This is a genomic window from Bacillus sp. 01N45 (genome assembly GCF_056399205.1).
On the sequence record NZ_JBFTQW010000003.1, the window covers coordinates 402,062 to 517,404 of the forward strand.

Here is a 115,343-nt window from a genome sequence, read left to right on the forward strand (position 1 = left end):
ATACTGAAATACGACCGTCTCAGCCATGAAGCCACTTCCAAGACGATATTTTTTACAAATTCCATATAATTCCTCAATAAGTGGTTCGTACATTTTATGATCAACATATACACGATCTACTTTACTAATCGAATAACCTGCTTTTAAAAACATTCGGAGCATTTCATTAAATGTAAAGAAACGAATATGCGTTTTATCTAATAAACCATATTCTGTATACGTCCAATTTCCAGCAAGTAACGGCGCTAATACTGAAATGTGAGCAACGTTTGGTATACTTGCTAAAATCACACCATTTTCTTTTATATATGGCTTTACTTTTTCTATTACAGCCCACGGATCAAATAAATGCTCTAATACGTCTCCGAATATGACGCAATCAAATTGCTCCTCCTCATACGGCATATCCATTGTTTCTATATCGCCTAAAACAACATGATCTAGTTTTTCTTTTGCTTGTTCTGCCGCCTCTGGGAATGCTTCGATTCCTGATACACGTGTGCCATTTTCTTTTATGACCGCTCCCAATGCACCACTCGAGCAACCGATATCAAGAACTTCTTTCCATTCCTTTTTTATATGCTTTAATAAATTCGGATTCACTGCATTATAATAATGCCCGGACTTTTCTTCGTATAAAGAATTTTTTGGGGAATTCATTTTACACACTCCTTATGCAAATTGAATTTGAAATATAAATCTCATTCACCAAATATTGGTTCCATTACTGATACACTAATATATAACCAATCTATTAGTGTTAGAATAACGATAAATCATTTCTAACAAAACGAAACTTATTACACTTTATATTGTTTATCAAAAACACCCCGAAAATATTTGCGGTTATATTCAATTGCAGCATTATTCGGAACATAAGAAGCTGCTAGTTCATTGTAATAATAAGCTTTATCTTGCTCTCCTAACTTGCTATAACAAATACACATTTGTAAATAGGGAAGCCATGTGTAGCTCGCTGGACTATGAAACGGACTCTCCGTCGCCATTGGTACTTCCGTTGCAAGTTTAAACCAAAATATCGCTTCGTTATATTTTTGTTGTTCCATATATATATATCCTATTCTTGTACAATTCTCTCCTCTAGGAACATCATATCGAAACGACTTCACGCAAGATTCAACTGCTTTCTCCCACATTCCAATCTTTGCATAGCAATCTCCTAACTTACCACATGCATAAATTTTCTCTTCATACCATCCTTCGTCTTGATTAAGAAATGTTTCATATAGTAGAACTGCATCATCATATTTTTGATTATCCATAGATTCATTCGCGTAATAAAATAAATCTCTCGGACTCAATTCTTCTCCAGCTGCTACAGCATCTTGAAAAATTTTCAAATTACGATTTGTTACCTTTTTTTCTTTTTTATGTGTAATAGCAACATTACTACTAAAAGTTTCACCAGAAATAGCTAAATATTCATGAACCTTTCCAAACCATTGAAATTGTTTTTCACGCTTTACAAGTCGATTTCTTTTTGTACAATATAAAGGTTTCCCGTTAGAATCCATTGCAAGATGATACGGCATCGAAACTGCATCCACATTAGGATCTAATTCTCTTTTTAATAGGATCAATGCCTCTTGAGCATCTTCTAATAACACATCATCAGCATCTAGCCATAATATATATTCTTGTGTTGCTTTCGAAAAAGAAAAATTTCTAGCTGCCGCAAAATCATTAATCCATGGAAAGTCATATATGTTGGAAGTATATTGAGCTACAATTTCTTTCGTTCGATCAATGGAACCTGTATCAACTACAATAATTTCATCAACAATTTTTTCTACTGCCTCTAAACATCGACCTATTGTATCTTCCTCATCTCGAACAATCATACATAAACTAATTGTGATTCCTTGCTTGTTCAACATAATCACCCTCTTCCAAATCAATCATATGTTATACATACAATAAACTTTCCACTTTTTTAACTTACACAAGCAGTTTAAGATTTCTTTTCAATAATTCAAATGTCCGTGTCATTTTCTTCCGGTTTTGCATCTACTATATAATGAACGCTTTATGGAGGTGAATTTATGTCAAATAATAATTATTCAGATGGATTGAATCCCGATGAATCTTTATCAGCTAGTGCATTTGACCCTAATCTTGTAGGACCAACATTACCACCAATACCACCGTTTACCCTTCCTACCGGACCAACTGGGCCGACTGGGCCGACTGGGCCGACTGGGCCGACTGGGCCAACTGTACCAACTGGACCGACTGGACCGACTGGGCCGACTGGACCGACTGGACCAACTGGACCGACTGGACCGACTGGACCGACTGGACCGACTGGACCGACTGGACCAACTGGAGACACTGGTACTACTGGACCAACTGGGCCAACTGGAGACACTGGTGCTACTGGACCAACTGGGCCAACTGGAGACACTGGTACTACTGGACCGACTGGGCCAACTGGAGACACTGGCGCGACTGGACCAACTGGTGCTACCGGACCGACTGGACCAACTGGGCCAACTGGACCGACTGGACCATCAGGACTAGGACTTCCAGCAGGATTATATGCATTTAACTCCGGTGGAATTTCTTTGGATCTTGGACTTAATGCTCCAGTACCATTTAATACTGTTGGATCTCAGTTCGGCACAGCAATTTCTCAATTAGATGCCGATACTTTCGTAATTAGTGAAACTGGATTCTATAAAATCACTGTTATCGTATATACTGCAGCCGTAAGTCTATTAGGAGGACTTACAATCCAAGTAAATGGGGTACCTGTACCTGGTACTGGAACGACTTTAATCTCAGTTGGAGCACCTATCGTTGTTCAAGCAATTACGCAAATTACGACAACTCCATCATTAGTTGAAGTAATTGTTACAGGACTTGGATTATCATTAGCTCTTGGTACGAGTGCATCCATTATTATTGAAAAAATCGCTTAATTTTTTCCTTAGCAGTAAAACTGATATCAGTTTTACTGCTTTTTCATTGGTAAATTCAATCATTAAATCCTTCTTTTCTACATAGTCATAATGTTGTATGACATTCTTCAGGAGGCAATTATATGGAAAATAAATCGGCTGTCCAGCTTTATCTTGAGTTATTAAAGAAAACAATTTTATTTGAAATATGGCTAGAATACGAACCATACTTACCTGCTTCTTTACATATATCTAAAGAACTATCATATGAACCAGTTACGGTTCCACTTCCTTTATTTCTTAAGCAGTATATAGAAAATCACAATTTAAAAATCGTTAATCCTAATGTTTCAAACGATGAGCGTCAAGGTGGCAAGGATTGGCCAAGAGCTGCACACAGTATGGTTGGTCGAAAACGTATGAATCAATTACAAGAGGCGATGGAAACTGTAGTCAGGGAAAATATAGAAGGCGATTTTATTGAAACTGGTGTATGGCGCGGAGGATCATGCATTTTTATGAATGGGTTTTTACAAGCAAACAACATTAAGGATCGTACTGTATGGGTTGCCGATTCGTTTGAAGGTCTGCCCGCACCTAACTTAGAACAATATCCGAAAGATTACGGTGATTATTTGCACACATTCGATTACTTACGAGTTTCTTTAGAAACAGTGCAAGAAAACTTTAGAAAATATGATTTATTAAATGATCAGGTGAAATTTTTAAAGGGTTGGTTTAAAGATACATTGCCTTCAGCACCGGTAGAAAAAATTGCAATTGCTCGCCTTGATGGTGATATGTATGAATCAACGATGGATAGTCTTGTAAATTTATACGATAAAGTTTCAACAGGTGGCTTTATTATTATTGATGATTATGGATTGATAACATGCGCAGAGGCTGTAACAGATTTCAGAAGTGAAAGAAACATAAAAGCTCCTATGACTCAAATTGATGATTTCGGTATTTATTGGCGAAAAGAATAGGATACAATTTTATTTTTTTGAGGGGTTCTATCACACTACTTATTCATAAGGACCTATCATGTAAAGTTCCCCTCACTATAAATGATTAACTTATATATGCAATAAAAATCTCTTACTTTACTACAAGGACGGAGTGAATGTATGAACGAAAATGAGAAAAAAATCACATTAATTCCACCCCCAGAACTCGTTCAATATGTAGGTGGTGACTTTGAAGAAGTTGGAAAAGAGTTTATACAGTATTTTATTGAATTTGGAAATTTAAAATCAAATGAAACAGTGTTAGATATAGGCTGCGGCATCGGCCGAATGGCGGTTCCATTAATGAATTATTTAAGTAATGATGGTACTTATTATGGATTTGACTTATTCAATGCGGGAATTACATGGTGCAAAAATAACATTTCAACACGCCGTAACAATTTCCATTTTGAACATGTCGATATATATAATCAATTCTACAATCCCGAAGGAAAAGAAGATGCTTCCGAATACAAGTTTCCATATGAAGATGAATCATTTGATTTTATTTTTTTAACGTCAGTATTTACCCATCTCCTTCCGAAAGAATTAGAACATTACGTATGCGAGATTGCACGAGTTCTAAAAAAAGATGGGAGATGTTTTATTACTTTCTTTTTAATTAATCCTGAATCTTCCTATTACTTAAACGCAGGACTAAGTACGTTAGGTTTTTATCATCAAATTGACAATTGTTATGTTCTAAATAAAGATATCCCGAACTTCGCAGTTGCCTATCCTGAAGAAGATATTCGTATCCTATTAAATAAGTATGGGCTAGAAGTACAGACTCCCCCTCATTATGGTTCATGGTGTAGCAGAACTAAACACACAAGTTATCAAGATATTATTCTTACACAAAAAACTTCTGAAAGGTAGTTGTATATGAATAATATTAAAAATCCGCCTCTCGTTTCCATCCTTATTCCCACCTATAATCGACCACATTATTTTAAAATTGCTTTAGAAAGTGCATTAGCACAAACATATTCAAATATTGAAATTATTGTAGGAGACGATAGCACAAATAATGAAACAGAAAAATTAATATACAGACATTATTTACATAAGCATAAACATATAACGTACATTCGAAATGCTTCTACTCTAGGACAATTTCATAACGCCCTTATGCTCTTAGAACAGTCAAATGGAGAGTACATAAATTTCTTAATGGACGATGATATAATTTATAATAATAAAATCGAAAAAATGATGTCTTATTTCCAACAAGACTTAAATAAAAATCTCGCGCTTATCACATCCTATCGCACTTGGATTAATGATAATGGAGATATAATTGAACAACATCCCTCCATGAAAAAATTATATGATGAAGATACTCTACTAAATGGGAAAGCTTTTGGAAACCGTATGCTTATACTGGGACAAAACATTATTGGTGAACCTACGACTGTACTCTTTCGAAAAGATCTATTAGCAGAACCATTCGGCACTTTAAATGGTAGAAAATATGGTTGTAGTGTTGATATGGCCTCTTGGATAAGTTTACTGTCAAAAGGTGATGCAATGTATATAACTGAGCCCTTAAGTTCATTCCGCCTTCATACGGGACAGCAAGTACATTACAAATTCCTTGAAGGCTGTGAAGATTTTTTACATCTCGTTTTAACCTCCAAAAAATATGGTTTCTTACAAGATAGCACCCGTTATAAATCGAGTCTGTTAAAAGCTTGCGAATGGCACGATGATGCTGTGAATTTTTATCAGCTATACCCAAACCTCATTCCAACTTCCGATACACATGCCCGTCTCTCCTATTGTTTAAATATCATTACAAAAGAACTCCGAGAAATATAGTCCATCACACGGTAGGCACTATTCCTTCCGTGTGATGTATGACTTCCCACAAATAGTGGAATAAATGTATGCATAGTCTGCTTGTATATTATTTTTATCATGACATGATCCATATACTTACTAGGCGATAGAAAGGAATACATACATTGAAAGATCCAAATTCTCAATATCAAATAGACTACGTATTACTATTCATCTTATTTGCCATTGGGACTGTTAGTTGCTTTGCAATTGCAAGTGCACAAGCCTCTTTACCACCATTTTTGCAAAATGTAAATTTTGTATTAAAGCAAATCCAATGGTACTTCATTGGATTTATAGCCATCGGTTTTATTATGATTATCGATTTCGATCGTTATCAAAAAATTGCTTGGTATTTATATAGCTTTGCATTGGTACTACTAATTGGACTAGAACTTCAAGTACCAGGTGCCGTTACAATAAAAGGTGCGACCGCTTGGTACAGGCTTCCAGGCATCGGAAATTTCCAGCCTTCTGAAATTATGAAATTGTTTTTAATTATCGTCACCGGACGAATTATAGCAAATCACAATGAGAAATATTTTTTCCGAACAATACACAGCGATTTTTTATTACTCGGAAAAATATGTGCAACAAGTTTGCCACCCCTACTACTTATTGCAAAGGAACCTGATTTAGGAAACACAATGGTAATTTCAGCTATGCTCGCAGCAATGATACTAGTTTCTGGTATACGTTGGCGTTTTATTTTCGGATTAGTTTCTGGTATTTTTGTAGCTGGCGTTACATTAACGTATATTTTTTTTACTCATACAAAATTCTTTAAAGCACACATTTTACAAGAATATCAACTAAATCGCTTCTACGGCTGGTTAGCGCCATACAAATATGATGCGCAAGGCTATCAATTAAGACAAGCTTTCTTAGCTACTGGATCAGGGGAAATGCAAGGAAAAGGTTGGGAAAATGGACAAGTATACTTTCCAGAACCACATACGGATTTTATTTTCACCAATGTCGCTGAGCAATTCGGCTTTTTAGGCGCAAGTGTCATTGTTTCACTTTTTTTCCTACTTATTTTCCGCATGATTCATATCGCTTTAGAAAGTAATGACCCTTTCGGTAGTTACATCTGTGCTGGTACAATCGGAATGTTTACTTTTCAAGTATTTCAAAATATCGGGATGACCATCGGATTACTACCTATTACAGGAATTACATTACCCCTTATGAGCTACGGAGGAAGTTCCTTACTCACATACATGATAGCGATTGGCTTCGTTTTAAACGTTCGCTCAAGAACGAAAATCTTTATGTTTAAATGACGAGCAAAAACAGTATATTTTTATCTCTATCCTTTTTTAGATATACTAATGAAAAATATGGTGGAGGTTTAAATATGAAATTTGACATTATAGGGGATATTCATGGATGCTTTCAAGAGTTTCAAGATTTAACGACGAAACTCGGATACAACTGGAATAGTGACCTGCCGTTTCACCCTGACCAACGTAAGCTTGCTTTTGTTGGTGATATTACAGATCGCGGCCCTCATTCATTACGTATGATTGAAATTGTATGGGAACTTGTCATAAATAAAAAAGTAGCTTATTACGCTCCGGGAAATCACTGTAATAAACTATACCGTTTTTTCCTTGGGCGTAATGTGACAATCGCTCATGGACTCGAAACAACTGTTGCCGAATATGAAGCACTGCCTTCTCATAAACAAAACATTATAAAAGAAAAATTTATCACCCTTTACGAGCAATCCCCTTTATATCACGTACTCGATGAGAAAAGGTTAATTGTATGTCACGCTGGAATTCGGCAAGATTACATAGGAAGACAAGATAAAAAAGTACAAACCTTTGTATTATATGGCGATATTACAGGAGAAAAACATGCTGACGGCTCTCCTGTCCGTCGCGACTGGGCACAAGAATATAAAGGAAAAGCTTGGATTGTATATGGACATACACCAGTTAAAGAACCTCGCTTTGTAAATCATACAGTCAATATTGACACTGGAGCTGTATTTGGTGGCAAACTAACCGGACTACGTTATCCTGAGATGGAGACCRTTTCCGTCCCTTCCTCCCTGTCTTTTGTCCCTGAGAAATTTCGCCCAATTTCATAACTATCCTTATTTCAGATACCATTCACAAATTACGAGGATTACCGTATCATTTAGGCGGCTCTCCTATAAAAACTAGGTAAAGTAATTAAAAAAAGATGCAATAAAGTGCATCTTTTTTTAATTACACGGCATATACTGTCGCAGGAGGTGACAGAATGAAGAAAAAATCTTCTAAACAAAAAAGAAAATGCCCGCCTTTTTATCTGCCCATGTACGGAATTAACAACTGGTGCAGCATTCGAGCTGCAGCTTTAGAAGAACCGGACGGACAAGGGGCTTCCCCCAAAAACAAAGCTAAACCAAAATATGTCTCTTTAGAAAATGCTGTAATGAGCCGCATAATCGATAATAGAAAAACAAAGATGCAGCAAAAAAATAAACCTCTCTCTACTCACACTGAACAGGTTGTGCCTTCTGAGCAAACAGAGAAAAATACAGAAGAAGACATCCCTGTAGCAATAAATAAAAAAGCAGAATCAGAAATTCCAGCTGCTATTATAAATCAAGTGAAAAAAATAAGAAAAGCATTAGCACCATCCAATGATATACAAACAGAAAAAACGATCATAATTCAAACTCCTACACCTGAAAATACAAAAGTAAAAAAAGGGGGACGATATGCACATGCAGAGGGGCTTCACTCTAATGCAGAGGGTACAGCTTCACATGCAGAAGGACTTCTTACACACGCAAAAGCTTCTTTCTCTCATGCGGAAGGATCAAAAACGAAAGCAACTGGACATAGTTCCCATAGTGAAGGAAGTGAAACGACAGCAGGTGGCTCTTATTCTCATGCGGAAGGTAAACATACAATCGCTTTAGGCGAAGCAGCACATGCAGAAGGAACCGCGACTATCGCTAACGGATTCTCTTCTCATGCGGAAGGTAATCATACATCAGCAGCTCATTTTGCAGGTAGCCATATTATGGGGCGCTTCGGCACAGCAGAAGAATCTTATTCTTGGTTTATTGCAAACGGCACAAATGAAACCGATCATAATATCGGTGCAAAGTGGCTTGCTCATAATGGGGAAATGTATATTGATGGCGCTTCTTACAATGCAAGTGGAACTGATTTTGCACAAATGTTTGAAACAACAGACAATAATTTTATTGATGTAGGTTATTTCGTTACATTTAGTAGCGAAGAAAAAATTCGGATCGCTACTTCAAACGATTCATTCATTTTAGGAATATCTAGTGCAACCCCCGCCCTTATAGGAAATAGCGGTGCTTTAAGTTGGCAAAAACGCTATAAAACAGATAACTTTGGAAAACGCCAATATGTACGTACGGAATCGCAAGACATACAACCTCTTTTAAATACAGAATGGGATCCAACTTGCAAATATATAGCAAGAAAAGATCGTACCGAGTGGATTCCTGTCGGATTAATTGGACAAATGTTAGTACGCGATGACGGCACTTGCGAAACGCATGGATATTGTCGTCCAAATAACGATGGCATTGCTACAAAATCCGAAAGTGGCTTTTTCGTTATAAAGCGCACGGGTGAAAATCAAATTTTAATATTATTCCGCTAAGAAAAAAGGGAACAAAATTCTTCGTTACATAAGAATTTTGTTCCCTTTTTAAGTATGCCTTAATACCTCTTCCATATCGCTTGGAATCGTTGTAGTGAAAGACATTTCCTTCTCTAAAATAGGATGATAAAACGTCAAAGATGTACTATGAAGTGCTTGACGTTTTATCACATCTCTTCTTCCTCCATATAAATCATCACCAAGTAACGGGTGGCCTATATGAGCCATATGTACACGAATTTGATGCGTTCTTCCAGTCTCAAGCTCAAGTGATACATGCGTCTTATGATTGGCGCTATCCATCACTCTAAAATGAGTAACTGCTCTTTGCCCATTTTCACAAACGGTTCGCTCAATAATGCTATCCGATTTTCGTCCAATCGGTGCATCAATCGTTCCTTCTCGTTCTATCATCTCACCGTGAACAATTGCTTCATATGTTCTTTTCACAGCTTTTTGTTGATGCTGTTTCGATAAAAGATGATGCACGAAACGATTTTTTGCAATAAGCATAAGCCCTGAAGTATCACGATCTAATCTTGTTACGATATGCACCGTACTTGCAAGATGCTGCTTATCATAATGAGATAAGAGCGCATTCGCAACACTACCTGCCGGATGTTCTCTAGACGGAATCGTTGACATGTTCGCCTCTTTGTTTATGACAAGAACCGCATCATCTTCATATACAATACATAAAGGGATATCTTCTTTAATCATCCCTTCACTTCTTTCTTCCACTGGAAAAAAGACACGTAATTCTTCACCAGCTTGCAACTGATGACGAACACTGGCATGTTGATTATTTACTTCAATAGCTCCGCCGCGAAATTTTATATCCGTTAAGGCGGCTTTAGAAATCCCTTTTGTTTTTAAAAATTCTCTAACTAAAGTTCCCTCTTCAGCCGATTCTATATCCCATTTCAATGTAAATCTGTTCAAATATATAATCCCTTTCTATTTATCTGCAACAAACGAATCACGAACTCGTTTCCAGAACGGGAACGGACGGAAACGAACAAATCGTACTTTCTCGTTTGCAACGCGATACTGGATTGATTTCACATCTTGATGAACCATCGTTAAATGGTCCACCGTAATTTGTAAGTTCATTCCCGCAGCCGGCTTCAACACACATGTATGATGCTTCGGCAATACGAGTGGCGAGCCTACAGTACGAAACACACGGTTATTAATAGATGCCATTTCTGCAATTTGAATCGCTTCAATAGAAGGGTGAATAATCGCTCCGCCAAGCGCCTTATTATACGCAGTACTTCCCGAAGGAGTAGAAATACAAAGGCCATCCCCGCGGAACGTTTCAAAGTACTCTCCGCGTATTTCCACTTCTGTTACTAATGTACCTTCCGCACTTTTAACAGTTGCTTCATTCATCGCCAAATACTGTGACTCTTTACTCCCATTCACATAGCGAATAATCACTTCTAAAAGCGGATATTCCACCACTTGGAATGGTGTTTTAGCAATTGCAATTACTAATTTCTCTACTTCTGTCGGTAACCAATCTGCATAGAAACCTAAATGCCCTGTATGTACACCAACAAATGCTGTTTCATCCAATCGATTATAATAACGATGAAATGCATATAAAAGCGTTCCATCTCCCCCAACAGAAATTACAATATCGGGTTCCTTTTCATCCATTATAAATCCAAAATCTAGCAAGTATTCTTTCATCGTGCTTGCCAGTGTATCTGATGATTGATCTCCCTTTGACATAATTGTAAATTTCATCGCCCAACACCCTTTAGTTTATGATTCGGAATCTTTCGTTTCTTGTTTTCTTGAAAAAGCTTTCTGCGCTTCTTGAATCTCAAGACGAATAGAAGACATTTCTTCATCTAATAAAAACGCCGCTTCCGCTGCGCGTTGCAAGCGTATTTTAATATCTTCAGGAAAACGTCCACTATATTTATAATTTAAAGAATGCTCAATTGTTGCCCAAAAATTCATTGCTAACGTGCGTATTTGGATTTCTACCAATACTTTTTTTTCTCCCTGAATCGTTTGAACGGGGTAACTAATGACAACGTGATAAGAGCGATAGCCGCTATCTTTCTTTTGCGTGACATAATCACGTTCTTCCACGATTTCAAAGTCATTTCGTTTTCGAAGATATTCTACAACAGGCTTAATCTCATCAACAAATTGACACATCATTCGAAGGCCCGCGATGTCTTGCATATCTTCTCTCAGCCGATCTAGCGGTACATTTCTCTTCTCCGCTTTATCAATAATACTAGCAACCGACTTTACCCTTCCTGTTACAAACTCAATTGGAGAATGCTCTGTTAACATTGCAAATTGAGTACGCATTCCTTTTAGTTTCACTTTCAGCTCTGCCACCGCTTGATGGTAAGGTGCTAAAAATTCTTCCCAATTTCGATTCATTTCAACCACCACCAAAATCAATCCATTTGCTTATAGAAATACTTTTTCTACAGCAGTTACTAGTTCTTCTCCGTAATTTGCATTACCTTCAATATTTTCAACTAAATATTCTACTTCTTCTTTTAAATTTTCTAATTCCATTTCAACGTCATTCACACGAACGAACATTACTATATCGTTATTCATCGCTTCATGCATTGCTTCCCAGCATGTGTGCGGAATACTTACATAAATGAAAGATGATTCGTTTTCTAAAATATATAAAAATGATAAATTGTCTGAGTCTACAAGTACGTGATTACGCGCACTTAACTCCTTTACCTCTATTTCATTATTTTCCGCACAAAAAATAAGCGCATTCTCTCTCTTTTCTACGCTCTTAACTTGAATTTTATTTTGCATGCTCTAACTCCTCCATCTCAACTTCCTGTCTTACTTAACAGTATTATTGTATCATAACATGGACGCAAACAAATAAAACATTGAACCAAATTTATGAAAAAGCGATAATGTGTAAAGAATTATTTTTTAAAAGGAGCGCGCATACAATGACACAAGAAATTGAAATTGAATTTAAAAATATTGTTACAGAAGAAGAATTCGATACATTATGTAAATCATTCTCTATTGAGGTATTTACGAAACAGGTGAATCACTACTTTGAAACACCGGGCTTCTCGTTAAAAGAAGCTGGCTCTGCACTTCGTATTCGTCATAAAGGAGAAACTTATACATTAACATTGAAACAACCTGCAGAAATCGGCTTGTTAGAAACGCATCAAGTCGTAACAGAAGACGAAGCAAGAATGATGATGGAAACAAACGGAATCATTCCAGGGGCTGTAATGGATCAACTACACAAATTACAAATTCCTGTTTCCACTTTAACTTATATGGGTAGTTTAACAACTGAAAGAGCCGAAACACTATTTGAAGGCGGAACGCTTGTCTTTGATCATAGTTTCTATTACAATCACGATGATTATGAAATTGAATTTGAAGTGCAAGATGAAGAAACAGGAAAAGCTGCATTTATTCATTTATTAAAACAGCACGACATACCAATCCGTCATACAAATAATAAAGTAAAACGCTTTTTCCTTGCCAAACAAAACAAAGCACGCTAAAGTGAAAATTCCACTAGTGAATACGTTCTACTAGTGGATATATCTCACTTTTTAAAAGGAAAAGATTCTTTTACATTTGAAAAATAAGCAAAGAACGTTATGAAGGCTGTTTATTTGCCCTCTAGAACATTCCATTGCTACAATAGATATACATTTCATGGAAAAAGGAGTTTATAAAGGATGAGCAAGCAACCGATGACACCATTTGAAGCAATTGGCGGTGAACAATGCATTGCAATATTAGTAGACACGTTTTATTCCTATGTCAGTAAACACCCTGACCTATCTCCCATCTTCCCGGATGATTTAACAGAAACCGCTAGGAAGCAGAAACAATTTTTAACGCAATATTTAGGTGGTCCTAATTTGTACACTGAAGAACATGGTCATCCTATGTTAAGAGCACGCCATCTTCCGTTTGAGATTACTCCAAAACGAGCAGAGGCTTGGCTATCATGTATGGAGCAAGCAATGGATGACACAGGAGTGCACGGTCATATAAGAGAGTTCGTTTTTGAACGTTTAGCGCTAACTGCTCAGCATATGGTTAATACTCCAAACGAAACAGGTGAAGTGTAATGGATAAGCAGGAAGCAATGCATATAAATATGCCATCTCCTTCCGCATGTGAGCATAAGTCTGTAGAAGCATATTTATTTATTGATCCACTTTGCAAAGATTGCTGGGAAATTGAGCCCTTTATTATTAAACTATGGCTTGAATACGGGAAATACTTCTCTATTCGTCATATCGTAACAGGAAAAGTGGATGGAACGAACGCTTCCTCACACAAATGGAATAAACCTGCTAATATTCGATTTGTGTGGGAAAAGACAACAAGTTTACAAGGTTTTTCATGTGATGGAAAGGTACATATGCAAGAAGCATCGTCAACACCATATTTAGTTTCGATGGCAATTAAGGCAGCGGAGTTACAGGGCCGAAAAGCAGGTTCGAAGTTTTTGCGAAAACTCCAAGAATACATTTTCCTTGAAAATGTATCAAACCCTGACTGCGAATTATTACTTGCATGTGCAAGAGATAGCGATATTGATGTAGAAGAATTTAAAAAAGACCTACATTCCGCTAGCGCAAAAAAAGCTTTCCAATGTGACTTAAAATTTACAAATGAGATGCACATTACAGAAATACCTTCTCTCGTATTCTTTCATGCGAATTCAGATGAAGAAGGTATTAAAATCGCTGGAACTTATTCCTACGACGTATACGTACAATTATTGAAAGAACTTGTAAAATGTGAAATCGAGCCAGAACCATTACCACCTTTAGAAGTGTTACTAGAAGCAACGCAATTTATATCTTCAAAAGAAGTAGCATTTATATATGACTGCTCGCAGCAAGAGATCGAGCGTGAACTGAAAAAATTACAACTGAAACGAAAAGTACAAATGATTGACGTAAAATGTGAGCGTTATTGGAAATGGATAGCAAAAGAAAAAGACCTGGTGTAAAACACCAGGTCTTTTTCTTTACGGCTTATAAAAATATTAAAGGGGATGGGAGAAATTTTCACGTTCAAACAAAGGGGTATATGTTTGTATGTGAATTCGTTCACGCTTATTATATTACAAGATTCGACGTCAGATGACAACCCCTTTTGTCGAATTTCACACTTTTGTCACATTCTAAACGTTTTCATTTCTGAATAAGCTATAAAAAAGCTATTTTGGAGGTGTTCCGTATGAAAAAAACGTATATTTTACTTATCTTACTAGCTGTCATCGTTTCTTTTTTCTTGTACATCCTCTCTCTACTACAAGCTTTTCCTAAAATTATTGCCTTCCCTCTTTTATTTGGAGTCATTGTCATCGCTCTCTCTTATTTCAACCATAAAAAACGATTTAAAGGGTTTTAACTACAAAAATCACCTGTAAAACTGCCTTCTAATTTAGAAAAAAGAAAGAAATTCACCTTATTCCTTCGACAAATATCGACAAAAAATATTAAAAACAAAAAAGACGAGGTAAATTCCTCGTCTTTACAATTACTTCTCTTCAAATAATAATGCTTCTAATTCATTTAATTTCTCTTCAAATACTTGTAGCGCTTCTTTTACCGGTTCTGGAGATGCCATATCTACTCCAGCTTTTTTCAGCACTTCAATTGGATAATCTGAGCTTCCTGCTTTTAAGAACTCATTAATGTAACGTTCTACTGCTGGTTGCCCCTCTTCTAAAATTTGTTTAGATAAAGCCGTTGCTGCACTAAATCCTGTTGCGTATTGGTATACGTAATAGTTGTAGTAGAAGTGCGGAATACGCGACCACTCTAAACCAATTTCTTCATCGATTACTAAAGCATCACCGAAATATTTCTTATTTAAATCATAGTAGATCTTCGTTAACATGTCTGGCGTAACCGCATGTCCTTCTTGTACTTTCTTATGAATAATATGCTCAAACTCTGCGAACATCGTTTGACGGAATACAGTACCACGGAATCCTTCTAAATAATGATTTAATAAGTATAGACGCTCTTTCTTATCTTCTGTCGTTTTTAATAAATAATCGTTTAGAAGTGCTTCATTACAAGTTGATGCTACTTCCGCAACGAAGATTGAATAATCACCGTATACGTGCGGCTGCGTCTTTCTTGTATAGTAACTATGCACGGAATGACCGAACTCATGAGCAAGTGTATATAAATTATTTACATTATCATGCCAGTTCATTAAAATATACGGATTTGTTCCATATGCACCAGATGAATATGCTCCGCTTCGCTTTCCTTTATTCTCATACACATCTACCCAGCGATTTTCATATGCTTCTTTTAAAATGTCAACATACTCATCACCAAGTACGTTTAAAGACTTTAATAACATGTCTTGTGCTTCTTCATACTTCACGTTCATTTTCACTTCTGGTACAAGTGGTGTATATAAATCATACATATGAAGCTCATCAAGTCCTAGTGCACGCTTACGAATATCAATGTAACGATGTAGCAAGTGTAAATTATCATTTACAGATTCAACAAGTTGATCATACACCGCTTCAGGAATATTATTATTACTTAATGCCGCTTGACGTGCAGAATCGTATTTACGAACACGCGCATTGAAATTATTACGTTTCACAGCTCCGCTTAACGTGCTTGCAAATGTGTTCTTATATTTCCCGTACGTTTCATATACAGCTTTGAATGCATCTTCGCGCACACGACGATCATCACTTTCTAAAAACTGAATGTAACGACCATGTGTAATTTCCACTTCTTCTCCATCCTCACCTTTAATAGATGGGAATTTCAAATCCGCATTATTCAACATACCAAATGTATTACTTGACGCACTCATTACTTCAGATGCTTCTGCTAATAGAGCCTCTTCCGCTTCAGATAATACATGCGGGCGTTGACGCGTAATTTCTTCTAATGCATGTTCATATACACTTAAGTCTCTATTTTCTGTCAAGAATGTTTGCAGTGTATCTTCTGAAATCGATAAAATCTCAGGCACAATATATGCTGTGCTACTAGATACTTGTGAATATAAATTTGTTGCGCGGTCATTTAATGCTTGATACACAGAGTTTGTTGTATCTTGATCGTAACGCATATGCGCATATGTATATAGCTTACCTAATCGCATTGAAATTTCGTCTTCATATTGCAATGCTTCAAGTAAATTGTTCGCAGAGTCACCAAGTTTCCCTTTAAATTCAGTTAACTTCGGTAATAGCTCTTTAATGGCTTGGAATTCTTTTTCCCATTCTGCATCTGTTTGGAAAATATCTTCTAGTCGCCACGTACTTGATTCTTCAATCTCTTTGCGATCTGGTAATGTTTTTGCTGTGTTTTGTTCAGACATCCTTTAAGCCCTCCTTTAAATATCTCTACTTACATACAATTCGATTTTTCTTATGTAATTCCTTCACGATCAGTCTTTATTATATCCCCTTTTCCTTCTCTCATGTTGTACTTTGCCTCAAATAAAGATAAGGCATACGTTAAGCAAATTTCATCATATTTTATAACTTCCTCCTCTGTTTTTAACATAACTACTTCTCTTTTTTTCCGGTACTTATAAGTCCCTACTTTCTGCAATACACCTGCATAACATAAAAATGTCATATATTCAGCAACTGCTACTTTCCATATATGCCGTGAAAAGTACGGGAGCATGCGCCTTTTCGTATACGTTTTCACATAACTACATACATATTGAAGGGAAATACATTCCCCTACCGTAAGCTCACCTATACATTTTATATATAGAAAAGCTTGCCATATAAATGGATTTGTTTGAAAAGCAAGTGAGGACGGGAGTGGCACACCGATTTCAGAAGGAAAATTTGCTGGGGTACATTTACATTGATATAAAAGGCGTAATAGTGACTTATGATTGTAATTCCAAATCGGCAGAGCATTTTGCCGAAAATAGCTCTTTCGCTTTTTCCATTCCTCACCTAATGTTTCTTTTCGGAAAGAGACGGGAGAAAAGAGCATTTCAAAAGTAGTCGTTTCAGTTGGTAAATAGATAATATGTGAGAAAGAGACGCTTGTAGAAAATGAAGTGAGAAACGCGCATTTCATAAATGATTTTTGTTTCGAACAGAAGAAAATAAGAAATGGCTGAGGATAAGATTGTAAGGAGAAAGCCATAAGTGAGGAGAATTTCATCCAATATGCTGATTGCCTTTTCAATTGATTTCCACCAATGATCCAAATGACCTGTATACCAGCTCGCCAATACGAATAGGTTCGTTTGTACAGCTGCTCTATAGAGAGATTGGCGCATTGGTATTCAATCGCAATTGTTCTCCCTGCTCTCTCTATGAAAATATCTGGTCGTTGCTGAATTTCTGGAAGATAGTGCTCTATATACACAGGAAAGTTTTGACGTTTGAACCACCTATATAACAATTCTTTACCGTGCATATGATACATAGATTCTGCTTCATAAAAGGCAAGACACGCGTCCATTTTCTTATGAGCAAAATGCCAACTTTTTTGTTTCCCTAATTTCATTTGCACTTCCTTCCCGCAAGCTATGCAAAAGAAGCTTTCCTTTTTACGCATACGATGTAAAAGCTCTTCATCATGATGATAGAGTAGATGGATTTTTTCTCCGTTTTCTCTTGTGGCGATAAACATCGGAATCACACCCTTTCAGCTCCTTATATTCTACAATTTATTACAAATTCCTTTTAAAAAAGAGATGTCCCAATTTCGGACATCTCTTTTTATAATAAAGGTGATAATAATCGATACGTCGATTCAACAATTCGTCTATGAAGACGCCTTTTATGAAAACGATCGACATGAATTTCACTTGATTCTTCTATATCCTCTTTATAATCTTGAACAAGTTTTCGAATGCTGTCTGTATCATATAAAAAGGCATTTACTTCAAAGTTCAAATGAAAACTTCTCATATCCATATTAGCAGTCCCAATTGAAGCTAAATCAGAATCGACAATGACAACTTTACTATGAAGAAAGCCTTTTTCGTATTCATATATCTTTACCCCTGCATCTAAAAGCTCTGGGAAGTACGATCTCGATGCGTAAAAGACGGTGCGCTTATCAGGCTTACTCGGCATTAACAAACGGACATCAATACCAGCAAGTGCAGCTACCTTTAATGCGGATAAAATATCATCATCTGGAATGAAATACGGCGTCGCAATCCAAATTGATTTCCGTGCAGATGAAATCATGGCAAAGTATAAATGTTTAATTGTTTCCCATTTATTATCTGGTCCACCTGCAACGAGCTGTACGCCTCCCCAATGATCACCCTCAACTGCTTTCGCTTGTAAATATTCAGGGGCCAGCACAGCCTCACCAGTCATATAAAACCAATCTTGAAGGAAAATAAGTTGCAAGCTTTGAACAGCTTCACCACGCAAATATAAATGCGTGTCTCGCCAAAAACCGAAATATTTATCCTTCCCTAAATATTCATCACCAATATTTAATCCACCGACAAATCCTTCATTTCCATCAATAATAACGATTTTCCGGTGGTTTCGATAATTAATCTTATCGTTTAAAATCGGAAAGCGCACAGGGAAAAACGGAATCATTTCTACTCCTGCATCATTCAATTCTTCAATATATGAATTCGATAATCTAAAACTTCCAACCGCATCATATAAAAAACGAACGACAACACCTTCTTTTGATTTCTGTATTAAAATATCTTTAATTTCTGTTCCAAGCTTATCATCACGCACAATGTAATATTCCATATGAATGTGGTGTTTCGCTCGTTTTAATCCATCTAAAATAGCCTGAAACGTTTCATCTCCATTTGTTAATGTTCTCGTTTCAGTTTGAAATGAAATATTTAAAGCGCCTAAGCGGTCCGCTAAACGAAATAACAGCTCTTGGTGCTTATGATTGCGCAAAATCCGTTCTTCGTAATCTTCATGCCCTTTATATTGTAAAAATGCTTGTTCATCGAGCAACGCCTTCTTTTGGAACATTCTCTTCCTCCGAAAGTTCTGTCCAAATAATAAATAAGCGAAGAATCCAAATACCGGAAAAATGCCTAACACAATGAGCCATGTAAGTGTTTTAGACGGATGACGGTTCTCTAAGAAAATAACGCAGCCAATTAAAAATGCAGATACCGTAAATAAAATACTAATAATACCTAAAATCGAAACATCTTTTATACCAATTACATCCGAATAAAATGCTACATCAATAAACATACGTAACGAAACAAATAACGCGAACAATAGTAAAACAAAGAAAATCAACTTTAACGTATTTTTCATCTCTTACCTCCTTACTAAGAAAGCTTTCCTATTCTTCATATAAAAAGCCGATTTCATACTACAGAAATCGGCCTACGTTTTAGCAGGAAAATTATTGCGAATTGTTTCAAGCGCATGCTCTTTCACAATTTGTTTCCCATACTCACTTACACGATGAATTGTTAAAGTTGATTCTTCTCCGTATTCTAAAACAATACTTAAAATACGATCAATTTCTTCTTCATCATGTAGCACTTCATCGAATTCCACATATACATAATAGCGGTTCTCAAATGAATACAGCTCATCTTTTATATCTTCAAAGATAAGACGGTGGCTTAATGAAATGACATCTTCAAAATCATTAAATTTAATTAAAAATCCAAACGTACCATCTTCGTTAAAGTTTGTTCCTGCTTGTTCCTCTACCTCTTCCACTAATTCTTGCTGGAATAATGATTCAATGCCTTCATCTAGAGGAATGTCTATAATTTTATCTACACCTATTGGTAGTTCTAGCTTTTGTCCATCCTTTGAAAGCTCTGCTTTCGTTACAAGTACTTCAATCCCTTTATCGACTGCTTGCACTTGAATCCATAACGGTCCATCAATAAAGAAATCATCATGATCACGAGCTTCGTCCATCATCTCCCAAAAGAGCTCTTCACTTCGTTCGCGGTCATACCAAATTTCTTCACGATTAAACCCTCTATCCTCTATATCAATGTACGTAATAAAAAATTTCATCGTATGGTCATTAATTCTTTCAATATCCAAAATACAACTCTCCCTTCCTGCTTAGAATTGTTATGAAGGGATTCCCCACTCATATGACAAATCAATAGATTCTTGTACTCTCATTTTATGATAAGATTCTCCAGAATGGAAATAAAATCGATTTATTTTACAAAAATAGTTATATGCCTATCTTTATTCGACCATCTACACAAATATATCATTATAGCGATTTCTCACTCATGAAAAATTTGGACATACATTTCCACCCTCCCCCGTACACTGTAATAAAGTGAAACTTTTATTAGAGAAGGTGATTTAGTCTCTCTCTTCACCACATACATACAGTTCGCTTATTAAAACATTATAAATGGAGGCAGACGAATGGACTTAGAGTTTTTAACATCTGTACTAATGATTGTCGGTATCGATGTTGTATTAGGTGGTGACAACGCAATCGTCATCGCACTAGCTAGCCGAAATTTACCTGAATCGAAACGAAATAAAGCCATTTTGATTGGTACTCTTTTAGCAATCGTTCTAAGAATTATCCTTACTATACTAGCTGTCTATTTACTCGACATTCCATTTCTACAACTTATCGGGGGCGTTTTACTTACATTAATTGCAGTAAATTTACTAACTGATAATAGCAACGATCTTTCTGCTATTCAGGGGAAAACAACTTTATTTCAAGCTGTGCGTACAATTGTATTCGCAGATCTCGTTATGGGGTTTGACAACGTTATTGCCATTGCAGGTGCAGCTCACGGAAGATTTTTACTCGTAATAATCGGCTTACTCATTTCTATCCCGATTATTATTTGGGGCAGCAAACTTATTTTAATACTTATGGAACGCTTTCCATTCCTCATTTATTGCGGAGCAGCGATTCTCGCCTATACAGCAGGAAAAATGGTTACACATGAAGACAGGCTTGCAACGTTCTTTCATAATAATCCAAATTTCACCACAAACATGCCTTTCTTATTCATTTTCACTGTTCTATGCATCGGTATTATCGTGCAACAAGTTCGATTACGAAATGTGAAACATTAAAAAAAAACCTTCTACTATATAATAGGTAGAAGGTTTTCATATTATTATAATTAATTTACAAGACGCTGTGCTTCACGTAATTGAAACGTTCTTACTGTACGTGGTAAGAAACGGCGGATTTCGTCTTCATTGTAACCTACTTGAAGGCGCTTCTCGTCAATCATAATTGGACGACGTAAAATCCCTGGATAGTCACGAATCATCTTATATAAATCTTGAAGTGGTAAAGACTCTAAGTTTACATTTAATTCTTGGAAAACTTTCGAACGAGTAGAAATAATCTCATCCGTTCCGCTTTCTGTCATACGTAAAATCTCTTTAATTTCCTCAATCGTTAATGGATCTGAGAAAATATTACGTTCTGTATAAGGAATATGATTTTCCTCTAGCCATAATTTCGCCTTTCTACAAGACGTACAGCTTGGAGAACTATATAATGTTACCATACAAAGCTCACTCTCCTTAAAGAGTACAAATTCTGTACTAATTACAGTTTAAATTTCTAAATTCAGCAATTTTTTACGATACCTTGTCTTATAACAAAGTGCAAAAAATCTCATTTCATGTAAGCAACAACTTTGAGCAAACAACAATTACTTTTAATAAGTAACTTCTATAATCATTATACAATAGATTTTGCAAGAAATATACAGTAAATTTCCTTCTAATTGAGAAAACTCTTCCGTGTATTCCACTGCTATGTAACATGATCACACTCACTTCAGCTGTAATTTAACAATAACCTTCAACCCTCTTAATACTGGCTTGTCATAGATTTTTCATGTGATATACAGTTATTTCCCCATAATCTTCTCTATGAAAAAGAGAACGTTTTCTTACCTTTTCTTCATAAATCAATTAAGAAATGTAAGACTATACAAGTGAGAATCCAAAGGAACATTTGTTCTCATTTTAACAAACATCCTCATCCATGTCTATACGATTTCTAAAATAAATCAATAATTTTTCTGACATTTCTTTCTTTTTTATCTTTTATCTCATACAATAAACATACAGACAGGCAAAGGGGGAATTTGCAAATGATTGCTTTTTTTATTGATTTTGTCACTGTTGCTGCCCTCATCATCGGAATCACAGCATTGATTGGTGTCATTACAAATAGCATTGGTGAAAAACTCTTTGGCGGTAAAGAAAAGATGAAGTTTGTTAATAAAAGTTTGGATGTACAATCCGGCTGGAACCAAGTTGGCGGGAAAGGTATTTATAAGAAACGTACGTATTAAAAAAAAAGCAGGCAATCACCTGCTTTTTTCTTATTTCTCTACTGACGCCCATTTAAAGCTTAAATCACCGCCATATTTATGGTTGTACATATTTTTAATTGATTCTCTTTGTATATATGCTCTACCACGTTGATATACTGGAACAATCGCAGCGTCATCAAGTAACATTTTCTCTGCTTCTAGTAAGTTTTTCCAACGGGCATTTACATCACTTCCATCTTTCTTCGCTTTCATGATAATTTCATCATATTTCGGATTAGAGTATTTCATTTTATTTTGCGATCCGTCCGTCACAAACATATCAAGGTATGTAACTGGATCTGGGAAGTCTGCACTCCATCCAGAGAATGACATGACAAAATCGCCTGCGTCTTCTAGTTTTAGTTTTTGCGCAAATGGTTGTTGTTTAATTTTCACTGTTAAACCTGGTAAATTCTTTTCTAACTCACCTTTTAAATATTCACCTGTTTTCTTCGATAATTCAACATCTTCATTTAATAGCTCTAATTCAATTTCATTTTTACCAAGCTCTTTTTTACCAGCTTCCCAATATTTCTTCGCTTCTTTCACGTTTGGTTTTACAATATCTCCATTTACAGCACGGAAGTCTTTTTTATCCGGCCCTTTAATGAAATTATCAGGAATTAATCCTGTCGCTGGCTTAGAACCGTTATTTAATAATGTATCAACGAACGGTTTACGTTCAAAAGCAAGTGAAATTGCTTTACGAATATTTTTATTTGCTAACGCTGGATCTTTTTGATTTAAACGAAGGAAGAATACAGATGTATCTTCTACTGTTTGGAAATCTGGTTTTCCTTTATATTTATCGATGAACTCCGCTAATAACGTCGCTCGATCGACTGCGTTTGTTTCATATAAATTAATTGGTGTAGACGTATCTTTAACAATATTAAAGTTTACTTCCTCAATCTTCACTTCTTTATTGTCCCAATATGACGCGCTCTTTGTCATTTTAAAGCTACGTTCATGTTGCCAATCACTTAATGTAAATGGTCCGTTATAAAGTGTTGTATTCGCTTCCAAACCAAACTTCGTACCTTGTTCTTTTACAAACTTTTCATTCACAGGATAGAAGATTGGATATACCATTAAATCTACAAGGTATGGAATTGAATTGTCTAATTCCACTTCTAATGTATGATCATCAATCGCTTTTACACCTAATTGATCCGGACTCATCTCTTTTTTATTAATTTTCTCTGCATTTTTTATATCATACATAATGTACGCTGATTTCGCAGCTGTATCTGGGTTAATTGCTCTTTGCCATGCGTATACGAAATCTTTCGCCGTCACAGGCTCACCATTTGACCATTTTGCATCTTCACGTAATTTAAATGTATATTTTTTACCGTCTTCTGACTTTTGGAATTCCTTCGCTACACCAGGAACTAGCTTATCATCTTTTCCTAAACTGTATAAGCCTTCCATCGTATTAGTCATTACTCTTGAAGAAACCGCATCAGCTGATAACGCTGGATCCATCGTTGGAATTTCTTGCGTTTCAATTAGATTAATAACTTGCTTCGCACCGCTTTTCCCGCTATCCCCTTTTGCGTTCGCTTGCGGTTCATCTTTTTGGTAGCTACATGCCCCTAACATCATGCTCATCGCTACTGTTGATACTACAAAAACTGGCATCTTTTTTTTCATACTTCCACCCTCCACAAAAATGTTAGCCCTTTCATTTTCAAACAAAAAGAAATATATATATGTTCTAACAATTCATATTATACACACAAATATATTTTTTGTATATTTATATTTCTATTTTATTAAAATTTTCTGTTAAAAAATAAACCTTTGTAAACGTTTCATATTGCTGATTATCCTTACTAAAGTGTTGAAAATAAATGTTTTTATATTTTTCTAAATTATCAGAGAAAAATAATTTTTATATCCCATAATACTTTGTGCATAATTATCCTTCTCTTTTTATCATAAAATAGCGCTCCCTTCATAATAAAGATATGTAGGTTAAAATGAGTGCAAAGGATAAGAAAGTATGTTACGATACACCTTGCTAAAAATAGATATCGGTAAAGAGGGGACGGACATGGCAGCAATTCAGGCAAAAAACGGGCCGACAGAGAAATTAAGTTTATTCTTATTAACATGGCCTATTTTTCTAGAAGTTTTTCTATTTATGTTAATGGGGATCGCTGATACTTTCATGTTAAGTGCATTATCAGACGATGCTGTATCTGGGGTTGGTGCAGCGAATCAATATCTCCATATTGCTATTTTGGTACTAGAAGTCATCGGGAACGGCGCAGCTATCGTCGTATCTCAATACCTCGGTTCCAAACGTTTTATGGAAGCATCTAAAATATCAGCTTTAGCCGTCACATTAAATTTAGTGGTCGGACTCATTATAAGCGCTGGTTTTCTTTTATTTTCAAAACATATGATGATGGCAATGAACTTACAAGGCGATGTACTCATGTATGCGCAAAACTATTTATCCATCGTCGGAGGCGCTATTTTCCTTCAAGCTATTATTAATTCATTAGCCGCAATTATCCGCGTACACGGCTTCACAAAGCAAGCGATGTTTATTTCACTTGGAATGAATATTATTCATATCGCTGGAAACTACGTACTCATTTTCGGGAAATTTGGTTTCCCAGAACTCGGTGTACAAGGGGCTGCCATTTCTTCTGCTGTCAGCCGACTTATCGCACTTATCGTTTTCTTCTGGTTACTGTACCGCGTTATGGAATACCGTGTGAAATTACAATATTACTTCACCTTATCAAAGGAATACATCGGAAAAATTTTAAAAATCGGGATTCCATCTGCATTTGAGCAGGTTATGTATCAAGCTTGCCAAATTGTCTTCTTATACTATGCAACATACTTAGGAACGGAATCATTAGCGGCTAGACAATACGCTACGAACATTTCTATGTTCACTTATTTATTCGCGATTGCGATCGGTATGGGAACAGCCATTATTATCGGACGCCTCGTTGGCGGTGGTGAAAAAGATGAAGCGTATGAACGCGTATGGAAAAGTGTAAAATGGGCAATTGGCGTCACTTTATGTATGGTCGCTCTCGTCGTTACATTCCGTACACAATTAATGGGACTATTTACAGATAATCCGCACATTATTACGTTAGGTGCGTCAGTTCTTTTACTAAGTGTGCTACTTGAAACGGGACGTACGATGAATATCGTCATTATCAATTCACTTCGCGCAGCTGGTGATGCAAAGTACCCAGTTTTGATCGGAGCATTCTCTATGGTGTTAATGAGTTTACCACTCGGTTACTTTTTCGCCTTCCATTTAGATATGGGGCTCGTTGGTATTTGGTTAGCGATTGCTATTGATGAATGGACACGTGCCATTATTATGTTCTTCCGCTGGAAAAGTAGGGCGTGGGAACGTTATGCACTCGTTAAACCTGAAGAACAAGAGGAAATTGTTTCTGTTCAAGCACAGTAACACTCGTTTAATTAAGGTGTAGTCATTCGTAAAGGAAACTTATATCTGCGATTCTTTAAATATATCGACTTACCGAGAAATGTTGACAAATCTATTATATAGTAGAAAAAAGCCAATCTTCTTAACGGAAGATTGGCTTTTTTATTATTGATAAATCTCTTTATATTTCTTATACTCTGCTTCAGAACATAATACGAAATGTCCTGGGCGAATTTCACGCATTGTTGGTGCTTCACTAGCATAATCATGCTGAGATGGATCGTATACGATACGTTTACGATTGCGCTCATAATCTGGATCTGGAAGCGGAATTGCTGATAATAGTGATTTCGTATATGGATGAATTGGATTCGCATATAACTCTTCACTTGTTGTTAGCTCAACGATTTGACCACGGTACATTACGCCGATGCGATCACTAATGTATTTTACCATCGATAAATCATGGGCAATGAATAAGTATGTTAAACCTTTTTCCTTTTGTAACTTTTTCAGTAAGTTTACAACTTGCGCCTGGATTGATACGTCAAGTGCTGAGATTGGCTCATCGGCAATGATAAATTCAGGCTCTACAGCAAGTGCGCGAGCGATACCGATACGTTGACGTTGTCCACCTGAGAATTCATGCGGGAAACGGTTTGCGTGCTCTTTATTTAAACCAACTGTGATTAATAATTCATGAACACGGTCCATACGCTCTTTTTTGCCTTTTGCTAGTCCGTGAATATCAATACCTTCTGCAATAATATCCCCTACTGTCATACGAGGGTTTAATGATGCATATGGATCTTGGAAAATCATTTGCATTTTACGGTTGAATTTCTTCAGCTCTGCACGTGATTTTTTACCATGTACATTTTCACCATCGAACAACACTTCACCAGCAGTTGCATCATATAAACGAATAATCGTTCTTCCAGTTGTCGATTTACCACAACCTGATTCTCCTACAAGACCAAATGTTTCTCCGCGGTAAATATCAAATGAAATATCATTAACCGCTTTGACAACACCACCACTCACGTCGAAGTGCTGTTTTACATTTTTTACTTCAATTAATTTCTCACGTTGTTTAGTCATGTTGTTCACCTGCTTTCATTTGAAGAATGCGTTTTTCAACGACTGCCGGTGGTTTTACTTCTGGAGCTTGCTCGTGAAGTAACCAAGTTGCGGCATAGTGTGTATCACTTACTTTAAATAAAGGTGGGTCCATTTCAAAATCAATTTTCAATGCCTGTGGATTACGTGGTGCAAAAGCATCTCCCTTTGGCGGCTTTAATAAATCTGGAGGCGTTCCAGGGATTGCGTATAACTCTTCTTCTGAACCATCTAAACTTGGCATAGATGCGATTAAGCCCCAAGTGTATGGATGTTTTGGATTGTAGAAAATTTCATCAACCGTTCCAATTTCAACAACTTTACCTGCGTACATAACTGCTACGCGGTCCGCAACGTTTGCCACTACACCTAAGTCATGTGTAATGAAAATGATTGCCGCTTCTGTTTTTTGCTGAATGTCCTTCATAAGCTCTAAAATTTGCGCCTGAATTGTAACGTCTAGCGCTGTTGTCGGCTCATCGGCAATTAATAATTTCGGGTTACAAGCTAACGCCATCGCAATAACTACACGCTGTCTCATACCACCTGAGAATTGGTGAGGATATTGTTTTAAACGCGCTTCTGGATTCGGAATACCTACAAGGTCGATTAATTCTAACGCAACTTTACGTGCGTCTGCTTTACTCATCCCTTGGTGTTTAATAAGACCTTCCATAATTTGATTCCCAATTGTCATCGTTGGATTTAATGATGTCATTGGATCTTGGAAAATCATCGCGATATCTTTCCCGCGCACTTGCTGCATTTCTTTTTCTGTCAGTTTCGTTAAGTCACGACCTTCAAATACGATTTCACCGTTTTTAATACGCCCTGGAGGATTCGGAATTAATCCCATTAACGCTTTAGAAGTAACTGATTTACCAGAACCAGATTCTCCTACAATCGCTAATGTTTCTCCTTTTTTTAAATCAAAAGTAACACCGCGTACAGCTTGTACTTCACCTGCATGTGTATCAAAGGAGACTTGCAAATCTTTTACCTCTAGCAATGTTTTCATTTTTACTTCTCCCCTCTTTTACTTACGCATTTTTGGATCTAACGCGTCGCGTAATCCGTCTGCCATTAAGTTGAATGCTAAGATTAACATACTGATGACAACCGCTGGGATGAACATCATATGTGGATACGTTTGAATTGATTTATAACCGTCATTTACAAGAGAACCAAGTGATGCGAATGGTGGCTGAATACCTAAACCGATGAAGCTTAAGAACGCCTCACCAAACACTGCTGTTGGAATTGTAAACATTGTCATTACGATAATTGGTCCCATTACGTTCGGGATTAAGTGTTTTACAATTAATTGTGTATTTGTTGCACCTAATGTACGAGATGCTAATACATATTCTTGATTTTTTAATTTCAGGATTTGTCCACGAACGATACGTGACATCCCTATCCAACCTGTAATCGCCATTGCTAGTGTAATTGACCATATACCAGATCCCATAATGATTACCATTAAAATAACGATGATTAAGTATGGAATACCGTTAATAATCTCCATAACACGTTGCATAATATTATCTACTCTACCGCCATAGAACGCTGAAATACCTCCATAAGCAACCCCAATTACTAAGTCAATCGCCGCTGCTAAAAGAGCGATATATAATGATACACGCGTACCTTCCCATGTTCTTGTCCATAAATCGCGGCCAAGATCATCTGTACCAAACCAGAAATACTCTTTAATATCACGTTTTTCATATTGGTCAACACCATATTGATCCGTACCGTCAAATGGTAGCCAATGAACATTTTCAATAACAGGAATTTTCGGTGGTAATTTCGCACGACCTAAGTCTTGCTCTTTATACGAATGCTTACTTACCATCGGTCCTAAGATTGCTAGTAATATAATAAGCGCTAATAAAACAAAACCGAACATTGCTCCTTTATGTTGGAACAAACGTCTTCTTACATCTTGCCAAAACGTTAAGCTTGGACGGGCAATGACTTCATTATCAACATTATTTTGATTGGCTTGTTGAAATAAATCTGGAGATAATTTTTGTACATCTTTCATCATTTTTTCCCTCCCGCTAAACGAATACGAGGATCAATAATTCCGTATAAAATATCGACAATGAAAATAACTAAGATGAAAATCGCACTATAGAAAATTGTAGTTCCCATAATAACTGTATAGTCATTCACTGTAATAGATTTAACGAACTGTTCCCCTAGTCCTGGTACAGCATAAATTTGCTCAATAACTAATGTCCCTGTAATTAAACCTGCAACCATTGGTCCTAAAATTGTTACTACTGGAATTAACGCGTTACGAAGTGCGTGTTTAATAATGATAACGCCTTGGCTAATTCCTTTCGCTTTCGCTGTTAAAATGTAATCAGCTTGCATAACTTCAATTAACTCTGCACGAGCGAAACGTGCGATTGTTGCGATAACTGCCATCGATAAAGCGATTGTAGGCATTACGGTAAACTCTGGTCCTTTCCAGAATGCTACTGGGAACCACCCAAGTTTTACCCCTACGAAATATTGTAGTAATGCGGCGAATACGAACGATGGTACCGACATCCCGAGTACGGAAATAATTGTCGCCCCATAATCGACCCACGTATTGTTACGAAGTGCCGCAACGATTCCTAAAATTAAACCGATAAATGTTCCTAATATAATCGCTTGTAAACCAAGTTGTGCTGATGGTCCAATGCGATCCACAATCATATCTGTTACTGGACGGTTATCATATTGGAATGATACCCCTAAATCACCTTTTGCTAAGTTACCTAAGTAACGTGCATATTGAACTGGTACTGGATCATTTAAGCCATATTTTTCAAGAATGATTTCTTTTTGTGCCGGTGATAGTTTCTCCTGGTTTTTAAGCGGAGAACCCGGAAGTAATTTCATCAAAAAGAAAGTCAGTGTAGTAATTAAAAATAATGTCAAAGCCATGTACACGAAACGTTTTAATACATAACGTCCCATAGTCAAGCACCTCCCCGTTTTTCTCAAAAGCAATAAGATAGTTTAAAATATTCTTACTTTTATTTTTTTAAAATAAGAGCATACGCCCATCATAGGCATATACCCTTATTCATGATGGAAACCATTTTTAGTTTTTTAGTTCAACCCACTTATAGCTAAATTCTCCGCCATATTTATGTTCTAATAGGCCAGTAATTGAGCCACGTTGTAAATAAGCTTTTCCTGGTTGATATACTGGAGCAATCGCTGCATCTTCAAGCAGTTGTTTTTCTGCTTGTAATAATGCATCCCAGCGAGCTTGTACATCAACTTCTGTTTTCGCTTTTTTAATTAAATCATCATACGCTGCATTTGCGTAATTTACTTTGTTTTGCGCATTACCTGTCGTATACATTTCAAGGAATGACATTGGATCCATATAATCTGGACTCCATCCCGCGTATGACATTGCGTAATCTCCACTTGCTTCAAGTTTTAATTTTTGTGCAAATGGCTGCATTTTTGTTGAAACTGTTAAACCTGGTAAGTTCTTTTCAAATTGGCCTTTTAAATACTCTCCGATTTTTTTAGCATCATCAGTATCAAAGTTTAATAGCTCTAACTCTACTTTGTCTACACCAAGTTCTTTTTTACCAGCTTCCCAGTATTTTTGAGCTTCTTTAATATCCTCTTTTATAAGCTTTCCGTTTTCTTCACGGAAGTCTTTTCCATTCGGACCTTTTGCTAAGCCTTTCGGAACAAAACCATATATCCCCTCTGAACCATCGTTTAAGATAACTTTCCCGATATTTTCACGCTCAAAGGACATTGCAATTGCTTTTCGGATATTTTTATTTGCTAAAAATTTATTCTTTTCATTTAAGCGAATAAATTGTGTAGATGGTCTCTTAATCGTTTTAAAGTCAGCATCTGATTTGTATTTGTCTACAAACTCTGATGTTAAGACTACACGATCAATTGCTTTCGTTTCATATAAATTTATAGCAGTTGAACGATCCTTAACAATATTGAAGTTTATTTCCTCAAGTTTTACTTCTTTATTTTCCCAATACGTTGGATTCTTCGTAAGTTTGAAGCTTTGTTCATGCTTCCATTCATTTAATACGAATGGACCATTATAAAGTGTCGTATTGGATTCTAATCCAAATTTTGCTCCTTGTTCTGTTACAAACTTCTCATTCAAAGGATACAATGTTGGATAGACTGTTAAACTTACAAAATAAGGAACAGGGTTATCTAATTCCACTTCAAGTGTATAATCATCAATTGCCTTTACACCAAGCTCTTCAACTGGCAATTCTTTTTTGTTAACTTTCTCCGCGTTTTTAACATCAAATAGTATGTAAGCAAACTTGGCACCTGTGTTTGAATCTACAGCTCTTCGCCAAGAATAAACGAAGTCTTTCGCTGTTACAGGTTCACCATTAGACCATTTCGCATCTTCACGTAACTTAAACACATACTTTTTGCCATCCTCTGATTTCTCATAAGATTTAGCGACACCTGGAACAAGCTTATCGTCTTTCCCCAGACGATATAATCCTTCCATTGTGTTATTCATGATGTTAGAAGATGCTGCATCTGTTGATAACGTCGTATCCATAGTTGGGATTTCAGCTGTCTCGGTTAGATTTAACACTTGCTTGTTTGAGGATTTTTCTTTTGCGCCTGCTTTATTATCCTCTTTTTGGTAACTACAAGCTCCTAACATACTGACAGTCAACGTCGATGCAAGTAATAACGGTATCTTTTTCTTCATGTTGTGTTGCCTCCCCTAATTGCACTTCCTGTACCCTCACTTGTAAAAAAGTAGAATTGAAAGAATAATCTCCAAGTTTCTACAATTTTCATTATACATATAATATAACAATTGTGAATATAGTTTTTTGTTTTTTTGTTAAAATTTTTAATAAAATGTTTATTTTTTTATTTTTTTGTAAAGGGATACGTTAACATTGCTACCATCATCTTAAAATCAGACCTTTAATTGCGTATAATTTTCAAAAAATTGATTCTAGTACATATTATAGCTTTTATAGTATAATAATTCTAGTAATATTTTGACGGAGGGGAACATTTTGAATAAAGTTTTTTTTCATACTTGTATACTAATTTTCATAGCGATAATCGCTTCTAGTATTGGCGCAATCCTCGTTTCATCGCGATTTTTGTTGAATTTTGTCAATATATCGTTTTATGCCGCACTATTTTTTATTCTTGTCGGCGGTTTTTTATTCATATTTCAAAATGGATTTTTTAACGTAACAATTTACGCCTTTCAAAGAGTGTTTGGTACGAACAAAAAAATTGACTCTTTAATTGAAGAAGCAGAGGAACCTGTCGATAAGAAAGAACGTATTTATAAAACATATTCATTCAAATGGACGTATCCAATTTGTATTACAGGTATCGTTCTTGGGTTGTTCTCAACCCTCATTAGCTTTACTATTTTGATGTAGTTTGCAAACACTATCCCATATGATATAATAATCAGCAAAACATTTTGTTATAAAACTTTAGTTCTTTCATATTAAAAGAGCTTAGGTAACAATAAATAAATTTATATGTATGCGATGATAAAGAAGAGTACATATTGAGGCAATTTCAGAGAGCTTGTGGCTGGTGTGAACAAGTAATTGCGCAGTATGGAATGGGCTTTTGAGCACCAAACCGAACCGAAAGTAGTAGGCTTTGGCGTTATATCCAAACGTTATTATGGATTAGAGAGATTTCACAGTAGTGAAATAATTAGGGTGGTACCGCGGTCCATTCGTCCCTATAGTTTTTGGGATGAATGGGCTTTTTTGTTTGCCTTCTCTTCCCCATCACGCATTCAAATTTAGGAGGAATTACTTATGTCAGTTATCTTTTCTGGTATTCAGCCGAGTGGAACGATTACACTTGGAAACTATTTAGGAGCTATGAAGCAATTTACAGAGCTTCAAAATGAACACGACTGTTATTTCTGTATTGTAAACCAACATGCGATTACAGTACCTCAAGATCCCGTACAACTTCGTAAAAACATTCGCAGTCTTGCTGCACTTTATGTAGCATGCGGCATCGATCCTGAAAAAGCTACTTTATTTGTACAATCAGAAGTACCAGCACACGCTCAACTAGGATGGATTATGCAATCAGTTGCTTACGTTGGAGAATTAGAGCGTATGACGCAATATAAAGATAAATCTTCTGGTAGAGATTCAGTTCCAGCTGGATTACTAACGTATCCACCATTAATGGCGGCTGATATTTTACTTTACAACACTGAAATCGTACCTGTTGGTGATGATCAAAAACAACATATGGAATTAACACGCGACCTAGCAGAGCGTTTCAACAAACGCTTCCGTGAAGTGTTCACTGTTCCTGAAATTCGTATTCCAAAAGTAGGAGCTCGCGTTATGTCATTAACAGAACCTACGAAAAAAATGAGTAAATCTGATCCGAATCCAAAAGCAATGATCAGTATGCTTGATGAACCAAAAACAATTGAAAAGAAAATTAAAAGTGCTGTAACTGATTCTGAAGGTATCGTGAAATTTGATAAAGAAAACAAACCTGGAATCTCTAACTTATTAACAATCTACTCTTCATTCTCTGGAAAAACAGTTGAAGAAATAGAAGCAATGTACGAAGGAAAAGGATACGGAGACTTCAAAGGCGACCTAGCAGCAGTAGTCGTAGAAGCAATTCGTCCAATCCAAGACAAATATAACGAACTAATCAACTCACCAGAACTAGACGAAATTCTAGACAAAGGTGCCGAAAAAGCAAACCGCGTTGCATTCAAACAACTACGCAAAGTAGAAAACGCAATGGGACTAAGCAGAAAACGTAGGTAACATATAAAGCGGAAGCGGCTCGCTTAGAATGTGAGGGGGATGGAGCTCCTTCCTGCGAGGCGCTTTTTGCCTCGCAGGAAGGCGCGAAGCCACCGAACATTCTTGCCGCTGGAGCTAAGTTACAACAAATTAAAAAACCGCCAATTGGCGGTTTTTTTAATTTACCTTTTGCTCGTTTTCCATTTCCCATAACTTTTCAAAAAATGGCTGTCCTTTTACGAGACGCTCGCATAATTGTTCGTGCTTCTCAGACCAGCCTGTTTTCGCTTCATCATACAGTTTAGCCCAAATATCTTCAAATTCCATATGTTGAACCATTCCGTATGCTGATGGATCCCACTCTGTGAACCAATAGCGAATTTCTGCTGTGTTTTTCGTTGTATGTAATTGATCTAACGCCATAAATAATAATTGTTTCAGCTGTCTTTCTTTACGAGTTAAGCCATTCATAATGAAAGGTGATGGTGATAAAATATGATGTTCTTTTTCCATTTCTTCTACTTGGAACTCATACTTTTCTGCTTGTACGTTTTCTACCATCTCATATACCATCTGCTCTTGGCGCGGTATAAGTCTGCTCTTTCGAATTGGTACATTGTAACCAATTGTGTCAATCGCAATAATTCCTTTTCCATCTGTAACAACAAAGCAATACTCTTGCTGCAAACGTTCATGATTTTTACGAATATATGCCTTATGATGTACGTCTTCCAACAATTTTTGCGGAAGCTCTAACAATTCGTCCTCGATGTAATGATATAATGTGGCATCTACTTTTAATAATGGCACTTGATCTAATAGCTCAATCGTATCATCTTTCCGCCATTCGTAAAAATGACAAACGTTATACCCATTCTCTTCACCTTCAAACCAATTTACCCATACATCATGTAGATATAACATTCACTACCCCTCACTTCACTACTGTTTGTATCAATCATTATGTTCAATTTTTCTTAACTTTATTCCACCTAAGGAAATATATTCTAATTATTATTTTTTCTTCTATTAATACTAAAAAAAACAGGAAATAGAGCTCCTGTTTTTTATATATGAAATGTATTTGCTTTATTCAATATTTCTTTTGCATCTATAGATAATAAAGAAAGTGTATCTTCTCCTTCCAATGTCACACAATCTTTGACAATATGAAATCCAAGCGCATAGCCCAGCATCTTTGGATAAGAGTGAAATCCATTTAATAAGATGTCGTGCTCCCTTGTTCCTCGTTTTATACTTATTCTTTCATGTACAACATTTTTCCAATAATAAATAGCCTCTTCTTTTGAAAGATACGTCGTCCACGGTGCATTGTTTTTTTCTGAATATCTTTCCGTTACCGCTTGCTCAGCTAGCCCTTCCATAATCATCGTATCAAGTAATGTATATTCTGTTTCTTTCGTCTCAATTTGATGTAACCTGCATATGTGATGATATTCATGCGCCAATAACACCTTTAATTCTTCCACCGAATTCCGTCCACATACGAATAAGAAAATAACGTGACGCATAGATAATCCCGCCCTACCGTTATACTCTTCTTGTACAGTTCGATTATAGGAATCTGATAATAAAATAAAGACAGGGACATCTGGACCTTTTAACCAGGTTTTCAGTTTCTCATACTCCGTACGTAACTCTTTCCAAACTTCCTTTTCCTCTAACTCTTTTACTTCTTGTTCTCCTCGTATAACTGGGCGGTACATACCTTTAGAAATTAAAAAGCGATACAACCTGTCTTTTGGCAGCGGGATATACTTCGTAAACTTTTCACACAGCTTTTCTGGCCGTCCATAATATAGATGTAACCACTCAGCAGTTTCAACAATCCCCATCTTTATCCCTCCTTTTTCTTATGTATATGCAAAAGGAGAAAAAGGCGTAAAAATAAATAAGGAGTTTTTTCGCAATATATTGCGAAAAAACTCCTTATCTCATCTATTATTTATACGATTTAAATACTAATACTGCGTTATGACCACCGAATCCTAGTGAGTTACTTAATACTGCATTTACTTCTTGTTGTCTCGCTTTATTCGGTACGTAATCTAAGTCACATTCTGGATCTGGTGTTTCATAGTTAATTGTTGGAGGGATTACTCCGTCTGTAATTGATTTAATTGAGAAGATCGCTTCAACAGCACCAGCTGCTCCTAATAAGTGACCTGTCATTGATTTCGTTGAGCTAATTGCTACTTTGTACGCATGCTCACCGAACGTTTCTTTAATTGCCATCGTTTCATACTTTTCATTCGCATCCGTACTTGTACCGTGCGCATTAATGTAATCAATATCTTCTGGCTGTAGACCTGCATCTGCTAAAGCTTGACGCATTGCACGCACGCCGCCTTCACCGCCAGGAGCCGGCATTGTAATATGGAATGCATCACCAGTTGCACCGTAACCAGCGATTTCCGCATAAATGTGAGCACCACGAGCTAATGCGTGCTCTAATTCTTCGAGAATTAAAATACCTGAACCTTCACCCATTACGAAACCACTACGGTTTTTATCAAATGGACGGCAAGCTGTTGCTGGATCTTCATTAAATGTTAATGCTTTCGCTGAACTAAATCCTGCAAATGCCATACTTGTTAACGGCGCTTCTGCTCCGCCTGTTATCATTGCATCAGCATCACCGCGTTGAATTGCTTTAAATGCATCACCAATTGAGTTTGCACCAGATGCACAAGCCGTTACAGAACAAGTGTTAATTCCTTTTGCTCCTGTTGCGATCGATACTTGACCTGCTGCCATATCTGGGATCATCATTGGTACGAAAAATGGGCTCACGCGGCGCGGACCTTTCTCAGTAAAAATCTTAAATTGTTCTTCGTATGTTTCCATACCGCCAATACCAGAACCAATCCATACACCAATTCGAGGTCCGTTTTCTTCTGTAATTTCAAGCTTTGCATCTGCAACTGCCATTTTCGCTGCTGCTACTGCATATTGTGTAAAGCGATCCATACGGCGCGCTTCTTTTTTATCAATATATTTCTCGACTTCAAAGTCGTTAATTTCTGCTGCTACTTTTGCTGGAAACAGTTCCGGATCAATTCTTGTAAGTCGTCCGATTCCAGATACACCCTTTTTAATGTTTTCCCACGCTGTTTCAACATCTGTTCCGATCGGTGTAACAGCTCCTAGTCCTGTAATTACGACCCTCTTTTTCTCCATACAAAATACACTCCTTTTTTTCTCTCAGTCCTTATTTACCCCAACGAAGAGCAACTGCTCCCCATGTTAATCCGCCGCCGAAACCAACAAGTATAATTAAATCACCATCTTGAATACGTCCATTTTGCAATTCCTCTACCATTGCAATTGGAATTGAAGAAGCTGATGTATTACCAAACTTTTCAATTGTCATACTCATTTTTTCTTGTGGTAAATTTAATCTCTCTCTTGCAGATTCCATAATACGAATATTCGCTTGATGTGGTACTAAAAAATCCACATCCTCTTTCGTAAGTCCCGCTTTTTCTAACACGCGAAGACAGGAATCACCAAGTTGGCGAACAGCAAATTTAAAGACTTCTCTGCCGTTCATCATAACATACTCGTCTTGATAAAGATGCTTACCGCCGCTTCCGTCTGCTCCTAATTCGAAAGATAGAACGCCTCTTCCTTCTGAAACCGCCCCCATTACGATAGCACCGGCTCCGTCTCCAAATAGTACTGCTGTATTTCGATCATTCCAGTCTACAATTTTAGATAGTTTATCACTACCAACTACTAATACATTTTTATAAGTTCCCGTTTGAATAAATTGTTGCGCTGTAATCATTCCGTACATAAAACCAGCACACGCTGCACTTAGATCCATTGCGGCTGCGTGTTTTGCGCCAATGGCTTCTTGAATGACACAAGCTACTGCTGGGAATGCGCGATCTGGTGTTACTGTTGCCACTAAAATCAGGTCGATATCCTCTCCGCTAATCCCGGCATCTTCAAGTGCTTTTTTAGAAGCCTCTACCGCCATATATGAAGTATCTATTGTATCATCGGCAATGCGTCTTTCTGCAATTCCCGTTCTCGTACGAATCCATTCATCAGATGTATCTACGATTTTCTCTAAATCGTGATTTGTGACTACTTTTTCTGGCACATATCTTCCGATCCCTAAAATGCCCACGTTCACATCGCAGCCCTCCGTTTTATATCAATTATTATGACTTGGTACTAATTTTAAAACATAAATGTATTTTTGTCTAGAATATATTTCAGCTAAAACATAAATCCAGCATTATTCACTTTATTGTTTATTAAAAGAAACAGAAACATACCTTTCCTGTTTCTTTTGAAATATAAAAAGGCCCGAACCGCTTCTATCCACGGTTCGAGCCTCTCTTCCCTTCCAAAAAAGAAGGTTTTATTCTTTATCTGCTTTCCCAAGCTCATATGCTTCGTTCATAACTTTCATCAATAACTCTAATACTGGTTGTGCTTTCTCCATATCAAGCGCAATTCCATTCGAATCTAAGATGGCCTTTGCTTCTGGTAAATGCTTCATTGCGATTTGTAAAAATTGCATGCTTTTCTCATTCATATTATGTTCTTCCTCTCCATTAAAACTTTCACATACATAGTGTAACACGCTCGCTATCCTTCGTATAACTCTTTATATTTTTTCATATGTGCCAATTGTTTATTTAAACCGTATTCTAACGGGGTATTTCTTTTTATCGAAATAACCTCGACAGCATCATTTCGTTCTTCCTCATTCTTTTTATTCACTTTATCCGCTGCACGTAAAAGGTTCATACCTTTTTTCCATAATGACTTTTTACCACTAAGTAAATTGTATATGCCGAGATGCTCCTCGTTCATTCCATTTTCCCATAAGTATTCACATACATCTTCCACGTACAATAGATCACTTCCATTTTCCTCGCTCGCATAATGGCACTCTTTCTCATCCAGTTCTGATAAAATGAGCTGATGATACATCATAAAAGATGGTTGCCATGGCCCATATAATGTAGGAACTCGAAATACACTATATGGTGCCTCTCCTTTTTTCAATCCTTCTTCCACTTTCAAAAATAAACGTTTATTTTCAGATTCATCTGCGTTTCCTACTTCAATAGAAGAAATTAGATTTAACTTCACTTTCTGCTCTGCACACAGTCTTATAATCCGCTTTAAATACTGTAATATAACTCTTTCATTCCGAAAACCACTTTGTTGATTTGGCTCATACAAGCAAAAGTAAACCGTATCGAACTTCTCTCCTTCTACTGATCTCCATCCATCTTCATCTCTTATCGAATAATACGTAAATAACGCATTTCGTCCAATCAACAATAACTTCTCTTCATTAATTTTTTTCATATTCTCGAATTCATCAAAATCAAGACCGTACACTTCTACTTCTTCTGCAATCATTTTATTCACAAGGTGATAACCTACAAACGTAAGTGCACCTATAATTAGCACGCGCTCCATACCACCAACCCTTTCTCCTTGAAACAAATAGCTCCTCATTTATGTATATGGGAGCTTCACAATTCTTCTTCATATTTTTTAAAGAAATCAGTCGTTTGCCTAACCATTTTATATTTCACATCTTGCAGATGGAATAAGACAGAAGTATCGCATTGATTGAATTGCCTCATTTTCTCATATTTACGTAACAACTGTTTTCTTCCTCTTTTTTCTTGTGTTGATACGAAAACTTTAACAGGTACACAAGACGGAAGAAGCGTAAATGATTTCTTATTTATTTTGGATTCTAATTCTTCTTCTTTGGAATCATACGCCAAACTTAATTCCTTCACTAATCTTTTGTAAAAAAACTTATGCTCTTTTTCAAACTCCACATATTCTGGTAAATCTAAACATGGATTTAACATAATGACAGAGCGTATACATTCAGGGTATTTGTTCATCATTTCAAGTGCTACAAGTGCACCCATACCATCTGCCATAATGTGCATTTTCGCATTTAATGTCTCTTTTCTCAAAACAACGTCATATAAACGTTTTGCTAGACGAACAGATTGGTCGTTTCCCCAATGTCTTCCGTATAAACTAGAGGAAAAGACCGTGTAGCCTTCCTCAATAAGGCCATGTAAAAAATAAGATCTACCTGCATGCTGTGTCCATAAACTTGTACCATTCTCAATAAAGTAGTTATAATCACCGAGAAGCATAACAGAAAATCCATTTGGCTTCTCCGGTAAATAAATGACACATGGTTCTTTTTCTAAATAAAAAAAACGTTCCGTAATACTCATTTTTCCCCCGCCTTATTTTCTAAACGTATAAAAGTACTCTTCTATAATGTATGAACGGAATGCAAATTTGCGTTGAAAAATCTACAAATATTTTTCTATATTCTTTTTTCAATTGTGTTACAATAAGGACAGATTGAACGAATAGAGGTGTAAAATATGCGTTTCATTTGGGCATTAATTTGGTCGTTCGCGCTTGTACATATGATGAGCTACGTAATCGGCTCTATGACTGGCGGTACATACGATTTTAACCAAGCGTCTATTTTCTCAGTTGTTCTTGCGGTATTAGTACTAGCAATTTCAGCTACAATTCCAAACGAGCCAGTAGAACAACACTAAAAAAAGAGTCCGGATTTTATCCGAACTCTTTTTTATTTTACTTTACATGAACGACTAATTCGTTATTTTCTACATCAACAACTACGTGACTGTTATCAGTAATTGTTCCTGCAATTAATTCTCTCGCTAATTTCGTCTCAACTTGACGCTGTACATATCGTTTTAATGGACGAGCTCCGTACATCGGATCAAAGCCAGCTTCTACAACAAATTCTCTCGCTGCGTCTGTTAATTCTACTGTAATATGACGGTCAGCTAAACGACCTTGTAATTCTTTTACAATTTTATCAACAATACCTTTAATTTCATTCGTTGTAAGAGGTTTGAATAAAATAATTTCATCGACACGATTTAAAAACTCTGGTCGGAAATGTCCTCTTAATTGCCCCATTACAAGTTCTCTTGATTCCTCTTTAATTGAGCCATCTGCTTCTAATCCATCTAACAAATGAGCAGATCCAATATTTGAAGTCATAATAATAACCGTGTTTTTAAAGTCTACTGTACGTCCTTGAGAATCTGTAATGCGTCCATCATCTAACATTTGTAATAAAATGTTGAATACTTCTGGATGTGCTTTTTCGATTTCGTCTAACAAAATAACTGAATACGGTTTACGTCTTACCGCTTCTGTTAATTGACCGCCCTCTTCATATCCAACATATCCAGGAGGCGCACCAATTAAGCGTGACACAGCATGTTTCTCCATATACTCAGACATGTCGATACGAATCATTTGCTCTTCACTATCGAATAAAGACTGCGCTAACGTTTTTGCAAGTTCTGTTTTACCAACACCTGTCGGTCCTAAGAAGATGAAGGAACCAATTGGACGGTTCGGGTCTTTAATACCAGCGCGTGCACGAAGAACTGCGTCTGATACTAAGCTTACCGCTTCCTCTTGTCCGATGACACGCTCTGATAAAATTTGCTCTAAGCGTAATAATTTCTCGCGTTCACCTTCAACGAGTTTTGCGACAGGAATACCAGTCCAGCGTGAAACAATATCAGCAATCTCTTCTTCACTTACTTCCTCACGTAATAAGCGATTCTCTTGTTTATTATGTGCACCCATTTCTTCTGCTTCTTTTAACTCTTTTTCAATTGCAGGAATTTTCCCGTGACGAAGTTCCGCTGCTTTATTTAAATCGTAATTACCTTCTGCTTCTTCTAATTCACGGCGCAGACGCTCTAAATGTTCACGTAAGTCACGCACTTTATGAATATCTTCTTTTTCTTTTTCCCATTTCGCTCTCATACCACTTGCAACTTCTTTTAAATCCGATAATTCACGTTGCAACGTTTTCAGGCGTTCTTGGCTACCAAAGTCCTTCTCTTTTCCAAGAGCCGCTTCTTCAATTTCCAGCTGCATAATGCGGCGCGTTACTTCATCTAATTCTGTTGGCATAGAATCAATCTCTGTTCGAATTGTTGCACACGCTTCGTCAACAAGATCGATCGCTTTATCTGGTAAGAAACGATCCGAAATATATCGATCTGATAAAACGGATGCTGCTACAATCGCGCGGTCATGAATATTTACACCATGATAAATTTCAAAACGCTCTTTTAAACCACGTAAAATGGAAATTGTATCTTCAACAGTTGGTTCTTCTGCTAATACTTGTTGGAAACGTCTTTCTAGCGCTGGATCTTTCTCAATATATTTACGATACTCATCTAACGTTGTCGCCCCGATACAATGCAGTTCACCACGCGCAAGCATCGGTTTTAACATATTTCCTGCGTCCATCGCACCTTCTGTTTTACCAGCGCCGACGATTGTGTGAAGTTCATCAATGAATAATAAAATGCGACCTTCACTCTTTTTAATTTCATTTAATACAGCTTGCAGACGCTCTTCAAACTCACCACGGAATTTCGCTCCAGCTACAAGCGCACTCATATCTAATGCGAAGATTGTTCTATCTTTTAATCCTTCTGGTACATCCTTCTTCACAATACGCTGTGCTAATCCTTCAACGATTGCTGTTTTACCAACACCGGGTTCACCAATTAAAACCGGGTTGTTTTTCGTTTTACGTGAAAGAATGCGGATTACACGTCGAATTTCACTATCGCGACCGATAACAGGATCAATTTTCCCTGCTCTCACTTCCGCCACTAAATCACGACCATATTTTTCCAACGCTTCATAAGTTGCTTCTGGATTTTGACTAGTCACTCTTTGATTCCCCCGAACTGTCATTAAAGACTGTAATAAGTTATCTTTCGTAATGTGAAATCTTGTAAGTAATTGATTTATATCGCCTTTTTCTTCTGAAAAAGCAAGCAATACATGTTCAACTGAAATGTATTCATCTTGCAATTTCTCTGCTTCTTTTCCTGCTCTTACAAGTAGTTGTTGCAGAGCACCTGTTATATATAATTTTCCTACTTCTGCACCGCTTCCCGTTACAGAAGGTTTTTTCTTAATTAAACTTTCGGCGCCTTGCTTTAACGCTTCTATATCGACATTCATTTTTTGAAAAATACGCACTGCTAATCCATCTTGCTCTTCTAATAATGTAAACAAGAGATGAACAGTATCTACTTCTTGATGATGATGAGATACCGCTAAAGATTGGGCACTCATAATCGCCTCTTGTGTTTTTGTTGTCATTTGATTTAAGTCCATCTTTACAGTCCTCCAAATATTTGACTTTCTTTGACCTTTGATTTGATTATACGCCAACTGACTTTTTTATACAATAATTTTGCTTATGTATTTTCAAACTTATTATTGGAAAAAGAAAAAGGGAACATTCATTATACAACTGAAAAAATATACGCAATGCGTAACGACAAAAAAGCCGCAATAATGATTGCGGCTCCTGTTACGGTTTTCTTTTATATGTCCACTGACGGTTATGATTCGCGTTATCTGGAAATTTTTCACCCGCAGTTAATTTCACCATTTGCGGATCTTTTACCATACTTCCTGTTTCACCAATTTCTACGTAAATACCATCGTTTGGCGCTTTTTGTCCAGAACGAAACCTGCGATTTTGTCCCATTTCCATTCTCCTTCCATGACGTCTTTGCCTCATTAGTATATCCATTTTAAAAGAAAGCTTTTCTGTCATGTTTAGGAAACAAGTACTACATTTCGTTCTTGTACATATACATGAATGACACAAGCTTAGGAAGGGATTTCTTTCCTATTTGTAGAAAAAAAAGAAACCAACCTACTATAGGCTAGCTTCAAAGGAGAGTCAAACATATACGAGAAGATTACATGTTCATTATAAGCCTCATCATACGAGCAATGTAACCCTTTTCACAATTTGTACATAATGAAAGAAACATTGTTTGAACTTTCTAAAAAGACGTTGACTTTTCTTAATTTCCAGCGAGAAATAGTAGACACCGCAGTACTTTGCGACGTAAGATGGATATATAGTGAACTTTCCATCTTTGGTTTTCTCACCCAGTTTAACCTCTTATTTCTGCATATTAAAAACGGAAATACAGATAGAAACAAAAAAATATTATAAGAGGTGAAATTATGAATAAACAGCATTTAATCGCATTAGACTTAGACGGCACTTTATTAACAGACAACAAAATAATTTCCACTCGAACAAAACATACAATTGCAAAAGCAAAGGAGCAAGGACATATTGTCGTTATTTCAACGGGACGTCCCTTCCGTGCTAGTTTTGATTACTACAAAGAACTCGGTCTTAATACACCAATCGTAAACTTTAATGGTGCTTACGTACATCATCCTCTTGATTCAAAGTGGGGAACACATCACTCTCCCCTTGAGCTAGCAACAGCCCAAGAAATTGTCCGAGCTTGCTTTGATTTTGGTGTAAAAAATATATATGCTGAAGTAATGGACGATGTGTATGTTCGTGAAATTGATGAAGATAAAAAACATATTTTCGAATTCGGTTCTCCAAAGATTTTTACAGGAGACTTATTAAATATTTTAAACGATCATCCAACCTGCTTATTAATTGACGCACATGACGAGCATTCCAGTGCAATTCGTCAACATTTAACTGATATGCACGCTGAAGTAATCGACCATAGAAAATGGGGCGCACCTTGGCCGATTATTGAAATCGTGAAAAGTGGGTTAAATAAAGCTGTCGGATTACAAAAAATTTCTAGTCATTACAACATTCCACAAGAGCGAATTATCGCTTTCGGTGATGAAGATAACGACTTTGAAATGATTGAATTTGCTGGTCACGGCATCGCAATGGGTAATGCAATTCCTGAATTAAAATCACTCGCAAATCATACGACATTAACGAATGAAGAAGATGGTATTGCGCTATATTTAGAAGAGGTTCTTGGATTATAATCTAAAAATTCCCTGCTTATAGTTTCTCGTCAAACGCTCATACTATTATTAGACGCAAAAGTCAGCGCGTCGATTGTTTTCAGCTAAATAAAGGGGGTTTTTCGAATGGGTAAAAAGAACAAATCAAAACGTTTTATCCAACAAGGAGCCGATGCTGTTATGAAGCATGATGCAAGATTCCCGTACCGTGGTACATTAGCTGAGGCAGAAAAAGCGAGAAGTAACTCTTCTTTTGGAGGGGTTTAAATGGGGAACTTACTATTCCAACAAGCTAGAGATGCCGTTGCAAATGCCGTCACTTGTTCAAGCGGTACTGAGCAACAAGATCTCGTATATAGAGCAAAAAACGCTTTGCACTCTGCTTATGCAAACTCTTCAACAGCTGAAAAAGTTCAGCTACGTGAAATGCAGGAGCAGTTGCAAAATATTACGAATTTACATTAAAAAAGAGGACCAGCTTTGGTCCTCTTTAATCTTTTCGAAACAAACCAAACACTCCGACCGTCTGTAATACGTTTGTAAATGCACCTGGGTCCACTTGCCTAATAACCCTTTCTAATTCATATAACTCATAACGCGTAATAACAATCATTAACATTTCCTTATTTTCATTTGTATAAGCGCCTGTTGCTGGTATAGTTGTAATCCCCCTCACTAAGCGTGAATGAATCGCCTTTCGTACATCTGTCCCATTCTTCGTAACAATTAGTGCTGTAATTTTTACATGACGTGTATGAATCGCATCAATAATTCGCGTTGACACATACAAAGTCACCAAAGTATATAATGCTTTTTCCCATCCATACACATAGCCAGCCGCAATAATGATAAGTGCATTAAAGAAGAAAAAATACGTACCGACAGGCTTATCTTTAATCTTTGATAAAATCATGGCGATAATATCTAAACCACCTGTAGAAGCCCCCCACTTCAACGCAATCCCTACCCCAATCGCTGAAATAATCCCACCAAAAATCGCATTTAATATAATATCGTTCGAAACCGCTCTAACCGGGATAATTTCTAGAAACAAAGTCATAAATATCACGCAAAGAAAACTAAAGAAAGTAAAGGCCTTTCCAACCTTTTTCCATGCTAAAATAACGACGGGAATATTAAACAAACTAAACAATACCCCCGTTGATATGTGAATAGATAAAAAGTCCCCTAATATTTGTGATAACAATTGAGACAATCCAGCAAAGCCACTCGCGTACACTTTCGCTGGCGTTAAAAATAAATTCATTCCAATCGCGTTTAACAAACCTGCGACAATTACAACGATTAACTTCTTTATAAGTTCGGTATAATTCAACTTCAAATCCATTTCTAATCCACCTTTATTATTCATGAATGCACTGCTATACATAGTCTTTACGAAAAAGGAAATGATAAACGTACAACGGTTAGAAATGGAGTTGATACATATGCCACATACGAGTGATAACGACAAAAAAGCACGCGATAATAATGCAAAGCGTACACAAAAAAATGAGCAAGAACAAAAAAATATTCAGCAAGGTAAGCGTGCCTATTCTAAAAAGACTGATCACCTTTGATCCCATCGTACATCAACAATATTGTTGATGTACTTTTTTTACATTTTACAGGGAAAAAACATTAAAAATTCACTTCATGTTCACTTCTATATTCTACAATAGCGATAACATATTCGGATGAGGTGTTGGCATGAGAGGGAAACACATTTTCATTATTACTGCACTAATAAGTATATTAATGCTAGCTGCTTGTGGACAAAAAAACAGCTCAGCTACAGTCGCTACAGCAACAGATTCAACCATTAAGAAGAGCGACTTCGAAAAACAGTTGAAAGATCGTTACGGAAAAGACATGCTATACGAAATGATGGCACAAGACGTTATCACGAAAAAATATAAAGTATCTGACGATGATGTAGATAAAGAAGTACAAAAAGCGAAAAATCAATATGGAGATCAATTCACAGCAGTACTCGAAAACAATCGTTTAAAAGATGAAGCTGATTTCAAAAATCAAATTAAGTTCAAACTTGCTATGAATGAAGCAATTAAGAAAAGTGTTACAGAAAAAGACGTGAAAGACCACTATAAACCAGAAATTAAAGCGAGTCATATTTTAGTAAGTGACGAAAATGAAGCGAAAGAAATAAAGAAAAAATTAGATGCTGGCGCTTCATTTGAAGAATTAGCAAAACAAGAATCGCAAGATCTACTATCAAAAGATAAAGGTGGAGACCTTGGATACTTCAATTCAGGCAGAATGGCGCCTGAATTTGAAACAGCTGCCTATAAACTAAAAGTCGGACAAATTAGCAATCCCGTTAAATCACCAAACGGTTATCATATTATTAAATTAACTGATAAAAAAGATTTACAACCTTACGATGAAGTGAAAGACTCCATCCGTAAAAACTTAGAAGCAGAACGTATTGCCGACCCTACATTCAGTCATAAGTTAATACAAAAGGAATTAAAAAAGGCAAATATTAAAATAAATGATAGTGACTTGGAAGATACGTTTACTCTTGCGCATGAGCAAGGGAATTAAAAAAGCACCGCCTTATTTTTACAGCAAAATAAGGCAGTGCTTTTTATTTAATTTACTTCTTAAAATACGTCCAACCTTCTTCTTGGTAAATCTTTTCTTCTTTCATCAACTTACCAAGCGCACGCTTAAACGCAGCTTTACTCATGTTGAAACGTTCTTTAATATCTTCTGGGTGGCTCTTATCCCAAAACGGCATTGCTCCGCCTCGTTCTTCCATATATGCATAAATTACAGTAGCATCATCTTCCATTCCTTCTTCTTTACGAGGAAGAAGTGAAATGTTAATTGTACCGTCATCTTTCACGTCAATAATACGGCCCGTTACACGTTCACCGATGCGGACTTGTTCTTTTCTTTCAGTATGGTGTAAGAAAGCACGGAAATGCTCATCAGTTAGTATGAATGAACCAACTTGAAGTGAACGATACACACGTCCATTTACGTTTTTATTACGCATAGATGGCGTCGCATCTACGATAATTTCTTGCATATCACTGTCTCTTGCCGGAAGAGCGATAAGGCGATCACGATTCGTTAATTTTAACGTACAATATAATTCGTCGCCAACTTCAGGCCATACTGGCATATAAATCGGAAACTCATCAGCTGGGATTAGTATATCTTTTGATACACCAATATTAACAAACACACCTAAACTAGGAATAACTTCTACAACCTTTACCCAGTTCCAATCAAAAGTTGTAATAAGCGGCTCCTTCATTGTTGCTGAAATACGATTTTGGTGATCAAGGTATAAGAATACATCAATCGTATCGCCTTCTGCAATTTCTCCAACTAATTCGTTTTTATGTAAGAAGATTTCTTCTTCTTCAGTCCCAACCATATAGCCGATTTCCGTTTCGCGTAAAACAGTTACCTGTTCAATCGATCCTAATTGTAAATACATATTTTTTAATTCCCTTCTATATATATAAAATTAACTTTTTTATATTTTTTATCATTCCAAACAAAAGTTAATTATAACACGATTTTTCCTTTATTTGTCCAACTGCCCAAAATTCACTATAATAAAATGAGGTTACATAAATATAAGTATGAAAACACTTAAGTCTAGGCTCGTTTTCAGCTATACTTTAGTATGTACAGTACATAAAAAGATTAGAAATTTATTTGGAGGTGCTAACTATGGCAAAAGATAGTTCTTTTGACATCGTTTCGAAAGTAGAATTACCTGAAGTAACAAACGCAATTAACATCGCATTAAAAGAAATCCAAAACCGATATGACTTTAAAGGAAGTAAAAGTGATATTAAATTAGAAAAAGAAGTACTTGTTTTAACTTCTGATGATGAGTTCAAATTAGACCAAGTAAAAGACGTTCTAATTTCTAAACTTGTAAAACGTAACGTTCCAATTAAAAACTTGGATTACGGAAAAGTTGAAGCTGCGACTGGTAACACCGTTCGCCAACGCGCAACACTTCAACAAGGTATCGATAAAGATAACGCGAAAAAAATTAACAACATCATTAAAGAAATGAAATTAAAAGTAAAAACACAAGTACAAGATGACCAAGTACGTGTTACAGCGAAAAGCCGTGATGACTTACAAGCAGTTATCGCAGCAGTTCGCAGTGCTGACTTACCGATTGACGTACAATTTATTAACTACCGCTAAAAAGAAAAACACCCTCTGTGTAGAGGGTGTTTTTCTTTTTAGCGTGTAGAGAAAATATTACAAAGTCTAAGATTACGAGCAATCGGATAGTTAGAATAAGTATTTAATTATTATGCATAAATGAAGAAGGTCCTTTTAATAATCGGCGCAAAACCTCCCTCCCTACTCAAATGTAACAAATTATGAGTATAAGAATATTTTCCACCCTTTCATGTAATGTAAAATTAGTAAGGAATTTATTTTATGAAAAAATGTTAATTAAACAAGAGTTAGAAGTGGTTATTTGAAGAAATTAATACTATGTTTTTTATTAACTACATTCTGTCTATATATTGCAGGGTGTTCTAATAATATAACTACACCCGAGGATACACCTAAAGCTTCAACACCTGCGAAGTGTAAATACATCAACAAAGCTTGGTATAAGAAACCTATAAAATGTAATAATTGATGATATAAGTTATAAAAAAGACACCGTAAGGTGCCTTTTTTTATAGAAATTAATAAGATATTCATCAGAAATTATGAATCATTTTTTATTTTGTTTTTCAAAATATTTTTCTTTAACCATTTTTATTAGATTTTCTTTTTCTGTTAGTTCAAAGATAAATAATGCTTTTTTCATGTTGTCAGCCACATCTTCTTCATTATATTGTTCTAACTTTAGCAAGTTCCAAGCTTTTCCATAATATAATTCGCCTAATAAATATAAAGTATTTAGATTAATAGCTAATTTAATCCCCATATCATTGTATTTTATTGCCTCTTCATGTTGATTTGCAAGACCTAAAATTTTCGCCAAATTAAAAATGATTTTTAATTTAATCTCTTTATCTCTAGGAAAATCTAACTTATTAAAATTAGTTAAACACCTTCTTAATATAGTAATACTCTTTTCATACTCTTTATTTGCCCAATGAAATATAGCCATCGACTGCATAATATCTATTTCTCTTTCTGATAAAAAATCAACATTCGTTACAGTTAGTTTTAGTGCACTATTTAAAAGATTTAAAGCAGCTTTTATTGATTTATTTACATGAAATATAGCAATGGCTTCATGCCATATTAGAAATTGTTTATCTTCTTTTAACTGGAAATTATTTTCGTTTTTCTCTTGTTTCACTATTTCGTAAAGTTCATTATATTGTTTTTGCTTTGTATAATCTCTCATTACATATTTTACATTTTCTACATATTTTAGTTTTTTATTTTGCGTTAGTGCGAAAATATTATTTGGATCAATACCAAGTCTTTCAGATAATTGATATAACAATATGCTAGATGGATAAATCATACCTTTTTCTATTTTGCTAATTTGACTTTGCGAACATATTCCATGACACAATTCAGATTGTGATATATTCTTTTTCATTCTAAGTTCTTTAATGGTAATACCCAAATCGTAAAATTCCATTTTTCCTCCTCAAATATAGCCCTCAATGAGTAACAGAATATTTTTCACCCTTTAATGTAATGTAAAATCAATATAGTTGCAATTATTGTTTTTCTAAAGGTCTTTTCATTTCTTTTCTCAGCTGCATTTCGAAGCGAGAGTCTTACTACACAGAAAAACAGACTAGGGAGAAAGTTTTCTCCTTAGCCTGTCCCACCGAGATTTCGCATTTATTAAGAGCAACACCATATTGCTTTATCAAATGATTTTTTAGGTATGTATACTTTATCATTTTCGATTTTGTATTTTATATCGTTTCTTTTCAGAACTGCCGTATCAACAGAATGAACACTATCGCCCCACCGAACAAATTCCCCTTCATCACGCTTTTCCCAAAAATAAAAACTTACGAATACGATAAAAACACATAAGCATAGAGCGAACCACTTCTTTTTCCGCAAATACCTCACCACCTTAAACTGAAGAACTACTAAAAAAACGCTACTCATTTCCGTCTCTTTTTAACCGCAATTAAAAAAGCAATAAACAATACGTTCACACCGACGATTAAAGAGATAAATAGCCAATTCACACCTGTTTCCCCGTTAACTTTATATACATTTGATTCTTCACGCTTTAAAACAAGATAAAACTTTCCGTTTTCTTCTCTTATAATTTCATCTTCTAACAATCCTCTTAACTCTTGTTTTTCGCCAATTGCACTTACAGGTAAAGCAACTTTTTGTGTTTCTTTCGTATTATTAATCGCTACTAATGTTACTTCATCTTTATACTTTCGTTTCAGTACACTCATTCCATCTTTATCGTATAAAAGCTCAAACGTTCCATGGCGTAAAGATGGTCTCGCTTGTCTAAGCTCACCGAGTTTCGTTATGTGCTGCACAAATTTTTCATCTGATTTGAAATCCATTAATCGTCTATTATCCGGGGTATCCCCTCCATCTAATGCAATTTCAGTCCCGTAATAAAAATTCGGAATACCTGGTGATGTTAATAAATATGTAAGGGCTAGTTTCAAACGAGATGGTGGATAATTCATATTCTCTTTTGCAATACGGGCAAACCTTTTTGTATCTTGATTATCTAAAAATGTAACGAATTCCCCTTCTTTTTTACTCACATCATATAAAGGTTTCACCGATACATCCACTTTAGAAAACGATTCTACTATTTTTTCGTTATATTCACTATCTTCCTTTGTCATAATACGAAAATCTTTCTTTATCACTTGCATATCTTTTTGCACGTCATCCCAGAAAGAACGCGACTTTTTTTCACTATGTATCACATAACTTCCATCTAAATCGACTTCTTTGATCCACCATTTCATCGCGTCTATAACTTGTTGTTCGTTTTCTCCAAGCGGAAATTGGAATATAACTTTCATCCCTTTTGCATGCGCTTCTTGTACAAGTTCTTTCACATCATTTTCTGTTCCGAAATGTTCATTTACCTCTTGAAAATTTTGCACATCTAACCCATCGTACTTTCCACTTTCAAAAAACGGTGAAAGCATAACAGTGGTAAAACCCATTTCTTTTATGTAATCCAGTCTTTTTATAATCCCTCTTATATCTCCACCCTGATATCCTTCTAAATTTCCAACTTCTAACTGTTTGTCATTTTTCGGTTCTCCATTATTGAAGCGATCAATCATAATGGAATATACGACTTCGTCTCGCCACTCTCTTTTTTCATCTGCAAACGTATGTATTGGCACAAACAAAACGACAGCTAAACAAAAACAAATAAATAATTTCCTAGTCCGTATTTTCCTCACACGCATCCCCCATGTTTTTTAATTGTAAGAATATTATACCAATTTTCAGGACGAATCACATACGTTGATTTCATTCCCCCAAAAATACTTCATGTTAGATTTCCTAACATGAAGTATAAAGTTTTCTGAATTTTTAGTTGATTTTTCATTTCATTTCGAATATGATATGAAACATAACAAATCGATGTTATTTTTTCTAACATCATAGGAGGAGAGAGAATGAATACAGGAGATACGGTTTTTATGTTTGTAACGACAGTAATGGTCATGTTAATGACACCAGGATTGGCACTTTTTTATGGGGGCATGGTTCGCAGTAAAAACGTACTCAGTACGACAATGCATAGTTATAGTGCAATGGCTATCGTTTCGATTCAGTGGATTGTGATCGGCTATTCTTTATCATTCGGACCAGATTGGCACGGACTTATCGGTACACTCGATTGGTTCGGTTTAAACGGAGTTACCTACGCACCAAATCCAGACTACTCATCTACTATTCCTCACAATTTATTTATGATGTTCCAACTCATGTTCGCCATTTTAACTCCCGCTTTAATTTCAGGTGCATTCGCCGAAAGAATGCGATTTTCTGCTTTCCTTATTTTCATCCTTCTATGGACAACAATCGTTTACAATCCTGTCGCTCATTGGGTATGGGGCGTTGGCGGATGGCTAAGAGAACTCGGCGCATTAGACTTCGCTGGTGGTAACGTCGTTCATATTACATCTGGCGTGGCTGGCCTTGTATTAGCTATTTTCCTCGGAAAACGAAAAAACATAAACGGTACTTCTCCTCACCATTTACCATTTACAATGTTAGGCGCAGGCTTACTATGGTTCGGCTGGTTCGGTTTTAACGTCGGAAGTGCATTATCTTTAAACGACGTAGCTTTAACCGCATTTATTAATACAAATATAGCAGCAGCTGCATCCGCATTAACTTGGATGCTTTCAGAATGGTTCTTCCAATCAAAACCGACTGCGATGGGAGCTGCTTGCGGTGTAGTTTCCGGTTTAGTCGCTATTACACCAGCTTGCGGGTTCGTTACACCTTTCTCCACTCTTCTTATCGGAGCAATTGGCGGTGTATTATGCTTCGGAGCAGTCTTTTTCTTAAAAACAAAATTCGGATACGACGATACACTCGATGCATTCGGGTGCCACGGTATCGGCGGAACTTGGGGCGGTATCGCAACAGGACTCTTTGCAACTACTACTGTAAATGCTGATGGCGCTAACGGATTATTTTACGGAAACGCTGCTTTACTGTTTAAACAACTGGTAGCAATTGGCGCAACATATGCATTCACAATCATAATGACGTACGCCATTATTAAAGCAATTAACTTCTTTCTCCCTGTTCGGGTAGATGAACACGAAGAACATATGGGACTTGATATTTCGATGCACGGAGAGAAAGCTTATGAGTATACAGAGCGAGTGAACTAAAAAAAGAGATGCAATCTATTGGTAGTAGATTGCATCTCTTTTTATTGTACTTGTCGGCGCAGTATACCCCACCTAGTATTCCGGTGAATATATCAGCGATTATTTCAATATATCGACGTTTCGACACGATATATCCATTTACCAACAAATTCCGACATGACGAAACTGAAAAATACCCCGGCGCAACTTTACATACATACAAAAAAGACGACCGTTTAACAGTCGTCTTTTCCTACTTATTTCGGAGAATTCCCCACATATTGCGTAATATCAACATTTAGCGCTTGTGCTAAACGCATACCGTACTCTTGATCTGCACGGAAGAAGTTACAAACAGCTAGTAATTTCGTGCGCTCATTTACGTCTTTTAAGTCATTTGTTAAGTTTGCAATTAAGTTGTCTTGCTCTTCTTTAGAGAATGAACGGTAACGCTCACCTGCTTGTTTGAAATCATTTGGTTTGTCAATTTTTTCACGAGATACGTAGCCTTCTACTTTCATAGTTGAATCGCGGTAAGTTGGGTCTTCAACTGGATTTTCAGCATGACGGCTCGGTTCGTAGTTAATTGTAGATGGGTTTTGATTGATTTGCATCGCACCATCACGTTGTTGGTTGTGAACAGCTGCGTATGGGCAGTTTACAGGAATTTGTAAGTAGTTTGCACCAAGACGGTAACGCTGTGTATCTGGATAAGAGAATAAACGACCTTGTAATAATTTATCTTCAGATGGTTCAATACCATTTACAGTTGCACTTGGAGAGAACGCCACTTGCTCTACTTCCGCAAAGAAATTTTTCGGATTACGATTTAACGTCATCGTCCCCACTTCAATTAATGGGAAGCGATCTTCTGGCCATACTTTCGTCGGATCTAATGGATCGAAATCTAAAGAATCCGTTTCATCTAGTTGCATCACTTGTACGTGTAAATCCCACTTCGGATAATTTCCTTTTTCGATTGCATCGAACAAGTCACGAGTTGCATGGTTGAAGTCTTTTCCTTGTACTTCTTGCACCTCTTTTGCACTTAAGTTACGTACACTTTGCTGTGGTTTCCAGTGATATTTAATGTAGACGATTTTACCTTCTGCATTAATCCATTTAAATGAGTGAACACCGAAACCTTCCATTTCACGATAGCTTGCTGGTGTACCGTAATCAGAAAATACCCACGTCATCATATGTGTAGATTCCGGGCTTAACGTCATGAAATCCCAGTAACGATCTGGCGTTTGAATGTTTGTATCAGGTGCTGGTTTTAAAGAATGCACCATATCAGGAAATTTAATTGCATCACGAATGAAGAAGACCGGTAAATGGTTACCTACGATATCGTAATTTCCTTCTTCTGTATAAAATTTAACAGCGAACCCACGTGGGTCACGAGCTGTTTCCGGAGAACCTTGACCATGAATAACCGTTGAGAAACGAACAAATACAGGCGTTTCAGTTCCTTCATTTTGTAAAAATGCTGCCTTCGTATATTGCTTCATGCTGTTTTTCGTTACGAATACACCATGAGCACCTGCACCACGTGCATGCACAACACGCTCTGGAATACGTTCACGATCAAAGTGAGCTAGTTTTTCTACTAAATGATAGTCTTCTAATAATACCGGTCCACGGCGACCAGCTGTACGAGAATTTTGGTTATCTCCAACCGGAGCACCTTGGTTTGTTGTTAAGCGATTATTTGGATTCATCTAGGGGATCCTCCTCTTTCTCTTTTAGTAATAATTATTTATTTAAAATTATTATAAACTAATTATTACTAAAAACTAGATTCTTGTCAACTATTTCCTTCATTTTTTTGGAAACAATTTCAGCTAAGCAATCAATAAATACAGATTGTGAATTTGGCATATTCGGTCTAAAATATGCCACGTTTAATTCATCAGTTACAACTTTACATTCGTAATCATTGTCATATAAAACTTCTAAATGCTCTGCCACAAACCCAACCGGACAGTATACGAAAGATTCATAGCCATGCTTTTCAAATAAATCTCTCGTTAAATCTTGCACATCCGGACCAATCCATGGGTCAGGCGTATTTCCAGCACTTTGCCAACCCGTTGTATAGTTTGGAATATCGGCAGCCTCCGCAATTAAATCCGCTGTATGTTGCAATTGCTCCACATAAGGGTCTCCTGCTGCAATAATTTTCTCTGGTAAACTATGTGCTGAAAAAATCACGACAGCTTTCTCTTTATCTTCAATCTTTGTAAATGTTTCTTTTAGTTGCTCTGTCCAATACGAAATAAATTTCGGTTCATCGTACCATTGTTCAATCGGTTCAATAACAGGACCACCAATTTCTTCCGAAAGACGAATAGCACGGTCATTATATGCTTTAATGCTAAATGTAGAATAATGCGGTGCTAATACGATACTAATCGCCTGCTCAATTCCATCTTTCTTCATCTCTTCTACTGCATCCTCTATAAATGGAGCTATATGTTTTAATCCTAAGTAACAAGTAAATTCATACTCTTTAAATATTTTATTCATTGAATCTGTTAATTTATGCGCTTGCTCTTTCGTAATTTTTGCAAGTGGTGAAATTCCGCCAATCGCTTTATAGCGTCTGATTAAGTCTTGGAGTGCTTCTTCTGAAGGTTTATGCCCGTGGCGAATATGTGTATAGTATGCTTCTACATCATCTAATGATTCTGGCGTTCCATACGCCATTACGAGTAAACCTATTTTTTTCTTTGTCATCTATATAACACCTCAATTTTATAAATGAGAATCTTTTTCAAGAACATTTGTTTCCAATTATAACAACTAATAATAAGTACGTCAAAATAATTATTATAAATAAGTATTATTTCTAATATGATTTTGAATTTTATATGACAATTTATTTAATAGAAAAGCGACTTACTTTTATGCAAGTCGCTTTTCTTCTATTCTTTAATATTTACCCCATACTCTTTAAACCAAACATGAATTTGCGCTAAATGAGCTAAAAGCTGCGGACCAGTCATTAATTGACCGAACCAAGGGGATTGAAATGCACTGCCACCTGACTCAATTAATCCACTCAGCTGTTCTTTATCAAATAGTTCATGCAAAATTGAGCCTTTATCTGTTAATAAATCTTGTAGCCATACTGTTACCGCTTTTGTATAATGCGGATTATGGGTTTTCGGATACGGGCTCTTCTTTCTATATAAGATATCATTTGGAAGTAATCCTTCTAACGCCTTACGCAATAGACCTTTTTCGCGGTTTTTATACATTTTCATTTCCCAAGGAATATTCCACGCATATTCGACAAGTCGGTGATCCGCAAATGGAACACGTACTTCTAAGCTTGCCCCCATACTCATACGGTCTTTTCTGTCTAATAATGTTGTCATAAACCATACCATGTTCAAGTAAAATAATTGTCGTCTCTTTGCTTCAATTGGGCTTTCTCCCTCTAAAACAGGAACTTCTTGAATGGATTCTTCATAACGCTGCTGTACATATTGTTGTAAGTTTAATTTATTTCTCCATTCTTTCTTTAGCAGTTGTTCACGTGCTTCTGTAGAGCGCATCCACGGAAATGCACTCGATTGCAAATCATCTTCTCTATAAAACCACGGATAACCACCAAATATTTCGTCTGCACATTCCCCAGATAAACCGACGACAAAATCTTGTTTAATTTCACGGCAAAACCATAATAATGACGAATCGATATCTGCCATACCAGGCAAATCACGAACGAGTACCGCTTCTGTTAAATACTGTGCTAATTGTTCATTTGAAATGACGCAGCGATGATGGATTGTTTGAAACGTCTCAGTCATCAAATGAATAAATGGCGCATCTGAATTCGGCTGAAACGCATTCGCTTTAAAGTATTTTTCATTATCTTCATAATCAACAGAGTATGTGTGTAATTGCCCTTTTCCTGACCTTGCGTATTCTTTCGCAGCAATCGCTGTAATGGCGCTCGAATCTACACCACCTGATAGAAAAGTACATAGTGGTACATCAGAAACGAGCTGCCTTGTAATCGCATCTTGTAATAAAAAGCGTGTTTTCTCTACTGTTTCTTCAAAGGAGTCTTCATGTTTTTTGCTTTCCACATTCCAATATCTCCATATACATAAACCGTTCTTTGAAAATGTCATCGCATGCCCTGGACGTAATTCTTTTATACCAGCATAAATGCCATGACCAGGTGTTCTAGATGGTCCAAGACCGAATATTTCGGATAACCCTTCTAACGTTACTTCCGCCTTCACATCTGGATGCGCTAATATCGCTTTTAACTCTGAACCAAATAGTAATCGCCCACTATCATATTTATAAAATAGCGGTTTTACACCTAGTCGATCTCGCGCAATAAATACTTGTTCTTTCTGTTCATCCCATACAGCAAACGCATATATACCGTTTAAATGATCGACACATTCTTCTTTCCATTCAATATACGACGCTAATAGCACCTCCGTATCAGAATGACCTTTGAACGTATATCCTCTTCTTAATAATTCCTTTCGAATATCTTCTGTATTATACAATTCACCGTTATAGCAAATTGCATAATTCGTTTCATCTTTTAAACAAGTCATCGGTTGTTTACCACCCTCAGGATCAACAACGATTAACCGTTTATGCCCAAATGCGACATTGCCTTTAATCCAAACTTTATTATCATCCGGGCCACGCTTTGCTAACGTCTCAGCCATCTTCGTAACGACGTCCCGTTCTCCTTCTAATGAGCGTTTATAATCCACCCATCCTGTAATCCCGCACATACGAATCATCCTTCCATCTTATTTCTTTTCCTAAACAAGCAGTAATCCACACCTTAGAGGTGCGGATCAAAAAAATGACAAACTTGACGATAATCTACTATCTACATACGGAATAGCTTTTTCACTCAGTAAAACGTGTTTTATTGTATGCCCACCTATGTCTAGATGTGTCTAGTTATAAAGAATGCACGAACTGTCTATAACAGAAATAACTACTTTTTATAAAGGAGAAATCGTGTATGATACAACGTAACCATATTTTATATAACCAGCCTCGCGCTCATACAGTCGGTAATGTAGAATATATAAACAATGAATGGGTATTCTTTGATGATGAAAATGATGAAGCATTTTTATTAGAAGATATTGCCGAAGATGGCTTTGAGATTTTATATAACAACAACTGGCTACCAGCTCGTTTCTATGAACAAGATGTATTACAAATCGCCAACGAACAGCACCATTTACAAAACGGAGAAATGATACGAATTCGAAAAAAATTACTTCTTAGCTATACAGAATGGCTCGAGGAATTACCTGACTCTGTCTTTACATTATTAACCGAATCATTGCAATCCCTTCATTACTCTTTATATGATTGCATGTATTGTCATAATTATTTATCTTTCTTACCGAAAGAGGAAGCATGCGAAGGAGTAAATATTCTTTTGTTTGATAACGAAGAAATGATTTGTACACTACAGCACCATTTCGTTCGTCACGCTACGTCAAATAAAAACATGTTTCGTTTTACGAAAGTAAACGGAGAAGAGCTACATATCGATGCGACATAAAGTAAAAAAACCACCTTATCTCCCAAGTCTTTGAGATTATAAGGTGGTTTTATTTTTTATTAGAATACTTGCCAGCCAATCGGTAATTTCAGTCCAAGGTAAAATACCGCTACAAGCGCGATAACAAATAATCCCCAAAATGCCCCTGTTGCCTTGTTCTTGCTCATTTTCACAAGAACCATTTCCATTCCAGCGATAACTAAAATACCGGCTAACATTTTCATGCCGTACCACATGTGCATGCTACCTGTTGCTGTCTTCACAATACTCATGTACAACATGAATCCTGTCACAATAATGAAGATATACATTAGGCGAAGCCCCATATGTACACCTTTACCTTTTCTTCCTGCTGAATAAAGTGAATACGCAACGAAGAATAAAATTAAACCTAACGCCCATGCTGTAATATGCATATGTACCATCGTATCCCCTACCTCCTCTTTTCACACTTTTTCACTCTATATGATAACATGTTCATTTATTTTCAGGAAATGTTTCGCTTTTTTACATTTAAATGATATAATATTTAGAGTATTTACAAACTTCTTGTAATAACAAAAGGGGGAACAATCATGATTCAAACTAAGGATATTATCGAACTTACAGACACATACGGAGCAAATAACTATCACCCACTTCCGATCGTTATCTCTAAAGCAGAAGGCGTTTGGGTAGAAGATCCTGAAGGAAATCGCTATATGGACTTATTAAGTGCATATTCTGCAGTAAACCAAGGTCATCGTCACCCAAAAATTATTAACGCTTTAATTGACCAAGCTAATCGTGTTACGTTAACTTCTCGTGCTTTCCATAGCGATCAATTAGGTCCTTGGTACGAAAAAGTTGCGAAACTAACTAATAAAGAAATGGTACTTCCAATGAATACAGGTGCAGAAGCTGTTGAAACTGCAATTAAAACAGCTCGCCGCTGGGCTTATGATGTGAAGAAAGTAGAAGCAAACCGTGCTGAAATTATCGTTTGTGAAGATAACTTCCACGGCCGTACAATGGGTGCTGTTTCTATGTCTTCAAACGAAGAGTACAAGCGTGGATTCGGTCCAATGCTTCCTGGCATTATCGTAATTCCTTACGGTGATTTAGAAGCGTTAAAAGCTGCTATTACACCAAACACAGCTGCATTCATTTTAGAGCCTATCCAAGGTGAGGCAGGAATTAACATCCCACCAGCTGGTTTCTTAAAAGAAGCTCTTGAAGTATGTAAAAAAGAAAACGTTTTATTCGTAGCAGATGAAATCCAAACAGGTTTAGGCCGTACTGGTAAAGTATTTGCTTGTGACTGGGACGGTGTAACTCCTGACATGTACATACTTGGTAAAGCACTTGGCGGCGGCGTATTCCCAATCTCTTGCGTAGCAGCAAACCGCGACATTTTAGGCGTATTCGAGCCAGGTTCTCACGGTTCTACATTCGGTGGTAACCCACTTGCATGTGCTGTTTCTATCGCGGCTCTTGAAGTGTTAGAAGAAGAAAAATTAACAGAGCGTTCTCTTCAATTAGGCGAAAAATTAGTTGGGCAATTAAAAGAAATTGATAACCCAATGATTACTGACATTCGTGGTAAAGGCTTATTCATCGGTATCGAATTAAACGAGCCAGCTCGTCCTTACTGCGAACAATTAAAAGCAGCTGGTCTATTATGTAAAGAAACACACGAAAATGTAATTCGTATCGCACCACCGCTAGTAATCTCTGAAGAAGATTTAGAGTGGGCGTTCCAAAAAATTAAAGCGGTATTATCATAATAATAAAGAGGTTGTCCTACATGTTGGGACAACCTCTTTCTTTTTTTAGTAGTTTACTGTAAAGTTAGATTGAATATTCAGTTTATTTTACAGGGGGTAATTGTATGCTTTTGAAATACGGCAAACATATTAACTATTTAGCTACTATTCTCATTTCCATTACATTCATCGGATTCCTATTATCTATAACGTTACTCAGGTACTACTCAACACCTCATACATTCATGCTACTTAAAATCTCATTTTGGGCTGCTGTTTTCCTTACAGCTATCGGTTTTGGCCGCGAAAGAAGTTCTCTTGCCGTTATGCTAATCGGGATTTGTACGTTAATACTCATCGGATTATATATTTTTGCTATTTTAGATTTTTTCAATAACCCATGGCCATAAAAAAGAGCTATCTATTAATAAGATAGCCCTTTTCTTCATTTCACTACATTTCGCAAAGTACCAATTCCTTCTACTGTAATGACCACTTCATCACCCGCATGCAAAAACTTCGGTGGTGTGAAACCTTTTCCGACACCAGCCGGCGTTCCTGTTGCGATAATATCGCCTGGCTCTAACGTCATTCCTTTACTTATCGTTGAAATGATTTCTTCTATTGAAAAAATCATTTTATTTGTATTTGAAGTTTGTCTTACTTCCCCATTCACTATTGTTTCAATGTGTAACGCATTTGGCGTTTCAACCATTGATTTATGAATTAGATACGGTCCCATCGGACAAAATGTATCGAAACTTTTTCCAAGAAAAAATTGTTTATGCTTCCTTTGAATGTCGCGAGCAGTTATATCATTTATAATGGTATAACCAAAAACATGCTCAAGCGCTTTTTCTTTTTTTATTTGTTTCCCTCGCTTACCAATGATGATAGCTAGTTCTCCTTCATAGTCTAGTTCATTCGTCGCGTGGGGATGACTATTAATTTTTTCATTCATTCCAATAACTGTCGTTGGCGCTTTCGTAAAGATCATTATATTTTCCGGAATTGACTCTACTCCGCCCATTTCTATCGCATGCTCACGATAGTTCTTTCCAACGCAAAGAATATTCTTCCTTGGCCTTGGAATTGGTGCTAATATTTTCACCTCAGTTAACGGATAATACGCCGCCCCTTCATTTTCCTTCGCCCAATTTACAATATCACATATTTTTTCAAAGCATTCGGTTCCTCTTTCAATACACTCTAACATTGTAATCGGAATCGTAACCTTTTCCCCTTTTTGTCTTTGCGCTTCTCTTACATGCAATACCTTTTCTTCCTCTTCATCCACAATACCTACAAATACCTTTTCATCTTTTTTCGCCGTTACCAAACGCAATATTTCCACTCTCCATCCTAAAACTCATGACCTTTAATTGTATTCGCATCCGTCAGAAAAAAACCTTCTCATGCACGCTAATTTTTACAATATTCTTCTCATATTCTATTCGTTACTCCTTTATATTTGGCATAAAATGTAGAAATTTTACTTTTTTTAGCGAAGGTGTTTCTTTTTTATTGGTTTTTTGTATAATATGTACTACATATATACTAAAAATTTCATTTAGAGATGGAGCCGATTTCAATGTTTGAGCAAGCGATTGAAAAAAAACGTGAAAAAATGATTTATTTTGCTGAACGCTACGGAATGACTTCTCAAAAAACAGTGGATTGTAGCCAAGAACTGGACAGGCTCTTAAATGTAATTTGGCATGTACATACGGATTTTTACCCTAATCAAACACTCAATACACACACGCAATAACGTGTGTGTTTCTTTTATAAAAAAAAACACATTTTATTGAAAACGCCCATACAATAGTAGAAAAGAAAATTTAAAAAACGAAAGGTGTTTTGTATGCCAGCTATGGTCGGACATATTCGTATCGTCAATATTGGATCAAGTGGTATTTTTCATATTGGAGATGTATTTGCGATTAGGCCTATTAGTTATTCACGCGCTTTTGCTGGGGCCGGCTCTTTTAATGTTGGAGATAACGTTTCTGTCTACAATTATCAAAGCGCAACGACTGTCAATGATTCAGATGTAATTGATCAAGCGATAATTGGTTCAACTTAGAGGAGGCGATTGCATTGAATTTTTATGTAAACCAAAGCATCATCATTAATAGCATTAGAATTGATAGCATTACAACCTCTTCTGTATTCCAAATTGGTACTGCAGGAAGTATTAAAGCTCTATCTAAATTCTCAAATAGCGGTGGATTTACAGAGCCCCTTCGCCCATTGCAGGCGAAAGGACAAATTATTTCTATCAAACCATCAACTAGTTCTTCTTAAGACATCCTTGTCATAAATATATAGCAGGAATATTTTTACCCTCCCTACTGAAAAGGAGGTTTCACAAAATGAATCAAGATATATATACTTACTTACACCAACTTCAACAAGCTCTTCAAGCACAACAAGCAACCATCCTTAACCTAGAAGATCAAGTTCGCCAACTCCAAGAAGAGCTTAACGAATTAAAAAATCGCCCCTCCTCTTCTGTAGGAAAAGTGGAATACAAATTCGATCAATTAAAAGTAGAAAATTTAAATGGTACTTTAAATATCGGTTTAAATCCGTTTTCAGCAAAAGGACAGCAAATTGAAGATTTCCAAGTGGATACAGAAACATTAAAAGTAAATCCTGAAACAGATACAAACCCAGATTTTTACCAAGGCATCCTTCAAGAAATGCATCGTTACTTAGATGAAGAAGCATATAATCGAATTCTCCATTTTGAACAAGAAGAGAGAACGCCGCTCGATGAAATGTATCGACAAATGATGGTTGATGACATAAAAAAACAGATGGAGCATAGACTTCCTTATTATTTATCACAAACGCAATCCTATGAAGGGATTTCAACAGATCCAGATTATTTACGAGATATCATTATTCAAGCAATGAAACATGATATCGACAAAGCTTTCCTCTCTTTTATTCAACACATACCGGGCAATTTCCGAAAGGAGTAAGTATGTATGAATCTTAACGTTGTAAATCGCGAATTAAAAGTCGGCCAAATTAAAATGAACGGTGTATCGTCGTCCGCACTCTTTTTAATTGGGGATGCAAATTTCCTCATACTATCTTCTATTCTTGATACACCATTTGAAACTGTTACAGAGGGTCCATTTGTACCATTAGTCACAGATGTCCCTCCTACTCCAGGTTAAGGAGACTGAGAAACTATGTTACATCATGTGTCTGTTGTCCAAAATGTTTCTATTATTTCTTTAGGGATTAGTGCCGTATTTCAAGTTGGAGATGCCAATCAAATGGAATTAAAAAGTAGAGCTCTTGCCGTCCATAGGGAAATTCCTTGTTATATAAAAGACGAAGGCCGCTTAGACGCATTTGAAATCTTTACAGATGAACACATCACAATCCCAAAACGAACGACAGATGTAAAATTAAACATTGTAAATGAATGCCCTTTTATTGAAGTAAACAATGTTGAATTGCGAACACTTTTAAATTCTGGTTGCTTTCAAATTGGAAATGTTGATTATGTTTTTAATAACTCTCGTATTATGCAAATCCGCCAATATATTACGGATGAACCTTCCGCACAATAATTCATATAGTAATTAAAAAGCTTAGTAAAGTAGGTGGATGGTATGCCTTCTGTTGTTGGAAATCTCGTCGTTCAAAACAGTAATGGTTCTTTTAATTTAGGGGATTTTTATAACGTGTCTCCGAAAGAAAATACGAAAGCTTATAATGGTTCCGGAGCTTCCAATGTTGGATTTGTCGTGAATACGTTTAACGGTGTTAGTGCAACAAATACGTTTGATTCTGATGTGGCTGATCAAGATCAAATTGGAACAGCGTAAAAAAAAGTAGGAGAATATCTCCTACTTTTTTCTTTTACCTCATTCAATATTATCAAAAACTCCACTGTTTACTGTTTCATTTTATTTAAATGATAACCCCTTCTCCTCCAAAGCATTTCTAAGCTTCGGCATAGACGCAGGTCCCATACCATGTAGTTTTAAAATTTCTTTTTCACTATACTTTGAGAGTTCTTCTATCGTGTGAATTCCATGGTGTTGCAGCGCATTTCGTGCTGGTGATGAAAGAAGTGAAAGAAATCCTGTTTTTGGTTTCTTTTCTTTCTCACAGGTTGGGCAAGTTGGACAATCGCTACTTTTATAATATTCATGTCCTTTTTCACATGTTCTTAACGTTTTTTCCGTTGTCATTTTCAAGCCTCTCTATTCTTCAATTTTTACAACATGGTTGCCATCAAAGAAGTATAAGCATTTCTCTTTCACAGGATGTTGCAAGCTTTTTTCAAGTGCCTTTGCATATAAAGAAAGCTGCACTTTATATCGATCTTCTAAAATTGGTTTCGCTTGATCGAATCCGCCTGGGAACTTCCCTTCAATCGTATCCGTTTTAAAGTCGATTAGCGTGATACCATCTTCCTCTTCAATCATGCAGTCAATAACCCCTTGGACAAGAATTGTTTCGTCACTCTTACCTTGCCAATCTTGATACGCCTCTTCTGCTGCAAGCATCATCGTAAATGGTACTTCACGCTCAACACTTTTCGCCGCTAATACCCTTTTACCTAGGTCACTGTCAAAGAATGAAATCACTTTTTCAATTGCTATTTCTTCTGCTTGTTCGAATGTTAATAATTCTTTATTAACCATGCCATTAATTTGCTCCCGAATCACTTCTTCTGTAATCGGCTTCTTCAAATCAACATGCTGCATGACAGCGTGAACTGCCGTACCTCTTTCAGCGTACGTTAATCCTTTTTTCTCCATAAAACGAGGGCGTGTTTTAATTGGTGCACGTAGTTTTTTAATAAAGGCATTATCGCTACCTTCTTCAGATTGATAATTTCTCTTTATTTCTGTAACAGACTGTTTCGCACGATGAGATGTCGCTTCCTCATATCCGTACTTCCACATTAATCTGTCATACACTTCTTCTTTTCGTTCACTTTGCAGGGGAACAGCTTTTTTCTCACGAAGTGCTTCTAACAATTCTTGTTTCTCTTCTTGAACTGGTTCTGGCGCAAGTAACGTGTTACCGTCAACAACTTCTACTTTCCAGCTCGTGTCATAGCCATAAATTTCACCTGGAATGCTTCCTTGTCCTAATTCAAGAAGCATTTCACTATCACGATGTCTATATAATGAAGGTGCAATCCACTCTAAATAACAAGACGCTCCGGCACGTATATGGTCTGGTAATAACCATTCACTATGCTCTCTTGCATCAAGCCATTTTTCCATTTCTTTATTTGCATCCTTAACTGTTCCAATTAAAATTAACTTCTCTTTTGCACGCGTTAACGCTACGTATAATACGCGCATTTCTTCCGCAATTAATTCCATCTTCATTTTACGCTTAATCGCAAGTTGCGATAATGTCGTATATTTAATACGTTTACGAGGATCAATAAATTGTGAACCGAAACCGAAATCTTTATGCAGTAAAAAACGTTTCATTAAGTCTTGTGTATTAAAACGACGACCTAGTCCCGCTACAAATACGACTGGGAACTCAAGTCCTTTACTTTTATGAATCGTCATAATACGAACGACATCTTCTTGTTCACCTAAAGCTCTCGCCGTTCCCATATCATCACCGCGTTCTAAAATACGCTCAATAAAGCGTAAGAAGCGGAATAATCCTCTAAACGATGTTGCTTCATATTGTCTTGCACGGTCATAAAGTACACGCAGGTTTGCTTGCCTTTGCTTTCCGGCTGGTAAACCGCCAACAAAGTCGTAATAACCTGTCTCACCGTACACTTTCCAAATTAAATCAGAAAGTGACTGTTGACGCGCGAATTCACGCCATCCTTGCAGTAAGTTATAGAACCACTCTAATTTATCATGTAATTCTTGTTCTTCTTCAAGCGGTGCCCCTTTTAAGAATGAGCTCATTACTTCATAAAACGAACCTTTCTTTCCGTGAGCACGCAATGTTGCAAGTTCTTCATCATTTAGTCCAACTATTGGTGAACGAAGTACGGCGGCAAGCGGAATATCTTGCATCGGATTATCGATCACTCGGAATACATTCATCATAATATTTACTTCTGTCGCTTCAAAGTAACCAGTCGCAAGATCAGCGTATACTGGAATTCCTTGCAGCTTTAACTCTTCCATAATTTGCGGCGCCCATGGCATAGAGCGAAGTAAAATAACGAAGTCGCGGTATTGTACAGGGCGCATACTATCCGTTTTACGATCATACACTTCATAACCTGAATCAACCATCGCTTTAATACGCTGCGCCATAAGGCGAGCTTCAAGTTGCGCTTTTTCTACTTCCGCACCTTCTTCACCGTCTAGCACTTCTTCTTCTGTTTGCTGAATACATAGTAGTTCAGCTGTTACATCTTCACCTTCTGGATAGCTAGCACCTAACTTTAATTCAGCGTCAGCATCATAGTCGATTTCTCCGACTTCTTCGCCCATAATTTGTTTGAAAATAAAGTTCGTACCTGCTAACACTTCATGACGGCTACGGAAGTTTTTCGCTAAATCGATTTTCATTCCGCCGTCTAATCCTTCTTGCGTAAAGCGTTTATACTTTCCTAGGAACAGGCCTGGTTCTGCTAGTCGGAAACGATAGATCGACTGCTTCACGTCACCTACCATGAACAAGTTCCCTTCACTCTCAGAATCTTTCGTTACGAATTTAATAATGGATTCCTGCACAAAGTTCGTATCTTGATATTCATCGACTAGTACTTCAGCAAATTTATTACGATATTGAAGCGCTACTGCTGACGGCTTCATTTCACCGTTTTCACTTTGTTCACTTAAAATTTGTAGACAGAAATGCTCTAAATCTGTGAAATCAACCATCCCTTTATCACGCTTCATCGCTTGGAAACGCTCTGTAAATACTTTTACAAGCTGTACGAGTTTTTCTAATACAGGATGCATATCTTGAAAATCTCGTAAGAAACTTTCAGGTCTGCGGCTAAATAACTCTTCTTGTAATTTCTTCACTTCATCTTTCGCTTTATTACGAAGAGAGTCTACTTGTTTTACAACATCCTCGTTGTAATCACTTTTCTTAATACGCTTTAACGTTTGCCACGATACATTTTGCATCGCTTCATACACATTTGTCCATGACTCACAAGCAGCTGATGACAACGTTCCAAGTAAAACTGCATCTGCTTGCAGGGTTTCAACGCGGGGCGCCGGACCGTCAGGAAGCATCGCGAGTTCAGTCGCTTTACGAATATGTGTCTCTGCTGTTTCAAGCTGGAATTTCACATCTTCTAATAAGTAAGAAGCGTACACTAAATCTTCAATTGTCTTTCCTTCCACGTCGTATGCTTCTACTAATTTATCGAGCCATTTTTCCGGATTTGGATGCGCTCTTGATTCTGTATGAAGCGCTAAAATCATACGCTGTAAGTCATCATCACTACGGTCACTCGTATAACGGTCAACGAGTTCAAAGAAAATACTATTATCTTCAATTCCATACTCTTCTTCTAATATGTCATCTAACACTTCTTCTTTTAATAATTCGTTTTCTGTTTGATTCGCAATGCGGAAACGAGGATCAACATCAAGCATATAGTAGTATCCTCTAATTACTTGTAAACAAAATGAATGGATCGTTGAAATAGAAGCTTTATTTAATAAGCTAAGCTGCTTTCTTACGTGCTGCGATCCTGGCTCATCAATTAATACCTTTTCTAACGCTTCCCCAATTCTGTTTTTCATCTCTTGCGCCGCTGCATTCGTAAATGTTACAACGAGCAGGCGGTCGACATCGACTGGATTTTCTTCATTTATAATCTTTTTAATAATACGTTCAACTAATACTGCTGTTTTCCCTGATCCAGCTGCTGCCGCGACTAATATATCACGTCCGTTCGCTACAACCGCTTTCCACTGGTCATCCGTCCACTGACTACCTTCTGGTTTTTTAGGCCAATTTTCAATCATTCTCCGCCAACCTCCTCTCTAATTTTCTCCATCGCTTCGCTATCTTTCATATCTTTTAGCGTACGGAACTGGTTATCTTCGAGTGATTCATCGAACTGACAAACAGATTTGAAGTTACAGAACGTACACGCCGCTTTATTCCCCTTCTTATAAGGAGCAATATCAATAACGCCTTCCGTAATGTCTTTTCCAATATTTTCAAACGTATGGTGTACGTATTTTTGAAGTACGTTAAACTCTTGTTCACTTGCAATACTCGAACGCGCACTAAAACTGCCGTCTTTTTTCAAACCAGCAGAAATAATATCAGAGCTTCCTGTCGAAAGTTTGTTATCCATTAAACGAACAACATCAGCATCTCCTAGTACAAGTCCTTTCATTTTAAATTTCTTTAAAATCTCTTTCTCAATTTCTGCTTCAGATGCGTCACCCTTCATCTCAACGATCGGGTTATGAATATGGAAGTACAGTACACCAGCCGGTGATGCAGTACCTCCCTTTTTCATCCACGTATGTGCATTCGAAGTAACAACATCTAAATACGTTAACATTTGAAGTGCTAATCCGTAATACACTTCCGTTAAGTCTAACGCTTTTGAGCTTGATTTATAATCAATAATACGTAGGAACGTCCCATTTTCATCTTCCGCCTTATCAACACGGTCAATACGACCAACTACTTCCATCTTTACACCATTTGGTAATGAGAATTCCATCGGCGGAAGCGATCCTGTACCGCCCATACCGAATGGCACTTCTAAATCAACTGGTACGAAACCGCTTGACTTCGCATGTTCACGAAGAATGATTGATGTACGGAAAATGATTTGTTGTAGTTTTTGTTTTAAATAGAAATGACGATTTGAACTTAATAAAATTTGTCTTTGTAATAACGGTGCAATCTCTTCTATTACTACAGCAGAAAGATGCTCACACTCTTTTATTGATAAATCCGCCCAAGTACGGTTTTCACGTAATAGCCTGTCCGCAATTCTCTTCAGCGCTGCATGGAATAGTTCCCCGATATCGGGTGCATCCAGTTTGAAAATGTCACGCTCTCTTAACGATAAACCGTGCTGCGCGAAATGAGCATATGCGCAACGGTTAAATAGTTCCATACGAGATACGCTTCCTTTTATTTTATCTCCATATAAATCTCTACTTACAACTGTACTTAGCTTTTGCGCACGATTTCGGTAGAATAAACTTGATAATACGCGGCTACTTTTTTGTTTCCATTCATCTGAAGTTACGTAGAAGTTATATACATCCCACCAAAAATCTAAATTCCCTTCAAATCCATATCGCTTCCACGTTTGAAGTTGCTGCATAACATATGACAACGTTACTTCTGGCGTTGCTACGTATGAAATTTGTTCCGAACGTGATAAATCATTTACGTCATTTGTAATAAATGTATCTTTCACATCAGGGAACATTCTTTTTATTTTCTTAATAAAGCTAGACGCAAGTAACGTCTTCCCTTCCTCATCTGCAAGCGGGCATGAAATATATAATTTCTCAGTTGCTCTCGTTACCATTTGGTACATAACGAACTGTTCTTCTAATAAAGTTTGTCTCGTCGTTGGTGCTAATTCGATACCTGCAACGCTAAGAACATCTCTTTCCTCATCAGAAAGCATCCCTTCATCCATCGGTGCTGCCGGAATAACTCCTTCATTCACGCCAATGACAAATGTTGCTTTCACATTTGATAATCTTGAACGATCAATATTAGCAATTAACACTTGGTCTAATGATGGCGGAATGTTTGCGAATTGAAGCGCCTCAAGACCTGTCGACATAACATCTGTGAACATAGAAAGTGACATTTTCTCTTCGCCAAGCATCTCAACGAACGTATCAAGAAGACTCATTACTTCTTCCCATACTTGCTCATGATCTGTCGCAAATAAAAAATCTCCGCTCTCTTCTGCACGAATACGTAATGCTTCTAGTTTTTTCGGAACGTCTAGCTCTTCTAAAAATAAATAAACAGCTTCGCACATTTGCATAACTGTTCCCGCTCGCTTCAGCCTTTTTTGCATACGAATAACAGGCGTTCTTACAACGTCGCGCAGTCGATTTATTCTCTCTTCCATTTCACGTTCACTGTCTGTAATCATCTCGTCCGTATCGTCAAGAGAACGATAGCGGCGATACATCCACGGATCCTCAGAAGTCCATCTCTTCCCTTGTACACCGTAGGCTAAACAGTAGTTTTCAAACTCATCCATCTCTTCGCGCATCGTTTCTTTTCTTACGTCTAGTGGATATAAAAGCTCTGTTTTCACGCAGCGGAACACTGCATCATAACGCCAATTTCCACTAATAATCTCGAGTGCAGAACGAATGCATTCTACTAGCGGATGATGTGACATCGGGCGTTTTTCATCGATGAAATGCGGGATATTATAATCTGTAAATAGCGTTCGCATCACATCGTAATAACTTTCTCCGTTACGAAGAAGGACTGCAATATCTCGGTAACGATAGTCTTCATCCGCCACAAGTCTACGAATTTCACGCGCAACACCTTCTACTTCAGCTCGTAAATTCGCTGCTGTACTAATCGTTACACTTGCTTCTCCGTGAAACTTTTCATTTGGACGTGCTTCGTAATGCGTTTCTAAATGCGCTAATGCTTGCGAATGAAAACGCGGTTGTTCCATAAGTGGAATCGTTTTTTCAATTTCTATCTTCTCTTCACGCGCCACTTGCTTTATTTTTTCATACGTTAACGTCGTTTCATAAAATAAATCTAGTTCATTTACTGGCTGCGCTAACGTTTTTTCATCTATCGTTAACGTGATCGTAACTCTCGCACCGCAAATCATAAGCTGTCTTGCAATTTCTAGTTCTTGCGGTGAAAATGAATGAAATCCATCTATATAAATTTCAGCCCCATTTACATATTCAGAATGTGGAAGCTTTTCGACTAGCAATTGTAGGTAGTCTTCTGAATCCAAATATTTTCCGATTAAAGCACGTTCAAAATCATCATATAATAGTTGTAAATCATACACTTTATTCGCTAATAGCTTTTGTTCTGCACTGCTACTATGTGCGTCTAATTGTTGCCACATTTCATATACGTTAGATGGCGTCACATTGTAACGTTTAAACTCCGCAATCATACTACCAAGATGTTCAAAGAAACCGTTTTGCTCCGCTGCTTTTTGGAACACCGATAATCCATCTTTACGAGACTCTACAATTTTACGAAGTAACATATGTACGCCCGCTTCATCAATGTGAAGGCGACTCGCTCCACCAACTTCTTGCAGTACCTTCCACGCTAATCGTGAAAAACTAAAAACTTGTGCCCGAATAGAACCTCTTACATCCTCACTACCAATTAACGCCTGCTGCGTTTGGAATGTCATCTGTTCTGGCACAAGATATAATATTGTTTCCCCTCTTGGACGCTGCTTTAACTCTTCTTGCACTTCGTGTAAACAAAGTGTACTTTTTCCACTTCCCGCTCTACCAATCACAAATCGAAGTGACATGTAACCCCACCTTTCACTTACATAACGAACGTTAGTTTGCTACTATAATTGTATTATAGTACACGAAAAAAGACAAACAGAGTAGTTTGCCTTTTTCTATACTTCTATCTATTATATCAACCTTTTGAAAAATTCGTTTGCACCTCTTGAATTGGCCAATATCGTAAATCAACTTTACCGACAACTGTATCAGCTTTTACAAATCCAAAGTGTCTACTATCCCAGCTCCCGAGGCGGTTATCACCCACTACAAAAATATAGCCAGGTGGCACCGACTTTTCTTTCGTTAACTCTTCTAGTTTAAAATCACCTGTTAGTTGTCGTCCATTTATCTCTTTCTTATACGTTTCTAAATAAGGTTCATCCACGAATTGTCCGTTTATATACAGTTTATCATGCTTATATTCAATTTGATCTCCAGGTAAACCGATAATTCGTTTTACGTAGTCCTCTTTTTTATTCGCATGAAACACAACAACATCAAACCTGTTCAAGTCCCCCACTTGATAACTCACCTTATTTACAACGAGCATATTACCATCTTGCAATGTCGGCATCATTGACTTCCCCTCTACAACGTACGTCGAAAAGAAAAACGTTCGAAAAAATACAGCTAATAATACACCAATTAAAATTGTTCGTATCCACTCTATGCCTTCTTTTTTCAAAGTTTTCTTCATCCGCTTCTCCCCTTATCCTTTAATAATGAAGCTTTCCTTTACAAAGAAGACTATTCTTAATGTAGTTCTAACTTTACTTCGATTTTCTTACCGACATACCATAAAATAAAAATACCAATTGCTACAATGACTGATTTCACCGGATTATGAATAAATGACATTAAATCATGACCGATATACGTTAAAATAAAAATCATCACAAGCTTTCCGAACGCAAGCGCAAGCCCGAACTGTTTTACACTAATGCGAGATAAACCAGCGACAACGTTTATAAGCGCAGACGGTGTAAACGGAAAACAAAATATGACGAAAATCGGCGCAAATCCTTTCCTTTCAATCCATCCCATTGCCTTCCTTACTTTCTCATGTTTATTTACAAAAGAAAAGAAACGACTTCGTCCAAAATGGCGGATAATGAAAAAGACAAGTAAGGCACCCATTACTGATCCAAGCCAAGAATAAAGAAAACCGAGCCAAAATCCAAATGCAACAGCATTTGCCAGTACAAATACGATGAGTGGCAATGCCGGAATCAACGCTTCTATCATCGGTAAACCAATACCAAGAAGTGGTCCGAACGCTTTATAACTTTCAACAATATGATCCATATTTTCTGGTGAAAAATACTCTTTGATTGTCTGAAAATCCATTCTACACTTTACCCCTTTACTCTAAGTACTACCTCTACTGTATCATTGCTTATATGAAAGAGGAAATGGTAGATACGACATATGGAGATGTAATTATTAAGTTTCCATATCTTTCATTAGAATTCCTTCATTATTACGCTATGATAATCTATCAATATTCGACAGGACGTTTCGCGGTTTTAGAAGTGACACTTTTGTTTTGTTGACAAATTCCTCAGTAGGTGAAATTATATCGGGGATTTCTCAAATATATCGACTTACCGATAAAAACTGACAAATAAAAAAGATGGGGATTTTTCCCCATCCTCTTAAACTTCCTCTTCTTTCACAAAATATACTTTCTCGTATGCTGGTTTTAATCGAGATTCTTGAGTTTTATCAATCTCTTTAAAACAAGGATTCCCTTGTTTTTTTCTACGATCTTCATATTCAGTACGCAATTTCGCTGTACGATTTAGTTGATTTTCAAAACTGCTTTTTGATATTTCTAATTTCACAGCAAATCCATTTATAAATCTAACAATAACATTTCCATCTTTTAACTCTTTATTACTTTCAATATAAAAATGAGACAACCAAGCGCACTCTTTTCTAGAGTAAGAATAAGTAGGGAAAAAATAAAATTGATCCGCTGGACTAATCGCAATCGGTGCTTTATGTGTAATATGAGTTAACTCTTTCGTTCCTTCTTTTCTGCCTAAGAAACTAGAGCCATGCTTGCGGCAACTTCTTTCTATAATATCTAGGGGCTTTTGAAATACGAAAAAAGAATCTTCCATCTCAACAACTCGTGTAACGATTTTCTTTTCACTTAGAATAACAGGAAGTAAGGCCATTGTATTTTTATTTACCACATAGTTTTCGACATAGCGTTCTACTTTACTTTCCATATTCTACTGTCTCCTTTTTTCTATTTATATTAGCAGCTGCATATATAATTTTAGCACCTATGAAAAGGAAATGCTTTACAGATTACGCTTTTTTACAATACTTTATCATTTATCAAACATCTTTTAAATTAAAAATTAACAATATAGTGATTTTATAATAAAAAGCCTATATAAAATGTATTTATACTACCTATAAATATTTACAACCGCTTCCTCATTTCGCATCATTACGACAATTAACTTTGCTATAATTAAAAGGAAAATCCAATAAATGGAGGTCCACTATGGAAGAAAAAGAAATGCAACCAACGATTCAAATGAAAAATAGCAGCATTGTGATCGTGAAAAACTCATCCAGCATTATATTCGGCTTATTTTTCATTCTACTATTCTTTGCAAAGCCTTTTCGTAAATCGAAATGCTCTGAATGTAAGAAACGCGAAAAGAAAAAGATTGGAAAAGAAGAGTAAAAGGCCTTCCATTTTGGAAAGCCTTTTACTCTTCTTCGTCCTCAAAAAAACGACTATTTTTTCTTATTCATCTAAAGCGAGCGAATGAGATTTCTTCAATCGTATTGTGTAGATCTTCTTTATTCCCGCTACGAACATCGAGTATGACTTCATTTGTATACTTTTCCCCCAAATATAATCATTATGCTCGTATATTACAACAAAAAAGGATGGCAGCAGCCATCCTTTTCCATAATGAACTATAAAATTATAGTTTGATTACGTTTTTAGCTTGAGGTCCACGGTTACCATCTTCGATTTCGAAGCTAACTTTTTGACCTTCTTCTAGAGATTTGAAACCTTCAGTTTCGATTGCAGAGAAATGTACGAATACATCGTTTTCGCCTGGAACTTCGATGAAACCGAATCCTTTTTCGTTGTTAAACCATTTTACTTGTCCTGTTACTGCCATAATTATTTCCTCCTAAAGAAAACACAATTTATTTTAGTCTTCCTGTATAAAAAAAGAATCCACACATTATCAAACACGAAACATAAACTAGTTCTCACATACTTTTTCTCGTTCGTTTTTCGGCACTTGATAATATATGGATTGCTTAATTTAACTATTCAACTGACTTCATCATAGCATACTTAAAATGAAATGTACAATCTTTTTTGAAAATAACTGACAAATTAAATTGATTGTACATTCGTAAATAATTGATTTTAGTATGTGCGGATTTCACTATAAAGTGAACACATACATCATTTGAATACGATTACATCCCTTGTTCTGAAGTGTTACAATATAATCGTACAGTCGTTATATTGGAGGGGATTATATGTCAAACTACACCAACGAAGAAAAGCTTACAGGGGGAAATGTATCAAATGTGTATCGTTCTGAAAATACTGTTCGGCGAGAATTAAAGCCAGGCAGTGCAAAAATTCATACATTATTACAGCACTTAGAAAACAAAGGATTTCATCATGCTCCAAAGTTTTTAGGTGTAGATGAAAAAGATAGAGAGATTTTATCCTTTATTGAAGGAGACGCTGGGAATTATCCTTTAAAAGAATATATGCGATCTAATGATGTTTTAAAGGAAATAGCAAAGATGCTCCGCCTTTATCATGATGCGGTAAGTGACTTTCCCTTATCAGATGAATGGCAACCGATGGATCTTACTCCAAATGACATTGAGGTTATTTGCCATAATGATTTTGCTATATATAACATTATTTTTCATGACGAGAAACCAGTAGGTATTATTGATTTCGATGTTGCTGCTCCTGGTCCGAGAATTTGGGATATCGCTTATACGCTTTATACTTGTGTACCTTTAAGTAGAGTGTATTATACAGAATCGGGTGAGGCAGTTCATTATGAATCGGCACAACATGCTAGCCGTATGAAAGAAAGAGTGAAATTGTTTGTCCAGTCCTACGGTAAACATATGGACGAAGATTACTTAGGAATAGTGTTACTACGATTAGAAGCATTATGTACATATATGAAAAGAAAAGCACAAGAAGGCGACTTGAATTTCCAAAAAATGATTGATGAAGGACATTTAGAGCATTATGAGAAAGATATGAAGTTTATTCGCGATCATAGAGCTGAGTGGATTTGATAATATCGTCTTTTTTGTCGGTAAATCGATATATGTGAAAAATCGTTCCGAAAATAACAAGGAGCACCCTTCAAAAAGGTGCCCCTTCCTTTTATTTCGTAAACTGTGCTTCTTCTGTAGATCCTTTTAGCGCTGTCGTTGATGAAGTACCGCCTGTAATAACTTGAGCTACTTCATCAAAGTAACCTGTTCCTACTTCGCGTTGGTGACGAGTTGCAGAGTAGCCGTGTTTTTCTGCTGCGAATTCTGCTTGTTGTAGTTCAGAGTATGCTGCCATGCCGCGCTCTTTATAGCCACGTGCCAATTCAAACATGCCGTAGTTTAATGAGTGGAATCCCGCTAGTGTTACGAACTGGAACTTATAACCGTAAGATGCGATTTCTTTTTGGAAGCTTGCAATTGTTTTTTCATCTAATTTTTGTTTCCAGTTAAATGAAGGTGAACAGTTATATGCAAGCAATTTCCCAGGATGCTCTTTATGAATTGCATCCGCAAATCGTTTTGCATCTTCTAAATTTGGTTCAGATGTTTCGCACCAAACGAGATCTGCATAAGGAGCGTATGCTAAACCACGTGCAATTGCTTGATCAAGACCTGCTTTCGTACGGTAAAATCCTTCTGGAGTTCTTTCACCTGTAATAAATGCTTTATCAACCGGATCGATATCGCTCGTAATTAAATCTGCTGCATCCGCATCTGTTCTTGCAACAATAATTGTCGGCACTCCCATTACGTCTGCTGCAAGGCGTGCCGAGATTAAATTACGCACCGCTGTTTGCGTTGGTAGTAATACTTTTCCGCCTAAATGGCCGCATTTTTTCTCTGAAGATAATTGATCTTCAAAGTGCACACCTGATGCACCCGCTTCAATCATACCTTTCATCAGTTCAAATACGTTTAATTGTCCGCCAAATCCTGCTTCTGCATCTGCTACAATCGGTACGAAATAATCTGTATCATCGCTTCCTTCCATATGCTGAATTTGATCCGCACGTTGAAGTGTTTGATTAATTCGTTTCACTACAGCAGGTACGCTGTTCGCTGGATATAAACTTTGGTCTGGATACATATGTCCAGAAAGGTTCGCATCCGCAGCGACTTGCCATCCACTTAAATAAATTGCTTTTAACCCAGCTTTCACTTGTTGCATTGCTTGGTTTCCTGTTAATGCGCCAAGTGCGTTAATATAATCTTCCGTATGAAGCGATGACCAAAGCTTTTCAGCACCGCGGCGCGCTAATGTATGTTCAATATCAATTGACCCGCGCAAGCGAAGTACATCTTCTGCCGAATATGGACGTGTAATCCCTTTCCAGCGCTTATCTAGTTCCCAGCTCTCTTGTAATTTCTCAATTCTTTCGTTTTTCATTTGTTCCATCCCCTTTTCACTTTATAAAATTTCATAACCCGGTAATGTTAAAAATGGTACGAATTCATCATTCCGAACGAGAGTTGTAAACAACGTTGTCGCCTCTTGGAATCTCCCTTTTTTAAAGGCTTCTTTACCAATCTCTCTTTCTATTTTTGCTAGTTCTTCTTCTTTTAGCTCTTCCATCAATTCAAGCGTAATATTACGACCGTCATTTAGCTTTCCACCTTCATGGCGAATCCATTGCCATACTTGTGCCCTAGAAATTTCCGCTGTTGCCGCATCTTCCATTAAGTTATAAATGGGTGCTGCTCCTCGTCCGCTTAACCAAGATGCAATATATTGAATACCTACGCTAATATTTAGGCGAAGTCCATTTTCTGTAATCGTTCCCACTGGTACTTCTAATAAATCCTTTTCTGTAACATGTATTTCTTCGCGTTTTCTAAAAATTTGATTCGGTGTTTTCATAATGTGATTAAATACTTCCATCGCGACTGGTACAAGTCCCGGGTGGGCAACCCAAGTCCCGTCATGCCCGTCTAAAGCCTCGCGCTCTTTATCTGCACGCACTTTTTCAAAAGCTGCTTCATTCGCTTCTGGATTGTTTTTAATTGGAATTTGTGCCGCCATTCCTCCAATAGCTGGTGCATTACGACGGTGACACGTTTGAATGACTTTCAAAGAATACGCGCGCATAAACGGCGCCGTCATCGTGACTTGCGCTCTATCTGGAAGTAAAAATTCATTATGATTACGGAAACTCTTTAGAAAACTGAAAATATAATCCCATCTTCCGCAATTTAACCCAGCAGAATGGTCTTTAAGCTCATACAAAATTTCATCCATTTCAAACGAAGCGTGAATCGTTTCCAATAACACCGTTGCTTTGATCGTTCCGTTTGGAATACCGATATATTTTTGAGCAAATACGAAAACATCATTCCATAACCTTGCTTCTAAATGACTTTCCATTTTCGGTAAGTAAAAGTATGGACCGCTTCCTTTTGCCAGAAGAGCTTTCGCATTATGGAAAAAATAAAGTCCGAAATCCACTAAGCTACCAGACATATTCTTTCCGTCAACTTGCATATGTTTTTCTTCTAAATGCCATCCTCTTGGACGCACAATCAATACTGCTGTTTTACTATTTAAACGATATTCTTTTCCGTTTTCATTTTTATGTGAAATCGTTCCCTGCACTGCATCTCGTAAGTTTATTTGACCTTCAATCGCATTTTCCCAAGTTGGTGAATTCGAATCTTCAAAATCCGCCATAAAAAGATGTGCTCCTGAATTTAAAGCGTTAATAACCATCTTCCTATCTACTGGGCCAGTAATCTCTACGCGGCGATCCTCTAAATCTTTTGGCAATTTAGCAATTGTCCAATCCGCTTCACGTATGAGCTTTGTTTCTTCTAAAAACTTTGGAAACTCTCCTGCATCAATTTTCTTTTGTTTTTCCACACGTTTTTGTAAAAGTTCTGTGCGGCGTTCATTGAAATTTTCATGTAGTTCCTTTAAAAAACTAAGCGCCTCAGGTGTCAATATTTCGTTGTACGCTGGTAACATTTCTCCGGGCAATGTAACCCGTGAAGTTTGCGTCGACATATTAGCATCCCCTTCTTAAACTGTTTTATAACAGATTTGATTTTATGTTTTATATTATATAACAAATCTTCAGAAAAGGAAGTTTTTTTTGAAAATTTAATTGCTTTTTTTACAAAACTGTATTCTTCCACCGGCATTACATATAAAAAAAGGAGCCAGTGTTATACAACACCGGCTCCTTCTTTATTATTTATTTAAACATTGAATTAAATAAGAACTGAGCATATTGTTCACGTGTTACTTTCATGTTCGGAGCGAAGTTACCCTTTCCATCTCCTACTGAAATACCATTTGAACCTACTGCATTAATCGCATTTTCTGCCCAATGTCCCTTTGGTACATCTTTAAATTTTGCTGTTCCTTGTACTTGTAATCCAAATGCTCTTGTAAGAACTTGCGCCATTTCTGCACGTGTTAACGTAGCTTTTGGTCTGAAGTTCCCATTCTCGTCACCTGTAAAGATACCTAATTCTGTTACTGCTAAAACTTCAAAAGGAAACATCGTTGAGTTATCATCAACAATATCATTATATGGGCTTTCTAATACCTCATCTTCACCAAATTCTTCATCAAGATCTAGTGCGCGATAAATTAAAGCGGCTACTTGTTCACGATTTACGTTATGTCCAAAACCGAACACACCATTTCCGTAACCAAGCATAATTTCATGTTCTGCTAAAGTTTGAATTGCTTTATAAGACCAATGTCCTGCTGGTACATCTTTAAAGATTGCCTGACTTGCTTGTTGTGGCTTTGCAGCTAATTCAGCTTTTGCTGTAGTCCCCTCAGCACTAAATGCTACTCCACCCATAATTGTTAAAGCTGTTGCTACTTTTAAAATTTTTTTCTTCAAAGTATTCTCTCCCTAAAAACATATTTTTTTCTAATATAAAGAATTAACGAAAGCGTAACAATACAATTCCCATGTGATTTTTGTCTAATTTATGAACTATATTTCATATACTTTTATTTACACTCTATTAATAATAAAGTTACTAAATCTCATATTTAAGCAAGAAAAAGTTACTTTATTCAATCTCTTCTTATCCACTAAATTCCAACAACTAAATTATGAATAGAAAATTTATATACTTATAAATAATATAAAACAATAAAAAAGCGTGGAATTCCCACGATTTTTTATTACTTTATATTATATTGACATAATTTAAACGTCCTTATATTTTAACTTTCATTCATAATCCTCATCTTTTACAGGAAAATAAAAAACAGCTTTATTTAAAAACGTTGCATATTGCTCACGTGTTACAACTTTATTCGGTTCAAATTCCCCATTTCCTGTTCCTACTATGACATGATTAGACTGCAGTGCACTGATTGCATTTTTTGCCCAGTGATTATTTGGTACATCTTTAAATGTATGGTTCTTCTTCACCTCAAATGTAAATGCCTTCGTAAGAATTTGCGCCATTTCTGCACGTGTTACAGGTGCGGCTGGTCTAAAGTTTCCTTTTTCATCACCTTCAAAAATACCATGCTTTGTTAATACTAAAATTTCATCTAAAAACATTGTTGCCCTCTCAGAAATATCTTTGTATGGATTTTTTAAAGGTCCTTCTTTTTTCAAATTCAATGTACGATAAAGTACTGCTGCTACTTGTTCTCGTGTTACATTATCTCCTACACCAAACTTACCATTTCCATAGCCTAACATTACTTTATTGTATACTACGTCCATTATATCGTCATATGCCCAGTGGTTTACTGGAACATCATCAAAAACAATCATTTCTGGATATTCTTCTGCTTTTACGTTTGTAACATTTGTACTTACAAACAAGCCGCCCATAATAGTTACCGTTGCCATTATACGTAACATGTTCTTCTTCATTGCCCTCTCCCCTTTATCTCCATTTAAAAAACGGAAAATAATAGACTGAAATCCTTTCCAATATTACATATGTTGCCTTCGCACCCGTTATGCAATATATTACATTTAAAAAATCTATTATTGTGAAAATCACTACTAAAGGAGAGCCAATTCGCTCTCAATTTCAATTTTTATACCGAATTATACGTAAATCATTTCTCTTTCCTATGATCATTTAAGGGTGTTTCTATACATTAAATATTCTACTTTCTTAAAAAGAAATCCTTCACATTTTAAAAGTTCATTTTCTAGACAAAAAAGCAAATATATGTTGTTATTCCTTATATATCGACGTTTCGACAAAGAATATCAACTGGACTACAACATACGAAAATAATAACCTATCTATTAATAAAAGCCCATAATGAGCGGAGGATGTCTCCTCTACAAATTATGAGCTTTCTCTTTATCTATTCCATTTTCCCTGGAGAATTATCAATTGCTCGTTGTAAAAACTTCGCAAATTGCCCACGTGTAACGAGCATTTCAGGCTCGAACTTGCCATCTCCCGTTCCTACCGCTACATTATTAGACTGTAATGCGCTAATTGCATCTCTTGCCCAATGGTTTTTTCGTATATCTGTAAATGTATGCGGACGCTTTGTTTTCAACTCATATGCTTTCGTTAAAATTTGTGCTAATTCTGCACGAGTCAGTGTATCTTTCGGACGGAAATTTCCATTTTCGTCTCCTTTAAAAATACCAATATTCGTTAAATGTAAAATTTCGTAAGGAAACATTGTTGATTTCCCACTAATATCTCCATATGGATTTTCATTAAACACACTTCTTTTTAAATGAAGTGCACGATGTAATACTGCCGCCGCCTGTTCACGTGTTATATTATCTTCTACACCAAACTTACCATTTCCATATCCATACATAATTCGATGATATACTAAATTCGTAATTTCATCATATGCCCAATGACCTGTTGTTACATCATCAAACTCTATCATAATATTAGGACCAGATTTTTGGGGAACATCAGTATTTGCAGACACACCATTTGCACTTACAAATATTCCTCCCATTAAAGTTAACGATGTCGCTATCTTTACTAGCTTTTTCATCTCTCTCATCTACCTTTTCCTTTATTTTCCTACCTTTTATATTGTACAAAAAATAAGGGAATTTTCAATAGAATACACCTAATTATTTACAATTAAGAATACAAACTTTCTTTTACCGCTATTTTTTCGTCCTTTGTTTTTCGAAAAGTAAATGCCATTCCTACAAATATAAGAACAATCCCTACTACTTGCATACTAGTTGGTCTAAATCCGGTAAAGACTGTATCTAATAGGATTGCAACAGCAGGATCTAAAAACACTAATACAGAAATTAATCTCGTCGATAAACCTCTTAAACTGTCAAAAAATAAGTAATATACAAATCCCGTATGTATAAGACCTGTCGCTGTGATCATCATCCAGTTCATCTCTGTTAACCCTTGAAACTTGCCAAAGTCTACGAATGGTAGCAATAAAAATATACCTAAAAATGTTTGTAAAAATGTCATCGCATATGCGCTCGTATGCTGAATTCCTTTTCCTAATAAAGTGGTAAAAGCATAAAATAATGCTGCAAGAAGTGCCCATACCATTCCAGATGACATCAGTTTTTCAAACGATAGACTTCCATCTACTCCAGCTACTAAAACTGTACCGATAAAACAAATGACAATGGACATAACCGCAAACACTGTAAGTCTCTCTTTAAATACAATACTACCAATCATTAATACGATAATGGGTGCAAGATGATAAACTGAAATCGCAATTGTAATCGACATAACTTCAAACGCTTTAAATAAAAATACCCAGTTAAAAACGAGAAATACACCGCATGCTAATATTTGCATTACTTCTTTTTTATTCCATTTCTCACTTTTATACTGTCCTGTTACGAGCCAACATAATGCTAAAAATATAGTCGCACAAATGCAACGAACGAATACTAATTCAAAAGACGGTAAACCTGTTTGAGTAGAAAAAAATCCAATTGATCCAAAAATAGACATCGAAAGGATCATTTTTATAGCCGGCATTGATTTTTTATTGAACACCCTTTCTCTCCTCCTATAAACTATCTTTTACAAATGAAAAATCTCCAAAACATTACGTATTATTATATATTACAATCGGAAAATTGTAAAAAATTAGAATATATTAAGTGATAACTGCACAAAATTCCCATAAAAAAATCATCCTTTGTTATATAGGATGATTTTTTTTATTTATTGAATGGAATTTTTCTATATTAAAACTTAAATATACTACTACTTTTGAAGAGTAAATTGGGCAACTATTTGTTTTAATCCTCCTGCTGCATTATGCATATGTTCAATTGAAACCGAGATCTCTTGAACAGATTTTTCTTGCTGTTGAATAGACTCTTTTACCCTATCAGTGCGGTCAGATGATCTTTGGGATATTTGAGCCATGTCTTCTGCAGAAGCCGAAATCTCTTCACTACTCGCTGCAATTTCATCTGTAGACATAGATACCGTTTGAATTTGCTCAGATACTTGCTGTACTTTTTCTGTAATTTTTCCAAATACTTTTTCTGTATGCATTACTACTTGTGTACCTGCCTGTACCTCATTATCTACTTTCCCCATCATATGTACCGTATGGTTCGTTGTTCCCATAACTTGAGTAATAAGCTTCTCAATTTGTTTTGCAGAATCACTAGATTGTTCTGCTAATTTTCTTACTTCATCTGCTACAATTGCAAATCCTCTACCACTTTCCCCAGCACGGGCAGCCTCAATTGCGGCGTTTAATGCTAATAAGTTAATTTGAGAGGTAATACCTTGCATAACATCAATGATTTTAACAATTTCTTCTGATTGTTCTTTCATAGTCTCTACTTGTTTCACACCGTTATGTACTGAATTTTGGATTGTATCCATCTGTTGAATCATTTGTTTCATTAATTTGTTACCACTCTCTGCATCTAATGCTGATTGAGCAGACAATTCATTTACAGAGGATGATGTATTCACTATACTCTGCATTCCTTGTGTCAACTCTTCCATCGCACCCGCAGTTTGCTCCATTGCCTGCATTTGGCCCTCTGCGCCATTTGCAACTTCTTCAATATCTATAGTGATTTTCTTCGCTGCACCACTAGATACTTCCGATGCAGATACTACTCCGTCTGCATGTTGGAATAAAAGCTGAATATTATTCTCTACTTCTTGCATATTTGTTCTTAGCCCTGCAATCATTTCGTTAAAATCACTTACTAATACACCTAATTCATCCTTAGCATTATACTCACCATGTACAGTTAAATCTCCTTCTTTTGCTCTTTCCATCATACGACTAACCGTTTGTAAAGGTGCAACTATAAGCTTGCTAATAATATAACTTACTATACATATAATGACTGTAGTAACTATTACAAGAATGATAAAAGTAATAACGGACCGATCTATCATTTTTTGAGAATCTTTAAATACTTGGTCAGCTAAATTTGAAACATACGCTTCTAGATCTACAGCATAACTAGCTAACTCTACTCCCTTCGGTTTTAATTCCTTATGAAATTCGTTTACTATTTGAGATTCATTTGTTACCTTCGCTTTATCAAACAACTTCTTATATGTCTCCATATAACTTGGCAAAGATTCCTTCATCTTCTGAAACAGCTCATCCTCTTGCTTACTTAAATTGAAGCCATCATCATATTCTTTTAATAAAGAATCATATTTTTCAAGATCCTTTTCAATATTACCAATAATCCCCTCTTTATTTGTCCCCTCATTTGGTGACGCTGTAATTAATTCTAGTAAGTTATACTCTAGTGAATTTTGTGTACGAAGCATTCCTTCTAATAAAACTACAGAATGTTGATAATCATCTACTACAACCTCTGTATCATGCTTAATCTTATTAATAGAATTAATTGCTACGCAGCTCATAATTACCATGCTCAATACTGCTAATGAAATAAGCGATAATAATTTATATTTCACTTTTAAATTTTTTAAAAAATACATTTTTTCACCTTTATTCCTTTATATATAGATTTTTAGAATTTTATAGCTTATTATTCACAAAATCGCAATAAAAAGCAATGATAAATATTCCCAATATAAAACTTATATCTCTAAAAAAGAAGTAGCATAATCGCTACTTCTTTTTGCTTTGTTTCTCATATTGTTCAAACGTATGAATTCTTTCGAAAATTGGTGGATGTGTGTATAAGAAAAACTTCACTAACGCAGGCGGATTCACTTGGCTTAAACTCGTCTTTGATAAATATTGAAACGTTTTTACACCAGATTTCCCGTCTTTCGTCATATCTAAAGCGTATTGATCTGCTGCTCGTTCTTCTATACGAGAAACATAGTTTGTTGCTGGCTGTGATGCAAAAGAGAGTACAGAAGAAATTAAGAAAAATAAAGGTAAAATTGAAAAACATGCTACTTTTGAAATTTGCAGCGTATCTCCCCATTTTCGAATACACATATTTATAATACGACTAATGAGATACATCCCTATAAACGATAGCAACACATAACTCGCAACGCCCCAATATATATGTTTCATAACATAATGCCCTATTTCATGGGCCATTATAAATAAAATCTCTTTATCTTTTAATTGCTTAAGTGTTGTATCCCACATTACAATACGAGCGTTAGGGCCAATTCCTGTTACATATGCATTTAATGCATTCGTTTTTTCCGACATATTTACTTCATATACATGTTTAGCTGGAATATCAGCTTTTTCTGCTATCGCTAAAATTTTCGTTTCTAATTCTTTATTTTTCAGCGTCGAGAAGTCATTATAAAGCGGATCAATAACGACCGGCTGTATAAATGTTAAAAAGATTGTAAATGGAACAGAGAGTGCCCATCCCGCTAGCCACCATCTCTTCGGGAATTTACGGATAAGCCATAACAGAACAGTAACTACGATTAACATAGTCGCATAACTTTCCCAAAAACCGATAACATGATCTTTTATCCAGCTTTGTGTACTTTGCGTTGAAATGCCGTAATCAACGGATACTTTTCGGCTAATCCATTGCATCGGCAGGGCTAGAACTGTTGTGAGTAGTGATAAATAAAAGAAATAAATCGCAACTTGCAGGACACTTATTTTCGTCGTTTCCTTCGACCATTTCTCAAACTTTCTTGAAACACCGAGCACAAGTACAAATAATAAAATAATCCATTCCAGAGGCGTCGCTAAAAAATACAGTAAATTTTTCACGCGCGAATAATCTTGGCTTAGCGTAAGCTCTCTCGCATTCATAAACGTTTCTGGATCTGCACTCGTTCCTTTATACATGTCCGGAATCAGTTCATGATTCCATCCAAATAAATACCAATATATAAGCAACGCAAACCCAACGTACAAAAAAAGCGACCACCCAATAACCTTCCTCACGCTATTCCCTCCTCTATGCTGCCTGTCTATTATTATTGTAAGTTCGTACATGCTAAATTAGAACAAGCTTATTATGCGAATTGCTCGCGAGCCTTTTATTCACATAAAAAAACTCTTCTACAAATAGAAGAGTTTTACCTACCTTTAGACACTTTCTTCGGTTCATACTCTGGGATAAGAAATATACTTACAACCCAACATATAAAACCAGCCCCTTTTATATAGCGTATATATTCATAGTCTTGAAAAAATAACGTCGTTACAATAAGCGTAAAAAAACCTACTAAAATTAGTACGTATCCTATTTGCTTCTTACATAACATAACGCGCCCCCTTAAGGAAGTATATCCATTAATAAACTAAAATCTTGTAAAGAAAAAGAACTATATTTCATAATACCTTGCACAGCTAATAGTAAAATGAGACCGGTCACACACATATAATTAATGCTTTCTTCACTCTTTTTTTCAGCAACTATTCCACCGCTTATACATAATATTCCTAGCAAATGGAGTGCTAAATACATAAAGAAATAAGCTTCCTCCCAGCGAAGAATAACATTGACTGTCGTGATCAGCACTATACTAAGCAAAATCAAATAAAAAAACTTATTTGATGATATTGTTTCATTCATATAATTTTATACATCCCTTTCAAATTTAGAATTAATGATGTTTCAAAGCTATAAAGTAAATGATAGTTTTCATACTATAAAACAAAAGGAAAGCCCCCATTACTTTCTCGAATACTTTATAAACCCACATATACTTCTCTTCATTTTTTCTGAAGATACACTTCATCATCGCTTCTACAATAAGACCAAATAGTATTAAAACCCCTAACACAATAAGAAGAGAAATAATATTTTCTTTTAAAAGAGTACTAGAAAATAAGTAATACTCTAGAAACACGATCGTATCTACTACAGGTTGCACCTAATGACACACGCTTTTATCACAAATATCTGTAAGAAACGTAGATTCTATCATGTCTTTCAATATTTTTTCAACCGTTTTCTTCATCTTACTTATCCCCCACTACGTTTGAAAAACTCTTTTCCTGCTCTACATATATAGCTGGCATTTCTTTATTCCAATATTTGCGGTTAACAAATAAAAAGATGAGTACTAAGTTTAATCCCGTTATAAAAATAAGAAGCCCTGGAAAGAACGTCGTATAATTTGAGAAATCTGCAAAACTCATTATCTCTTCTTTATTTATTAGAAAAGAAGCACCGATTACAAATGCATTGTTTAACATGTGAATAGCAATTGGCATGAGTAAGCTATTTGTACGAATATATACGATTGATAGTACAACGCTAAATACTACTGCGCCTAGGAAATCAACATGTAACAACGCAAACAACATCGCTACTACAATGATTGCTATACTCGTTCCCCATTTTGCTGCGAAACGTTGCAGTAAAAATCCGCGAAAAACAAATTCACCGATAATTGGTGCGATGAACACGACCATAATAATTTGATATACATATCCCCCTGTGCTATCAATAACCGGTTCACGTAATGCGTTCATAATAAATTCCGGTGTAATCCATGCAAAACTATACATGTACAAAATAAGATATCCATAACTAAACACGGCTAACATAAGTGCAATGTATAAAACTTGCACCAGGTTAAATGTTTCATTTTTATTAATAAATAATGAAAAGGAAACACGGTGTTTTCTATACTCAAAAAAAATCCATGTAATCGGAAAGATATAGAATATAAGAATATTTATAAAAGTAGAATTTTGCATATGAAATGTATTTTCTATCAATTCATTACTGACTCTTGCAACTAAAGTTAATAGTGCAAATACAATTAAAAAATACCTAACTCGCATCGTTTGAAACGGATTCACACTCATCTCCTCCCCTATGTTACTTTTATCATATCATTTGATTCTTAATTTTTTGAGAAAGAAAACCTTAAAATTTCCTTAAAAATTCCATAAGTTACCGAAAGATGATATGATATTCGAGGAAATTAGGAGGGATTTTTATGTATGAAGCAAATATTTTGCTCGTTGATGATGAAACAGCAATTTTACAATTACTAACTACCATTCTTGAAAAAGAAGGTTTTTCTCATATTACAACTGCAACATCGGCTGAAATAGCTTTATCTCTCACGCAGCAAAATGAATACGATTTAATTATTTTAGATGTCATGCTTCCTGGACAATCTGGTTTTGATATTTGTCCAATCATTCGCCAGAAAACAGATTGCCCGATCTTCTTCCTCACAGCTAAAACATCTGATTTAGATAAAATATCTGGATTTTCACACGGTGCAGATGATTATATTACGAAGCCATTTAATCCACTTGAAGTAGTAGCTCGTATGAAAGCACAACTCCGAAGACATATGAAACAAGCAGTACCACACGAACAAAAAGCACAATCCAGTTCCTTTGGTAGATTTGAAATTGATCGATATTCCGCAGAGCTTACAGTAAATGGACATGTTGTCGAATGTTCCGCCCAGCTATTTCAGCTATTACTCTTCTTTTGCGAGAATCCGAATTACGTATTTTCGAAAGAAGAAATATACGAGAAAGTTTGGGGAGCACCTGCCTATAATGGCGATGATAATACCGTTATGGTCCACATTCGAAAACTACGTGAAAAAATTGAACAAGACCCAAGTAAACCAGAATATATAAAAACCGTTCGCGGACTTGGCTATAAGTTCCTTACAAAGTAGGGTGACGATATGAACTTTAATAAACGACTTATTATTCAGTTTATCATGCAACACGTATTTGTTTTAGTTACATTACTGATTGCTGTAGTAGCGGCTTTCACGTATTTAATTTTTCTTGTTACGAGTACTTCATACGAACCGAATATTCCAGATGCTGATAATTTTATGATTTCAAGATATATCTCTTCAGAAGATGGCGATATTTCGTTAAAAGCTGAAGTAAAAGACTTAATTAAAGAAAAAAATGATTGGATTCAAGTTGTAGAGGAAAATGGAAAAGTTCTCTATCACTTTAATACGCCGAGTGACGTACCGACATCTTATACGAAAACATTTTTATTCTCGTATATACAGAATCATATAGAAAGCCCTTATACATTTACATATTGGGAAATTGAACTAGAAGAAAAGAACGTACTTGTTATATACGGCGGTATGTTAAAAAGCAATGTATTACTGAAAACAATCCAGAAAGAGCACCCGTCTGTATCTACGGATTCGTTCACATTAACAGAAGAAGAAAAACAGTTACTTTCTAAAGAAAAAGCAGCACTTCAAATCTTTAATAGTGATGGCGAAGAAGTATTCTCCTATCCAGATGGAAAGAAAAAAACGTTTTCTGTCATACAAGCTGCTCTTAGCGAAAAGGAACCGTGGAATCATAAAGAAAACACGTCTAGCTTTTACGACACAAATAGCAATCATCTTCTTGTTGTAACTGCCAAAAATGAGTACTACTATCCAGATGATGAAATAGACGATGTATTTACTAAAAAGTTTCTAATCGGATGCGGATTAATCCTTCTTATCGTATTTGTTTATTTAGTCATTCTTTCTATTTGGTACGGTAATAAATTTGGAAAACCGTTACTCCATGCGATGCGCTGGCTTAAAAACATCGCTGGTGGAAAGTACGAAGAACCTGTTAGTAAAAAAGGGAAACCTGTCAGGTTCCGGCAATCTGGTAAAGAAAAATGGTCATTCCGCTTATTTAGTGATGTGACAAATTCACTAGAGCACCTTTCTATTACACTCAAAAAAAATGATGCGATGAGGCAAGTACTGCAGCAAACACGTGAAGAATGGATTACCGGTCTAACGCACGATTTAAAAACGCCACTTAGCTCTATTTATGGCTACGCATTATTACTAGAATCAAAGCAGTACAACTGGACTGATCGTGACATTCAACAATTCGGCAGCGTTATGAAAGAGAAATCGCAATATATGACGACATTAATTGATGACTTAAGCTTAACGTATCAATTAAAAAATAACAGTCTTCCTGCGCAGCACGTAAACATTGAAATGAATCAATTCGTTCAAAAAGTATTATTACAATTTATTAATAACCCAACACTTCAAAATCAAAATATTGAATTCGTACCAAGCTCAAACAAAATTCAATATTTCATTGAAGAAAAATGGTTCCAGCGTATTATCGAAAACTTACTCGTAAACGCTGTAAAACATAATAATGAAACGACAAACGTCATCGTAAAACTTTCGCAAAACGCTACTTCATTTACACTATCTATTTCAGATAATGGAAAAGGAATGGATGATAAAACGAAAGAGCTTCTATTTGAGCGATATTACAGAGGAACAAATACAGAAGAAAGCAACATCGGAACTGGACTTGGCCTCGCTATTACAAAACAGCTCGTTCATGCTCATAACGGAACAATTTCTATTGACAGCGAACTCGGAAAAGGTACGACAATTATACTTGTGTTTCCATTTCATTCGTAGGAAAGGCGCTATCTGGCGTCTTTTCTTTTTTCTTTTCTAGGAGAATTCAACGGTAAATGAAATTATGTTACTCGCCTTTTATTCTTGCTTATTGCGATAGTTCAGCGGTACACGAAATTATATCAGCGATTTTTTGAATATATCGGCGTAACTCAAAATATATCAGCGATTTTCAAGATATATCGATTTGTCGACAAAAACCAACAATACCAGTCTACTCCTACTATACAAAGTAAAAATAAAACTATTAACAAATACATTTCTAAACTGTTATACTATAAATAGAAGTATAAACTAACTAAGTTTTGCATAAAATGAAGTAGACGAGGTGCTTCCAACACCCCGTCACTGCAACTAATTACCGCAAGGTGGAAGGTTGCAACTAAAGCTTATTTGCGCTTAGAAGACTTCCCACGCTTCGCAGGCAGACGGGTGGTCTTCTTTTTGCGCCTTTTTGTCGTTAATTTCTTAAATCCCATAACTATACCTTCTCTAGCTATAGTTTTTGTGATTTCCAACAAAATTTGCAAAAGAAATTCCATACGATTACACCTCCTTTCTCCACAAAATGAAGAAAGGGCATAACCTTCCACCCGCAATATTTAATTGCTACTTTATTTTATCATTTTTAAATGTATTACAGATGAGGCAATACAAATTTAACAATCCACTCGTAAAAATAACCTTTCACAACTCACTATGAAAGGTCATCTCCATATTTTAGCTATTTCCCTACAAACACAAACACATTCTAATTTTTGAACCCCTTTCCTTTTCCCTCTTTATAAAAAAGCGAACCATCTCCCAATGATTCGCTCTTATCCTATTATTTCTTCTTCACTGGTATCCAAAGTTCAATTTGAGCGAACTCACTTTTATCTGCATGGGAACGCTCATCGTATAGTTCAAATTCATTAACGCCACAATGTTCGTATCCTGAATGCGGGAACCATTCTGAGAATACTGCATTCCACGTTTGGTGAATAGACGATACCATTTCTTCATGAGGAACTTTCGGCGTTGTAAATACAGCATATGTCGCTGCTGGGAAAGTACGCTTCGCAACTTCATTTGGCACATTTTCAAACCCTGTAACTTCCATTCCAATTATATAAGTGAAGTCCCCTGTTTCTAAATTAAAATCAGTACATAATCCAAGCTCTACCCATTGGCTCGTATCTTTACGATTCGGAATCGTCGTTCCAAGGTCTTTTTGTAAATATTCTTGCCAAAATGCTGGGATGTCTTGATGGTTTTTCCCTTCTTTACTTGTCGTCTTCAGTTCATAACCCGCCATTAAAAATTCTGGTTTATTTACAATACGATATTCCATTTGTATGCCTCCTAAATACGGATTTAATTTTCTTTGTTTTACATTTACGCTGTAATACATCGGCGTTTCAATTTCTTGTTTTCGATATTCACTCGGTGTCATTTGAAATATTTTTTTAAAGGCTCTCGTGAACGTTTCGTGAGATTGAAAGCCATGCTCAAATGCGATATCAATAACTTTTTCATCCGTATGAGAAAGTTGATAAGCTGCCCGGGCTAACCTCCTCTTTCGAACATACTCCATTACTGTATCACCTACTAACGCCTGAAATACACGATGAAAATGCGACTCAGAAAAACCTGCAATGCGTGCTAAATTACGCAGCGTCTGTTTTTCCATTACATCTTCCTCAATATAATCAATTGACCTTTGAATTTGTGTTTCATAGCTTTCCATCTCTGTTCACCCGCCTTATATGTATTATGATAAAAGAGAATCCTATCCAATTCTTGACGTTTTTTACTATATTTTTAAAAACAAATGTAACTTTTTTATATGTATTTCGTTGTTATGTATGAAGGGAGGGAAATGTAGTGAAACGCAAACAATCATTAGAAGACATTTACTCCAAGCATATGCAAGATTCACTTTATTTCGCTATCTTCTCTCCCTAACCGGAGATTCCCACTATGCGGAAGATCTCATGCAAGAAACCTTTTACCGAATGCTCGTCCATATTGACTATTATAAAGGAGAAGAAATTAGACCGTGGTTATTTACAATTGCCTACAACGCCTTTATTGATTGGTATCGAAAAGAAAAAAGATATAAAACAACGACAGTTGAAGAATTCCATTTACCGAACATACCAAGTACAGAGCACTCTTATTTCGTAAAACATGAAATTGCTAGTTGGTTAGACAGTTTATCTTCTCTTCCCCTTGAAAGACGAAATGTGCTACTACTACGAGATTACTACGGATTCTCGTATAAGGAAATAGCAGAAATGACCGGTCTCTCACTAGCGAAAGTAAAAATCGAATTATACAGGGGACGAAAAGAAACGAAAAGCATAAAGGAGTGATCAGGATGGGTTGTACAGAGTTTAAAAAACTATGGGGGAAGTACGAAAACGGAACGCTCACGCATGATGAACAAGTGCAATTAGAAAGTCATATTGAAACATGTGAAAAGTGTGAAGCTTACTTAGATGAGTTACTTTCGAAGAGTGAACCGATAAAGAAAAGACTACCACCACAAAATTTTAAAATCCCGTTTTGGAAAATAAAATGGAAACAGCGTTGGCAAACCGTTAGTTTTGTCCTCGCTGTTTGTATAGCAATCTATTTTGTTGGTCATTTTGCATCTTCCTTTTACTTCTATTCGAATAATATGAAAAACTTTTCTGAAGTAAATGAGATTCCAGCACTCGCACTAGAAGCGACAATGCCAAATAGTCGTTCCACTGGAGGAAGTACGAAGGTTAAACCCTTTTTCCGTACAGAAAATGAAATGAATTTAGTTAAAACTGTCGGCAAAGAAGAATTTCCAATTGGTACAGTAACAATGAGTAGTTTCTTATCATCTGTAACTGCCACAAATCAATCTTGGGCAAACAGAGCCTATTCAAAAAAAGTTTCCTTTGTTCATCCCAAAATCAAGGAAGAAGCTTCTTTGAAAGAATCATCTAAAAAAGTTTGGGATACACTTGGAAAGATACATGAGGGGACTGTTGCAGAAGTAGCGATATCCTTCGATAAAGTTTACACTTTACAAGAAGTAGAATCCATTCTATATAGCGCATTTGAAGCACAAGAAATGCCGCCAATTCCTGTATGGTACGCTTTAGACACAGGACAAGAAAGAATAAATGAAGAAAATTTTCTCTTGCATAGCGGAGAAATTATCGGATTTCGAGAACATATAAATCTTCCTGAAGATGAAACAAAAAAACTACACACAAAAGAAGATGAAGTAATCGAAATGATGCGTATTCTTTCGATAAATAAAGAAACTGTAAGTAAAACGACTTGGATTCCTGAAAAAGTGCTGAATTTAGATAAGCGCTATCAGTATGTAAAAGATAACGGCGTCAAAGTATACGGCATGGTCATTACTGGCCCGTCGAAAGAGTTATTAAAATTACAAAACTCGCCGCACGTTCGTTATGCGACTCTTGGAGATATTGAGATTTGGAATTGGTTTGATTATTAATGAGAAAAAGGAGAGCATCTAGGAGTGATGCTCTCCTTTTTAATCCGAAATCACTTTCACATACATCCCTCTCACCGCTTTTTCATAAGCAATTTCGCTCATCTGTCTTATTTTTTCCGACACAGCAGACGATGGAACAACTTCACCTTCACGAAATAATGGAGGATCAATGAGACGGACTTTATTTTTCTGATACAAATCATAATCGTTTCTATCTTCTTTTACGTTTACATTCGGATGAACTTTGCTTAATAAAGCATGTACTTCTGGATCATTACATTGCTGCAATTTCGAAATAAGCTCATCATCTTCAAGAAGAAAGTCATCTGCATGAATAATCCTTTTATGAAGAGCTAACTTTAGCGTTTTCGCTAACATGTCGTTTCCGTAAATATTCATTGGCTTCATAAAGAAATCAATTACTTCTTTGTAATACGTTTCTGTAAACCATTCTGCCATTTCGACACTTTGAAGAACCATTTTCCCATCTACAGCAATGACATCCTCTAAAAAACTGTGAACTTCTTCTAAAGAAACATACCCATATGTATACATATCTCGTAACGTATAATCCACTCGGTCTGCACATAATTCTGGTGCTGACCTTTCGAGTAACGTCCATTTCGAATCATCTAATAAAATATCTTCATAGTTATAACCATACTTCGAAAGAATCGCTGGAATTTCTGAGTTTTTCACGACAGAACTAAATATCTCTTCATGATAACTTTTATTTCTATTATCAAAAACATAATCAATTACATGAGAAAAGGCAGTATGTGATACGTCATGCAGTAAACCTGCAATTTGTTCTTCAACTGAACCACCGAGTTTTTTCACTAATAACATAACACCAACTGAATGATCAAAGCGTGTTACATTCCAGTTCTCATTTAGTAAGTAGCTTGCGCCATTTTGATGAATACCTTTTAGTCTTTGCACAGGATTGCTTACAATTAATTCTTCTACTACTCGATCCACTTTAAACTCACCGTAAATAACATCTGATATAACCACTTATAATCCCCCTTTATTTCAGCAGCGTCTTCTAATCGTACCTTTTTTATAAAATCGATATCAATATAAATTATAAATCTAAATATATTGATACATAATTACAAATGTTATATATTATACATGTCTGTTATTTCTTTTAATTCATTTATTTTTATTGAGCGCTCCTTATGTGGAGCCCTTTTTTTATTGAAAAAATAGAGAGCAATTCGCTCTCTATTTTATACACCTATTCAAACGTAACTTCCACCTGCACAATCTCAGATCTACTTCCCAGTCTTAATGGTGGTCCCCAGAATCCGAAACCAGAAGAAACAATCGCGTGGAATGCACCTTTTTGTGCGTATCCCCAGTCTAATTCGTACATTCTTCTCGTTACAATATGATTCGGCGCCATTTGTCCGCGGTGCGTGTGGCCGGATAGTAGTAAATCGACGCCAGCCTCCGCTGCTTGTTTCAACTCGAATGGTTGGTGATCCATTGCAATAACAGGCATGGATTTATCTACCGTACTCGTTAGATTTTCAAAGCTTTGGCGATCTCGCTCTGTTTTATCTCTTCTTCCGACGAGGTAAAATTGATCTTCAATTGTAATCACTTCATCTAACAGAATACGAATATCAATCTTATCCATCTCTTGTAAAAATTCAGGAACCGCTCGTCCGTAATATTCGTGGTTTCCTAACACACCATATACGCCTAATGGAGCTTTCATTTGCTTCATAATTGGTCCCATATTTTTTTGAATGAACACACCTGGATGATCATCAATAATATCACCTGGCAGTAAAATAATATCAGGCTCCATCTCATTTACATGGCGGACAAGTCTTTTTAAATGCGAAACACCAGATAATTTACCGAAATGCATATCAGAAGCCATCGCGATGCGTAAGCTTTTACGTCCCTCTACTTTTTTTGGTATGTGCACCTCGTACTTTCTAACTACTGGGCTATATGCGTTGAATACTCCATATGCAAAAATAAAGATAAATGCAAGTAACACGGCCGTTCCTGTCCAAATAATTGCCGCTTCTTTCTCCACTGAAAACTGTAAAAGAAAGACCGTAATATTTGCTAACGGCAACAGCATAAGCGCATATTGTATGACCGCAAACCAAATTGAGCCTATCGTTCGTAGAAATGGCAAGAACTTAAACACTTGCACGAGAATGTACGCATATGAAATAAATCCGACTACGAAAGCGTAATATCCCCAAGATTCCCAGCCAAACACCGCATGAAGCCAAACCCAACCGTTCCAGCCGATGTAAAACATGAGTAGTGTGTATACAATTAGCATAGTAAATATATTGAAATAACGAAGATTTTTCACAGTCAGCCTCCTTCTTGATTTCTTCTATTATATCTTGTTATGCACGTTTAACGTAAATATTAAGCACAGCAATCTTCACAATAAAAACCTCTAACCGCTAGATGCAAATCTAACAATTAGAGGTGCAATTCAAAACAAAATTACTTTTACAGATTTTCTTTATAGAAACTTGTAATCCTCTTGCATAAAAACGGACATTTCTCTTCGTAACTGATATATATAAAACCACCCTTACTTTATTATAAATTTACACTTGTGAGAGTTAATACTCATGTGTATATTTATAATAAAACGAGCAACCACTTGTTTCAATGACCATATTTACGCATTTGGGTGATAATACACACATAACGAAATATATGTATCAATAACGGAGGAACATCATATGGAGAAAATCGATAGAAGAATTATAAAATCACAAAACGCCATTCAATCCGCATTTATTGAAATGTTAATTGAAGATGGCTTTGACGAAATTACAGTAAAAAACATTACAGAAAAAGCGAACATCGGAAGAAAAACTTTTTACTTACACTATCTAGATAAGTACAATTTATTAGATAAAATTGTCGACGACCATTTAAATCAATTAAGAGAAATATGCGATATAAAACAAACAAAAGGCTATATAGAAGGAACTGTCATATGGTTTGAATACTTCAAAGAACATAAACCATTTTTCGCATCGTTATTTAGAAGCAACAGCACATTATCATTTCAGAAAAAAATCCTAACGTTCATCATGGGTGAACTAGAAAAAAAATTAAACACAAATACGTCAGTAAATAAAAACATTGATACACACATCGTTTTAAAATTTTTAGGAACAGCTGTCATGGGCATTTTGGAATCTTACGTGTTGGATGAAATTGATAATGATGTTGAGTACGTTGCGACGCAAGTTGGGGAATTGATGAGGAGGAATATATAACAATGCAAAAAGGAAAATTTGGAGTTCAAATTTTCCTTTTTTATTTATGCTAAATCTAGTATACGTTTTAATTTATTTCTTCAACTTATCTGCCTTCGCAATAAATTGCGCTGCTTCCGCACGGCTTACCGCTTTATCTGGAGCCCAGCCATTATCTGTTCCAACTGAAATGTTTTCTTGGATTAAAATATTGGCATACTTCGCACCCCAATGATTGTTTAAGTCAGCAAATTCTTTTGGTAGTTTCATATTTTCATTTCTTTCTAATTTATATGCATTTACTAGCATAGAAGCTATTGATGCACGGTTAATTAACCCGCTCGGATTAAAGTTACCCTTCTCATCACCTTTTACAATACCTGCTTTTTCAACAGCAGCAATATATGGAGTTGCCCAGTGGTTTTGTGCATCAGGGAATGATGGCTTCGCATCTTTATTAATTTCTAAACCTAAAATAGTTGCTAATATTTTTGCAGCTGAACTACGATCGATATTTTCAGCCGGAGCAAATGTACCGTCTGGCTTACCGTGCACTGCTTCTTTATCTACTAAATATTGAACTGACTCTTGTGCCCAAGTCGGGACATCTGAGAATTTAGGTTTCTGTTCAATTGCACTTGCATCGATTTCAAACTGCAGTTGATATTTATGATCATATTTAATTGCTGGAATTAATATATGCATTTGCATATTATATTTTTTCGAGAACTCACCCATTTCAAATTGAACAACTTTCGTACCGTTATTCGCTTTATCTTCGGAGATTACTTTTACATCATGGAATGTCCCTATTTTATTTGGATCTTCTACTCTAAGATACTGAAAATAGCTACTATCTTGAACTGTTAATGTAACAATTTTTTTATCACCTTGAATGGTTACTTTTGGACTTTTTAAATATGTAGACGCAACTGATGTATCATTCGTTTGATCTTTATAAGTCTTTAAAATAACGTCATACGTGCCATCCGCTAGTTTGCTATTTGCTTTCATTTCTACTGCCGCTTCTGCTTTCGCAATCGGTGCCATAATACCACTGAATGGAACTGCTAAAGTTGCTGCTATAACGAACGCATTAACATATTTTTTCTTAATCATTATCAATACGACATCTCCTTTTATATGAATATACCCAACATAACTATCATATTGATAATGATTATCAATGTCAAATAAAATTAATAATACTATTTCCTACATAAGTACGCCTTCCGCTCGTTTTTAAAAAGTAAATAATGCGCCGTGTGAACTTTTCTTTCCAAATAATCAATAGAATACGAGCTTGATGGATCGACTAAATCACCTATCGCACCTGAAAGATGATCGATTACTTGCTGCAGTATTTCTAAGTTTTTCTTCTCACTTTCAGCGTTCATTTCATCCATAATGTCACAAATAAGGTATTGAACTCTCCTTAAACGTAATTCCTTTTGCTCCACATATATCTCCTCCTTATTAGTCATATTACGGTTTAAATATATGGGGCTATAGCTTAACCAATTCTAAAAAATACAAAGGCAACCACCTTCATAAAGATGGTTGCCCCCCATTTTTAAACTTGCATCGCTTTCTCTTTTAACGCTCTTCTTAACAATTTACCTGTCGTATTCTTTGGTAATTCTGTTAAAAACTCGATACTCTTTGGTACTTTATATTTTGCTAAATGTAATGTGCAATAATGCATAAGTTCCTCTTCTGTTACGTTAGCTTGTTTCAAAACGACGTATGCTCGTACTGCTTCTCCTAAGTTTTCATCAGGAACGCCAATTACGACAACTTCTGCTACAGATTCGTGTGTATACAATACTTCCTCTACTTCACGAGGGTATACGTTATAACCGCCAACTAAGACGATATCTTTTTTACGATCAACGATATAGAAGTAACCTTCTTCATCCATTTTCGCTAAGTCACCTGTATACAGCCAACCATCTTTCAATGTCGCTGCTGTATCTTCTGGCGCGTTATAGTATCCTTTCATAACGTTAGGTCCGCGAACAATTAATTCACCGACTGCACCGACAGGTACTTCTTCCCCAAGTTCGTTCACAATTTTATTTTCTACATGCCAAATATTTGTACCGATTGACCCAGGTTTACGCGGACGATCTAGCGGGTTAAAACAAGTAACTGGTGATGCTTCTGATAAACCGTATCCTTCTGAAACAATTACGTCAAAACGTTTTTCAAAGTTTTGCAGAAGAGCAACTGGCATTGACGCACCACCTGAAATACAAAGACGAAGCGTCTTCACATCTTCTGCGCTTGCTTCTTCGAATAAATATAAATAATTGTACATTGTCGGTACACCAGCAAAAATCGTTGGCTCGTACGTGCGACAAATACGGAATACTTCTTTCGGACTAAATTTCGGTAACATTAAAATAGTTGCTCCGTTCACAATCGGTGCATTTACCGCCACTGTTAAGCAAAATACATGGAACATTGGCAAAGCCGCAACGACGCGATCATCAGCAGTATATTGTAAATACGACGCCACATCGCTCGCATTACTATATAAGTTTTTATGTGTTAACATCGCACCTTTCGGTTTTCCAGTTGTACCTGAAGTGTATAGAATAACCGCTACATCTTCTTCATCTAATTCTGGGCCTTCAAAAGTTAAATCTCCAGCCCCTATCATTCTCGTAAACGTTTTCATTTTTTCGGTTTCTGTATAGTTAAAATCTGATGAGGTTTCGCATATGATGATGTTTTCAAGTGAAGGAAGTCTTGTTGTAAGAGATTGTATAACAGGTAGAAGGACGTCGAGTACGATGATTGTTTTTACATCTCCATTTTGTAAAATATAATGCATTTCGTCTGCTGTATAAATTGGATTAACTGGAATAACAGTTGCTCCAGCTTTCATTGTTCCGTATAAACCGACCAAAAAATGTGGTGAATTTCCAACAACTAATGCGACATTGTCCCCTTTTCCAATGCCCATTTCTGCTAAATTGCTAGAAAACCTTGTGACCATTTTGTTTAATTGGTCATATGAGACCGACTGATCCATAAATATATAAGCCGGTTTATCCCCCTTCTTTTTCGCCGTTTCAGCCAAAGATTGAACGAGATTCACACAAACCCCACCTTTATAAAATTTAGAATATTTAAAAATTCTAAATTAATTATATTAAAAGAAAATTAAAGTAGCAAGTGATATTCCATTAACTGCATATACAAGGATCACCTCCTGTTGATTCACTTTAGAAAAATAAGGGAATTCTATTCGCCTACACATTATGAAACTAAGGCTAAAATCATTTCAGGATAATATGCACTCATCTTTTCACTAAGTTTTTCTAGTTCCTTTTTATTCAAGCTCGTATGCTCCCCATACAAGTTGATTGCATCCGCTCCGTGTTCATGAAAAAACAATGTTACATATAATGTCGGTAACCCGGTATTGGCCTCATCTATTGACAAGACAAGATCTGGCGTTTTATTCATCGTACTAAAAGCTTCATTTCTTTTCCATTTCTTATTTTGAAACATAGTTTGTATATCAGCTATCTTTCGTTTATTATCCGTATTCGTAAAGTATATAACATTATCCTTCCCTGGCTTTCCAATCGTTAAAAGTGTGCGACTTGAGGAAGTTTCATCGTTACAAGCTGTCATTCCGATGACGAAGCTGAGCAGTAATGCAACGTACATTAGCCTTCTCATTTCAATCCGCCTCCTTTTGAATATATATATTCCTTTATGAGAGGCAAATGTCCTGTGATTTTATGATGAGTGAAATTATATCGGCGATTTTTAAAATATATCGACTTACCGATAAAACGTGACAATCTACGCAAAAATAAAGAGGCTGCCCGTTACGGCAGCCTCCCTTATTTTTAGAAGAATAAATGTAAGAAATCTTCTGTTGTAATATTACCGAAGTAGCGTTTAATATCTACGCCTTCTAAAGCTGCAGTGAATGCATCTTTATCAAATTGTACGCCTGTTAGACGCTCTTCAATGTCATGGACATCTAGTGAACCGAAGAAGTCACCGTAAATTTTACATTCTGTTACTGTTCCTTTTTTCACTTCAAGACGAACGTCAACTTGTCCAACTGGGAAGCGGTGTGAATGTTGTAAGTTGAACTTCGGAGATTTTCCGTAGTTCCAGTCCCAATTTTGGTAACGTTCTTCAGAAAGTTTATGGATCTCTTTCCAATCATTTTCTGTTAATTCGTACGTCGGAATTTCTGTTTCCCCTTCGAAAATTGTTTCTAGAAGAAGTTGTCTAAACTCTTCTGTCGTCATTTTTTCGTTTAAGAACTCTGTAATGTTCGCAACACGGCTACGGATTGATTTGATTCCTTTTGATTGGATCTTATCCATTTTTACTTTTAACGCTGATACGACGTGATCGATTTCAGAGTCAAATAGTAACGTACCGTGACTGAACATACGACCTTTCGTTGAGAACTGCGCGTTACCTGAAATTTTTCTGCCTTCAGCTAAAATGTCGTTACGACCACTTAGTTCTGCATTTACGCCTAATTTACCAAGCGCTTTCGTTACAGGTTCTGTAAATTTTTTGAAGTTGCTGAAACTGTCTCCATCATCTTTCGTAATAAAGCTGAAGTTTAAGTTTCCTAAATCATGATATACTGCACCTCCACCTGATAGACGACGAACGATATGAATTCCTTGTTCTTTTACGTAATCTGCATTAATTTCTTCTACTGTGTTTTGGTTTTTACCAATGATAATGGAAGGTTCGTTAATGTAGAACAGTAAATATGTTTCGTTAATATCTAAATTCTTCACACAATATTCTTCAATTGCTAAGTTTATTCTAGGATCTGTAATCCCTTTATTATCAATAAATAACATCGTATCACCTCATGAGTTCCAAATGTAACCACTATGCGCTAGCGTAATATGGCCACTGAAAATTTGTTTTGCTTCTGTTACTAAATCAGATGTGTTTCCTGTATGCGGTAAGTGCGTTAATAAAAGTTCTTTTACATTCGCATCTTTCGTAATACTTGCCACTTCTGTACTATTCATATGCCCTGCTTTTGCAGCCTCTTGATGTGCATACATATTACACTCACAAATGAAAAGATTAGCATCTTTTGTGAATGGAATGAATTCAGGAATATAACTTGAATCAGCGCTATATACTACAGCGTCACTACCAGCTGTAATACGCATCGCAAAGCATGTAACAGGATGAACAGTTTTTAAGAATGAAATCGAGAACGGTCCAATTTGAAGTATTTCTTCTGGATTGTACGCGATTCCTTTCGTATGTGGTTCATGCGTTAAAGAATGGAATCCATTCTCGTCAAACGTATGACCGTATATTGGTAATTCCGGTAGTTGTCCCTTTGTCGCACTTGTAATTAATCTCGCATATTGCAATACCCCAATGTCTGCAACATGATCGTGATGATAGTGTGACAGTACAACTGCATCTATATCAGATGGTGTTATATATTTTTGAAGCTGTGCTAGTACACCACTACCACAGTCTACAAGTAAACGAAAACCATCGTGTTCAAACAAATATCCCGACGTTGCTTCTCCCGCTTCTGGAAAGCCGCCCCAAAAGCCGACAACAGTCATTTTCATATGTATCCATCCTTTCTAAAACCGAGTAGGAATGCATGTTTCACTTACATTCTACATTGTTAACTATAATCCATTTCCTAAACTTTTTCATTATTTTTCACTTTTGTTATAAAACAGTTATTGACTTTTGTTTTTTGTACTAATACAATGATAGTAAGAAATGGAAATGGAGGGATTAACATGATCGATCAACCAATGGAGTTTTTCAGAAATTTACCGACGAAAACTTGTGCACATTGCGGGAAAGAAATTGATGAGCAGCACGAAGCATACCATAACAAATGTGACGATTGCGTTCACGAAGAATAGTAGTTTGTGAACATAAAAAAACCTAGCAGACATAGTCTACTAGGCTAATAACATCGTATCCTTCTTCATCGTCGAACCTTTCACCAAGAGCTCCAGTTCAAACTCATACAATTCTTTTTTTCGATAATTTTTCGTATGGATTTTATCCATCATCAGGTCGACAACTTTTCGGGCCATCTCATCGATTGGCTGTTCAATTGTCGTAATACCTGGCTCTGTAATCTGTGATAAAATTTGATTATCAAAACCGATAACAGCGAGATCATCTGGAATGCTCCAGTCATGGCGTTTCGCCTCTGAAATAATTCCAGCTGCAACCTCGTCGCCTCCTGCCAAAATCGCGGTAGGATTTTTTTTGTCCTTTAATACTTCATGGAATATTCTCTTTCCATCATCCCAAGAGAAAGCGTTTTCAAGAAAATCGATCGCTTCTACTTGGCGGCTCTTCTCAGTTATTGCACGTAAAAAGCCCATTTTTCGCTGCTGGCTAACCACTTTGGTTTCGTTACCACGGCAAAAAATAAGATTACGATATCCTTGTTCTAACACATGCTTAGCAGCTATGTATGCTCCTTGCGCATGATCAAACTTCACTGTTGGAACATTTGCTTCCTCAATATATTCATTACATAACACGATTGGACCGTGCTGTAAGTATGGCTCTACATCTTCCCAAGGATTTTCTAGTGAACATAGAATAATCCCATCTACTTGTTTCGTAGATAATAATTGTAAATACTCCATCTCTTTTTCCGGTAAATATCTTGTTTGACAAATAATCAGTTTATATTTATGTTCAGAAGCAGCAATCTCGATTGCTTCAATAAATCTACTGAAGAAAGGATTTGTAATCCTTGGAACTAGCACCGCAATTGTTTCCGTCTTTTGTTTACGAAGCCTTCTCGCCGCAGAATTAGGAACGAAACCTAAATGCTTCATTGCTAATTGAACCCTTTTTTTCTTCTCATCTGAAACATATGGATGATTATTAATCACCCTAGAAACCGTTGTCCTTGATAACCCCGCTAATTTCGCCACGTCCTCTATAGTCGACACGAAATCCTCCCCCTTTGCATGAAAACGTTTTCTTAAACTGATTATATAGTATATTATTGGAAACTGCAATATGGGTTGTTATGATTTTACTATATTAATATTATACATAGGAAAAAGTCTGTTAATGGGAGGAGAGTTTATACTACTTTTAGAAGTTTATAGTAGGCATATTCATAAAAGATAAAGGGGAATTTTCATGAATCGGACAGATCGTTTGTTAGCTATATTAATTGAATTACAAAGAAGACAAACTGTTACAGCACAAAGCTTAGCCGAAAAATTCGAAACAAGTATAAGAACTATTTATCGAGATATGGATGCACTTAATGAATCGGGTGTTCCTATTTTTTCAATGCCTGGCCAAGGTTATTCATTAATGGATGGTTATTTCTTACCACCTATTCAGCTTACACCTGAAGAGGCTGTTACTCTTTTACTAGGCGGTGATTATATCGAGAAAACTTTCACATCTTCTACATCTTCTTTTTCTGTACATGCAAAATCGGCAAAAGAGAAACTTGAGGTTGTCCTCCCTACTGATCAAAAAAAGAAAGCCCAGGAATTACGGGGAACTTTTCGTTTCCTTTCTCCTATATTTTCACACAAACAATCTGAACAAGAAAAACTTGAAAAACAACTTATCCTGTTGCAAGAATCTATCCAAAAAGAACAGGCTATCTCTTTTTCTTATCGTAAACCAAGAGAAACTACAAAAATAAAACGGACCGTTCATCCTTACGGCTTAGTCAATATTTCTGGAATTTGGTACGTCGTTGCCCATTGTTTACTTCGAAAACAAATACGTAATTTCCGCTTAAATCGAATGGAGGAATTACAGCGAGAACAAGAATTCTTTACAAAACCCGAAGACTTTTCTTTGCAAGAATATCAGCCTGAAAGCAACCGTACTGTGATGATTCATTTATTATTCCCAGCCCATATTGCACATAAAATTATTGAATCACGATACTTCTTTATAGATTCATACGAGCATAGAGAAAATGGTTTTCACGTCTTTTTGAAATCAAGAAACATAGACGAAGTATTTCAATGGGTATTAAGCTGGGGAAGCCAAGTGCAAGTACTTGAACCAAACGTTCTATCTGAGAAAATCCGTGATGAAGCAAAGAAAATGTTAAAACTTTAATTGTTGCATTTCACTACTGACATAATGTTGTCAGCATTAGTTCTTTATAGTAGGTAGTAACAAATACATTTTCATAAAAAGGAGTTAGTGATATGAAGAAATTTGAAGAGTTAGCAACGTACTACATAGAGGAATTAGAAAAGTACTCTATAGAACAATTTAGGATGAAGCCTTCTAATGAGGAATGGTCTCTCGGTCAAATGTATAATCATTTAATTGCCTCTACATATATGCAGTTAGATGCCATCGCGAAATGTAAAACTGAAACACCATCAGCAATAAACAAGAAAACGGATATAGGTGAAAAAGTATATAAACTTGGTGCTTTCCCAAATATACAAATCAAAGTACCAAATCATCCTGGATATACACCTGAAAATCCCTCTAATAAAGAAGAAATACAAAAACGTATTCTAGAATTAATTACAGTTGTTAAAGACATTGAGCCAACACTTTCTTCTATTCCAAGTGATTGTAAAGTAAAGCACCCTGGGCTTGGTTACTTACATGCAGCAGAATGGTTCCAGCTTATTTCTATGCATTTTGCACATCATCTGCGCCAGAAAGACAGACTGGAGACAAAAGTTTTAGTATAAAAAATGCTAAAAGGTGGTTTGATCTATATCCAAACCACCTTTATATTTCTACTTCCCATATATCTTTACGGTTTAGATATTTCCTGCATAAATCCAGCCATACTCGCTAATAAACTAGTGAAAACGAAAAGGACAATAATAAGAGGAATAAGTTTCTCCTTATGTAAATTTGTTATCGTTTTCAAACCGATGCCTAATAAAATGTAATACCAAATATTAAATATATCTATTCTTTGAGCGATTGTATGCAAAACCATGTTATCCGTTGCTATTGCCCCTAGACTCGTATAAGATATCTCATATCCATTTAGAGACAATGCAATGAATCCGTTTAAAATCATCCCTAATCGTAATACAAACGAAGCATAAATAATGATAGGAAATGTTTCTTTATAGGTAATATCAACCCCGAAAAAAATCATAATGTTTTTATAGAATATAGGCGCAAAAAATAAGGCTATGATTCCACTGATTACGGAAACCCCAAATGTAGTAAAGAAAGTTATATATTTCGGTACCGTAAATCCCGTTTTATCATGAAACATACTAAGCGCAGGATTGTTTAAAGTATTCCATGACATGAAAGCACTTGAAATTATAATTAGTACTATTAAAAGTACAAGTGGTAAAAGTATATTTCTTTGATTCTTCATCCTTTTAAATTGCACTGTTGGCGAAGTGAATATCCCTAAAATTGATGGTTTTCCCGAAATCTCTTCACTTATAAGACTACTAACTTGCAAGAAAATCCTCCTTCCTCATTACCTTTATAACTCCTCCCACTTCGTCCAAACTTCTCTCCCGTTTATATGGTACATATTATCCTCTCGATCCATAAATCCGTGCACAATAAACTCACGTCTAATCGTACAGAAATCATCGTGATATTGTTTTATAAATGTATTAATTTCTTTTTCCGTATATTGATTTTCAGCGTTTAACTTGCTAATTAAATGCTCCAACAATACTAGTTTTTTCTTCTTTTGACCTGGAATCGATTTTAGGCGGTCCTCTTTATCGAAAAAGTTACGAATCGTCGTATCACGAAATTTCATTTCACTTTCAGTCATTTTGTTGTCCTCCATCGGTTTTTATGCCATAAAATTTATCGTTTGTCTTTACTATCCTTCTTCATTCTTTTACTTATAACATCCATAAGGTAATACCCGCTAATTAGCACATAGTAAACTAAAAGTATTCCTAGTGCATCTTTCATATTTATATATTTTTCTTTATGAAACAAGATAGGTGAAAGGGCGTAAACAAGAAAGATGATTAGCGGATTTAAGATAAAATAATAAGTAAGATTTCCTTTCATCATATCAACTCCTCTATTCTAGTTTTCTCTGTAAATTGTTGTAAATCCTTTTCTTTCGTCTCTATAGCTTTTAAAAAGGTTTATATATAAACTACAGAAAAGATACCCTACATTAAAATAAAAAAGCACCGAAAAGGTGCTTTTTTCTATGCTTCAATCGATTGGTTTTCCGCAATATTTCTAAATTGTCGTTTGTGCATCCAAGTTAAGGATGCGATTGTTCCAAGTGATAATACCACGATGAAAATCATGAGTACTCCTATGTTTTGCCACATGAAGTTAAAGTCTCCACTTGATACGACTGCTTTCAATCCTGATACAGAGTATGTCATCGGTAACCAAGCATTGAATGGCTGTAAAAACTTCGGAATCAATTCTAGTGGGAATGTCCCAGCACTTGTTGTAAGCTGAATGATTAATGTGATGATGGCGATGAAACGCCCTGCATCACCGAATGCTGTTACTAAACATTGAATTAATGCGATAAACGCTAAACTTGTAACGATGCTAAAGATTATGAAATACGGAATACTTTGTACTTCTACACCTAATCCGAATAGTAATATAATATCTGCTACTACCGCTTGAATAATACCGACTGATAGTAACACGCCGAACTTACTAATAAACCAACTAAATCCTGATTTAGGAACACCAACTGTATCACGTAATGGATATACGATAGATAAGAGTAATGCTCCAACAAATAAACCGAGTGATAAGAAATACGGTGTAAATCCAGTTCCGTAGTTAGGAACTTCCGCCATTTTCTCCGTCTTCACTTTTACAGGACTTGCAAACATATCGTACGTTTTATCGGTTCCTTTTACTTCACCAGTTTTCTCTGCTCCTTCGCCAAGTTTCTCAGCAAGTTCACCTGAACCATCGTTTACTTTTACGAGACCATCTGTTACTTTTCCTGATCCGTCTGCTAGTTTATTTACGCCGTCGATTAGCTGGGTTGAGCCTGTTGACATTTTATTTAGACCACCATTTAGAGTACCTAAGCCAGTTGTTACTTGATTAGATCCATCTGCTAATTGATTTACTCCACCTGCCATTTGATTTGCTCCTACAGATAGTGTTCCTAAGCCGCCTGTCACTTGGCTTGAGCCATCTGCTAATTGATTTACTCCACCTGCCATTTGGTTTGCTCCTGCAGATAATGTTCCTAAGCCTTCTGTTACCTTTCCAGATCCATCAAACAATTGATTTACCCCATCAATTAATGGTCCTGACCCGTTTTTTAATCTATCTGCACCTACTTTAGCATTACCTAATCCTTCACCTAATCCATGAAACTTACTTACAAATTCGTTTTGTGCATTCGTTAATTTTTTAATACCACTCGTTAAATTCCCTACATCTTCCGGATTCGGCATTTTGCTTTGCATCCCACTTGTCTTTTCACTGATTTCACCTTTTAATTGTCTTACTTCTTCATTTAATTTATTTGTTCCACCTGCTACTCCGGCAGCTTTTTGCTGAACTGTCGTTGTACTTTTTACGGCATTTGTTATGAATGGTTGTAACTGCTCTTGATATTCTTTCGGTAAACTTTCAATTTGCTTTTGTAAATTCGCTACATCTTGCGCTGCATTTTTTGCATCTCCTGCTATTGATTGCGTAAATTCATTTAACTGATTTACATTCGCCCCAGCACCATCTATTTTCTCATTTACTGTATTCAATATAGCAGGAACTTTCAACTGCATTTCCCCTAATCCTGCAACAGAGTTTTGTACTTTATTATTTAACTCCTGCAAACCCTTTTGAATCTCTTGAGAACCTTTCTCTAATTGACTTTGACCTCCCGCAAGTTTTTCCATACCATTTGATAGTTCAGTTGTTCCTGTTTTTAATTCACCTGTTTTACTTACCAATATGCTCAAACCGTTCGTTACTTTCTCAGATCCATCACGCAATTCACCAATTCCTTTTTGCATTTCACCCGTTTTGCTATTTAACATATTTAAACCGTTCGTTACTTTTCCGGAGCCATCCACTAATTTTCCGATACCTATTTGCATCTCACCTGTTTTGCCATTTAACGTATTTAAACCTGCTGTTACTTTTCCTGACCCATCTACTAATTTATTAGATCCATCTGCTAATTTCTGAGCTCCATCCTTCATCTCCCCAGACTTCCCTTGAAGTGTATGAAGGCCATCTGTCACTTTACTTGAACCATCATGCAGCTCACTTGATCCGTCGTGTAGTTTACTTGCTCCTTCCGCCCCATCTGCTAATCCTTTTGAGACGTCTTGAATGGAATCAAACATTTTCTCTGCATATGTTTTCGTTAACGTACTTGATACTTCACCTTTAATTTTTTCAATGGCTGTTCCGCCAATTTGTGAAGATAAGAAGTTTAAGCTTTCGTTTGGAATGTATTCTAAGTTTAATGGTTTTGGATCATCTTTTAATAACGTTGTAGCGTTACTTGAGAAGTCATTTGGAATGCGTACTAGCATGTAATACTTTCTACCTTCCATTCCTTTTTTCGCTTCTTTTTCACTTACAAATTCCCATTTGAAACTTGTATTATCTTTTAAGTTATCAACGAGCCCTTTTCCAACCTCAATTGGTTTCCCATCAAATACTGCACCTTTATCTAAATTGACTACCGCCACTGGCAAATCATCTAACTGTTTATACGGATCCCAAAAGGCCCATAAAAACATACCTGCATATAAAATTGGCACGAATAAAACCGCGATAATTGGAATTAATATTTTTTTACTTTTTATAATTTCAGTAAACTCTTTACGAAGTAACTGATTCCATTTCATCATTTCTCCCCCTTTTCTAAATGACTAAATTGTCCATTTGGTCATTTTCTCCCAAATAAAAAGGCTATACCTATTCATACATATGCCTTATCCCCGAATTTATACTATGCAACTGTTTCTTAATACGAAGTGAATATTTCTATTATCCCTCCTAAAATAAATATATGACCAAATTGTTCAAATGGTCACTTTTTATAATAATAAAAGGATTATCTTAGTTTGACAATCCTTTTAATAAATAAAGTTCAAATAATTCTGCGATTTTTTCTTTTTCTAGCGGTTCATGATTTTTTTCCCAATCAAAAATAAGCGATACGTATAAGCGAAGCATAATAAATGCTGTAATTTCTGGATCACATTTGCTAATCTCACCTTTTTCAATCGCAATCTTTAAATACGATTGAATGACAGAAACGATTTCCACATCTACTTGTTGCATCACTTCTTGTACTTCTTTCGTTCCCATATCACGCTCTTCTTGAATTAACTTAATCATGAGCTGATGTTCTTTTCTGAATTCTAATATGCTATATAATGCTCTATGTACATTTTCAAAAAATGAAACATCTGAACGAATTGCATTTTCTGCAACTTGCTTCATTTCTGTAATTAAATTAGAAATAATCTCACCAAATAGCTCTTCTTTATTTTTGAAAAAAGTATAAATCGTTCCTTTTCCTACATTCGCTAACTTCGCTACTTGATCCATCGTTGTTGCTTTATAACCGAACGCTGAAAAAGACTTTGTTGCAGCTTCAATAATAGAACGTTTTCGATCTATCGCCACATCGTCACCTCCAAAAATGACCAATTGGATAATATAGTCAATCAGTACATCTTTGATATTACCACACGCTTACATTGTATACAAGTTCTCTTTTTTATTATTTCCAGTATAAAAAAATTCCAGTCAAGTTATACCATACTGTCCATAGTTTATCAGAAGAAAAGAGAAAAGGAAAAGGTGTTCTAGAGATATACGTCTCAAGAACACCTTTTTATTATTTCAACATAGAAAGCATAACCTTCTCTAACTCTTCTTTATTTACATTTTTATCAAATACTGCTTCTCCTGGATCCTCTAAACTATGATTAATAATGACAATTTGATACGCACTATCTTTCCCTTTCGCAGGAACAATCATCTTCATACCTTGTAAATTACTATCCGAGTTATGAGTCGCATAGAATATTTGATTACCTTCTAATTCGTACTGTTCAATGTTTTCTTCTACAACAAATAAAGCATGAAACGGATCTTTACTCTCTCCGAATACTTGTGATTGATAAGTTGTATAGTTTCCTTTTCCGTTTGTATACTCTAATTCAATAATTAACTCAGGTCTTCTCTTAATAAAATAACCTACATTTTCATCCTTCAGATTGTATCCTTCAATTGTGTACGTTGGCTTCTTAATTTGAAAATCAACATGTTGCTGCGCTTCCTTTACCGTGTAATTTATAGATTCGTGCACTTTGTCATCAAATGGTTTTGATTGATCGTAAAGTGCATATAATTTGTCACGATCGTCTTTTGTTAAACGCTCTTCTTCAAAATATGATGTATCGGATTCATAATTTCCTGTAGTACCCTTTTTCTGTATATTAAGAATGTCTTTATACAATTTTATGTACTGTTCGAACTCATCTTTCGTTAAAGCCTTTTCAGCTAAATATAAATAATCTGTCTTTTTTTCATATACCCTGTTTGAATAGCTGAATTCTTTCCTCGCATTTTCTTCTGTACCAAACAGCATATCTACAGCATTTTGGAAAGCATCCTTTGACTGCTCTACTTTATCCTCTTGTTTTTCTTTCCCTTCCGCTGCACGTGCGTTGAATAAAGAAAGAGATGCAATAGCAACTATAACAATAATCCCAAGTAAAGAAAGACGATACGATTTCTTTTGGAACTTTTTAATCATAACGATTCTCCTTTTTAATGTTCGTTTATTTCTACTTAAATTTGCTAGGCTTGGTACTTGATAGGAATAATGTTCTAGGAGGGTAATAATTGTATGACCGTATGCAATTTGCTCCTCTTTATCTATAAACGTAAGCGCATATGCATCACAAGCTAATTCTTGATCTTCTCGCATACAAAAATAGGCGTACCAAAGAATCGGATTGAACCAATTTAATAGGATTAAACTGTACATAATCCAATTTACAGCTACGTCGTTTCTCTTAATATGAGCTAACTCATGGTAAAAGACATATTGTAATTGTTGCTCATTTAATACTTTCATATGTTTTTTTGATAGTAATACTTTCGGACGGAAGAAACTAAAAACCGTTGGACTTGCAATCTTTCCTGCAAGACGTAATGAAACTGCCTTCTTCATTTTCATAGACTGCTTGCAGCGATTAAACACTGTAGTGACCTGTTCGTCCGTAATATCCGGTTGTTTCTTTATGTAAGAATATAAGCGTCTATTTGTAATAAACGTTATGACTGCTAATATGATCACCCCAGCTAACCAAACATATAGAGCAACTTTGTATAAAGACAATGCAGTCTGTTGTTCCGAACTCACGTTTACTTCAGGTTCACTATTTTTTGTCACAGTTTCAGCATTTTGTTCTAATTCCACTGTATGTTGCATCTCGTCATTCACTGTATTCTCAGGTGAAGGTGTATTTTTCTGAATAACTTCCGACACACTAGAACTATAAGAAAGTAATGAATAAATACTATAAGAACTATCTGGTGACCATGGTAAAAGGAGTCTTATCATTAGTACGATCCACAGCATATATTGCCATCGGGGCGTTAACTTATTTCTAAATAGCACTTTTATACATAGAATAAATCCAACTAATATGCTAGCCATAAGTGACGTTTCTATAAGCCAATCAAAAAAATGAGGAAGGTATACATTTATAAGCATGTCTATCATTGTTATCTATCCTTCCTCTTGTTCTCCTCTGTCTTCTCATCTAAAATGCGTTTCAGTTCATTAATATCTTCTGAAGACAATTTTTCCTCTTTTAAAAAATTAACAAGTAATGGCTTAAACGCTGCGCCGCAAAAACGCTTTAGCAAAGATTTCGTTTCAACTTGCAAATAATTATCTTGTGATACTAACGGATAATAAGCATACATGCGCCCTTTATCTTGATGGTAAGAAACGGCTTCCTTTTGTACTAACCGATTAATTAATGTACGGATTGTTTTCGGTTTCCAGTCCATTGCATCTTCTAGTTCTTCTATAATTTCATTCGCTGTTTGTGGAGAGTTTGACCAAAGTACTTTCATAATTTCTAATTCCGCTTCAGATATTTTAGGTAATTGATTTGTCATAGATATTTCACTCCTCAGTATTACATTTGTAATCTACAATTAAGATTACAAATGTAATACTTAATTGTCAACCATATTTTAGAAAATATAATTTTAGTTAAACCTTACTTAACGACATCAAATTTCCCTTTTTTCAAATAATCAAATAAAAAAACAAGAAAATGTTTACATTTAATAGTAATATAGAAAATAGACAAGTTTATCAAAATAGTGGAGGCTTTTTCAGTCATGATGCGTGCGCTTCGTTTAAATATAAAGCAAGCTTTTTGTAGTCGTATTTCTCTAATTATTATGTTTAGTGGATTCGTTCTTATTTGTATTTATCACTATTACTATGTAATTCGTTATTTAGGAGACGCAGCGAGTGGACCTATTTCAACAGATATAAAATGGATCGGATTTCGCGACAATGAAATGGATGTTTATTTATTATTAATGCCAGTTATTGCGAGTTTCCCCTTTAGTACAAGTTACAATTCGGATAAGTCAGATGGTTTTAAACCGTTTGTGAGTAAGGGGATTTCTTTATTTCCTTATTCAGTAATGAAATATATCGTTACGTTTTTTTGCGGAGGATTTCTTTATACATTTCCATTCATCTTATCGTTATTATTTTGCAAATTAACCATTCCAGACGGAACACCTACGATTGGTTCAGGCATCATAAATGCTGATGGAATGTTCGCAAACCTATATTTCGATGCGCCTCTCACTTACATTACTGTATATATCGGAATTAATTTTTTATTTGCAGGTTTAATGGCCCTTTTAGGACTTGCTGCATCTGTATGG

Annotated in this window: 116 protein-coding genes, 3 pseudogenes and 1 other annotated feature (2 of these 120 running past the window's edge); of the genes and pseudogenes, 45 read left to right on the forward strand and 74 right to left on the reverse strand. The window is 36.0% G+C overall.

The window, feature by feature from the left end:
• Together AC1DMU_RS09885 and AC1DMU_RS09890 are read right to left on the reverse strand one after the other, a co-directional pair.
• A protein-coding gene (locus AC1DMU_RS09885) for a class I SAM-dependent methyltransferase (RefSeq protein WP_088062486.1) crosses the window boundary here: on the reverse strand, positions 1-660 show its 5' portion. It extends 30 nt beyond the left edge of the window; the window shows 660 of its 690 coding nt (coding positions 1-660); it begins with the start codon at positions 658-660; its stop codon lies beyond the left edge, outside the window.
• 140 nt (positions 661-800) lie between these two features.
• Positions 801-1,898 carry a glycosyltransferase gene (locus AC1DMU_RS09890; RefSeq protein ID WP_088062484.1) on the reverse strand — a complete coding sequence of 366 codons (1,098 nt, stop codon included), beginning with the start codon at positions 1,896-1,898 and terminating at the stop codon, positions 801-803.
• A 165-nt stretch (positions 1,899-2,063) separates the two neighbouring features.
• On the opposite strand from AC1DMU_RS09890, the gene AC1DMU_RS09895 reads away from it, so the two are divergent.
• From AC1DMU_RS09895 to AC1DMU_RS09925, 7 genes are all read left to right on the forward strand, one after another.
• A complete protein-coding gene (locus tag AC1DMU_RS09895) occupies positions 2,064-2,942 on the forward strand; it encodes a BclA C-terminal domain-containing protein (RefSeq protein ID WP_088062483.1) in 879 nt (292 codons plus the stop codon).
• A 122-nt stretch (positions 2,943-3,064) separates the two neighbouring features.
• Complete coding sequence (locus AC1DMU_RS09900) at positions 3,065-3,910, forward strand: TylF/MycF family methyltransferase (RefSeq protein ID WP_088062481.1); 846 nt, start codon at positions 3,065-3,067, stop codon at positions 3,908-3,910.
• Positions 3,911-4,051: 141 nt separating this feature from the next.
• Positions 4,052-4,810, forward strand: coding sequence for a class I SAM-dependent methyltransferase (locus tag AC1DMU_RS09905; RefSeq protein ID WP_088062479.1), 759 nt, complete (start codon positions 4,052-4,054; stop codon positions 4,808-4,810).
• Positions 4,811-4,816: 6 nt separating this feature from the next.
• Positions 4,817-5,752, forward strand: coding sequence for a glycosyltransferase family 2 protein (locus AC1DMU_RS09910; protein ID WP_088062477.1), 936 nt, complete (start codon positions 4,817-4,819; stop codon positions 5,750-5,752).
• Positions 5,753-5,898: 146 nt separating this feature from the next.
• The gene (locus AC1DMU_RS09915) at positions 5,899-7,059 is read left to right on the forward strand and encodes an FtsW/RodA/SpoVE family cell cycle protein (RefSeq protein ID WP_088062475.1); all 1,161 of its coding nucleotides are present in this window, start codon (positions 5,899-5,901) and stop codon (positions 7,057-7,059) included.
• Positions 7,060-7,133: 74 nt separating this feature from the next.
• Complete coding sequence (prpE, locus tag AC1DMU_RS09920) at positions 7,134-7,874, forward strand: bis(5'-nucleosyl)-tetraphosphatase PrpE (protein WP_476941495.1); 741 nt, start codon at positions 7,134-7,136, stop codon at positions 7,872-7,874.
• A 155-nt stretch (positions 7,875-8,029) separates the two neighbouring features.
• Entirely contained in the window at positions 8,030-9,418 is a 1,389-nt protein-coding gene (locus AC1DMU_RS09925) for a peptidase G2 autoproteolytic cleavage domain-containing protein (protein WP_088062471.1), read from the forward strand.
• A 48-nt stretch (positions 9,419-9,466) separates the two neighbouring features.
• Here AC1DMU_RS09925 and AC1DMU_RS09930 read toward each other — a convergent pair whose 3' ends face one another.
• The 4 genes from AC1DMU_RS09930 to AC1DMU_RS09945 are packed head-to-tail and all read right to left on the reverse strand — an operon-like array spanning position 9,467 to position 12,232.
• Positions 9,467-10,360, reverse strand: coding sequence for an RluA family pseudouridine synthase (locus tag AC1DMU_RS09930; RefSeq protein ID WP_001079117.1), 894 nt, complete (start codon positions 10,358-10,360; stop codon positions 9,467-9,469).
• A 15-nt stretch (positions 10,361-10,375) separates the two neighbouring features.
• Complete coding sequence (locus tag AC1DMU_RS09935; protein ID WP_000673190.1) at positions 10,376-11,173, reverse strand: NAD kinase; 798 nt, start codon at positions 11,171-11,173, stop codon at positions 10,376-10,378.
• Between the two features lie 18 nt (positions 11,174-11,191).
• On the reverse strand, positions 11,192-11,830 hold the full coding sequence (yjbM, locus tag AC1DMU_RS09940; RefSeq protein WP_001081480.1) for a GTP diphosphokinase: 639 nt from the start codon (positions 11,828-11,830) through the stop codon (positions 11,192-11,194).
• Positions 11,831-11,860: 30 nt separating this feature from the next.
• A complete protein-coding gene (locus tag AC1DMU_RS09945) occupies positions 11,861-12,232 on the reverse strand; it encodes a UPF0738 family protein (RefSeq protein ID WP_001179996.1) in 372 nt (123 codons plus the stop codon).
• Positions 12,233-12,378: 146 nt separating this feature from the next.
• On the opposite strand from AC1DMU_RS09945, the gene AC1DMU_RS09950 reads away from it, so the two are divergent.
• The 4 genes from AC1DMU_RS09950 to AC1DMU_RS09965 all read left to right on the forward strand — a co-directional run bounded on the left by AC1DMU_RS09950 (position 12,379) and on the right by AC1DMU_RS09965 (position 14,833).
• Positions 12,379-12,957 carry a CYTH domain-containing protein gene (locus tag AC1DMU_RS09950; RefSeq protein WP_048545155.1) on the forward strand — a complete coding sequence of 193 codons (579 nt, stop codon included), beginning with the start codon at positions 12,379-12,381 and terminating at the stop codon, positions 12,955-12,957.
• 180 nt (positions 12,958-13,137) lie between these two features.
• Complete coding sequence (locus AC1DMU_RS09955; protein WP_000043382.1) at positions 13,138-13,536, forward strand: globin domain-containing protein; 399 nt, start codon at positions 13,138-13,140, stop codon at positions 13,534-13,536.
• Positions 13,536-14,429, forward strand: coding sequence for a ClpXP adapter SpxH family protein (locus AC1DMU_RS09960; protein ID WP_000360671.1), 894 nt, complete (start codon positions 13,536-13,538; stop codon positions 14,427-14,429). The genes AC1DMU_RS09955 and AC1DMU_RS09960 overlap by 1 nt, the downstream gene beginning before the upstream one ends.
• Positions 14,430-14,659: 230 nt before the next feature.
• Entirely contained in the window at positions 14,660-14,833 is a 174-nt protein-coding gene (locus tag AC1DMU_RS09965) for a hypothetical protein (protein ID WP_046957017.1), read from the forward strand.
• A 129-nt stretch (positions 14,834-14,962) separates the two neighbouring features.
• Here the strand turns inward: AC1DMU_RS09965 and pepF are convergent, their stop codons facing one another.
• The 4 genes from pepF to mecA form a co-directional block, all read right to left on the reverse strand.
• Entirely contained in the window at positions 14,963-16,789 is a 1,827-nt protein-coding gene (pepF, locus tag AC1DMU_RS09970) for an oligoendopeptidase F (protein ID WP_087984733.1), read from the reverse strand.
• Between the two features lie 50 nt (positions 16,790-16,839).
• On the reverse strand, positions 16,840-18,084 hold the full coding sequence (locus AC1DMU_RS09975; protein WP_088062469.1) for a competence protein CoiA: 1,245 nt from the start codon (positions 18,082-18,084) through the stop codon (positions 16,840-16,842).
• 80 nt (positions 18,085-18,164) lie between these two features.
• On the reverse strand, positions 18,165-19,709 hold the full coding sequence (locus tag AC1DMU_RS09980) for a cardiolipin synthase (RefSeq protein ID WP_000799209.1): 1,545 nt from the start codon (positions 19,707-19,709) through the stop codon (positions 18,165-18,167).
• 72 nt (positions 19,710-19,781) lie between these two features.
• Complete coding sequence (mecA, locus tag AC1DMU_RS09985) at positions 19,782-20,465, reverse strand: adaptor protein MecA (protein WP_000350711.1); 684 nt, start codon at positions 20,463-20,465, stop codon at positions 19,782-19,784.
• Positions 20,466-20,807: 342 nt separating this feature from the next.
• Between mecA and AC1DMU_RS09990 the strand changes: the two genes are divergently transcribed.
• A complete protein-coding gene (locus tag AC1DMU_RS09990; protein ID WP_060489329.1) occupies positions 20,808-21,482 on the forward strand; it encodes a TerC family protein in 675 nt (224 codons plus the stop codon).
• 50 nt (positions 21,483-21,532) lie between these two features.
• On the opposite strand, the gene spx is transcribed toward AC1DMU_RS09990, so the two are convergent.
• Positions 21,533-21,928 (reverse strand): transcriptional regulator Spx, encoded by a 396-nt coding sequence (gene spx, locus AC1DMU_RS09995; protein WP_000258267.1) that lies wholly within the window; start codon positions 21,926-21,928, stop codon positions 21,533-21,535.
• Between the two features lie 594 nt (positions 21,929-22,522).
• Here spx and AC1DMU_RS10000 point away from each other — a divergent pair.
• A complete protein-coding gene (locus AC1DMU_RS10000; RefSeq protein WP_000559978.1) occupies positions 22,523-22,726 on the forward strand; it encodes a hypothetical protein in 204 nt (67 codons plus the stop codon).
• 30 nt (positions 22,727-22,756) lie between these two features.
• Here the strand turns inward: AC1DMU_RS10000 and AC1DMU_RS10005 are convergent, their stop codons facing one another.
• Entirely contained in the window at positions 22,757-24,403 is a 1,647-nt protein-coding gene (locus tag AC1DMU_RS10005; RefSeq protein WP_088062468.1) for a peptide ABC transporter substrate-binding protein, read from the reverse strand.
• Positions 24,404-24,755: 352 nt separating this feature from the next.
• Between AC1DMU_RS10005 and AC1DMU_RS10010 the strand changes: the two genes are divergently transcribed.
• Positions 24,756-26,201 (forward strand): MATE family efflux transporter, encoded by a 1,446-nt coding sequence (locus AC1DMU_RS10010; RefSeq protein WP_046957012.1) that lies wholly within the window; start codon positions 24,756-24,758, stop codon positions 26,199-26,201.
• A gap of 144 nt (positions 26,202-26,345) precedes the next feature.
• On the opposite strand, the gene AC1DMU_RS10015 is transcribed toward AC1DMU_RS10010, so the two are convergent.
• From AC1DMU_RS10015 to AC1DMU_RS10035, 5 genes are all read right to left on the reverse strand, one after another.
• The gene (locus tag AC1DMU_RS10015) at positions 26,346-27,281 is read right to left on the reverse strand and encodes an ABC transporter ATP-binding protein (RefSeq protein WP_000166340.1); all 936 of its coding nucleotides are present in this window, start codon (positions 27,279-27,281) and stop codon (positions 26,346-26,348) included.
• Positions 27,274-28,317: an ABC transporter ATP-binding protein gene (locus tag AC1DMU_RS10020; protein WP_000854346.1), complete on the reverse strand. Its 1,044-nt coding sequence runs from the start codon at positions 28,315-28,317 to the stop codon at positions 27,274-27,276. Before AC1DMU_RS10020 ends, AC1DMU_RS10015 begins: the two co-directional genes overlap by 8 nt.
• Before the next feature lie 18 nt (positions 28,318-28,335).
• Positions 28,336-29,352, reverse strand: coding sequence for an oligopeptide ABC transporter permease (gene opp3C, locus AC1DMU_RS10025; protein ID WP_000974096.1), 1,017 nt, complete (start codon positions 29,350-29,352; stop codon positions 28,336-28,338).
• The gene (gene opp3b / locus AC1DMU_RS10030; protein WP_000534165.1) at positions 29,349-30,278 is read right to left on the reverse strand and encodes an oligopeptide ABC transporter permease; all 930 of its coding nucleotides are present in this window, start codon (positions 30,276-30,278) and stop codon (positions 29,349-29,351) included. Before opp3b ends, opp3C begins: the two co-directional genes overlap by 4 nt.
• A 127-nt stretch (positions 30,279-30,405) precedes the next feature.
• On the reverse strand, positions 30,406-32,037 hold the full coding sequence (locus tag AC1DMU_RS10035; RefSeq protein WP_088062466.1) for a peptide ABC transporter substrate-binding protein: 1,632 nt from the start codon (positions 32,035-32,037) through the stop codon (positions 30,406-30,408).
• Between the two features lie 319 nt (positions 32,038-32,356).
• On the opposite strand from AC1DMU_RS10035, the gene AC1DMU_RS10040 reads away from it, so the two are divergent.
• Positions 32,357-32,737, forward strand: a complete 381-nt coding sequence (locus AC1DMU_RS10040; RefSeq protein ID WP_088062464.1) for a DUF3899 domain-containing protein — start codon at positions 32,357-32,359, stop codon at positions 32,735-32,737.
• A gap of 105 nt (positions 32,738-32,842) precedes the next feature.
• Positions 32,843-33,059, forward strand: a binding site (T-box leader).
• 74 nt (positions 33,060-33,133) lie between these two features.
• Complete coding sequence (gene trpS / locus AC1DMU_RS10045) at positions 33,134-34,123, forward strand: tryptophan--tRNA ligase (RefSeq protein ID WP_000110998.1); 990 nt, start codon at positions 33,134-33,136, stop codon at positions 34,121-34,123.
• Positions 34,124-34,279: 156 nt separating this feature from the next.
• Here trpS and AC1DMU_RS10050 read toward each other — a convergent pair whose 3' ends face one another.
• From AC1DMU_RS10050 to AC1DMU_RS10080, 7 genes are all read right to left on the reverse strand, one after another.
• On the reverse strand, positions 34,280-35,026 hold the full coding sequence (locus tag AC1DMU_RS10050) for a YjbA family protein (protein WP_000966116.1): 747 nt from the start codon (positions 35,024-35,026) through the stop codon (positions 34,280-34,282).
• A 143-nt stretch (positions 35,027-35,169) separates the two neighbouring features.
• Positions 35,170-35,958 carry a DUF2268 domain-containing putative Zn-dependent protease gene (locus AC1DMU_RS10055; RefSeq protein ID WP_088062463.1) on the reverse strand — a complete coding sequence of 263 codons (789 nt, stop codon included), beginning with the start codon at positions 35,956-35,958 and terminating at the stop codon, positions 35,170-35,172.
• Positions 35,959-36,064: 106 nt separating this feature from the next.
• Positions 36,065-37,303, reverse strand: coding sequence for a beta-ketoacyl-ACP synthase II (gene fabF / locus AC1DMU_RS10060; RefSeq protein ID WP_000412643.1), 1,239 nt, complete (start codon positions 37,301-37,303; stop codon positions 36,065-36,067).
• A 31-nt stretch (positions 37,304-37,334) separates the two neighbouring features.
• The gene (gene fabH / locus AC1DMU_RS10065) at positions 37,335-38,267 is read right to left on the reverse strand and encodes a beta-ketoacyl-ACP synthase III (RefSeq protein ID WP_001100551.1); all 933 of its coding nucleotides are present in this window, start codon (positions 38,265-38,267) and stop codon (positions 37,335-37,337) included.
• Positions 38,268-38,498: 231 nt separating this feature from the next.
• Entirely contained in the window at positions 38,499-38,675 is a 177-nt protein-coding gene (locus tag AC1DMU_RS10070) for a ComZ family protein (RefSeq protein WP_001003337.1), read from the reverse strand.
• A 53-nt stretch (positions 38,676-38,728) separates the two neighbouring features.
• A complete protein-coding gene (locus AC1DMU_RS10075; RefSeq protein ID WP_137013517.1) occupies positions 38,729-39,601 on the reverse strand; it encodes an NAD-dependent epimerase/dehydratase family protein in 873 nt (290 codons plus the stop codon).
• Positions 39,602-39,630: 29 nt separating this feature from the next.
• Positions 39,631-40,365 carry a lipase family protein gene (locus AC1DMU_RS10080; protein ID WP_088062461.1) on the reverse strand — a complete coding sequence of 245 codons (735 nt, stop codon included), beginning with the start codon at positions 40,363-40,365 and terminating at the stop codon, positions 39,631-39,633.
• 156 nt (positions 40,366-40,521) lie between these two features.
• Between AC1DMU_RS10080 and AC1DMU_RS10085 the strand changes: the two genes are divergently transcribed.
• Entirely contained in the window at positions 40,522-40,704 is a 183-nt protein-coding gene (locus tag AC1DMU_RS10085) for a YjzD family protein (protein ID WP_001211113.1), read from the forward strand.
• Between the two features lie 37 nt (positions 40,705-40,741).
• On the opposite strand, the gene clpB is transcribed toward AC1DMU_RS10085, so the two are convergent.
• Complete coding sequence (gene clpB, locus AC1DMU_RS10090; RefSeq protein WP_088062459.1) at positions 40,742-43,342, reverse strand: ATP-dependent chaperone ClpB; 2,601 nt, start codon at positions 43,340-43,342, stop codon at positions 40,742-40,744.
• Between the two features lie 199 nt (positions 43,343-43,541).
• Entirely contained in the window at positions 43,542-43,721 is a 180-nt protein-coding gene (locus AC1DMU_RS10095; RefSeq protein ID WP_000531420.1) for a YjzC family protein, read from the reverse strand.
• A gap of 491 nt (positions 43,722-44,212) precedes the next feature.
• Between AC1DMU_RS10095 and AC1DMU_RS10100 the strand changes: the two genes are divergently transcribed.
• The 3 genes from AC1DMU_RS10100 (at position 44,213) to AC1DMU_RS10110 (ending at position 45,466) form a co-directional block, all read left to right on the forward strand.
• Positions 44,213-45,022 carry a Cof-type HAD-IIB family hydrolase gene (locus tag AC1DMU_RS10100; RefSeq protein ID WP_048545178.1) on the forward strand — a complete coding sequence of 270 codons (810 nt, stop codon included), beginning with the start codon at positions 44,213-44,215 and terminating at the stop codon, positions 45,020-45,022.
• Between the two features lie 105 nt (positions 45,023-45,127).
• On the forward strand, positions 45,128-45,268 hold the full coding sequence (locus AC1DMU_RS10105) for a hypothetical protein (RefSeq protein WP_000516816.1): 141 nt from the start codon (positions 45,128-45,130) through the stop codon (positions 45,266-45,268).
• A complete protein-coding gene (locus AC1DMU_RS10110) occupies positions 45,269-45,466 on the forward strand; it encodes a DUF3813 domain-containing protein (protein ID WP_046957006.1) in 198 nt (65 codons plus the stop codon).
• Between the two features lie 25 nt (positions 45,467-45,491).
• Here the strand turns inward: AC1DMU_RS10110 and AC1DMU_RS10115 are convergent, their stop codons facing one another.
• Complete coding sequence (locus AC1DMU_RS10115; RefSeq protein ID WP_060489317.1) at positions 45,492-46,349, reverse strand: YitT family protein; 858 nt, start codon at positions 46,347-46,349, stop codon at positions 45,492-45,494.
• Positions 46,350-46,449: 100 nt separating this feature from the next.
• Here AC1DMU_RS10115 and AC1DMU_RS10120 point away from each other — a divergent pair, with 100 nt between their 5' ends.
• Both AC1DMU_RS10120 and prsA read left to right on the forward strand, forming a co-directional pair.
• Positions 46,450-46,581 carry a DUF3941 domain-containing protein gene (locus tag AC1DMU_RS10120; RefSeq protein WP_001120851.1) on the forward strand — a complete coding sequence of 44 codons (132 nt, stop codon included), beginning with the start codon at positions 46,450-46,452 and terminating at the stop codon, positions 46,579-46,581.
• Between the two features lie 130 nt (positions 46,582-46,711).
• Positions 46,712-47,569: a peptidylprolyl isomerase PrsA gene (prsA, locus tag AC1DMU_RS10125; RefSeq protein ID WP_060489315.1), complete on the forward strand. Its 858-nt coding sequence runs from the start codon at positions 46,712-46,714 to the stop codon at positions 47,567-47,569.
• A 52-nt stretch (positions 47,570-47,621) separates the two neighbouring features.
• Here prsA and AC1DMU_RS10130 read toward each other — a convergent pair whose 3' ends face one another.
• The gene (locus AC1DMU_RS10130) at positions 47,622-48,476 is read right to left on the reverse strand and encodes a CvfB family protein (RefSeq protein WP_088062457.1); all 855 of its coding nucleotides are present in this window, start codon (positions 48,474-48,476) and stop codon (positions 47,622-47,624) included.
• A gap of 239 nt (positions 48,477-48,715) precedes the next feature.
• On the opposite strand from AC1DMU_RS10130, the gene AC1DMU_RS10135 reads away from it, so the two are divergent.
• Positions 48,716-49,207: a YajQ family cyclic di-GMP-binding protein gene (locus tag AC1DMU_RS10135; protein ID WP_001040146.1), complete on the forward strand. Its 492-nt coding sequence runs from the start codon at positions 48,716-48,718 to the stop codon at positions 49,205-49,207.
• Positions 49,208-49,736: 529 nt separating this feature from the next.
• Here AC1DMU_RS10135 and AC1DMU_RS10140 read toward each other — a convergent pair.
• From AC1DMU_RS10140 to AC1DMU_RS10150, 3 genes are all read right to left on the reverse strand, one after another.
• Positions 49,737-50,624 carry a helix-turn-helix domain-containing protein gene (locus tag AC1DMU_RS10140; RefSeq protein ID WP_088062455.1) on the reverse strand — a complete coding sequence of 296 codons (888 nt, stop codon included), beginning with the start codon at positions 50,622-50,624 and terminating at the stop codon, positions 49,737-49,739.
• Between the two features lie 212 nt (positions 50,625-50,836).
• Complete coding sequence (locus AC1DMU_RS10145) at positions 50,837-51,064, reverse strand: hypothetical protein (RefSeq protein WP_060490094.1); 228 nt, start codon at positions 51,062-51,064, stop codon at positions 50,837-50,839.
• Between the two features lie 44 nt (positions 51,065-51,108).
• Positions 51,109-52,410 (reverse strand): alpha-amylase family glycosyl hydrolase, encoded by a 1,302-nt coding sequence (locus AC1DMU_RS10150; protein ID WP_088062453.1) that lies wholly within the window; start codon positions 52,408-52,410, stop codon positions 51,109-51,111.
• A 213-nt stretch (positions 52,411-52,623) separates the two neighbouring features.
• On the opposite strand from AC1DMU_RS10150, the gene AC1DMU_RS10155 reads away from it, so the two are divergent.
• Entirely contained in the window at positions 52,624-53,856 is a 1,233-nt protein-coding gene (locus AC1DMU_RS10155) for an ammonium transporter (RefSeq protein ID WP_088062448.1), read from the forward strand.
• A 236-nt stretch (positions 53,857-54,092) separates the two neighbouring features.
• Here AC1DMU_RS10155 and katB read toward each other — a convergent pair whose 3' ends face one another.
• The 3 genes from katB to asnB all read right to left on the reverse strand — a co-directional run bounded on the left by katB (position 54,093) and on the right by asnB (position 58,613).
• A complete protein-coding gene (gene katB, locus AC1DMU_RS10160) occupies positions 54,093-55,559 on the reverse strand; it encodes a catalase KatB (RefSeq protein ID WP_088062447.1) in 1,467 nt (488 codons plus the stop codon).
• 58 nt (positions 55,560-55,617) lie between these two features.
• Complete coding sequence (gene hemH, locus AC1DMU_RS10165; RefSeq protein ID WP_088062445.1) at positions 55,618-56,577, reverse strand: ferrochelatase; 960 nt, start codon at positions 56,575-56,577, stop codon at positions 55,618-55,620.
• A gap of 188 nt (positions 56,578-56,765) precedes the next feature.
• Positions 56,766-58,613, reverse strand: a complete 1,848-nt coding sequence (gene asnB, locus AC1DMU_RS10170; RefSeq protein ID WP_088062443.1) for an asparagine synthase (glutamine-hydrolyzing) — start codon at positions 58,611-58,613, stop codon at positions 56,766-56,768.
• A 239-nt stretch (positions 58,614-58,852) separates the two neighbouring features.
• Between asnB and AC1DMU_RS10175 the strand changes: the two genes are divergently transcribed.
• Entirely contained in the window at positions 58,853-59,407 is a 555-nt protein-coding gene (locus tag AC1DMU_RS10175; RefSeq protein WP_048559584.1) for a DUF2777 domain-containing protein, read from the forward strand.
• A gap of 59 nt (positions 59,408-59,466) precedes the next feature.
• Here the strand turns inward: AC1DMU_RS10175 and AC1DMU_RS10180 are convergent, their stop codons facing one another.
• Positions 59,467-59,832, reverse strand: a complete 366-nt coding sequence (locus AC1DMU_RS10180) for a YisL family protein (protein ID WP_088062442.1) — start codon at positions 59,830-59,832, stop codon at positions 59,467-59,469.
• Between the two features lie 150 nt (positions 59,833-59,982).
• Here AC1DMU_RS10180 and rocD point away from each other — a divergent pair, with 150 nt between their 5' ends.
• Entirely contained in the window at positions 59,983-61,173 is a 1,191-nt protein-coding gene (gene rocD / locus AC1DMU_RS10185) for an ornithine aminotransferase (protein ID WP_087984724.1), read from the forward strand.
• Between the two features lie 104 nt (positions 61,174-61,277).
• A complete protein-coding gene (locus AC1DMU_RS10190) occupies positions 61,278-61,562 on the forward strand; it encodes a hypothetical protein (protein ID WP_046958323.1) in 285 nt (94 codons plus the stop codon).
• Positions 61,563-61,597: 35 nt separating this feature from the next.
• Here AC1DMU_RS10190 and AC1DMU_RS10195 read toward each other — a convergent pair whose 3' ends face one another.
• A complete protein-coding gene (locus AC1DMU_RS10195; RefSeq protein ID WP_001241717.1) occupies positions 61,598-62,497 on the reverse strand; it encodes a fumarylacetoacetate hydrolase family protein in 900 nt (299 codons plus the stop codon).
• 246 nt (positions 62,498-62,743) lie between these two features.
• Between AC1DMU_RS10195 and AC1DMU_RS10200 the strand changes: the two genes are divergently transcribed.
• The 7 genes from AC1DMU_RS10200 (at position 62,744) to gerPF (ending at position 65,003) form a co-directional block, all read left to right on the forward strand.
• Positions 62,744-62,923, forward strand: a complete 180-nt coding sequence (locus AC1DMU_RS10200; RefSeq protein WP_046958324.1) for an aspartyl-phosphate phosphatase Spo0E family protein — start codon at positions 62,744-62,746, stop codon at positions 62,921-62,923.
• A 93-nt stretch (positions 62,924-63,016) separates the two neighbouring features.
• On the forward strand, positions 63,017-63,238 hold the full coding sequence (gene gerPA / locus AC1DMU_RS10205; RefSeq protein WP_001111187.1) for a spore germination protein GerPA: 222 nt from the start codon (positions 63,017-63,019) through the stop codon (positions 63,236-63,238).
• 14 nt (positions 63,239-63,252) lie between these two features.
• A complete protein-coding gene (gene gerPB, locus AC1DMU_RS10210) occupies positions 63,253-63,459 on the forward strand; it encodes a spore germination protein GerPB (protein WP_001012513.1) in 207 nt (68 codons plus the stop codon).
• Positions 63,460-63,527: 68 nt separating this feature from the next.
• The gene (gerPC, locus tag AC1DMU_RS10215; protein ID WP_001070746.1) at positions 63,528-64,142 is read left to right on the forward strand and encodes a spore germination protein GerPC; all 615 of its coding nucleotides are present in this window, start codon (positions 63,528-63,530) and stop codon (positions 64,140-64,142) included.
• A 6-nt stretch (positions 64,143-64,148) separates the two neighbouring features.
• Complete coding sequence (gene gerPD, locus AC1DMU_RS10220; RefSeq protein ID WP_001052804.1) at positions 64,149-64,343, forward strand: spore germination protein GerPD; 195 nt, start codon at positions 64,149-64,151, stop codon at positions 64,341-64,343.
• Between the two features lie 15 nt (positions 64,344-64,358).
• Complete coding sequence (locus tag AC1DMU_RS10225; RefSeq protein ID WP_000902337.1) at positions 64,359-64,745, forward strand: spore germination protein GerPE; 387 nt, start codon at positions 64,359-64,361, stop codon at positions 64,743-64,745.
• A 42-nt stretch (positions 64,746-64,787) separates the two neighbouring features.
• On the forward strand, positions 64,788-65,003 hold the full coding sequence (gene gerPF, locus AC1DMU_RS10230; protein ID WP_001141566.1) for a spore germination protein GerPF: 216 nt from the start codon (positions 64,788-64,790) through the stop codon (positions 65,001-65,003).
• A gap of 81 nt (positions 65,004-65,084) precedes the next feature.
• Here the strand turns inward: gerPF and AC1DMU_RS10235 are convergent, their stop codons facing one another.
• From AC1DMU_RS10235 to AC1DMU_RS10260, 6 genes are all read right to left on the reverse strand, one after another.
• Positions 65,085-65,372, reverse strand: coding sequence for an RNA polymerase alpha subunit C-terminal domain-containing protein (locus AC1DMU_RS10235; RefSeq protein ID WP_060489297.1), 288 nt, complete (start codon positions 65,370-65,372; stop codon positions 65,085-65,087).
• Between the two features lie 12 nt (positions 65,373-65,384).
• Positions 65,385-69,110, reverse strand: a complete 3,726-nt coding sequence (addA, locus tag AC1DMU_RS10240) for a helicase-exonuclease AddAB subunit AddA (RefSeq protein WP_215559006.1) — start codon at positions 69,108-69,110, stop codon at positions 65,385-65,387.
• Positions 69,107-72,622 (reverse strand): helicase-exonuclease AddAB subunit AddB, encoded by a 3,516-nt coding sequence (addB, locus tag AC1DMU_RS10245; RefSeq protein ID WP_088062437.1) that lies wholly within the window; start codon positions 72,620-72,622, stop codon positions 69,107-69,109. The genes addA and addB overlap by 4 nt, the downstream gene beginning before the upstream one ends.
• A 116-nt stretch (positions 72,623-72,738) precedes the next feature.
• Complete coding sequence (lepB, locus tag AC1DMU_RS10250) at positions 72,739-73,302, reverse strand: signal peptidase I (protein ID WP_048567025.1); 564 nt, start codon at positions 73,300-73,302, stop codon at positions 72,739-72,741.
• A 56-nt stretch (positions 73,303-73,358) separates the two neighbouring features.
• On the reverse strand, positions 73,359-73,952 hold the full coding sequence (locus AC1DMU_RS10255; protein WP_000347516.1) for a TVP38/TMEM64 family protein: 594 nt from the start codon (positions 73,950-73,952) through the stop codon (positions 73,359-73,361).
• 308 nt (positions 73,953-74,260) lie between these two features.
• The gene (locus tag AC1DMU_RS10260) at positions 74,261-74,842 is read right to left on the reverse strand and encodes a competence protein ComK (protein ID WP_088062435.1); all 582 of its coding nucleotides are present in this window, start codon (positions 74,840-74,842) and stop codon (positions 74,261-74,263) included.
• 284 nt (positions 74,843-75,126) lie between these two features.
• On the opposite strand from AC1DMU_RS10260, the gene AC1DMU_RS10265 reads away from it, so the two are divergent.
• Positions 75,127-75,312 (forward strand): hypothetical protein, encoded by a 186-nt coding sequence (locus tag AC1DMU_RS10265; protein WP_000391440.1) that lies wholly within the window; start codon positions 75,127-75,129, stop codon positions 75,310-75,312.
• A gap of 247 nt (positions 75,313-75,559) precedes the next feature.
• On the opposite strand, the gene cspA is transcribed toward AC1DMU_RS10265, so the two are convergent.
• On the reverse strand, positions 75,560-75,763 hold the full coding sequence (cspA, locus tag AC1DMU_RS10270) for an RNA chaperone/antiterminator CspA (RefSeq protein WP_000301521.1): 204 nt from the start codon (positions 75,761-75,763) through the stop codon (positions 75,560-75,562).
• Positions 75,764-76,136: 373 nt separating this feature from the next.
• Between cspA and AC1DMU_RS10275 the strand changes: the two genes are divergently transcribed.
• Positions 76,137-76,928, forward strand: a complete 792-nt coding sequence (locus tag AC1DMU_RS10275) for a phosphotransferase (RefSeq protein ID WP_060489287.1) — start codon at positions 76,137-76,139, stop codon at positions 76,926-76,928.
• 91 nt (positions 76,929-77,019) lie between these two features.
• On the opposite strand, the gene aceA is transcribed toward AC1DMU_RS10275, so the two are convergent.
• From aceA to AC1DMU_RS10340, 13 genes and pseudogenes are all read right to left on the reverse strand, one after another.
• Positions 77,020-78,297, reverse strand: a complete 1,278-nt coding sequence (aceA, locus tag AC1DMU_RS10280) for an isocitrate lyase (protein ID WP_088062433.1) — start codon at positions 78,295-78,297, stop codon at positions 77,020-77,022.
• 21 nt (positions 78,298-78,318) lie between these two features.
• Entirely contained in the window at positions 78,319-79,908 is a 1,590-nt protein-coding gene (aceB, locus tag AC1DMU_RS10285) for a malate synthase A (protein ID WP_088062431.1), read from the reverse strand.
• 190 nt (positions 79,909-80,098) lie between these two features.
• Positions 80,099-80,761, reverse strand: coding sequence for an S-layer homology domain-containing protein (locus tag AC1DMU_RS10290; protein ID WP_088062430.1), 663 nt, complete (start codon positions 80,759-80,761; stop codon positions 80,099-80,101).
• Positions 80,762-81,100: 339 nt separating this feature from the next.
• On the reverse strand, positions 81,101-81,760 hold the full coding sequence (locus AC1DMU_RS10295) for an S-layer homology domain-containing protein (protein WP_087984704.1): 660 nt from the start codon (positions 81,758-81,760) through the stop codon (positions 81,101-81,103).
• A gap of 449 nt (positions 81,761-82,209) precedes the next feature.
• Positions 82,210-82,881: an S-layer homology domain-containing protein gene (locus AC1DMU_RS10300; RefSeq protein ID WP_088062428.1), complete on the reverse strand. Its 672-nt coding sequence runs from the start codon at positions 82,879-82,881 to the stop codon at positions 82,210-82,212.
• A gap of 83 nt (positions 82,882-82,964) precedes the next feature.
• The gene (locus AC1DMU_RS10305) at positions 82,965-83,867 is read right to left on the reverse strand and encodes a DMT family transporter (protein WP_088062426.1); all 903 of its coding nucleotides are present in this window, start codon (positions 83,865-83,867) and stop codon (positions 82,965-82,967) included.
• A gap of 213 nt (positions 83,868-84,080) precedes the next feature.
• Positions 84,081-85,034 (reverse strand): methyl-accepting chemotaxis protein, encoded by a 954-nt coding sequence (locus tag AC1DMU_RS10310; RefSeq protein ID WP_412678003.1) that lies wholly within the window; start codon positions 85,032-85,034, stop codon positions 84,081-84,083.
• Positions 85,029-85,808, reverse strand: a pseudogene (locus AC1DMU_RS10315) (MCP four helix bundle domain-containing protein); the annotation flags it as partial. The gene AC1DMU_RS10310 and the pseudogene AC1DMU_RS10315, both read right to left, overlap by 6 nt.
• Before the next feature lie 133 nt (positions 85,809-85,941).
• On the reverse strand, positions 85,942-87,210 hold the full coding sequence (locus AC1DMU_RS10320) for a M48 family metallopeptidase (protein WP_137011507.1): 1,269 nt from the start codon (positions 87,208-87,210) through the stop codon (positions 85,942-85,944).
• Between the two features lie 134 nt (positions 87,211-87,344).
• Entirely contained in the window at positions 87,345-87,533 is a 189-nt protein-coding gene (locus tag AC1DMU_RS10325) for a hypothetical protein (protein WP_088062422.1), read from the reverse strand.
• Positions 87,534-87,544: 11 nt separating this feature from the next.
• Positions 87,545-87,844: a hypothetical protein gene (locus AC1DMU_RS10330; RefSeq protein WP_088062420.1), complete on the reverse strand. Its 300-nt coding sequence runs from the start codon at positions 87,842-87,844 to the stop codon at positions 87,545-87,547.
• Positions 87,845-87,875: 31 nt separating this feature from the next.
• Positions 87,876-88,232 (reverse strand): annotated as a pseudogene (locus tag AC1DMU_RS10335) (hypothetical protein).
• Between the two features lies 1 nt (position 88,233).
• The gene (locus tag AC1DMU_RS10340) at positions 88,234-89,088 is read right to left on the reverse strand and encodes a CPBP family intramembrane glutamic endopeptidase (protein WP_088062419.1); all 855 of its coding nucleotides are present in this window, start codon (positions 89,086-89,088) and stop codon (positions 88,234-88,236) included.
• Positions 89,089-89,222: 134 nt separating this feature from the next.
• Between AC1DMU_RS10340 and AC1DMU_RS10345 the strand changes: the two genes are divergently transcribed.
• Positions 89,223-89,927: a response regulator transcription factor gene (locus AC1DMU_RS10345; RefSeq protein ID WP_088062417.1), complete on the forward strand. Its 705-nt coding sequence runs from the start codon at positions 89,223-89,225 to the stop codon at positions 89,925-89,927.
• A 9-nt stretch (positions 89,928-89,936) separates the two neighbouring features.
• A complete protein-coding gene (locus tag AC1DMU_RS10350) occupies positions 89,937-91,679 on the forward strand; it encodes a sensor histidine kinase (protein WP_088062415.1) in 1,743 nt (580 codons plus the stop codon).
• A gap of 389 nt (positions 91,680-92,068) precedes the next feature.
• On the opposite strand, the gene AC1DMU_RS10355 is transcribed toward AC1DMU_RS10350, so the two are convergent.
• Positions 92,069-92,221 carry a hypothetical protein gene (locus tag AC1DMU_RS10355; protein ID WP_046956985.1) on the reverse strand — a complete coding sequence of 51 codons (153 nt, stop codon included), beginning with the start codon at positions 92,219-92,221 and terminating at the stop codon, positions 92,069-92,071.
• 284 nt (positions 92,222-92,505) lie between these two features.
• On the reverse strand, positions 92,506-93,408 hold the full coding sequence (locus AC1DMU_RS10360) for an AraC family transcriptional regulator (RefSeq protein ID WP_071721586.1): 903 nt from the start codon (positions 93,406-93,408) through the stop codon (positions 92,506-92,508).
• Between the two features lie 137 nt (positions 93,409-93,545).
• On the opposite strand from AC1DMU_RS10360, the pseudogene AC1DMU_RS10365 reads away from it, so the two are divergent.
• A pseudogene (locus AC1DMU_RS10365) lies at positions 93,546-94,036 on the forward strand (RNA polymerase sigma factor).
• Positions 94,037-94,041: 5 nt separating this feature from the next.
• A complete protein-coding gene (locus AC1DMU_RS10370; RefSeq protein ID WP_088062413.1) occupies positions 94,042-95,166 on the forward strand; it encodes an anti-sigma factor in 1,125 nt (374 codons plus the stop codon).
• A 39-nt stretch (positions 95,167-95,205) separates the two neighbouring features.
• On the opposite strand, the gene AC1DMU_RS10375 is transcribed toward AC1DMU_RS10370, so the two are convergent.
• Both AC1DMU_RS10375 and AC1DMU_RS10380 read right to left on the reverse strand, forming a co-directional pair.
• Positions 95,206-96,183 carry an HD domain-containing protein gene (locus AC1DMU_RS10375; RefSeq protein ID WP_088062411.1) on the reverse strand — a complete coding sequence of 326 codons (978 nt, stop codon included), beginning with the start codon at positions 96,181-96,183 and terminating at the stop codon, positions 95,206-95,208.
• Between the two features lie 226 nt (positions 96,184-96,409).
• The gene (locus AC1DMU_RS10380) at positions 96,410-97,516 is read right to left on the reverse strand and encodes a metallophosphoesterase (protein ID WP_088062409.1); all 1,107 of its coding nucleotides are present in this window, start codon (positions 97,514-97,516) and stop codon (positions 96,410-96,412) included.
• A 385-nt stretch (positions 97,517-97,901) separates the two neighbouring features.
• On the opposite strand from AC1DMU_RS10380, the gene AC1DMU_RS10385 reads away from it, so the two are divergent.
• Positions 97,902-98,447 (forward strand): TetR/AcrR family transcriptional regulator, encoded by a 546-nt coding sequence (locus AC1DMU_RS10385; protein ID WP_088062407.1) that lies wholly within the window; start codon positions 97,902-97,904, stop codon positions 98,445-98,447.
• Positions 98,448-98,519: 72 nt separating this feature from the next.
• On the opposite strand, the gene AC1DMU_RS10390 is transcribed toward AC1DMU_RS10385, so the two are convergent.
• The 6 genes from AC1DMU_RS10390 to AC1DMU_RS10415 form a co-directional block, all read right to left on the reverse strand.
• Positions 98,520-99,545, reverse strand: a complete 1,026-nt coding sequence (locus AC1DMU_RS10390; protein WP_088062405.1) for an S-layer homology domain-containing protein — start codon at positions 99,543-99,545, stop codon at positions 98,520-98,522.
• An 89-nt stretch (positions 99,546-99,634) separates the two neighbouring features.
• Positions 99,635-99,886, reverse strand: a complete 252-nt coding sequence (locus AC1DMU_RS10395; protein WP_000435468.1) for a hypothetical protein — start codon at positions 99,884-99,886, stop codon at positions 99,635-99,637.
• Between the two features lie 113 nt (positions 99,887-99,999).
• Positions 100,000-101,532: a fatty acid--CoA ligase family protein gene (locus tag AC1DMU_RS10400; RefSeq protein WP_088062403.1), complete on the reverse strand. Its 1,533-nt coding sequence runs from the start codon at positions 101,530-101,532 to the stop codon at positions 100,000-100,002.
• A 161-nt stretch (positions 101,533-101,693) separates the two neighbouring features.
• The gene (locus tag AC1DMU_RS10405) at positions 101,694-102,122 is read right to left on the reverse strand and encodes a hypothetical protein (protein WP_088062401.1); all 429 of its coding nucleotides are present in this window, start codon (positions 102,120-102,122) and stop codon (positions 101,694-101,696) included.
• Positions 102,123-102,295: 173 nt separating this feature from the next.
• A complete protein-coding gene (locus tag AC1DMU_RS10410) occupies positions 102,296-103,285 on the reverse strand; it encodes a lipoate--protein ligase (protein WP_088062400.1) in 990 nt (329 codons plus the stop codon).
• 9 nt (positions 103,286-103,294) lie between these two features.
• Positions 103,295-104,029, reverse strand: coding sequence for an MBL fold metallo-hydrolase (locus AC1DMU_RS10415; protein WP_088062398.1), 735 nt, complete (start codon positions 104,027-104,029; stop codon positions 103,295-103,297).
• Positions 104,030-104,209: 180 nt separating this feature from the next.
• Here AC1DMU_RS10415 and yhfH point away from each other — a divergent pair, with 180 nt between their 5' ends.
• Positions 104,210-104,338, forward strand: a complete 129-nt coding sequence (yhfH, locus tag AC1DMU_RS10420) for a protein YhfH (protein WP_000567010.1) — start codon at positions 104,210-104,212, stop codon at positions 104,336-104,338.
• A 39-nt stretch (positions 104,339-104,377) separates the two neighbouring features.
• Here yhfH and AC1DMU_RS10425 read toward each other — a convergent pair whose 3' ends face one another.
• Complete coding sequence (locus AC1DMU_RS10425; protein WP_088062396.1) at positions 104,378-105,394, reverse strand: LacI family DNA-binding transcriptional regulator; 1,017 nt, start codon at positions 105,392-105,394, stop codon at positions 104,378-104,380.
• 196 nt (positions 105,395-105,590) lie between these two features.
• Between AC1DMU_RS10425 and AC1DMU_RS10430 the strand changes: the two genes are divergently transcribed.
• Entirely contained in the window at positions 105,591-106,541 is a 951-nt protein-coding gene (locus tag AC1DMU_RS10430; protein ID WP_088062394.1) for a helix-turn-helix transcriptional regulator, read from the forward strand.
• Between the two features lie 92 nt (positions 106,542-106,633).
• Positions 106,634-107,137 (forward strand): DinB family protein, encoded by a 504-nt coding sequence (locus AC1DMU_RS10435; RefSeq protein WP_088062392.1) that lies wholly within the window; start codon positions 106,634-106,636, stop codon positions 107,135-107,137.
• 65 nt (positions 107,138-107,202) lie between these two features.
• On the opposite strand, the gene yknW is transcribed toward AC1DMU_RS10435, so the two are convergent.
• The 7 genes from yknW to AC1DMU_RS10470 form a co-directional block, all read right to left on the reverse strand.
• Positions 107,203-107,880, reverse strand: a complete 678-nt coding sequence (gene yknW, locus AC1DMU_RS10440) for a YknW family membrane protein (protein WP_088062390.1) — start codon at positions 107,878-107,880, stop codon at positions 107,203-107,205.
• A gap of 24 nt (positions 107,881-107,904) precedes the next feature.
• On the reverse strand, positions 107,905-108,207 hold the full coding sequence (locus AC1DMU_RS10445; protein ID WP_131933741.1) for a DUF2087 domain-containing protein: 303 nt from the start codon (positions 108,205-108,207) through the stop codon (positions 107,905-107,907).
• A 35-nt stretch (positions 108,208-108,242) separates the two neighbouring features.
• On the reverse strand, positions 108,243-108,455 hold the full coding sequence (locus AC1DMU_RS10450; protein WP_141542787.1) for a hypothetical protein: 213 nt from the start codon (positions 108,453-108,455) through the stop codon (positions 108,243-108,245).
• A gap of 146 nt (positions 108,456-108,601) precedes the next feature.
• A complete protein-coding gene (locus tag AC1DMU_RS10455; protein ID WP_088062386.1) occupies positions 108,602-111,247 on the reverse strand; it encodes a YhgE/Pip domain-containing protein in 2,646 nt (881 codons plus the stop codon).
• Between the two features lie 214 nt (positions 111,248-111,461).
• The gene (locus AC1DMU_RS10460) at positions 111,462-112,034 is read right to left on the reverse strand and encodes a TetR/AcrR family transcriptional regulator (protein ID WP_000963378.1); all 573 of its coding nucleotides are present in this window, start codon (positions 112,032-112,034) and stop codon (positions 111,462-111,464) included.
• 214 nt (positions 112,035-112,248) lie between these two features.
• Complete coding sequence (locus AC1DMU_RS10465; RefSeq protein WP_142291691.1) at positions 112,249-114,147, reverse strand: M56 family metallopeptidase; 1,899 nt, start codon at positions 114,145-114,147, stop codon at positions 112,249-112,251.
• 2 nt (positions 114,148-114,149) lie between these two features.
• The gene (locus AC1DMU_RS10470; RefSeq protein ID WP_000184503.1) at positions 114,150-114,551 is read right to left on the reverse strand and encodes a BlaI/MecI/CopY family transcriptional regulator; all 402 of its coding nucleotides are present in this window, start codon (positions 114,549-114,551) and stop codon (positions 114,150-114,152) included.
• A gap of 228 nt (positions 114,552-114,779) precedes the next feature.
• Between AC1DMU_RS10470 and AC1DMU_RS10475 the strand changes: the two genes are divergently transcribed.
• Positions 114,780-115,343 carry the 5' portion of a hypothetical protein gene (locus AC1DMU_RS10475; protein WP_088062383.1) on the forward strand. Its footprint extends 291 nt past the window's final position, so the window shows 564 of its 855 coding nt (coding positions 1-564); its start codon is at positions 114,780-114,782; its stop codon lies beyond the right edge, outside the window.

Bases quoted from the DNA above. Each gene is read 5' to 3' on its own strand.
- AC1DMU_RS10430 (WP_088062394.1), top strand. From the start codon at position 105,591: ATGAATCGGACAGATCGTTTGTTAGCTATATTAATTGAATTACAAAGA.
- AC1DMU_RS10300 (WP_088062428.1), bottom strand. From the start codon at position 82,881: ATGAGAGAGATGAAAAAGCTAGTAAAGATAGCGACATCGTTAACTTTA.
- AC1DMU_RS10450 (WP_141542787.1), bottom strand. From the start codon at position 108,455: ATGAAAGGAAATCTTACTTATTATTTTATCTTAAATCCGCTAATCATC.
- AC1DMU_RS10260 (WP_088062435.1), bottom strand. From the start codon at position 74,842: ATGGAAAGTAAAGTAGAACGCTATGTCGAAAACTATGTGGTAAATAAA.
- rocD (WP_087984724.1), top strand. From the start codon at position 59,983: ATGATTCAAACTAAGGATATTATCGAACTTACAGACACATACGGAGCA.
- gerPF (WP_001141566.1), top strand. From the start codon at position 64,788: ATGCCTTCTGTTGTTGGAAATCTCGTCGTTCAAAACAGTAATGGTTCT.
- AC1DMU_RS10055 (WP_088062463.1), bottom strand. From the start codon at position 35,958: ATGGGGATTGTTGAAACTGCTGAGTGGTTACATCTATATTATGGACGG.
- AC1DMU_RS10005 (WP_088062468.1), bottom strand. From the start codon at position 24,403: ATGAAAAAAAAGATGCCAGTTTTTGTAGTATCAACAGTAGCGATGAGC.
- AC1DMU_RS10275 (WP_060489287.1), top strand. From the start codon at position 76,137: ATGTCAAACTACACCAACGAAGAAAAGCTTACAGGGGGAAATGTATCA.
- AC1DMU_RS10235 (WP_060489297.1), bottom strand. From the start codon at position 65,372: ATGACAACGGAAAAAACGTTAAGAACATGTGAAAAAGGACATGAATAT.
- opp3C (WP_000974096.1), bottom strand. From the start codon at position 29,352: ATGATGAAAGATGTACAAAAATTATCTCCAGATTTATTTCAACAAGCC.
- AC1DMU_RS10150 (WP_088062453.1), bottom strand. From the start codon at position 52,410: ATGCGTGTGAGGAAAATACGGACTAGGAAATTATTTATTTGTTTTTGT.
- clpB (WP_088062459.1), bottom strand. From the start codon at position 43,342: ATGGACTTAAATCAAATGACAACAAAAACACAAGAGGCGATTATGAGT.
- AC1DMU_RS10080 (WP_088062461.1), bottom strand. From the start codon at position 40,365: ATGAGTATTACGGAACGTTTTTTTTATTTAGAAAAAGAACCATGTGTC.
- AC1DMU_RS10200 (WP_046958324.1), top strand. From the start codon at position 62,744: ATGTTTGAGCAAGCGATTGAAAAAAAACGTGAAAAAATGATTTATTTT.
- AC1DMU_RS10135 (WP_001040146.1), top strand. From the start codon at position 48,716: ATGGCAAAAGATAGTTCTTTTGACATCGTTTCGAAAGTAGAATTACCT.
- AC1DMU_RS10140 (WP_088062455.1), bottom strand. From the start codon at position 50,624: ATGGAATTTTACGATTTGGGTATTACCATTAAAGAACTTAGAATGAAA.
- AC1DMU_RS10070 (WP_001003337.1), bottom strand. From the start codon at position 38,675: ATGAATGAGAAAAGCATGCAATTTTTACAAATCGCAATGAAGCATTTA.
- AC1DMU_RS10370 (WP_088062413.1), top strand. From the start codon at position 94,042: ATGGGTTGTACAGAGTTTAAAAAACTATGGGGGAAGTACGAAAACGGA.
- AC1DMU_RS09905 (WP_088062479.1), top strand. From the start codon at position 4,052: ATGAACGAAAATGAGAAAAAAATCACATTAATTCCACCCCCAGAACTC.
- AC1DMU_RS09960 (WP_000360671.1), top strand. From the start codon at position 13,536: ATGGATAAGCAGGAAGCAATGCATATAAATATGCCATCTCCTTCCGCA.
- AC1DMU_RS10085 (WP_001211113.1), top strand. From the start codon at position 40,522: ATGCGTTTCATTTGGGCATTAATTTGGTCGTTCGCGCTTGTACATATG.
- AC1DMU_RS10410 (WP_088062400.1), bottom strand. From the start codon at position 103,285: ATGTTATTTATTGATAATAAAGGGATTACAGATCCTAGAATAAACTTA.
- AC1DMU_RS10130 (WP_088062457.1), bottom strand. From the start codon at position 48,476: ATGTATTTACAATTAGGATCGATTGAACAGGTAACTGTTTTACGCGAA.
- AC1DMU_RS10050 (WP_000966116.1), bottom strand. From the start codon at position 35,026: ATGTTATATCTACATGATGTATGGGTAAATTGGTTTGAAGGTGAAGAG.
- gerPD (WP_001052804.1), top strand. From the start codon at position 64,149: ATGAATCTTAACGTTGTAAATCGCGAATTAAAAGTCGGCCAAATTAAA.
- cspA (WP_000301521.1), bottom strand. From the start codon at position 75,763: ATGGCAGTAACAGGACAAGTAAAATGGTTTAACAACGAAAAAGGATTC.
- AC1DMU_RS10020 (WP_000854346.1), bottom strand. From the start codon at position 28,317: ATGAAAACATTGCTAGAGGTAAAAGATTTGCAAGTCTCCTTTGATACA.
- gerPA (WP_001111187.1), top strand. From the start codon at position 63,017: ATGCCAGCTATGGTCGGACATATTCGTATCGTCAATATTGGATCAAGT.
- AC1DMU_RS10010 (WP_046957012.1), top strand. From the start codon at position 24,756: ATGTTACGATACACCTTGCTAAAAATAGATATCGGTAAAGAGGGGACG.
- AC1DMU_RS09910 (WP_088062477.1), top strand. From the start codon at position 4,817: ATGAATAATATTAAAAATCCGCCTCTCGTTTCCATCCTTATTCCCACC.
- AC1DMU_RS10340 (WP_088062419.1), bottom strand. From the start codon at position 89,088: ATGAGTGTGAATCCGTTTCAAACGATGCGAGTTAGGTATTTTTTAATT.
- AC1DMU_RS10180 (WP_088062442.1), bottom strand. From the start codon at position 59,832: ATGGTACATATGCATATTACAGCATGGGCGTTAGGTTTAATTTTATTC.
- addA (WP_215559006.1), bottom strand. From the start codon at position 69,110: ATGATTGAAAATTGGCCTAAAAAACCAGAAGGTAGTCAGTGGACGGAT.
- AC1DMU_RS09955 (WP_000043382.1), top strand. From the start codon at position 13,138: ATGAGCAAGCAACCGATGACACCATTTGAAGCAATTGGCGGTGAACAA.
- AC1DMU_RS10175 (WP_048559584.1), top strand. From the start codon at position 58,853: ATGATACAACGTAACCATATTTTATATAACCAGCCTCGCGCTCATACA.
- AC1DMU_RS10035 (WP_088062466.1), bottom strand. From the start codon at position 32,037: ATGAAGAAAAAGATACCGTTATTACTTGCATCGACGTTGACTGTCAGT.
- AC1DMU_RS09990 (WP_060489329.1), top strand. From the start codon at position 20,808: ATGGACTTAGAGTTTTTAACATCTGTACTAATGATTGTCGGTATCGAT.
- AC1DMU_RS10000 (WP_000559978.1), top strand. From the start codon at position 22,523: ATGATTGCTTTTTTTATTGATTTTGTCACTGTTGCTGCCCTCATCATC.
- AC1DMU_RS09890 (WP_088062484.1), bottom strand. From the start codon at position 1,898: ATGTTGAACAAGCAAGGAATCACAATTAGTTTATGTATGATTGTTCGA.
- pepF (WP_087984733.1), bottom strand. From the start codon at position 16,789: ATGTCTGAACAAAACACAGCAAAAACATTACCAGATCGCAAAGAGATT.
- AC1DMU_RS10310 (WP_412678003.1), bottom strand. From the start codon at position 85,034: ATGATTGCAGGGCTAAGAACAAATATGCAAGAAGTAGAGAATAATATT.
- AC1DMU_RS10015 (WP_000166340.1), bottom strand. From the start codon at position 27,281: ATGACTAAACAACGTGAGAAATTAATTGAAGTAAAAAATGTAAAACAG.
- AC1DMU_RS10265 (WP_000391440.1), top strand. From the start codon at position 75,127: ATGGAAGAAAAAGAAATGCAACCAACGATTCAAATGAAAAATAGCAGC.
- AC1DMU_RS10120 (WP_001120851.1), top strand. From the start codon at position 46,450: ATGCCACATACGAGTGATAACGACAAAAAAGCACGCGATAATAATGCA.
- AC1DMU_RS10455 (WP_088062386.1), bottom strand. From the start codon at position 111,247: ATGAAATGGAATCAGTTACTTCGTAAAGAGTTTACTGAAATTATAAAA.
- AC1DMU_RS10255 (WP_000347516.1), bottom strand. From the start codon at position 73,952: ATGGATTTTCAGACAATCAAAGAGTATTTTTCACCAGAAAATATGGAT.
- AC1DMU_RS10225 (WP_000902337.1), top strand. From the start codon at position 64,359: ATGTTACATCATGTGTCTGTTGTCCAAAATGTTTCTATTATTTCTTTA.
- AC1DMU_RS09950 (WP_048545155.1), top strand. From the start codon at position 12,379: ATGACACAAGAAATTGAAATTGAATTTAAAAATATTGTTACAGAAGAA.
- AC1DMU_RS09925 (WP_088062471.1), top strand. From the start codon at position 8,030: ATGAAGAAAAAATCTTCTAAACAAAAAAGAAAATGCCCGCCTTTTTAT.
- AC1DMU_RS10295 (WP_087984704.1), bottom strand. From the start codon at position 81,760: ATGAAGAAGAACATGTTACGTATAATGGCAACGGTAACTATTATGGGC.
- AC1DMU_RS10405 (WP_088062401.1), bottom strand. From the start codon at position 102,122: ATGAGAAGGCTAATGTACGTTGCATTACTGCTCAGCTTCGTCATCGGA.
- AC1DMU_RS10390 (WP_088062405.1), bottom strand. From the start codon at position 99,545: ATGATTAAGAAAAAATATGTTAATGCGTTCGTTATAGCAGCAACTTTA.
- AC1DMU_RS10435 (WP_088062392.1), top strand. From the start codon at position 106,634: ATGAAGAAATTTGAAGAGTTAGCAACGTACTACATAGAGGAATTAGAA.
- AC1DMU_RS10385 (WP_088062407.1), top strand. From the start codon at position 97,902: ATGGAGAAAATCGATAGAAGAATTATAAAATCACAAAACGCCATTCAA.
- asnB (WP_088062443.1), bottom strand. From the start codon at position 58,613: ATGTGCGGGATTACAGGATGGGTGGATTATAAACGCTCATTAGAAGGA.
- gerPC (WP_001070746.1), top strand. From the start codon at position 63,528: ATGAATCAAGATATATATACTTACTTACACCAACTTCAACAAGCTCTT.
- trpS (WP_000110998.1), top strand. From the start codon at position 33,134: ATGTCAGTTATCTTTTCTGGTATTCAGCCGAGTGGAACGATTACACTT.
- AC1DMU_RS10190 (WP_046958323.1), top strand. From the start codon at position 61,278: ATGCTTTTGAAATACGGCAAACATATTAACTATTTAGCTACTATTCTC.
- AC1DMU_RS10465 (WP_142291691.1), bottom strand. From the start codon at position 114,147: ATGATAGACATGCTTATAAATGTATACCTTCCTCATTTTTTTGATTGG.
- AC1DMU_RS10115 (WP_060489317.1), bottom strand. From the start codon at position 46,349: ATGGATTTGAAGTTGAATTATACCGAACTTATAAAGAAGTTAATCGTT.
- yjbM (WP_001081480.1), bottom strand. From the start codon at position 11,830: ATGAATCGAAATTGGGAAGAATTTTTAGCACCTTACCATCAAGCGGTG.
- katB (WP_088062447.1), bottom strand. From the start codon at position 55,559: ATGAATCCAAATAATCGCTTAACAACAAACCAAGGTGCTCCGGTTGGA.
- spx (WP_000258267.1), bottom strand. From the start codon at position 21,928: ATGGTAACATTATATAGTTCTCCAAGCTGTACGTCTTGTAGAAAGGCG.
- AC1DMU_RS10155 (WP_088062448.1), top strand. From the start codon at position 52,624: ATGAATACAGGAGATACGGTTTTTATGTTTGTAACGACAGTAATGGTC.
- AC1DMU_RS10415 (WP_088062398.1), bottom strand. From the start codon at position 104,029: ATGAAAATGACTGTTGTCGGCTTTTGGGGCGGCTTTCCAGAAGCGGGA.
- hemH (WP_088062445.1), bottom strand. From the start codon at position 56,577: ATGACAAAGAAAAAAATAGGTTTACTCGTAATGGCGTATGGAACGCCA.
- opp3b (WP_000534165.1), bottom strand. From the start codon at position 30,278: ATGGGACGTTATGTATTAAAACGTTTCGTGTACATGGCTTTGACATTA.
- addB (WP_088062437.1), bottom strand. From the start codon at position 72,622: ATGTCACTTCGATTTGTGATTGGTAGAGCGGGAAGTGGAAAAAGTACA.
- fabF (WP_000412643.1), bottom strand. From the start codon at position 37,303: ATGGAGAAAAAGAGGGTCGTAATTACAGGACTAGGAGCTGTTACACCG.
- aceB (WP_088062431.1), bottom strand. From the start codon at position 79,908: ATGTCGACGCAAACTTCACGGGTTACATTGCCCGGAGAAATGTTACCA.
- AC1DMU_RS10110 (WP_046957006.1), top strand. From the start codon at position 45,269: ATGGGGAACTTACTATTCCAACAAGCTAGAGATGCCGTTGCAAATGCC.
- AC1DMU_RS09965 (WP_046957017.1), top strand. From the start codon at position 14,660: ATGAAAAAAACGTATATTTTACTTATCTTACTAGCTGTCATCGTTTCT.
- AC1DMU_RS10445 (WP_131933741.1), bottom strand. From the start codon at position 108,207: ATGACTGAAAGTGAAATGAAATTTCGTGATACGACGATTCGTAACTTT.
- AC1DMU_RS09935 (WP_000673190.1), bottom strand. From the start codon at position 11,173: ATGAAATTTACAATTATGTCAAAGGGAGATCAATCATCAGATACACTG.
- lepB (WP_048567025.1), bottom strand. From the start codon at position 73,302: ATGAAGAAAACTTTGAAAAAAGAAGGCATAGAGTGGATACGAACAATT.
- AC1DMU_RS09945 (WP_001179996.1), bottom strand. From the start codon at position 12,232: ATGCAAAATAAAATTCAAGTTAAGAGCGTAGAAAAGAGAGAGAATGCG.
- AC1DMU_RS10325 (WP_088062422.1), bottom strand. From the start codon at position 87,533: ATGTTATGTAAGAAGCAAATAGGATACGTACTAATTTTAGTAGGTTTT.
- AC1DMU_RS09900 (WP_088062481.1), top strand. From the start codon at position 3,065: ATGGAAAATAAATCGGCTGTCCAGCTTTATCTTGAGTTATTAAAGAAA.
- AC1DMU_RS10100 (WP_048545178.1), top strand. From the start codon at position 44,213: ATGAATAAACAGCATTTAATCGCATTAGACTTAGACGGCACTTTATTA.
- AC1DMU_RS10330 (WP_088062420.1), bottom strand. From the start codon at position 87,844: ATGAATGAAACAATATCATCAAATAAGTTTTTTTATTTGATTTTGCTT.
- AC1DMU_RS10345 (WP_088062417.1), top strand. From the start codon at position 89,223: ATGTATGAAGCAAATATTTTGCTCGTTGATGATGAAACAGCAATTTTA.
- AC1DMU_RS09980 (WP_000799209.1), bottom strand. From the start codon at position 19,709: ATGAAAAATACGTTAAAGTTGATTTTCTTTGTTTTACTATTGTTCGCG.
- yhfH (WP_000567010.1), top strand. From the start codon at position 104,210: ATGATCGATCAACCAATGGAGTTTTTCAGAAATTTACCGACGAAAACT.
- prsA (WP_060489315.1), top strand. From the start codon at position 46,712: ATGAGAGGGAAACACATTTTCATTATTACTGCACTAATAAGTATATTA.
- AC1DMU_RS10095 (WP_000531420.1), bottom strand. From the start codon at position 43,721: ATGGGACAAAATCGCAGGTTTCGTTCTGGACAAAAAGCGCCAAACGAT.
- AC1DMU_RS10360 (WP_071721586.1), bottom strand. From the start codon at position 93,408: ATGGAAAGCTATGAAACACAAATTCAAAGGTCAATTGATTATATTGAG.
- aceA (WP_088062433.1), bottom strand. From the start codon at position 78,297: ATGAAAAACGAAAGAATTGAGAAATTACAAGAGAGCTGGGAACTAGAT.
- AC1DMU_RS10355 (WP_046956985.1), bottom strand. From the start codon at position 92,221: ATGGAATTTCTTTTGCAAATTTTGTTGGAAATCACAAAAACTATAGCT.
- AC1DMU_RS09895 (WP_088062483.1), top strand. From the start codon at position 2,064: ATGTCAAATAATAATTATTCAGATGGATTGAATCCCGATGAATCTTTA.
- AC1DMU_RS10350 (WP_088062415.1), top strand. From the start codon at position 89,937: ATGAACTTTAATAAACGACTTATTATTCAGTTTATCATGCAACACGTA.
- AC1DMU_RS10105 (WP_000516816.1), top strand. From the start codon at position 45,128: ATGGGTAAAAAGAACAAATCAAAACGTTTTATCCAACAAGGAGCCGAT.
- AC1DMU_RS10470 (WP_000184503.1), bottom strand. From the start codon at position 114,551: ATGACAAATCAATTACCTAAAATATCTGAAGCGGAATTAGAAATTATG.